General features: G+C 59.6%; 107 protein-coding genes and 1 pseudogene (2 of these 108 running past the window's edge). 46 read left to right on the forward strand and 62 right to left on the reverse strand.

The genetic code is table 11. The features are described 5' to 3' along the window. A protein-coding gene (locus tag QTL95_RS03920) for a PfkB family carbohydrate kinase (RefSeq protein ID WP_289718645.1) crosses the window boundary here: on the reverse strand, positions 1-356 show its beginning. The gene continues 565 nt to the left of window position 1, outside the view; the window shows 356 of its 921 coding nt (coding positions 1-356); the start codon lies at positions 354-356; its stop codon lies beyond the left edge, outside the window. 106 nt (positions 357-462) lie between these two features. Further along, positions 463-1551, reverse strand: a complete 1089-nt coding sequence (locus QTL95_RS03925) for a LacI family DNA-binding transcriptional regulator (protein WP_289718646.1) — start codon at positions 1549-1551, stop codon at positions 463-465. Positions 1552-1815: 264 nt separating this feature from the next. Between QTL95_RS03925 and QTL95_RS03930 the strand changes: the two genes are divergently transcribed. The 3 genes from QTL95_RS03930 to QTL95_RS03940 all read left to right on the forward strand — a co-directional run bounded on the left by QTL95_RS03930 (position 1816) and on the right by QTL95_RS03940 (position 4429). Continuing rightward, positions 1816-2661: a transporter substrate-binding domain-containing protein gene (locus QTL95_RS03930; RefSeq protein WP_289718647.1), complete on the forward strand. Its 846-nt coding sequence runs from the start codon at positions 1816-1818 to the stop codon at positions 2659-2661. Between the two features lie 65 nt (positions 2662-2726). Further along, entirely contained in the window at positions 2727-3641 is a 915-nt protein-coding gene (locus QTL95_RS03935) for an amino acid ABC transporter permease (RefSeq protein ID WP_289718648.1), read from the forward strand. After that, positions 3641-4429 carry an amino acid ABC transporter ATP-binding protein gene (locus QTL95_RS03940; RefSeq protein ID WP_289718649.1) on the forward strand — a complete coding sequence of 263 codons (789 nt, stop codon included), beginning with the start codon at positions 3641-3643 and terminating at the stop codon, positions 4427-4429. Before QTL95_RS03935 ends, QTL95_RS03940 begins: the two co-directional genes overlap by 1 nt. A gap of 18 nt (positions 4430-4447) precedes the next feature. Here the strand turns inward: QTL95_RS03940 and QTL95_RS03945 are convergent, their stop codons facing one another. The 3 genes from QTL95_RS03945 to QTL95_RS03955 are packed head-to-tail and all read right to left on the reverse strand — an operon-like array spanning position 4448 to position 7136. Next, a complete protein-coding gene (locus QTL95_RS03945) occupies positions 4448-5386 on the reverse strand; it encodes an ornithine cyclodeaminase (RefSeq protein WP_289718650.1) in 939 nt (312 codons plus the stop codon). A 12-nt stretch (positions 5387-5398) separates the two neighbouring features. Continuing rightward, a complete protein-coding gene (locus QTL95_RS03950; protein ID WP_289718651.1) occupies positions 5399-6109 on the reverse strand; it encodes a GntR family transcriptional regulator in 711 nt (236 codons plus the stop codon). 25 nt (positions 6110-6134) lie between these two features. Continuing rightward, positions 6135-7136, reverse strand: a complete 1002-nt coding sequence (locus tag QTL95_RS03955) for an SIS domain-containing protein (protein WP_289718652.1) — start codon at positions 7134-7136, stop codon at positions 6135-6137. A gap of 134 nt (positions 7137-7270) precedes the next feature. On the opposite strand from QTL95_RS03955, the gene QTL95_RS03960 reads away from it, so the two are divergent. Beyond that, positions 7271-8752, forward strand: a complete 1482-nt coding sequence (locus tag QTL95_RS03960) for an FAD-dependent oxidoreductase (protein ID WP_289718653.1) — start codon at positions 7271-7273, stop codon at positions 8750-8752. A 185-nt stretch (positions 8753-8937) separates the two neighbouring features. Here QTL95_RS03960 and QTL95_RS03965 read toward each other — a convergent pair whose 3' ends face one another. The 4 genes from QTL95_RS03965 to QTL95_RS03980 form a co-directional block, all read right to left on the reverse strand. Next, positions 8938-9450 carry an NUDIX hydrolase gene (locus tag QTL95_RS03965; protein ID WP_289718654.1) on the reverse strand — a complete coding sequence of 171 codons (513 nt, stop codon included), beginning with the start codon at positions 9448-9450 and terminating at the stop codon, positions 8938-8940. Positions 9451-9720: 270 nt separating this feature from the next. Then, entirely contained in the window at positions 9721-10320 is a 600-nt protein-coding gene (locus tag QTL95_RS03970) for a GNAT family N-acetyltransferase (protein ID WP_289718655.1), read from the reverse strand. Next, the gene (locus QTL95_RS03975) at positions 10317-11483 is read right to left on the reverse strand and encodes a Gfo/Idh/MocA family protein (RefSeq protein ID WP_289718656.1); all 1167 of its coding nucleotides are present in this window, start codon (positions 11481-11483) and stop codon (positions 10317-10319) included. The genes QTL95_RS03970 and QTL95_RS03975 overlap by 4 nt, the downstream gene beginning before the upstream one ends. A gap of 36 nt (positions 11484-11519) precedes the next feature. Beyond that, entirely contained in the window at positions 11520-12743 is a 1224-nt protein-coding gene (locus QTL95_RS03980) for an ROK family transcriptional regulator (RefSeq protein WP_289718657.1), read from the reverse strand. Positions 12744-12914: 171 nt separating this feature from the next. Here QTL95_RS03980 and QTL95_RS03985 point away from each other — a divergent pair, with 171 nt between their 5' ends. From QTL95_RS03985 to QTL95_RS04000, 4 genes are all read left to right on the forward strand, one after another. Further along, positions 12915-13868 (forward strand): extracellular solute-binding protein, encoded by a 954-nt coding sequence (locus QTL95_RS03985; RefSeq protein WP_289718658.1) that lies wholly within the window; start codon positions 12915-12917, stop codon positions 13866-13868. Between the two features lie 164 nt (positions 13869-14032). Continuing rightward, positions 14033-15877, forward strand: coding sequence for an ABC transporter permease (locus QTL95_RS03990; RefSeq protein WP_289718659.1), 1845 nt, complete (start codon positions 14033-14035; stop codon positions 15875-15877). Then, complete coding sequence (locus QTL95_RS03995) at positions 15870-16931, forward strand: ABC transporter ATP-binding protein (protein WP_289718660.1); 1062 nt, start codon at positions 15870-15872, stop codon at positions 16929-16931. Before QTL95_RS03990 ends, QTL95_RS03995 begins: the two co-directional genes overlap by 8 nt. After that, positions 16928-17719 (forward strand): inositol monophosphatase family protein, encoded by a 792-nt coding sequence (locus tag QTL95_RS04000; protein WP_289718661.1) that lies wholly within the window; start codon positions 16928-16930, stop codon positions 17717-17719. Before QTL95_RS03995 ends, QTL95_RS04000 begins: the two co-directional genes overlap by 4 nt. Before the next feature lie 208 nt (positions 17720-17927). Here QTL95_RS04000 and QTL95_RS04005 read toward each other — a convergent pair whose 3' ends face one another. The 3 genes from QTL95_RS04005 to QTL95_RS04015 all read right to left on the reverse strand — a co-directional run bounded on the left by QTL95_RS04005 (position 17928) and on the right by QTL95_RS04015 (position 19061). Then, positions 17928-18350, reverse strand: coding sequence for a hypothetical protein (locus QTL95_RS04005; RefSeq protein WP_289718662.1), 423 nt, complete (start codon positions 18348-18350; stop codon positions 17928-17930). After that, positions 18340-18600: a type II toxin-antitoxin system prevent-host-death family antitoxin gene (locus tag QTL95_RS04010; protein ID WP_289718663.1), complete on the reverse strand. Its 261-nt coding sequence runs from the start codon at positions 18598-18600 to the stop codon at positions 18340-18342. Before QTL95_RS04010 ends, QTL95_RS04005 begins: the two co-directional genes overlap by 11 nt. 218 nt (positions 18601-18818) lie before the next feature. Further along, positions 18819-19061 (reverse strand): helix-turn-helix transcriptional regulator, encoded by a 243-nt coding sequence (locus tag QTL95_RS04015; RefSeq protein WP_289718804.1) that lies wholly within the window; start codon positions 19059-19061, stop codon positions 18819-18821. Between the two features lie 269 nt (positions 19062-19330). Between QTL95_RS04015 and QTL95_RS04020 the strand changes: the two genes are divergently transcribed. Continuing rightward, complete coding sequence (locus QTL95_RS04020; protein WP_289718664.1) at positions 19331-19963, forward strand: hypothetical protein; 633 nt, start codon at positions 19331-19333, stop codon at positions 19961-19963. 323 nt (positions 19964-20286) lie between these two features. Here the strand turns inward: QTL95_RS04020 and QTL95_RS04025 are convergent, their stop codons facing one another. After that, positions 20287-21348 (reverse strand): LacI family DNA-binding transcriptional regulator, encoded by a 1062-nt coding sequence (locus QTL95_RS04025; RefSeq protein WP_289718665.1) that lies wholly within the window; start codon positions 21346-21348, stop codon positions 20287-20289. Positions 21349-21512: 164 nt separating this feature from the next. Between QTL95_RS04025 and QTL95_RS04030 the strand changes: the two genes are divergently transcribed. From QTL95_RS04030 to QTL95_RS04055, 6 genes are all read left to right on the forward strand, one after another. Continuing rightward, complete coding sequence (locus QTL95_RS04030) at positions 21513-22289, forward strand: sugar phosphate isomerase/epimerase family protein (protein WP_289718666.1); 777 nt, start codon at positions 21513-21515, stop codon at positions 22287-22289. 64 nt (positions 22290-22353) lie between these two features. Then, complete coding sequence (locus tag QTL95_RS04035) at positions 22354-23649, forward strand: ABC transporter substrate-binding protein (protein WP_289718667.1); 1296 nt, start codon at positions 22354-22356, stop codon at positions 23647-23649. 2 nt (positions 23650-23651) lie between these two features. Continuing rightward, on the forward strand, positions 23652-24584 hold the full coding sequence (locus tag QTL95_RS04040; RefSeq protein WP_289718668.1) for a carbohydrate ABC transporter permease: 933 nt from the start codon (positions 23652-23654) through the stop codon (positions 24582-24584). A gap of 98 nt (positions 24585-24682) precedes the next feature. Next, positions 24683-25459 (forward strand): carbohydrate ABC transporter permease, encoded by a 777-nt coding sequence (locus QTL95_RS04045; RefSeq protein ID WP_289718669.1) that lies wholly within the window; start codon positions 24683-24685, stop codon positions 25457-25459. A gap of 21 nt (positions 25460-25480) precedes the next feature. Continuing rightward, positions 25481-25930: a gluconate 2-dehydrogenase subunit 3 family protein gene (locus tag QTL95_RS04050; RefSeq protein WP_289718670.1), complete on the forward strand. Its 450-nt coding sequence runs from the start codon at positions 25481-25483 to the stop codon at positions 25928-25930. Then, complete coding sequence (locus QTL95_RS04055) at positions 25927-27576, forward strand: GMC family oxidoreductase (protein WP_289718671.1); 1650 nt, start codon at positions 25927-25929, stop codon at positions 27574-27576. The genes QTL95_RS04050 and QTL95_RS04055 overlap by 4 nt, the downstream gene beginning before the upstream one ends. A 253-nt stretch (positions 27577-27829) precedes the next feature. Here the strand turns inward: QTL95_RS04055 and QTL95_RS04060 are convergent, their stop codons facing one another. From QTL95_RS04060 to mtnK, 5 genes are read right to left on the reverse strand one after another with little or no spacing between them, the layout of a single operon-like run. After that, entirely contained in the window at positions 27830-28963 is a 1134-nt protein-coding gene (locus QTL95_RS04060; protein WP_289718672.1) for a RuBisCO large subunit C-terminal-like domain-containing protein, read from the reverse strand. Then, complete coding sequence (locus tag QTL95_RS04065; RefSeq protein WP_289718673.1) at positions 28963-29964, reverse strand: transketolase family protein; 1002 nt, start codon at positions 29962-29964, stop codon at positions 28963-28965. The genes QTL95_RS04060 and QTL95_RS04065 overlap by 1 nt, the downstream gene beginning before the upstream one ends. Before the next feature lie 2 nt (positions 29965-29966). Continuing rightward, entirely contained in the window at positions 29967-30902 is a 936-nt protein-coding gene (locus QTL95_RS04070; RefSeq protein ID WP_289718674.1) for a 1-deoxy-D-xylulose-5-phosphate synthase N-terminal domain-containing protein, read from the reverse strand. A gap of 2 nt (positions 30903-30904) precedes the next feature. After that, the gene (gene mtnA, locus QTL95_RS04075; RefSeq protein ID WP_289718675.1) at positions 30905-31999 is read right to left on the reverse strand and encodes an S-methyl-5-thioribose-1-phosphate isomerase; all 1095 of its coding nucleotides are present in this window, start codon (positions 31997-31999) and stop codon (positions 30905-30907) included. Further along, a complete protein-coding gene (mtnK, locus tag QTL95_RS04080) occupies positions 31996-33267 on the reverse strand; it encodes an S-methyl-5-thioribose kinase (protein ID WP_289718676.1) in 1272 nt (423 codons plus the stop codon). The genes mtnA and mtnK overlap by 4 nt, the downstream gene beginning before the upstream one ends. A 189-nt stretch (positions 33268-33456) precedes the next feature. Between mtnK and QTL95_RS04085 the strand changes: the two genes are divergently transcribed. The 3 genes from QTL95_RS04085 (at position 33457) to QTL95_RS04095 (ending at position 37148) form a co-directional block, all read left to right on the forward strand. After that, positions 33457-34968: a sugar ABC transporter ATP-binding protein gene (locus tag QTL95_RS04085; protein ID WP_289718677.1), complete on the forward strand. Its 1512-nt coding sequence runs from the start codon at positions 33457-33459 to the stop codon at positions 34966-34968. After that, entirely contained in the window at positions 34969-36033 is a 1065-nt protein-coding gene (locus QTL95_RS04090; protein ID WP_289718678.1) for an ABC transporter permease, read from the forward strand. A 62-nt stretch (positions 36034-36095) separates the two neighbouring features. Next, on the forward strand, positions 36096-37148 hold the full coding sequence (locus QTL95_RS04095; RefSeq protein ID WP_289718679.1) for a substrate-binding domain-containing protein: 1053 nt from the start codon (positions 36096-36098) through the stop codon (positions 37146-37148). A 121-nt stretch (positions 37149-37269) separates the two neighbouring features. Here QTL95_RS04095 and QTL95_RS04100 read toward each other — a convergent pair whose 3' ends face one another. From QTL95_RS04100 to QTL95_RS04150, 11 genes are all read right to left on the reverse strand, one after another. Next, positions 37270-39324, reverse strand: a complete 2055-nt coding sequence (locus QTL95_RS04100; RefSeq protein ID WP_289718680.1) for a bifunctional aldolase/short-chain dehydrogenase — start codon at positions 39322-39324, stop codon at positions 37270-37272. Positions 39325-39390: 66 nt separating this feature from the next. After that, positions 39391-40362 carry a sugar-binding transcriptional regulator gene (locus QTL95_RS04105; RefSeq protein WP_289718681.1) on the reverse strand — a complete coding sequence of 324 codons (972 nt, stop codon included), beginning with the start codon at positions 40360-40362 and terminating at the stop codon, positions 39391-39393. 323 nt (positions 40363-40685) lie between these two features. Then, positions 40686-41837, reverse strand: a complete 1152-nt coding sequence (locus QTL95_RS04110; protein WP_289718682.1) for an aldo/keto reductase — start codon at positions 41835-41837, stop codon at positions 40686-40688. Continuing rightward, positions 41834-42571, reverse strand: a complete 738-nt coding sequence (locus tag QTL95_RS04115) for a DUF4405 domain-containing protein (RefSeq protein ID WP_289718683.1) — start codon at positions 42569-42571, stop codon at positions 41834-41836. The genes QTL95_RS04110 and QTL95_RS04115 overlap by 4 nt, the downstream gene beginning before the upstream one ends. After that, on the reverse strand, positions 42571-43044 hold the full coding sequence (locus tag QTL95_RS04120; RefSeq protein WP_289718684.1) for a cytochrome P460 family protein: 474 nt from the start codon (positions 43042-43044) through the stop codon (positions 42571-42573). The genes QTL95_RS04115 and QTL95_RS04120 overlap by 1 nt, the downstream gene beginning before the upstream one ends. A 20-nt stretch (positions 43045-43064) precedes the next feature. Further along, positions 43065-43541 (reverse strand): (R)-mandelonitrile lyase, encoded by a 477-nt coding sequence (locus QTL95_RS04125; protein WP_289718685.1) that lies wholly within the window; start codon positions 43539-43541, stop codon positions 43065-43067. Next, the gene (locus QTL95_RS04130; protein WP_289718805.1) at positions 43538-43888 is read right to left on the reverse strand and encodes a carboxymuconolactone decarboxylase family protein; all 351 of its coding nucleotides are present in this window, start codon (positions 43886-43888) and stop codon (positions 43538-43540) included. The genes QTL95_RS04125 and QTL95_RS04130 overlap by 4 nt, the downstream gene beginning before the upstream one ends. Positions 43889-43965: 77 nt before the next feature. Then, positions 43966-44976 carry an alpha/beta hydrolase gene (locus QTL95_RS04135; RefSeq protein ID WP_289718806.1) on the reverse strand — a complete coding sequence of 337 codons (1011 nt, stop codon included), beginning with the start codon at positions 44974-44976 and terminating at the stop codon, positions 43966-43968. A 352-nt stretch (positions 44977-45328) separates the two neighbouring features. Continuing rightward, positions 45329-45826, reverse strand: coding sequence for a GNAT family N-acetyltransferase (locus QTL95_RS04140; RefSeq protein ID WP_289718686.1), 498 nt, complete (start codon positions 45824-45826; stop codon positions 45329-45331). 158 nt (positions 45827-45984) lie between these two features. Then, a complete protein-coding gene (locus QTL95_RS04145; RefSeq protein WP_289718687.1) occupies positions 45985-47058 on the reverse strand; it encodes an alpha/beta hydrolase in 1074 nt (357 codons plus the stop codon). A gap of 112 nt (positions 47059-47170) precedes the next feature. Further along, positions 47171-48064 carry a LysR family transcriptional regulator gene (locus QTL95_RS04150; protein WP_289718688.1) on the reverse strand — a complete coding sequence of 298 codons (894 nt, stop codon included), beginning with the start codon at positions 48062-48064 and terminating at the stop codon, positions 47171-47173. Positions 48065-48195: 131 nt separating this feature from the next. On the opposite strand from QTL95_RS04150, the gene QTL95_RS04155 reads away from it, so the two are divergent. From QTL95_RS04155 to QTL95_RS04165, 3 genes are read left to right on the forward strand one after another with little or no spacing between them, the layout of a single operon-like run. Then, entirely contained in the window at positions 48196-49635 is a 1440-nt protein-coding gene (locus tag QTL95_RS04155; RefSeq protein ID WP_289718689.1) for an MFS transporter, read from the forward strand. Positions 49636-49650: 15 nt separating this feature from the next. After that, the gene (locus tag QTL95_RS04160) at positions 49651-50634 is read left to right on the forward strand and encodes an aldo/keto reductase (RefSeq protein WP_289718690.1); all 984 of its coding nucleotides are present in this window, start codon (positions 49651-49653) and stop codon (positions 50632-50634) included. Positions 50635-50674: 40 nt separating this feature from the next. Next, on the forward strand, positions 50675-51532 hold the full coding sequence (locus tag QTL95_RS04165; RefSeq protein WP_289718691.1) for an aldo/keto reductase: 858 nt from the start codon (positions 50675-50677) through the stop codon (positions 51530-51532). A 201-nt stretch (positions 51533-51733) separates the two neighbouring features. On the opposite strand, the gene QTL95_RS04170 is transcribed toward QTL95_RS04165, so the two are convergent. The 3 genes from QTL95_RS04170 to QTL95_RS04180 form a co-directional block, all read right to left on the reverse strand. After that, on the reverse strand, positions 51734-52465 hold the full coding sequence (locus tag QTL95_RS04170) for a GntR family transcriptional regulator (protein WP_289718692.1): 732 nt from the start codon (positions 52463-52465) through the stop codon (positions 51734-51736). Between the two features lie 92 nt (positions 52466-52557). Beyond that, the gene (locus QTL95_RS04175; protein WP_289718693.1) at positions 52558-54360 is read right to left on the reverse strand and encodes a TRAP transporter large permease; all 1803 of its coding nucleotides are present in this window, start codon (positions 54358-54360) and stop codon (positions 52558-52560) included. Between the two features lie 157 nt (positions 54361-54517). Continuing rightward, entirely contained in the window at positions 54518-55531 is a 1014-nt protein-coding gene (locus QTL95_RS04180; protein ID WP_289718807.1) for a TRAP transporter substrate-binding protein, read from the reverse strand. 227 nt (positions 55532-55758) lie between these two features. Between QTL95_RS04180 and QTL95_RS04185 the strand changes: the two genes are divergently transcribed. The 6 genes from QTL95_RS04185 to QTL95_RS04210 all read left to right on the forward strand — a co-directional run bounded on the left by QTL95_RS04185 (position 55759) and on the right by QTL95_RS04210 (position 62509). Continuing rightward, a complete protein-coding gene (locus tag QTL95_RS04185) occupies positions 55759-56523 on the forward strand; it encodes a FadR/GntR family transcriptional regulator (RefSeq protein WP_289718694.1) in 765 nt (254 codons plus the stop codon). Positions 56524-56608: 85 nt separating this feature from the next. Beyond that, the gene (locus QTL95_RS04190; RefSeq protein ID WP_289718695.1) at positions 56609-57820 is read left to right on the forward strand and encodes an alpha-hydroxy acid oxidase; all 1212 of its coding nucleotides are present in this window, start codon (positions 56609-56611) and stop codon (positions 57818-57820) included. A 36-nt stretch (positions 57821-57856) separates the two neighbouring features. Continuing rightward, the gene (locus QTL95_RS04195) at positions 57857-58711 is read left to right on the forward strand and encodes an amidohydrolase family protein (protein ID WP_289718696.1); all 855 of its coding nucleotides are present in this window, start codon (positions 57857-57859) and stop codon (positions 58709-58711) included. A gap of 161 nt (positions 58712-58872) precedes the next feature. Beyond that, positions 58873-59973 (forward strand): substrate-binding domain-containing protein, encoded by a 1101-nt coding sequence (locus tag QTL95_RS04200; RefSeq protein WP_289718697.1) that lies wholly within the window; start codon positions 58873-58875, stop codon positions 59971-59973. Next, a complete protein-coding gene (locus tag QTL95_RS04205) occupies positions 59970-61508 on the forward strand; it encodes a sugar ABC transporter ATP-binding protein (protein ID WP_289718698.1) in 1539 nt (512 codons plus the stop codon). Before QTL95_RS04200 ends, QTL95_RS04205 begins: the two co-directional genes overlap by 4 nt. Next, entirely contained in the window at positions 61508-62509 is a 1002-nt protein-coding gene (locus QTL95_RS04210) for an ABC transporter permease (protein WP_289718699.1), read from the forward strand. Before QTL95_RS04205 ends, QTL95_RS04210 begins: the two co-directional genes overlap by 1 nt. A 305-nt stretch (positions 62510-62814) precedes the next feature. On the opposite strand, the gene QTL95_RS04215 is transcribed toward QTL95_RS04210, so the two are convergent. Beyond that, on the reverse strand, positions 62815-64089 hold the full coding sequence (locus QTL95_RS04215) for a glycerate kinase type-2 family protein (protein ID WP_289718700.1): 1275 nt from the start codon (positions 64087-64089) through the stop codon (positions 62815-62817). Between the two features lie 72 nt (positions 64090-64161). After that, a complete protein-coding gene (locus tag QTL95_RS04220) occupies positions 64162-66342 on the reverse strand; it encodes an alpha-amylase family protein (protein WP_289718701.1) in 2181 nt (726 codons plus the stop codon). Positions 66343-66590: 248 nt separating this feature from the next. On the opposite strand from QTL95_RS04220, the gene QTL95_RS04225 reads away from it, so the two are divergent. The 5 genes from QTL95_RS04225 to QTL95_RS04245 all read left to right on the forward strand — a co-directional run bounded on the left by QTL95_RS04225 (position 66591) and on the right by QTL95_RS04245 (position 74589). Further along, positions 66591-68210, forward strand: coding sequence for an ABC transporter substrate-binding protein (locus QTL95_RS04225; protein WP_289718702.1), 1620 nt, complete (start codon positions 66591-66593; stop codon positions 68208-68210). Positions 68211-68284: 74 nt separating this feature from the next. Next, positions 68285-70894, forward strand: coding sequence for a hypothetical protein (locus tag QTL95_RS04230; protein WP_289718703.1), 2610 nt, complete (start codon positions 68285-68287; stop codon positions 70892-70894). After that, the gene (locus tag QTL95_RS04235) at positions 70891-71826 is read left to right on the forward strand and encodes an ABC transporter permease (protein WP_289718704.1); all 936 of its coding nucleotides are present in this window, start codon (positions 70891-70893) and stop codon (positions 71824-71826) included. Before QTL95_RS04230 ends, QTL95_RS04235 begins: the two co-directional genes overlap by 4 nt. Next, positions 71826-72710 (forward strand): ABC transporter permease, encoded by an 885-nt coding sequence (locus QTL95_RS04240; protein ID WP_289718705.1) that lies wholly within the window; start codon positions 71826-71828, stop codon positions 72708-72710. The genes QTL95_RS04235 and QTL95_RS04240 overlap by 1 nt, the downstream gene beginning before the upstream one ends. A 13-nt stretch (positions 72711-72723) precedes the next feature. Continuing rightward, positions 72724-74589 carry an ABC transporter ATP-binding protein gene (locus QTL95_RS04245; protein ID WP_289718808.1) on the forward strand — a complete coding sequence of 622 codons (1866 nt, stop codon included), beginning with the start codon at positions 72724-72726 and terminating at the stop codon, positions 74587-74589. A gap of 3 nt (positions 74590-74592) precedes the next feature. Here the strand turns inward: QTL95_RS04245 and QTL95_RS04250 are convergent, their stop codons facing one another. Beyond that, positions 74593-75711: a LacI family DNA-binding transcriptional regulator gene (locus QTL95_RS04250; RefSeq protein WP_289718706.1), complete on the reverse strand. Its 1119-nt coding sequence runs from the start codon at positions 75709-75711 to the stop codon at positions 74593-74595. 147 nt (positions 75712-75858) lie between these two features. Here QTL95_RS04250 and QTL95_RS04255 point away from each other — a divergent pair, with 147 nt between their 5' ends. Continuing rightward, positions 75859-76638, forward strand: a complete 780-nt coding sequence (locus tag QTL95_RS04255; RefSeq protein WP_289718707.1) for an IclR family transcriptional regulator — start codon at positions 75859-75861, stop codon at positions 76636-76638. 236 nt (positions 76639-76874) lie between these two features. Here the strand turns inward: QTL95_RS04255 and QTL95_RS04260 are convergent, their stop codons facing one another. After that, positions 76875-78131 carry an ROK family protein gene (locus tag QTL95_RS04260; RefSeq protein WP_289718708.1) on the reverse strand — a complete coding sequence of 419 codons (1257 nt, stop codon included), beginning with the start codon at positions 78129-78131 and terminating at the stop codon, positions 76875-76877. A gap of 135 nt (positions 78132-78266) precedes the next feature. Between QTL95_RS04260 and QTL95_RS04265 the strand changes: the two genes are divergently transcribed. The 8 genes from QTL95_RS04265 (at position 78267) to QTL95_RS04300 (ending at position 84461) form a co-directional block, all read left to right on the forward strand. Further along, on the forward strand, positions 78267-79241 hold the full coding sequence (locus QTL95_RS04265; protein ID WP_289718709.1) for a sugar ABC transporter substrate-binding protein: 975 nt from the start codon (positions 78267-78269) through the stop codon (positions 79239-79241). 51 nt (positions 79242-79292) lie between these two features. Beyond that, on the forward strand, positions 79293-80309 hold the full coding sequence (locus QTL95_RS04270) for an ABC transporter permease (protein WP_289718710.1): 1017 nt from the start codon (positions 79293-79295) through the stop codon (positions 80307-80309). After that, on the forward strand, positions 80306-81061 hold the full coding sequence (locus QTL95_RS04275) for an ATP-binding cassette domain-containing protein (RefSeq protein ID WP_289718711.1): 756 nt from the start codon (positions 80306-80308) through the stop codon (positions 81059-81061). The genes QTL95_RS04270 and QTL95_RS04275 overlap by 4 nt, the downstream gene beginning before the upstream one ends. Before the next feature lie 40 nt (positions 81062-81101). Beyond that, positions 81102-81563: a C-glycoside deglycosidase beta subunit domain-containing protein gene (locus tag QTL95_RS04280; RefSeq protein ID WP_289718712.1), complete on the forward strand. Its 462-nt coding sequence runs from the start codon at positions 81102-81104 to the stop codon at positions 81561-81563. Next, positions 81560-82432 (forward strand): sugar phosphate isomerase/epimerase family protein, encoded by an 873-nt coding sequence (locus tag QTL95_RS04285; protein WP_289718713.1) that lies wholly within the window; start codon positions 81560-81562, stop codon positions 82430-82432. Before QTL95_RS04280 ends, QTL95_RS04285 begins: the two co-directional genes overlap by 4 nt. 23 nt (positions 82433-82455) lie before the next feature. Then, positions 82456-83181, forward strand: a complete 726-nt coding sequence (locus QTL95_RS04290) for an SDR family oxidoreductase (RefSeq protein ID WP_289718714.1) — start codon at positions 82456-82458, stop codon at positions 83179-83181. A gap of 478 nt (positions 83182-83659) precedes the next feature. Further along, positions 83660-83833: a hypothetical protein gene (locus QTL95_RS04295; RefSeq protein WP_289718715.1), complete on the forward strand. Its 174-nt coding sequence runs from the start codon at positions 83660-83662 to the stop codon at positions 83831-83833. 10 nt (positions 83834-83843) lie between these two features. Continuing rightward, the gene (locus QTL95_RS04300; protein ID WP_289718716.1) at positions 83844-84461 is read left to right on the forward strand and encodes a zeta toxin family protein; all 618 of its coding nucleotides are present in this window, start codon (positions 83844-83846) and stop codon (positions 84459-84461) included. 333 nt (positions 84462-84794) lie between these two features. Here the strand turns inward: QTL95_RS04300 and QTL95_RS04305 are convergent. From QTL95_RS04305 to istA, 3 genes and pseudogenes are all read right to left on the reverse strand, one after another. Continuing rightward, positions 84795-86285, reverse strand: a pseudogene (locus QTL95_RS04305) (hypothetical protein); the annotation flags it as partial. A gap of 49 nt (positions 86286-86334) precedes the next feature. Further along, on the reverse strand, positions 86335-87228 hold the full coding sequence (gene istB, locus QTL95_RS04310) for an IS21-like element ISRel5 family helper ATPase IstB (RefSeq protein ID WP_289718717.1): 894 nt from the start codon (positions 87226-87228) through the stop codon (positions 86335-86337). Further along, positions 87225-88664 (reverse strand): IS21 family transposase, encoded by a 1440-nt coding sequence (gene istA, locus QTL95_RS04315; protein ID WP_289718809.1) that lies wholly within the window; start codon positions 88662-88664, stop codon positions 87225-87227. The genes istB and istA overlap by 4 nt, the downstream gene beginning before the upstream one ends. A 544-nt stretch (positions 88665-89208) precedes the next feature. On the opposite strand from istA, the gene QTL95_RS04320 reads away from it, so the two are divergent. Continuing rightward, positions 89209-90312 (forward strand): nucleotidyltransferase family protein, encoded by a 1104-nt coding sequence (locus tag QTL95_RS04320; protein WP_289718718.1) that lies wholly within the window; start codon positions 89209-89211, stop codon positions 90310-90312. Between the two features lie 27 nt (positions 90313-90339). Here the strand turns inward: QTL95_RS04320 and QTL95_RS04325 are convergent, their stop codons facing one another. Genes QTL95_RS04325 through ltnD form a run of 4 tightly spaced genes read right to left on the reverse strand, consistent with a single transcriptional unit; the run spans position 90340 to position 93739 of the window. After that, positions 90340-91230 (reverse strand): lyase family protein, encoded by an 891-nt coding sequence (locus QTL95_RS04325; protein WP_289718719.1) that lies wholly within the window; start codon positions 91228-91230, stop codon positions 90340-90342. After that, on the reverse strand, positions 91133-92029 hold the full coding sequence (locus QTL95_RS04330) for an SMP-30/gluconolactonase/LRE family protein (protein ID WP_289718720.1): 897 nt from the start codon (positions 92027-92029) through the stop codon (positions 91133-91135). Before QTL95_RS04330 ends, QTL95_RS04325 begins: the two co-directional genes overlap by 98 nt. A 23-nt stretch (positions 92030-92052) precedes the next feature. Further along, complete coding sequence (gene otnI / locus QTL95_RS04335; protein WP_289718721.1) at positions 92053-92820, reverse strand: 2-oxo-tetronate isomerase; 768 nt, start codon at positions 92818-92820, stop codon at positions 92053-92055. Between the two features lie 4 nt (positions 92821-92824). Then, positions 92825-93739: an L-threonate dehydrogenase gene (gene ltnD / locus QTL95_RS04340; RefSeq protein ID WP_289718722.1), complete on the reverse strand. Its 915-nt coding sequence runs from the start codon at positions 93737-93739 to the stop codon at positions 92825-92827. A 185-nt stretch (positions 93740-93924) separates the two neighbouring features. On the opposite strand from ltnD, the gene QTL95_RS04345 reads away from it, so the two are divergent. From QTL95_RS04345 to otnC, 3 genes are read left to right on the forward strand one after another with little or no spacing between them, the layout of a single operon-like run. Further along, the gene (locus tag QTL95_RS04345; protein ID WP_289718810.1) at positions 93925-94917 is read left to right on the forward strand and encodes a LacI family DNA-binding transcriptional regulator; all 993 of its coding nucleotides are present in this window, start codon (positions 93925-93927) and stop codon (positions 94915-94917) included. Between the two features lie 28 nt (positions 94918-94945). Continuing rightward, positions 94946-96211, forward strand: a complete 1266-nt coding sequence (otnK, locus tag QTL95_RS04350) for a 3-oxo-tetronate kinase (protein WP_289718723.1) — start codon at positions 94946-94948, stop codon at positions 96209-96211. Beyond that, the gene (gene otnC, locus QTL95_RS04355) at positions 96208-96855 is read left to right on the forward strand and encodes a 3-oxo-tetronate 4-phosphate decarboxylase (protein ID WP_289718724.1); all 648 of its coding nucleotides are present in this window, start codon (positions 96208-96210) and stop codon (positions 96853-96855) included. The genes otnK and otnC overlap by 4 nt, the downstream gene beginning before the upstream one ends. Before the next feature lie 3 nt (positions 96856-96858). Here otnC and QTL95_RS04360 read toward each other — a convergent pair whose 3' ends face one another. From QTL95_RS04360 to QTL95_RS04405, 10 genes are all read right to left on the reverse strand, one after another. After that, positions 96859-97581, reverse strand: coding sequence for a GntR family transcriptional regulator (locus QTL95_RS04360; RefSeq protein ID WP_289718725.1), 723 nt, complete (start codon positions 97579-97581; stop codon positions 96859-96861). 164 nt (positions 97582-97745) lie between these two features. Further along, complete coding sequence (locus QTL95_RS04365) at positions 97746-98171, reverse strand: RidA family protein (RefSeq protein ID WP_289718726.1); 426 nt, start codon at positions 98169-98171, stop codon at positions 97746-97748. Positions 98172-98221: 50 nt separating this feature from the next. Continuing rightward, the gene (locus QTL95_RS04370) at positions 98222-98983 is read right to left on the reverse strand and encodes an SDR family NAD(P)-dependent oxidoreductase (RefSeq protein ID WP_289718727.1); all 762 of its coding nucleotides are present in this window, start codon (positions 98981-98983) and stop codon (positions 98222-98224) included. 39 nt (positions 98984-99022) lie between these two features. Then, positions 99023-99778, reverse strand: a complete 756-nt coding sequence (locus QTL95_RS04375) for an amino acid ABC transporter ATP-binding protein (protein WP_289718728.1) — start codon at positions 99776-99778, stop codon at positions 99023-99025. Beyond that, positions 99775-100431 (reverse strand): amino acid ABC transporter permease, encoded by a 657-nt coding sequence (locus QTL95_RS04380; protein ID WP_289718729.1) that lies wholly within the window; start codon positions 100429-100431, stop codon positions 99775-99777. Before QTL95_RS04380 ends, QTL95_RS04375 begins: the two co-directional genes overlap by 4 nt. A 1-nt stretch (position 100432) precedes the next feature. Continuing rightward, positions 100433-101095, reverse strand: a complete 663-nt coding sequence (locus tag QTL95_RS04385) for an amino acid ABC transporter permease (protein ID WP_289718730.1) — start codon at positions 101093-101095, stop codon at positions 100433-100435. A gap of 59 nt (positions 101096-101154) precedes the next feature. Continuing rightward, positions 101155-101982 carry an ABC transporter substrate-binding protein gene (locus QTL95_RS04390; RefSeq protein ID WP_289718731.1) on the reverse strand — a complete coding sequence of 276 codons (828 nt, stop codon included), beginning with the start codon at positions 101980-101982 and terminating at the stop codon, positions 101155-101157. Between the two features lie 130 nt (positions 101983-102112). Then, on the reverse strand, positions 102113-102943 hold the full coding sequence (locus tag QTL95_RS04395; protein WP_289718732.1) for a transporter substrate-binding domain-containing protein: 831 nt from the start codon (positions 102941-102943) through the stop codon (positions 102113-102115). Positions 102944-103028: 85 nt separating this feature from the next. After that, positions 103029-104123 (reverse strand): LLM class flavin-dependent oxidoreductase, encoded by a 1095-nt coding sequence (locus QTL95_RS04400; RefSeq protein WP_289718733.1) that lies wholly within the window; start codon positions 104121-104123, stop codon positions 103029-103031. 56 nt (positions 104124-104179) lie between these two features. After that, positions 104180-104686, reverse strand: coding sequence for a flavin reductase family protein (locus QTL95_RS04405; RefSeq protein WP_289718734.1), 507 nt, complete (start codon positions 104684-104686; stop codon positions 104180-104182). A 236-nt stretch (positions 104687-104922) separates the two neighbouring features. On the opposite strand from QTL95_RS04405, the gene QTL95_RS04410 reads away from it, so the two are divergent. Then, positions 104923-105675, forward strand: coding sequence for an SDR family NAD(P)-dependent oxidoreductase (locus QTL95_RS04410; RefSeq protein WP_289718735.1), 753 nt, complete (start codon positions 104923-104925; stop codon positions 105673-105675). Between the two features lie 222 nt (positions 105676-105897). Here QTL95_RS04410 and QTL95_RS04415 read toward each other — a convergent pair whose 3' ends face one another. From QTL95_RS04415 to pcaC, 9 genes are all read right to left on the reverse strand, one after another. Further along, entirely contained in the window at positions 105898-106614 is a 717-nt protein-coding gene (locus QTL95_RS04415) for an ABC transporter ATP-binding protein (protein WP_289718736.1), read from the reverse strand. Beyond that, positions 106595-107359 (reverse strand): ABC transporter ATP-binding protein, encoded by a 765-nt coding sequence (locus QTL95_RS04420; RefSeq protein WP_289718737.1) that lies wholly within the window; start codon positions 107357-107359, stop codon positions 106595-106597. The genes QTL95_RS04415 and QTL95_RS04420 overlap by 20 nt, the downstream gene beginning before the upstream one ends. Then, on the reverse strand, positions 107356-108363 hold the full coding sequence (locus QTL95_RS04425) for a branched-chain amino acid ABC transporter permease (protein ID WP_289718738.1): 1008 nt from the start codon (positions 108361-108363) through the stop codon (positions 107356-107358). Before QTL95_RS04425 ends, QTL95_RS04420 begins: the two co-directional genes overlap by 4 nt. Position 108364: 1 nt before the next feature. After that, positions 108365-109228: a branched-chain amino acid ABC transporter permease gene (locus tag QTL95_RS04430; RefSeq protein ID WP_289718739.1), complete on the reverse strand. Its 864-nt coding sequence runs from the start codon at positions 109226-109228 to the stop codon at positions 108365-108367. Between the two features lie 217 nt (positions 109229-109445). Next, on the reverse strand, positions 109446-110618 hold the full coding sequence (locus tag QTL95_RS04435) for an ABC transporter substrate-binding protein (protein ID WP_289718740.1): 1173 nt from the start codon (positions 110616-110618) through the stop codon (positions 109446-109448). A 123-nt stretch (positions 110619-110741) separates the two neighbouring features. Then, positions 110742-111791, reverse strand: coding sequence for a 3-carboxy-cis,cis-muconate cycloisomerase (locus QTL95_RS04440; RefSeq protein WP_289718741.1), 1050 nt, complete (start codon positions 111789-111791; stop codon positions 110742-110744). A 58-nt stretch (positions 111792-111849) separates the two neighbouring features. Then, positions 111850-112464 carry a protocatechuate 3,4-dioxygenase subunit alpha gene (pcaG, locus tag QTL95_RS04445; protein WP_289718742.1) on the reverse strand — a complete coding sequence of 205 codons (615 nt, stop codon included), beginning with the start codon at positions 112462-112464 and terminating at the stop codon, positions 111850-111852. Then, complete coding sequence (pcaH, locus tag QTL95_RS04450) at positions 112464-113213, reverse strand: protocatechuate 3,4-dioxygenase subunit beta (RefSeq protein WP_289718743.1); 750 nt, start codon at positions 113211-113213, stop codon at positions 112464-112466. The genes pcaG and pcaH overlap by 1 nt, the downstream gene beginning before the upstream one ends. Before the next feature lie 9 nt (positions 113214-113222). Beyond that, positions 113223-113370, reverse strand: partial view of a 4-carboxymuconolactone decarboxylase gene (gene pcaC, locus QTL95_RS04455; RefSeq protein WP_289718744.1) — the 3' end only. 257 nt of this gene lie beyond the right edge of the window; the window shows 148 of its 405 coding nt (coding positions 258-405); its start codon lies off the right edge, out of view; the stop codon is at positions 113223-113225.

Below are 113370 nucleotides of genomic sequence, written 5' to 3' on the forward strand. Positions count from 1 at the left end.
GCATCGAAGTCATCGATCTGTGCCAAGTCACCGGCATTGGGGGCGATAATCGACGGGCCGAGATTGGCGCCCACGAATACCCGGTCTCCATCTTCGGTCTCGATCACACAGTACGCCGTTTGACCCCCAGCGGTCCTCATCAAGGAGGTATCGACGCCCTCGGCGTCGAGTGAGGCCCTGATCAACCGCCCCGCATCGTCGTCACACACTGCACCAACGTACGCTGTCTTGGCCCCGGCGCGCTTAGCAAACACTGCGTGGTTCACGCAATTTCCACCAGGATACATCAGGCCCTGGTCGCGATAGCAATCAACGACATTGTCACCAAAAGCCAAGATTCTAACGGGAGCGGACATTCAACGATCCTGAGAAGGTAATGAGAACGTTCTCATTTAGAGCTGATTGCTTGGGATTGCAAATTCTTTGTTCTGCGCGAGCGGACGTAAAGTTTTGATAGTCGTTTCAGACGCGGGAAACAGAGCCGCGTAGGATCAACTCGGCCGGCATAAGGACAGTGCGGCTTGGGTATTCTTCGCCACGTATCCGCTCGAGCAACATGCGGGCAGCAGCTTCACCCATGGCCAGTCGCGGCTGGGATACGGTAGTGATGCCGGGGCGCAGGAAACTCATCCAGTCGAGGTCGTCGAAGCAAACGAGCGACAGATTCTCCGGTACAGAAAGCTTCAGCATCGTAAGCGCGCGCATGGTCCCCTCTGACATGGTGCCGTCGGTCGTGAACAGTGCTGTGGGTGGATGAGCGCTGGTCATGGCGGGCGGAACAACGTCCTGCGCCGCCTGGGCGGAATAGCTGCCGGCGCGCATGATAAGGCGAGGGTCGACGGTCAGGCCACCGATGCGATGGGCACGAATGTATCCAAGAAGCCGCTGCCAGCTTGGATAAAGCGTTTCGCTTTCGATCGGATCACCGGCGATCGCATGGCTCACGAACTGGTCAAGGGTCATGAAATTTTCGTCGACAAGTTCCGCGACAATGCCGATCCGCCGGTGGCCTTCGCCGATTAGATGGCGGACTGCCTGTTCGGCAGCTGCGATATTGTCAGTCGCGACCCGGTCGACCATGAGGCCGCCGACGGCGCGATCGATCAACACGAGTGGCATGCCCATGGCTTTGATACTGAATAGGTGGCGAGCCCTGCGCGTATCGATCGGCGTAACGATCAGCCCGTCGACCTGCTTTTGCGCCAAAAGCTCGACGGCGTGGACTTCGTGTGCTGGAATTTCGTCGCTATTGGTGATCAGCAGGCCAAAGCCGTTAGCATCGGCGACGTTGGAAATGCCACGGATGACGGAGGCGTAGAACGGGTTCTGGATATCGCCGGCAACCACACCGAGCGTCCGCGTCTTTCCTGTGATCAGGCTGCGGGCGAGCGCGTTCGGCCGGTATCCGAGTTCTTGCGCGGCCTTAAGTACCTGCTCCTTTTTCTCCTCGCTGGTATATCCGTAATGTCCCAACACGCGGCCTGCCGTCGCGGTCGACACGCCTGCGGCCCGCGCGACATCAGCGATCGTCGCCTTGCTCTTAGAGCTCATAGCTCATTCCTTCTCACAATAACCGATCAAAGCAGAGAAAAATCTGATTATCGGATGGCAACGGAAAGCGACCGTCACTGAAGCTCTAAAAGCATTCGAGACCGATTTCAACGAGACGATCGAGTAATTAAAGCGATGCAGCGCTTGACGAGCTGCCAATCTCCGTGTCTGATATGTGAGAACGTTCTCGCCCAAGAATTTCATGTGGCAGGGAATGAGGGAACGACACCGATGGGAAAATGCCCATTCAAAAGGAGGGTTTAAATGCTAAAGTCATTGTTTACCGGATGTGCTCTGGCAGCCATGCTGTCTTGTCCAGCATTTGCCGATGTTATTCCTGCCCTGCACGACGCGCTGCCGCCGCAGTATAAGGAAAAGGGCATCAAAGCCGCTGTTTTCAACGATTGGGCACCTGACGAATTCACCGATGCCGATGGCCAGCTAAAAGGATGGAGCGTTGATATCGCGAAGGAGATCGAAGATCGCCTCGGCGTTCCCTTCACCTTCGAAGGCACGAGCTTTGACGCGATCATCCCGGGGCTGATGGCAAAACGTTTCGACGCCGGCTTCTCCTCTTTTGGTACCACGGCCGAACGCCTCAAGACGATCGACTTCGTGTCCCAGCGCAAGATCGGCACCTCGCTTGCCTATCCTGCAGCCAGCAAGCTCGATATCAAAAATACCTCCGAAGTCTGTGGCCTGACGATCGCGGTCCTGAACGGGTCCTGGGACCTTGACCTGATGGAAAAGCTCAACGCCAACGAGTGCAAGGATAAGCCGGTCATCGTACAAACCCACGGCACCCAGGCGCAGGCCGAACTTGCTGTACGCTCCAATCGCGCCCAGGCTACAGCGGCGGCCTCGGTCAAGCTCGCCTACATGGCCAAGCAGACCGGCGACATGAAGGTGTCGGAACTCGTGCTTGCGGCTGTCAATAGCTGCATTGGCGTACGCAAGGGCGATCCGCTCGGGAAAATCATGACCGATGCCATTCAGTCGATGATCGACGATGGCTCTTATGAAAAGATCATGACCAAGTGGGGCATCAACGACTCTGGTGTTCTGAAAAAGGCGCTCCTGATCACCGAAGAACACCCGGCAGATCTCTAACAATTAGCGCCGGCCATCTGTTCTTATCGGATCGGCCGGCGCTCGCCACTGCAGAAAGAGCCTCCATGTCCGACCACCCGAACCGCCCCGCAATCCACGAGATCAAGCCGATCGCTGTACCCAGGGTCGGTCATTGGGTCGGCGGCATTCTTCTCGCGGTGTTCGCCATCATCTTCCTGCAGGTGCTGGTAACCAATCAGAACATGCAGTGGAATGTGGTCGGCCAGTATATGCTGAATCCGGCTATCCTCTCAGGTCTCGGCATGACGCTTGTCCTCACAGTGCTCGCCATGGTCATCGGGCTTGCGATTGGTGTGCTGCTGGCGATCATGCGCCTGTCGTCAAGCCAGGTATTCCAGGCGGCGAGTTGGGCTTGGATCTGGTTCTTTCGCGGCGTGCCGCCACTGGTGCAGATGATCTTCTGGTATAATCTGGCGCTTCTGCTGCCGGAGGTCTCAATTGGGATCCCCTTTGACGGACCCAAGCTCTTTTCTTGGAATACAAACGAGCTAATCACGCCGTTCAGCGCCGCGATCATGGGACTTGCGTTCACCGAAAGCGCCTACGCCGCGGAGATGATCCGCGCCGGTATCCAGGCGATCAACGCTGGCCAGACCGAGGCGGCGGCAACGCTCGGCTTGACTCGGGGCCAGACGCTACGCCGTATCGTACTACCCCAGGCGCTGCGCATCGTCATCCCGCCCATCGGCAACGACACGATCTCGATGCTGAAGTTCACCTCTCTCGTCTCCGTGCTGGCCCTGCCGGACCTGCTTTATTCCGCACAGATGGTCTACGCACGCACCTACCAAACCGTGCCGTTGCTGCTCGTCGCGACAATCTGGTACCTCGTGCTGACGACTATCCTCACCGTGGTGGAGCATGCCGTTGAGCACAGGCTAAAATCCGAACATAACACCGACACGAAGAAGGCCGGTGGCTTCTTCAACCTGTTCGGGCGCCAGCAGGAGGCAATCTGATGTGTGGGACGACGAATGGCGAACCGCTGTTGAAGGTCGAACGCCTTTACAAGAGATTTGGCAATCTCGAAGTGCTCCGCGGCATCGATTTGTCCGTCAATCGAGGCGACGTCACCTGCATTGTTGGCCCTTCCGGTTCGGGCAAGAGCACGCTCTTGCGTTGCTTGAACTATCTGGAGAAGCCGACCGGCGGCGCCGTCTTCCTGCATGGCGAGCCGGTCGGGGTCCGCTGGAAGGGCGACAAGCTCTACGAAATGAACTTCAACGAACTTGCCCGCCAGCGCCAGCGCATGGGAATGGTGTTCCAAGGGTTTCATCTGTTTCCGCACAAGACGGCTCTGGAGAACGTGATCGAGGCGCCAATGCTTGTGAAAGGCGTCTCGCGCGCCAAGGCGACAGAGGAGGCCATGGTGCTTCTCGAGCGCGTTGGCATGAAGGAACGCGCGGGCTATTATCCCGCACAGCTCTCAGGCGGTCAGCAGCAACGCGCCGCGATCGCCCGATCGCTGGCGATGAAGCCGGATGTCATGTTGTTCGACGAGCCGACCTCTGCTCTTGATCCCGAGCTTGTCGGCGAAGTGCTGGCCGTTATGCGCCAGCTGGCGAACGACGGGATGACAATGGTGGTCGTCACCCATGAGATGGGGTTCGCCCGGGATGTCGCCGATCATTTGGTCTTCATGGATGGCGGTGTCATCGTCGAGCAGGGCAAGCCAGTTGATGTGCTGACCCGTCCGCAGCATGACCGCACCAAGTCCTTCCTGGCGCGCGTGTTGGCCGACGCCTGAAGCGTCGACCAGCCGGAATTAGCCAATTGTGTCCGCGAGCGCCGAGGCGGTAAACAGATCGAGATGCGCTCCGCCATTGTTCTTGAAGATGGTGATCTCGTCGGGTGACGTCCGACCGGTGGCTTTGCCCTGAACGAGTTCGAAGAGGTCTCCTCTTACCGCGTCCCAAGTGATGGCTCCTGACCCAACCGCTTGAGAAAGATCGCCGCCGCCCGTCATGTTGTTGCGGCTGTCCACGAAGATCGTTCCGCGCGACAGGGCTTCATCATCGGCCTCCCGTAGGGTCGGTAGATAGGCGCCGACGAGATCAAGATGGGTGCCAGGCCGTAGCAATGCGCCCTTGATCAGCGCCTTGTCCGACATGGTGACGCAGGAAACGATATCGGCACCACGCACGGCGGCGTCGAGATCTTCGGTAACGAAAACGTCGATGCCTTTTTGCCGCAAGTGATCCGCGACGGCTGCCGCTCGGGCGGGAGTCCGGTTCCAGATGGCGACCCGCTTTAGCGAGGGACGGGCGGCAAGATGCGCTTCTGCGAAATAAGGGGAGAGGGCCCCTGCGCCGACGATGAGCAAGTTCTCGACGTTATCACGGGCGAGAAGCGTTGCGCCAAGCGCGGAGTCCGCTGCCGTCTTGCGTGCGGTCATCGCTGCGCCGTCGGCCGCCAGGCGCGGGGCGCCGGTTGCGCCGTCGAATAGGGCCACCAAGCCTTGTACGGCTGGCTGCGGCGGCTCGAGGGACGCGTTCCGCGCAAAGACGCCGACCATTTTGACTACGATCGGACCGCCTGGCGCCCAGCCGGGCAGAGTTACGAACTGCCCCTCACCATTGGCGGGATCGGATTGCACGACGACCTCGCAAGCCGGCATGGGACCGAGATGCGCCTTGCGCAGCGCTTCAATGAGGATGGGCCAGGACAGGGCCGCATGGACGGAAGCGGCGTCGAAAACCTGCATGTGAGGAGCCTTTCAGGTCTTGATCGTGTAAGTAACGAGGTTGCTCGGCGTGATGAGCTGGGAGAGGGCTAGAGGTCGGCCGTCGGCGTCCGTCACAGTCTTTTCGATCCGATAGACTGGCTGCGATGCGGTGACAGACAGGATGGCGCGCTCGGCCGGTGCTGCGAAACCGACATCGATCTGCCGCTCCGCATGAGCTGGAATGACGCCGGCCTTGTCGCGCAAGGCAGCGAAGAAGGACTGGCCGGCGGCGACAGGCGCGACGACTTCTGGAAAGCGTGCCGCGTCGAACCACAGCGTCTCCAGCGTCATCGGCATGCCGTCGTTTTCCAGCAGACGATCAAAGCGGATGAGGGAGATGGCATCGAGCCGCTCGCACACGGTTGGCGCATCGGGCTTGTCATCGCGTAAGAGGATGCGATGCCCGGCCTTGCGCCCCAGACCATCCATCGTTTCGGAAAACCCGGAAAGCGAGACGAGCGTCTGGCGTACTTTGCCTGGCAGGACGAGCGTTCCTCGTCCCTGCTGTCGCTGCAGTCGGCCGGCTTCGCAAAGATCGCCGATAGCCCGCCTCAGCGTAATGCGGCTGACGCCATAGAGCGCCATCAGCTCGGGTTCGGGCGGCAGAAAACCACTCTCCGTAAACTGGCCAGCGTCTATGCTGGCCAGGATGGAGCGCCGAACCTGTTCGTAAAGGGGTAAGATGTTTTCCTGGTCTTCCATCCGTCCCCGATCCGGTTGTCTCTGCTCAGTAAGTGATCTTCTTCATGTAGCGGCGCGCCTCAAGCATTTCATGGCTGCGCAGCTCAGCGACCTTATAGGCGAAGCGCCACAATGTGTCGAAGAAGATCAGCGGCACTAGATTGCCGCGGAAAGCTGGGTCGATGCCCTCGAGATCGAGCGCTTCGGCGTCGAGCACCAGGATGTTTTCCGCCGATCCAAAGCGATGAAGGAATTCGTCGGCGCGCTGCTCAAGCGGCCGCGTGCTGTCGACACCCTTGAGGAGGATGAAGGAGCGTTTCTTGTCGAGGACCTCGAACGGTCCGTGGAAGAACTCATTGGCATGGATCGCTTGGCTGTTGATCCACTGCATTTCCATCAGCACGCAGATGGCGAAAGAGTAGGCTGCGCCATAACTCGCGCCACTGGCGACTGTGTAGATGACGTCTTCCTTGGCAAAGCGCGGTGCAAAATCCGCAAAGATCGGCGCAAAGGTCTCGTGCGCCCTGTCGATAGCCGGCTGAAGCTTCTGCAGGCTGTCGATCAGAGTTGCCGTCAGATTCTTACCGCCGGTCTTGGCGACCAAGCCGATGACCAGTTGATAGATGCGCGAATAATTGCTGTTCACAGCATCGATCGGCACGCCGGTGGTGTAGGGGGCTTCGAAGTCGACAGTGTAATCGACCGCCTTTGCGAGCGGCGAGGCGGGCTCGACCGTCAGGCCGATCGTCGTCGCACCATTCGAGCGGGCGAACTCTGCCGCAGCCGTGGTCTCCTTTGTGGTGCCAGTCATGGAGCACAGGATAACCAGCGAACCCTTTCCGAGTGAACGCGGCGCCCGCGCCGTGAACTCCGCTGCATTGTAGACGTCGGACGGCAGCGGGGAATGCTGGTCTAGAAGAAACTTTGCCGGGTGCATGATCGACAGCGAACCGCCGCAGGCGATGAAGAATACATGCTTTACGCTGCCCGCATCGATCGCGGAAAGGGCGGCGCGGACGCCGGAGTCGAAGGTGTCGGGGAGGGCCATTGTGGTTGCCTTTCGATAGGACGTTATAATACGTATTATATAAAATCATCTCGTGGTCAACTGTCTTGACAGCTCGGAGAATTTTTTGCGAACGTTCTCACATTATATCAACACCGGCAGGAATGGACGCAGCTATGGCTGACATCTACGACACTCTCGTTATCGGCGACGGTATCATTGGCGCAGCCGCCGGCCAGGAGCTGACGGCGGCCGGATTTAGGACTCTTCTAGTCGAGCGCGGTGACTATGGGTCGGGGACATCAAGCAAGACGTCGCGCTTGCAGCATTGCGGGCTCGGCTATCTCTCGGCTGCCAGCAGCTCCATCACCGCCTTCCTGTCGCGGCCGCGCAATGCGATCGAGTGCTTTAGCCTGATGCGCCGCTCGATGCAGGGTAGGGCGGAGTTCGTCCAGGCAGCGCCGGAGCGGGTCAAGCCGGTGACCTTCATCGTGCCTCTGACAAAAGAAAACGCTATTCCGCGGTGGAAGGCTTGGCTTGCCTTTCGCCTGATGGCGGCTAGCGACGGCGGCAAAGTTCCGCTGGATCTTCGCTTGCTGCAGCCGAAAGAGGCGCGTGAGCATCCTGCACTACAAGGGATGGCTGGACTCGACGAGATTGGCGGGGCGATGATGTTCACCGAGTACCAGTACCGATGGCCCGAGCGCATCGTCGTCGATGCAGTCATGGCGGCGCGAGCAATGGGCATGGAAGCGTTCAACTACACCGCGGTGACTGGCCTGCGCCGCCTGGGGGATCTCTGGCAAGCAACGCTGACCGACGATAAGGGATCGCGCGAGGTCACGGCGCGTGCGGTGGTCAACTGCGCCGGTGTATGGGTGGACGAGATGATCGCCATTGCCGGCAAGCCGGAACTGCGCCGCAATACGGGAGAGAAGGGCACGAACATCGCCCTACGCCTGCCAAAGGCTCTTGCCGGCATGGGTTTCGAGACCGTGACGCCAAGCGGTTCCCCTTTTTATCTAATTCCTTGGGGCGACTTGCACTATGTCGGCCCGTGGGACTCGAAATCGGATGGCAATCCGGAAGGATTCCGTGCGAACGAAGCGGAGATTTCCGCCATCCTCGATCAGCTTGTCCGGCTCTTTCCGGGCTTTGGTCTGTCTCGTAGCGATGTTCTCTATTCCTGGGCAGGCGTGCGCCCGCGCAGCCTTGGTGCTGATGGCCAGAATACCTCGCCAAGCGTACGGGAGCACGATATGAGTGATTCCGGCCTGCCGAATTTCTTCACATTTACGGGTGGCCTGCTGATGACACATCGCGATGCCGGCAGGCGCCTCAGCCGCGCGGTTGGTCGTCGATTGTCGCCGTCGCTGCAGGCGACTTCGTCCAATTACGTTGCACCTGCTTCGACGAATTTGGGAGAAGTGAGTGAGGCATCAATAGCACACGCCGTAGGCAGTGAGCAGGCACGCACGCTATCCGATATCTTACGTCGGCGTCTGTCTGTTGGATGGGAACCTGACCTTGGCATGTCTCAAGCGCGCGCCGCCGCAGACCTAGCCGCGCCACACCTCGGCTGGTCGGCTGCGGAAGCGGCCGCCCAGCTGGCGGCCTTTATGGACGAAGCGCGTTGGGAATTTGGTCTTGATCCTTAGTGAAAGCATACGCAGTTTAGATGAGATCGCGCTCACATCTGAGCGAAATTTCGTGGTGGGCTACATTGCTGATTAACCTGCGGAAAAGGCTTTTTTTGCTCAGCCACGGTTGCTATCAAGTGATGCCGAGATCATTGGTCCGGTATCGCAGGAACGGTTGTCTGCGAGATGCCCGGTTCCGTTCTTCAGGTTCTAGGTTTGAAATCCACCAAGAGCGACTTCAACTCTATCTCGCGAACGCGCCTTGCGGCTTCTTCAGGAGACACCCAGGCAAGGATCCGTTGGCCTTTCTCCTTGTAGTTATCACTCTGTTCGGTGACCAGCATCTGAAACACGTCAACGATGGTTGGAGCGACGTCGCCGTCGTCCAGCAGCTTTAGGTAGGTGTATCGTCCAACCGGCTCTTTTCGAATGTGCCCTTCGACGCCAGCTTCTTCCCAAGCCTCGATCTCGGCCGCTTCGTGCGGCTTTTTCCTCTTCATTGGCCATCCTTTGGGAATGATCCAGCGACCACTGTCCCTAGACGTCAAAACAAGAATCTGCAGATCCTGCTGCTTGCCGACATAGCGGAAGCAAAGTACGGCGAATTGTTGGCGAAACGATCCCGTGAACAGCTTGTCGGGGTTCGCCGCGAGCTGCTGCAGCAAACTTGGTGGCTTCGTCGGCGCAAGTCTCTGCGTTGTCTTCTTGGTGCTCATGCGACGCTCATGAATTAGGAAAGCCAAACCTTCATACGCACTGCGGGAGGAACAAGATGAACATCAAGGGTTCTAATCGAGTTCCCGGGATAGGATCGTCGACAGCTGCGTTGTCGTTACGCTCGAGTGGCCCAAGCCGTCGGATTTGCGGATTTCAAGACTATGTTTGTTCAGCATGTCCGGTCGAGAAATAGAGAACGCCAACGCTACAGTTCGAGGCAGACCCAATTGCCTCCAGGGAAGAGATGCCGAAGTTCGCCGCCGTGGCGGCTATATGCTCTTTGTCATAACGATGGATGGCAGTCTTGCAATCTCATTGAAGCCAAGCTTCCGGTAGAAGTCAGCGACAGGCTCATTCATGTGATTGATGCCGAGATGGACGCCGTGGGCGCCCGCAATCTTTAGCGAGATCAGAAGCTCTTCCAGCAGGGTCGTCCCCAGGCGCTTTCCTTGTGCTTCGGGCAGCAGATTGATATGCAGGTGCGCCGGATAGTGCGATACGATCTCGCTTGGTGAAATCTCAGGACGCCGGATGTAGTCGAGCACGTATCCATCACCTGGGGCTGACGGCATTTTGTCCGTGAACTGCCGGCGCAGTTCCGGCCACCAAGCGCGCTCCAACTCCGCTTCGAAGCTTGCGGTATCCACGGCGCCCACGGCATACCCAACAACTTTCCCCAAACGCGTCAGCACCAAAGCAGTCTCCGGGTTGAATGTCAGGTACGGTAGCGCCCAGATGAGCCCGGGATATCGGTGATCGCTGTAGAGGCTTCGGCCATCGTGGCCGGCATCGGCCGTCCGCACGCAGATATCGAGGATCGCCTCCGCGTCACCATGCACTGCCTTGCGAATATCGAACCCCTCGTTCATGCCGGCACCGTGACTGGCTCGCCCTGCAACGCTGCGTCGAATTTCTCCCAGGTCTCGGCCATTTCGATCACTCGTCTGTCTCGCCGTGCTTCATCAATCTTGACGGCGGTCAGTCCGGCTTCAAGCGCGTCGATGACTCCAACAGGCAACGAGGCGCCATGGAGGAGATTTTCTGCGATATCGGCGGCCATTTGGTCGTCGGCACCGTAGTGGTCGCTCTCATCTCCCGCGTAGCGTCGCTCGGCCAGCAATTGACCGGTCGATGCGGCGTGGACCGTGAAGTTGTTTCGTACGAAGTCGCCTTCCGCCGTGCCTTTTGAGCCGACGACACAGAAGCGGCGGAATTGGTTCGGAACATTCAAATTGGCGTGAAACGCCATCGTGGCTCCGCTTTCGTATTCGATAAGCGCAGTCTGATAGTCAATGATGTCGGCGTCGCTGTCGAAGACCTTTTCCGTTGTGTTCCACCCGCTTGGCTTGCGGAAATACTGATCGCGCTCGGCGTTCGTCATCATCTCCGGGGCGTTCTGCGGCACGAAGGATTTGCGACCGCCGAAGCTTGACACCGCGCTCGCTCTTTTCCCCACAACGCTCGCGTAGATGTCCAGGTCGTGGCAGCATTTCTCAAGGATGTAAGGGCCGGCGAAACGCTCGTAGCGCCTCCAATCGCGCATGAAGAACGCGCCATGATAGGGGGCGATATGTTCGGATGCCTCGATGGAGACGACCTCACCGATCTGCCCGGTCGCCTGCGCGTGACGGAGGTCACGATAGAGGTCGGAGTAGCGCAACACCAGGCCCACGAGGACCCGGTCGCTTCCGTACTTCGCAAGAAGCGCCGCAAGCTCGAGTGTTTGGGCCTCGTTTATGACTACGGGCTTTTCCGTGAAGACCTTGAGGCCGCCGCGCAGCCCACTCTCTATATGTTCTAGATGGAACGTGTTGGGTGAGCCTACCATCAGGAGGTCGGCGCCGGACTGCGCTACCATCTCATCTACCGTATCGAACCGCCGGGAAACGAGAAGGCCCGCCTTCTCTATCTGCTGTAGTCCTGCGGGCTGCGGATCCACGAGCCCGACAATGGTCAGGTCGGGAGTTGCCTTCTGGAAGGACTGAAGAACGTTTGCCATGCGATAGCCAAGGCCGGCGACAGCAACTTTCATGGGATCTCCGATGCTTGTCAGGTGTCGAAATGCGGCCTAGCCGGCCACACGATCAAACTGTGTTTCTGGGTCGATGGGGATCTTGCGGCCGCGCATCAATGACAAGCGCCGAAAATCGGGACTGCCATGTGCGATGACGGGAAGCATCGCCGCGCCGACCGCCGAAGCGCTCGGGCCGAGCGTGCTTGTCAGCAGCCTTGGTATCTCACGCGCTCTGCGTGCCGCAACGGAAGGCATCAATGGATATGTGCGGTCGACCAGAGATCCAAGAATCGTCGGCGATATCGTTCCGCCGACAATTACCGTCTGCGGATCAAACAGGTTCTCGATGATGGAGACCAGCACGCGAAGCCTTTTCGCGTTAAATTCGAGCCAGCGCATCAGTCCGGTGTCTCGTTTCTGGTAGAGCCTATCGAGGGCGCCTTCCACTTCCAGCAGTCGAGCCTCGCAATTCATCGCCTGCGCGAGCTCATCGAGCGAGAATGGCGTGGCTGCAATTCCGGCTTCGGGCTGCAACTCACTTGGCCAGTTCAGCAAGCCGATCTCACCGGCATTGTTGAAGGCTCCCTGGAACGGCAAGCCATCGATTATGATGCCGGCACCCAGTCCGTGGCCGATGAACACGTAGACGAAATGCGTCAGGTCGACATCGCGGGGCGAGCCCAGCTCTGCGATTGCTGCCGACGTTGCATCGTTTTCGATGATCACGGGCTGACCGGAGGCTCGTTCAAGGGCATCGGCCAATTCGAAATTGCCCCAGGTCTGCCAGCCAGGCGAGCCGACGTAATGTTCGAAATCGGCTTCCTGCAAAGTCGGCATTGCAACGCCAATCCCCCAGCAAGGCGTGCCCCGGCACCGTTCGGCGATCTCCGCAGCGACGCTGGACATCAAGGCGACTGTCTCGCCTGGATCCACCCAGGGACTTTCGTTGTCGATGCGAATGATTTCCCGGCCCTTCAGGTCGCACAGCACGCCCGTCAATCGATCGCGATCGAGGTGAAAGCCGATGGAGCATCCGGCGCCGTCTGCCAGCGTCAGCAGCTTCTGCGGGGCGCCGCGCCCGCCGGCAGCCTGACTGGTTTCAGTGATCAGGCCGCGGTCGATCAGGTCGCGGGTGATGTTCGAGATGGTCTGTGGTTGCAGGCCGGTCAAATCAACCAGGTCGCCTCGACGAATCTCGGATTTCTGGCGGATGAGATCGAATACCAGTCGCCGATTGTAACGCCCGGAATAGGCGTGATTGTTGCCAGAGATCGCCACGAAGGCCCCCAATAATCCATTTAATGGATCATATATTGGCGAATCTGCCCCTGTCTAGCCTGCATTATTGCTGAGACTCCTATTTTCTTTGCACGATATGCGGTTGCCAATGGATTATTTATGCCATTTAATAGATTTATTGGTATCGGCAAAAACAAAGGGGAGCCGTCAATGATGAAGAAGTCTTTGGGAGCAGTGCTGTTTGCAGGCGTGGCGCTTGTTGCGGGCCACGGCATGGCGGCTGATCTTGTCGTTTACACATCGCATGGCGAAACCACGTCGGGGCCGGTGCTCGATGCCTTCAAGAAGGTGCGCCCTGATATCACCGTGACTGTCGTGCGCGGCGGTACGGGTGAGGTTGTCGAGCGGCTCCGCGCTGAATCGAAAAACCCGACAGCCGATGTGCTCTGGGGTGGTCCGACCCAGACGTTCGACGAAAACGGTTCTCTTTTCCAAGCTTACGAAAGCAAGACGGACGGCGATATGATCACCGTCGATCCGAACCATATCTGGCATCCCTATACGGTTCTGCTGCAGCCGATCATCGTCAGCACGAAGCGGGTCAAGGCCGGCGATCTTCCGAAGACGCAGGCGGATCTGGTCTCGGACAAGTGGAAGGGGCTTGGATCGCTGATCATTCCCGATCCGGCAAAATCCGGAACGGGCTACACTATTCTGTCGGCGCTTGCCGGGCAGATGGGCTGGGAGTTTGTGGGCAATCTCGCCAAGGGCGCCCGCATCGCGCCGGGATCCGATGATGCCTTCAATGCGGTTCGCGACGGCGAGGCGGCAGTCGGCTGGATCAACGAGGATCTGGGCGCCAAGTGGAAGGCCGGGGGACTGCCGATCGACGTCATCTATCCCACGGATGCCGTGACCGGTCAGGTCGATGCGCAGGCGATCGTCGCTGGCGCTCCGCATGTTGACGAGGCAAAGGCATTTATCGATTTTCTCGGATCGAAAGGTTCCCACGAAGTCGTGCGCGACGCAACGGTCAGGCGTTCGGCCCGCAACGATGTTACGCCGCCGAGCGTTCTCCCCGACATTGGTAGCCTCAACATCATCTCTCCGGTCGATCCCAAGCAGGTCGTCGTCGCACGCTTCCAGGAACTGACCGGCAAATGAGGTTCTGGCGCGATAATTGGCTGTTCTTTTCGATTGTCGCGCTCCTTGTCTGCATCGCGACCATTCTACTGCCCCAAATTAGGCTCCTGAGCGCCTCCGTCATCGGTGACGGAGGTCGCTTTTCGATCGTTCATCGTGCGGCAGGTCTGGAGCCTGTCCCTGAAATGACGAGCCAGTTCACTGCTGGTATCGTCGAAAAAAACAAGGCATTGCAGGTCACCAAGTCCGGGCAGTTCGCGCTCGATGTCCTGCACGTCGATCCGACGACAATTCTATTGCGCGCCGAAGAGCCGATCTCGGTAACGCCTGAGGGCAGCAACCAGCTCGCGGTCTCCGTCGATGGCGTTCGTCTTGTCGTCAGTCAGCAGGCGCCTCGCGGTCTCTTCAACAAGGCGGCGCCTCAACCGCTTGCCGGCCAAGCCAACCCGGATGGAAGCCTGTCCTTGCGTCATGCCCAGAACGCCTATCTCAGCTTCGAAGCGCGCGAGCCGACCATCACCGCATCCAATTACCTAGCGTTCGTTACCGGCCGGGACACGTTGCGAGCTACCGTGAACAGCCTGATCGTGTCATTATCGGCTACAGCGATCGCCGCCATACTCGGGGTTTCGCTGGCCTATGTCGTGGCGCGCTTCGATGTTCGTGGATCAACGGCGATCGTGTTCCTGACAACGATGGCGTCAGTGTCGCCGCCATTCCTCGGCGCCTATGCATGGCGGCTCCTCCTCGGGCGCAATGGTGTGGTGACGTCCTTCCTCGGCATCGACTTCACCATCGTCGGGATGCATGGGGTGATATGGGTGATCGCATGGCTCGTCTTCCCGGTCATTTTCCTCTTGAGCCATAGCGCCTTCTCGGGGCTGGATGCCTCCCACATCGAGGCTGCCGAAAGTCTCGGCGCGAGGCCGGCAAGGACGCGCTTTTCGATCGAGATACCGCTGGCCATGCCGGGCATCATAACCGGGTTGTACCTTGCCACCATGGCGGCTCTTTCGGATTTCGGAACGCCTAGGATCATCGGGCTGGATCTGAGTGTGCTTCCGGTCCTGATCTACACGTCGTTCCTCAGCGAGGCCGGGCGAAACCCCGCGCTTGCAGCGACGGGATCGGTCGTTCTCGTCGCAATCTCCAGCCTCTTTCTCATGGCACAGCAGATCTACCTGGCAAGACGGGGCTTTGCGGTCGTGTCGGCACGCCGACCGGACCGCCGCAAGCTATCGGCAATGGGTCAGGTGGCAGCGTGGATCTTTGCATCGACGGTGCTGTTCTTTGCCTTTGTCCCACATCTGACGGTGCTTGCAACGAGCTTCATGGAGTGGCGTGTCGGTCTGCCGCGGTTTTCTCTGACGCTGTCCAATTACGCAACGATGTGGCAGAGCGGGCTGACATCAGCATGGGTGACGCTGTCGCTGGGATTCGCCGGCACGATCGTAGCCTTCGCCGGCGGTCTCGGGATCGCCTTCGTCCTTGTGCGCAAACGTTACCGCTTGATTGCTCCGCTGCTGAGCATGACTGTGATGATGCCGTATGTGATCCCGGGAACCGTTCTCGGGATCGGCCTGATCATGATGTTCAACGAGGCACCGCTACAGTTGACAGGCACTTGGTTTATCCTCGCGCTTGCCTATGTGATCCGGAACCTGCCGTTTACGGTCAAGGCCTCGGAAGCTTCACTTCGCCAAGTTCACCCGGCGCTGGACGAAGCCGCGCTAAGCCTCGGCGCCCGTCCGTTCAAGGTCTTCGTGAGCGTGACCGCGCCGCTCATGCTTGCTGGCGCAATCACCGGTGCCACGCTGACTTTCCTGCATATCGTCACCGAGCTTTCCTCGACGATCGTGCTCTACCGGCCGCCCTGGAAGCCAATGACCGCTGTGATCTTCGAGAACACGCTTGTCGATGCCGACTTCGGCGTGTCTGCGGCGCAGACCATCCTGCTCATGATGATCATATATATCCCGCTTTATTTGGTCGTGCGTTATGGCCAGTCGCAGAGGTTACAGAATGCCTGATGCCATCCATCCAGTAGCTCCCGCACGGGGGTGCGAGGTCAATATCCAGTCGGTTTCGAAAGCCTACGGCCACGTCACGGTGCTCAAGGATGTCTCGATGACCGTGCAGCCCGGCGAGTTTTTTACGCTTCTCGGACCTTCGGGTTGCGGGAAGACGACGCTGTTGAGGGCGATCGCCGGATTTCATCCAATCAACAAGGGGCGGATTGAGTTTGACGGTAAGGACGTCTCGGCACAGCCGCCCTGGGAGCGCGACATCGGTTTCGTATTCCAGAATTATGCGCTTTGGCCAAACAAGACCATTTTCGAGAATGTCGCCTACGGTTTGCGTATCCGCAAGGTCAGCAAGAGTGAAATTACGCGGCGTGTCCGGGACGCGCTTGAGCAGGTCCAGCTTCGCAATGTCGAAGAGCGCTATCCAGCCGAGATGAGTGGTGGCATGCAGCAACGCATTGCGATGGCGCGCGCACTGGTGATCGATCCACCGCTGCTGTTGCTCGATGAGCCTATGTCCAATCTCGACGCCCGGCTGCGCGTGTCGCTGCGACAGGAGTTGCGCGAATTGCAGCAGCGGATCGGCGTTACGGCGATCTACGTGACGCACGACCAGGAGGAAGCTCTTGAGCTATCCGACCGGATCGCTGTGATGAATGGAGGTGTGGTGGAGCAGCTTGCTGTTCCTGAGGACATCTATGCCCGTCCGGCCTCTCGTTTCGTGGCCGAATTCGTCGGTGATGCCAATTTCCTGGAGGGCAACGCCGAGGGCGTTGGCTTCCGCCTTGCCGATGGCCGCACGATGCCCCTTCATACCGGTGAGATTCAAGGAGCATCCACGCTGTTCATACGGCCGGAGCGGCTTCTGATGACGGCGGCGGGCCAGGGCCATATCGATGCCGTCGTCGAAGATGTTCGCTATGTCGGGCGCAGCTTCGTGCATCGGATGGCATTGGGCCAAGCGCTATCGGTATGGGTCGACGCACCTATGAGGCTGGACAATGGGCAGCACATGGGCCTCGACTTCAGCGCCGCAACATTCTTGGGGAACCAGCCGTGAAGGATGACGAGATCGATCACCTGTTTCTGGCGGCCAAGGAGGCCGCACGGGCAGGCGGGGCAGAGCTTCTCTCGCGCTTCGGCCGCCTGGGAGCCGATGCCGTCAACCAGAAAGGGCACGCCGACTACGTGTCCGAAGCGGACACGGCGGCAGAGGTCGCAATCCTGAAGGTCCTTAACGAAACTGCAGCCGGATACGGCTTCCTCGGGGAGGAGACAGGCTACCACGCGGGTGAGAAGACGGAGACCTGGGTCGTAGATCCCCTGGACGGGACAAGCAATTTCGTATGGGGCATTCCGTATTTTGCGGTTAGCATCGCGTTGTGCGACGAGAGCGGCGAAGTGCTGGGAGTGGTCTTTGATCCCATTCGAGACGAGATGTTTTCTGCCGTCCGGGGACGGGGGGCATGGGTGAACGATGTCCGAGTTCCGGCGCTTGCGGCAAAGCCTCCCGAGAGCGCGATGGTGTCGATTTCGATGCCCGTGCCTGGGCAGTTGAGATGTATCGCCAAAGGCCAGTTCTTGGTGGGTCTGCAGACGATCATGGATAGAGCTGCGGGCGTCCGTCGACTTGGTTCGGCTGCACTCGATCTTGCCTATGTGGGGAGCGGGCGCCTCGATGGCTATTTCGAAGACGGTTTGAGTTACTACGACCTTGCCGCTGGCAAGCTGTTCGCACTGGAGGCCGGGGCAGCTGTCACGAACTTTGAAGGTGGAATTGCACGGGAGGGCTCGGTTGTTGCAGGGCAACGGTCTTTGCACTCCTGGCTGGCCAGTGTGTTCCAGTAGGGTAATTCCTAACTCCGATTACACCATCGGTGCCGTTCTAGCGATTGCAGGGAACACTCCATCTGCAAATCGACGCTATTCCCACAAATCTGTTACATCAACCACTTAACCGGGTTTTGGAAGGTGGGTTGCAGGTTCGAACCCCTTCACGGCGGAATAAATCTGCTTGAGTTGAGCGCACCTGCTTGCCGAATCCTTGTCGGGTAGATCAATCAAGTCGGCTAATTCGGCGACCCGACTTTCTGGAGGCTTCGCCAAACGACGCTGCGATCTTCATCATGAACGCTTTGCTGAAACGGCCGATAACGTTTTCATCGGGCTCGATATACCACGACCGCTCAGCGATATCGTAATTGTACTCGTCGATCATCACCCAGCAGCGCTTCAGGTCGCTCAAGCCTGCTCGGCGTGCCTCCGTATCAGGAACTTCAATGGCGACACGATCTGAAAGCGGCGGCTTCGTCGTGACAGCGAGAAGAGCAAGGTGTGTAAGGCCGTCCTTGGCGCTATGGACCGCGACGACGACGCAAGTTGGGCGCGACTTGCGCCCTTCTGTCTCTCCGCGGTCGTTCTGCCAAGCCCAGAGATACTGATAGGCGATGATCTGGCCTGGGAGAAATTCACGGCTCATCGCCGTAGCCCTCGCCACGCGCCAGACGATCGATTTCCGCCTCAAACAGGTCTACATGATCTGCGGGCATTTCCGACGCACGATATACTTTCCGGCTATCGCCGCCGGTGCGCAGGCGCTCGTAGTGATCGTAGCTCATAAGGACAAAGCGCGGCTTCCTATGCTTCGTCAGGACGACCGGCTCGCGGCTGGCAGCATCGGTGACGTCACCAACCTGCTTATTTAGGTCACCCGTCGTGAACTGGCGCATGAAACGAACTCCGATAGAAGTTTCCAGAATATCCATATTTTCTATATTTGCAAGAAAAATGCTTGAGTTGGGCGTCAGTCATACCAGACTGCTATACGGATAATCCGGGCCATCGCACCGGCTTTGGCGCCTTACTACACGACAATCTAGGAGGGAATTCCCCAACGCTGGCGCGCGCAAGCGCCAGTCAGAAGGCACAACTCGGGAACAACTCGATTCTAAACGTTCTTGCTCTCTACGTGTGAGAAACGCACGCCAACACCTGCATGGCTGTCTTCCGCAATGAACTCGATACCATTCCGTTCCAGCACCTCTTGAATGGCACGGAGGGTAGTTGGGCGCAGCGTTTCACCTCTCTCTAAACGGGTGATTGTTTGCGTTGAAACGTTCGCAGCGCTCGCCAGTTCAAGCACGCCCCAACCCAGAGCAACCCGAGCCAGCTTACATTGAATACCCTTCATATCACCATGCCATGGTGATTTTGGTTGCGCATCATAAGCTGGCCCTGTACCATTGCCCGACTGAAAACGGCCGCAGACGGTGTTCGTACCACCCTCCGCAGCCTGACCACAATCAAGCTGTATGGAGCTCGGATCATGGCTGATTCTGAGAATAGCAGAAGTTTGCCTGCAATCACCCGTCGAAAATTGCACAATGCAATTGCGACGAATGCGCTGACGAACAAGGCGTCATGTTCGCGCGGACTTTCTCGCATACGAGGATGGCTGCGATGAGTTCGGAGCAAACACTCGAAACAACACGCCGAAGCTTCCTGTCGGCCGCCGCTAAACTGATTGCTGCGACAGCGGGAGTTGGCCAGGCTACAACTGGAGGGGAGGTTGCAGGTGACGCCGATCCGGTGTTGTCGCTATGGCTTGACTGGGGGGCGGCTCACAGGTTGTTTAGCGATACCTGCCGTCGACAGAAAACGCTTGAGACAGAAATGCTTCGTGAGCTTGGCAGCTTCCCGCGGGTACAAATAGACTTCCCGGATGACGACAGTTTCGTGTGGGCTTACACCACAGATGACATCAACCGCGTTTTGCAGAACTCTGCAAGGCCAGACATTCGTCATGCGGCACTAACCAAACTGGCGACGCGGCAGGCAGAATGGAATGCTTTGGATGTCCGTATAGGATATTCCGAGGCAAAGAAGGCGGAGGCGGAAGCGGCCGATCTGGAGGATGAGTTTTCTGCCGCTTTATGGAGTACCGCTCCACGGTCTTTCGCCGGTGTCGCTGCAAAACTACATTGTGTACTGGAGACAGAAGATCCGGGCTCGGGATTGCAAGAGGCGCCGTGGCCGCAGCTACGAGCAATTCTCGCCGATCTCGTGCGGATTGCGGAACCGGTCAGTGATTGACAAGCCACTCGCAAGTCGACCCGAAAGACGCTGGCTTGATCCTGCACTCGTCAGCCTCTTTTAAATGGACGCTGCAACCTTCCGTCCACGTTCGGGGCAAGGGCTTGGAATTCAACAAAATTTCATCATTTTAATCCTGCCGCCGGTTCCAGACCCATCAAGAGCTTAGGGCGCTAGGGACGTGCAACGGGAAAACGTAAAGGTGGTTTACCGTTACCCAGCCCTGCAGCGTAAAACGCAAGAAGAACGGTCGAGCTAGCTCCTACATGTTTGGTGGTCAAAAAGCACGAGACGCCCTTGTGACAGCGGTGACGTTCGGCAAGCTATCGGGCCGATTTTTCCAGCGGTTGCGTGCTTTGACGAATTATAAGTTCGTGCCGGAGGACTTCATCTGTGCCGGTCGTATTGCTTTCGATCAGCGTCTTGAGCATGCGCACCGACGCTTCAGCCATCTCGCGACGTGGAAGGCGTACGGTCGTGAGTGGCGGATCCAGGACGCGCGAGAACGCAAGGTCGTCGAATCCGGCGACAGCAATATCATCTGGGACGCGCAGTCCGTGCTCCTTAAGCCCAGCAATGAGGCCATAAGCCGATTCATCGTTTGAACAGAAGATTGCCTCCGGAATGCTTGCTTGGGTGACGAGAAAATCGGCCGCGCGTCGGCCGTCCTCGATCAGAAATCCGCCGTGCAGCACCTGCGCATCTTCGTGAGGCAAACCATGAGCGTGCAATGCATCATGCCAGCCCTTCCTGCGGGCGATTGCGACGACCTCCTCCTCGGGGCCACCGAGATGCATCACCTTTCGGTATCCGGCTTCGATTAAGTGACTGACAACATCGAACGCCGCCGCAACCTCGTCGATTTGCACCGAGGCTATACCATGGGTGACGCTGCCAGGGCTCAATGTTCGCACGATCGGCAGGCGGAAGCCGGCATCGAGGCGCTCCAGAAGACGCGGCGGGCAGTAGTCTGATGTCAACAATACGCCGTCAATGCCGCCCGCCAGGAGTTCGTCAACGAAGCGATCCGACCTGCCGGGGTCGATCGCCGTGTGTGCGATCATGATGTCGTAGCCGCACTCGAACGCGGCACGATCGATATGCATTAGCAGGTCTGGAAAATTCGGATTGGCAAGGTCCGGGATCAGCACCAGCATCATGCCGCTGCGTCGCAGTCTGAGGGAGCGCGCATGGCGGTTGACGGTGTAGCCGGCGTCCCGCGCCGCTTTTTCAACACGCTGACGAGTCTCCTCGGTGATAGGTGGCAGTCCGGCCAATGCGCGGCTGACGGTGGAGGCGGAAACGCCAGCGAGGCGTGCGATATCTGCCATCGTCGGATTGCGCTGCGGTGTCAATTCGGTCTGCTTCGTTTGCTTGGCAGTCAAAAAATGCGCCCCCCGGTCTTCTCGATCAAACACCAGCGACGAAATTGACTTTACACAATTCGCGCTTGCGCGCAATCGATTGCGCTGGTACCGTTTGCGCAATCGATTGCGTGATGCCTGTCGACCGGGGAGGGTCGCCGTCATCCGAACTGGGAGGATTGTCGATGTCGTTGGCGCTACCTGTTTTGTCATTGCAGCTCTATTCACTGCGCCAGCTTGGCGATCTCGACGCGCAGCTCGATGCGGCAGCCAAGGCCGGATTTGTGCATGTCGAAACGATCGGAAGTCATCTCGAAAACCCGTCCGCGCTGAAATCGGGCCTCGCGACCCGTGGACTGACGGCGCCGACAGGCCACATCGGCCTGCCGGCGCTTCGCGGCGATCTCTCTCGCATTGCCGATAGCTGTCTCAGCTGCGGTATCGGCCAGCTGTTCATGCCGGCCTTGCCGGCAGAGGAACGCGGCAAGACGGCCCAGGCCTGGCAACGCTCCGGCGCAGAACTCGGCGCCATCGCCTCAAGACTGAGCGAGAAAGGCGTCGCGCTCGGCTATCACAACCATCACTGGGAGCTCGATCCGCTTGAGGGCGGCGGCTGCGGGCTGCAGCGGCTGTTCGAAGGCGCCGAGGGTAGCCCGCTGACATGGCAGGCCGACGTAGCCTGGCTTGCGCGCGCAGACGTCAATCCTGTCGACTGGCTTGATCGGTATTCGCATCTTCTCGTTGCCGCCCATGTGAAAGATCAGGCGCGATCTGGAAAACACGCCGACGAGGACGGCTGGACCGACGTGGGTAGCGGAATTCTTGATTGGCCGTCGCTTTGGAGCGCTGCCATCGGGCGCGGCGCCAGGGTCCTAGTAGTGGAGCATGACAATCCGAAGGACCCGGCCGGCTTCGCGGCGCGTAGCTTCGACTATCTTCGACGGTTCGAGCAGGCCGCCTGAGGAGAGGCGTCGGCGCGGACATTGGAAGTGCAGACGACTTTTCATTCAAAGGGAGGAAACCAGCATGAACGAGAAATCGGACAGACTTCACATCAATCGCAGAAACTTCCTCGGCGCATCGGCGGCAACGCTTGCAATGAGTGCCGCCGGAAAGGCGTTCGCTGCCGACGACCTCATCACCTTTTGGGACATGGTCTGGGGCACCGGCGCGACCTACACGTCGGCAGCCAGGGACCTCACGGGCAGGTACTCGCCGTCGAGCGGCGCGCTCGGTGTTCGCTATCAGTCAATTCCGTGGGCGAACTGGTACCAGACGTTCACCTCCGCCGCAGCATCGGGCACCACGCCAGCGGTCAGTTCCGGTGCAGCATTCCTGCCCTTCTATTTCATGGAGCAGGGAGTGGCAGCGCCAGCCGACGATCTGGTCTCGAAGCTGGACAAGGACGGCAAGAATGACTTCTTGCCCGGCCTCCTCGAAGCGATGAAGACCGATGACGGGTATGCTGCCGTCCCCTGGTCGATGGACCTTCGCGTGATATGGTACCGCAAGTCGCTTCTTGAAAAGGCCGGAGCGGAAGTGCCAACCGACTGGGACAGCTATATCAAGGCGGGCGAGGCTTTGAAGAAGGCAGGCCTCGTAGGCCTCGGCCTCGCAGCGGGGAGCACGACGACGGATGCGCAGCACACCGTTTCCGCCTTGATGATCAACAATGGCGGGGGCTTCTTTGCGCCGGATGGCTCGCTCGACTGTGTCACTGACCGCAATATCGAGACTCTGGATTTTCTCAACGAACTCGTCGCCAAGGGTATCATAGACCCCTATGCAGCCAGCTATACCTCAGACAATCTGGCAAACGACTGGAAATCCGGCCGTGTGGCGATGGGCTTCGGGCAAACGGGCCTCGACAAGACGCTGCCCCCGGAAATTCAGTCCGACGTGGTCGTTTCGAGTCCGATCAAGGCGCGCCACGGCGACACGGGTACGGTTTACTACATCAATCCGTTGTGGATGTTCAAAACGACCGCCTCACAGTCATCCTCCGAGCAGTTCCTGGCTTGGTATCTCGACAATATGCACGTGTTCTGGAGCAGCGGCGTCGCCATCGACCTCCCGGTCAAGAAGAGCATCGCCGAGCTGCCGATCATCCAGGGAAATGCAAACCTCGTGCGCTCGATCAACGAATGGCAACCCGTCGGCAAGACGATCGGGGCGCAGGCACCACATCCCTTCGCGGCGCTAAGCGCCGTCGACGGGGGGGCCGCAAGCGCTGCTTTCGTGCAACAGATCATCCAGGGCAAGACGAAATCGAAGGAGATGCTTGAGACGCTGCAGGCATCGCTGAAGAAAGTCGTCCAGTAATCATGGCCAAGATCGACGCATATTCCGGCCCTGAAACGCTCGACGTTTCGCGGGGCAAACCGCGCTCCAGCGCGCGCCTCAGCCGCAAGGTGACGATGGTCAACCTTGCCATGCCGTCGATCGTCCTGATGCTGCTGGTCAATGCCTACCCGCTGGGTTTTGCTTTCATCCAGTCGTTTCACAATGGGGGCTTGCTGAAACTCGGCAAGTTCATCGGGCTCCGGAACTACGTGAACGTGCTGACCGACCCGGCCTTTTGGTCGGCAGCATCGTTCACGCTGCTCTTTACCGTCTGTGGCGTGTTCGGCAGTTGGCTTGTCGGCTTTGCACTGGCGATAGCCCTCAAGCCACATTTTCCCGGGCGCAACCTGTTCAAGGTGCTGTTGCTGCTTCCCTGGATCGTGCCGATTGTCGTCACATCGATGAGCTGGAACTGGTTGGTGGCAACGCCGGGCAGCCTGCTGCCCTCGCTTGCCCAGTCGCTCGGCTTTGGGCAGGTGATGTTTCTCGCAGACCCCACGATGGCGATGGTGACGGTCTGTCTATTCAAGATATGGATCAGCTACCCCTTCATGATGATGATGGGCGCGGCTGCGCTCGAGAGCATCGATCCGAGCGTCTACGAGGCGGCGACGCTAGACGGCGCGACGCCGCGCCAACAGCTCCGTTATATCATTCTGCCGATGACCGCCAAATCTACCTACATCAGCTGGATCCTGATGACGATGTTTTCGGTCAACGATTTCGCGACCATCTACCTGCTGACCGGTGGCGGCCCGGTCAATGCGACCACCTCGTTGATCGTGCTTGCCTACCGCTCCGTGTTTCAGGATTTCCTGCCAGGCTATGGCGTCGCGATCTCCTTCATGATGACCATCGTTCTGGTGACGCTGTCGATCTTGCTCTTCCGGCAGGTTCGAAGGTCCAACATCTGAGAAAGGCAGCTGATTTCAGGATGACGACAGTGACACAATCAGACGCTCGCAATGACCGCTCAATGCAACGTCGAAGACGCAGCGAATGGATCCGGACAATGATCCTTTCCATCGTTGTTCTCGTGACCCTCAGCCCCATTCTGGTGGTGTTTTGGCTCGCTCTGCGGCCCCGGCTCTATTCGACGATCACCGGGCCTACATTCGATACCTTCGCCTATGTCCTTCAGAACACGGATATTCTTGTCTGGCTCAAAAACAGCGTCACGGTCTCCTTGTTTGCCACCTGTCTCTCGTTGTTGGTGGCGGCACCGGCGGGCTACGTGCTCTCGCGCGCACGGGGAGGGGCTGTATCGGCTTACTCCATGCTGATATTCGTAATCCAGAGTTTCCCGATCGTCGTCTTCGTCATACCGCTCTTTATCATGTTTGCCCGGATCGGTCTGGTCGACACGTTGAGCGGTGTCGCGATCATCTACGTCGCTTCCAGCGTCTCAGTCGCATGCTGGATGATGGCCTCCTATTTCGACAGCATTCCGGTTGATCTGGAGGAGGCTGCCTGGATCGATGGCTGCAGCGTATTTGGCGCTTTCGTGCGTGTTGTGCTGCCGAACTCGCTTCCGGGCATTCTGTCCACGGCGATATACGGCTTTCTCGTGGCCTGGAACGACTACCTTGTCGCACTTGTTTTCCTTAGGACCGACAGTCGCTTCACGCTGCCGATCGGCCTGCAGACGTTCTTCCAACAAAACCAGACCGACTGGGGACCAGTGATGGCCTGTGCCGTCCTCATGCTGGCGCCGCCGGTATTGGTCTTCGCGTGCTTGAACAGGTTTTTCAGTGTCGGCGGCATCGGCGGCTCGCTGGCCGGTCGTTAAATCAAGATGGGGTCGATAGAGATGACCAAGCAACATGGACTTATACTTGCGGGAATAACGCTTCAAGGACTACGCGCCGTTCTCGACAGGATCATCCCGGCAGACGACTTCCCATGCGCCACCGGTGCAGGGGTCGATCAGTTCATCGTTGGCCTATGGGACGCCGGGCTGATAGATCAGAAGGAGGAAATCCTTCTCGGGCTTGCCAACCTCGACCGCGTGGCCGGTGGCTTGTTCCAATTGGTGTCCGAGGCCGAACAGGATAGGCTGTTACAGGACGTCTCACACAGCAGTTGGTTCTCCAAGCTGTGTGAGCTTGCCGCCGAGGGCTATTATTCGGATCCTAACAATGGCGCCAATCCCGATGCCATCTCCTGGACGATGATTGGCTATCGGCCGGGCCTGCCGGAAGGTCCGAGCGGTCCGCCTCTCGATCCTGGCGATGCTATCCGCGGGAGACTGCTGGCATGACGGTCGCTTACGATGTGGTGATCGTTGGCGGCGGGGCCGCCGGATCGATCGCTGCCTGCGTCCTCGCGGAAGCCGGAAAGAAAGTGCTGCTGATCGAGCGCGGTAAACTGCGCAACTACGAAAACAGCGGCCATCGAGACCATCTTCGCAATCATCGCCTTCAGGAGTACGGCTTCAATACCGGACCCGAAATCGACGGAAACCCGCGTGTCTTCATTGATGCCGATGGACACCGCCACATCGTCAAGCCTTATCAAGGCAACTATAACGCCAATGCCGCCGGCATGGGTGGCGGGACCTTGGTCTACGGTGGCCTCGCTTGGCGTTTTCACCCTGATGACTTTCGCATGGAAACGATCTATGGCCGCCCGGCGGGATCGTCGCTGACCGACTGGCCTTTCGGTTACGAGGAGCTCGCGCGGTGGTATGACATGGCCGAGCACGAGATCGGCGTGTCCGGCGATGGCGTGGGAGATCGAAACGCCGGAAAGCGGCTCAGGGACTATCCGATGCCGCCGGTTGCCGAGAACAGGACGACGGAGCGCCTTCGGGCTGGCGCATCCGGTTTGGGCTTCACCACCTTTACCCCGCCGCTGTTGATCAACAGCGTACCACGTGCCGGCCGTAGTGCCTGCATCCGCTGTGGCTCCTGTGTCGGATTTCCCTGTCCGAGCGACGGTAAGAATGGGACCCAAAACACTGTTCTGCCCCGTGCCCTGGCGACCGGAAACTGCATCGTCATGACCGAGACCGTCGTCGACAAGGTGGCTACTGACATCAATGGCATTGTCGTTGGAGTTGATATTATCCAGCGCGAAGAGGACGGTTCAGTCCGCCTGGAACGCATACTTGCCAAAGTCGTCGTCATGTCGGCAGGTGCCATAGAGACAGCGCGGCTGCTGCTTCTATCCAAAACACGCAGGGAGCCGAACGGGCTCGGCAACAACAACGACATGGTCGGCCGAAATCTGCAGGGACACTATTACCCAACCGTTTTTGGCCTTTTTGAGGAAGAGGTTCAGGACAGTCTTGGCCCGGGCGTGACGATTGCCACCACGGACTTCAACCATGGTAATGACGGGGTGATCGGCGGCGCTATGTTGGCCGACGATTTCGTGCTGCTGCCTATTATCCTCTGGAAGTCGGGTTTGCCCGACGATCTGCCGCGCTACGGGCTTACGGCCAAGCACTTCATGCGCGACAATTTCCGTCGCATCGCCCAGATCAAGGGGCCGGTGCACGAGATACCGGATGCCGACTGTCGTGTCTCGCTCGACGAGCTATGCCTCGACAAATATGGTCGCCCTGTTGCCCGGTTGTCAGGAACGACCCATTTCGAAACGGTGAGGACCGCAAATCACCTTTTGGAAAAGGCAGACCAGTGGATGCGGGCGTCCGGGGCTGTGCGGACCTGGGGCAAGCAGCAAGTGCAGCGGCTCTCTGCAGGTCAGCACCAGGCCGGAACCTGCCGAATGGGTGACGACCCGGCGATTTCAGTTACGGACAGCTGGGGCAAAGTGTGGGGGCATGACAACCTGTTTATCTGCGACGCTTCTCTCCATCCAACGAATGGGGGCTACAATCCGGTTTTGACAATTATGGCAATGGCTTTCCGGAATACGACCCATATTGCAGAACTCGTCTAGCCTGATCTCCAGTGAAGATGGCAATAGAAGCTGGGGCAGTTGGTGCCAAAGAACTGGCAATCTCCTCCGAACAAGCGGAAGATGATGCGCATCGATACCGGCCGGCAGAAACTGCAATTAGCGGGCCGATGATTCGAATCCTATCAAGCCAAACAAACGAGTGAACGGCGGCAGTCCGCTTTGCAGACTGATCGTTTCAAGCATGGCCCCTTATTGTCGATTCGCATCATTAAAAGCCGGGGCTAGATTGTTGTTAGCGAATGTGCGTTGATGCTCCGATGCCGGCGCGGAGGACCTCGCACCCGGCAACAAGGTCAATTTCGCGCAAAAGCGCACCGCCTATCAGATATATCACGTGTTCGCCGTAGGCGCGCTGCATTTCCGGGACCAGTTCGAAGGTCATGCCGCCTCCAGGGGCGGGGAAGATCGGCTTCAAGTCGCCAAGATCTTCCGTGCAGCCTTTTAGAATCGAGAGGCATTCATCGCGCGAGAAGCCAAACCTGCCGCCGAAATTCGGGAACACCACCGCATCCACGCCCATCAGTCGCTGCAGGGTCCCGAAGAAGAAGCGATGCGAGAAGCCGGTCGTAGGCGTGATGACATTTGCCCCAGAGAAGGTCGGATGCGAGACGATAGGAAGGCCAAAATCGGGATTTCCGGCAAGGCTGCGCGAAACGTCGAAGCCGACAAGAGAGGGAGCGAGCATGACGGCGCCGGCACCCGCTTCCTTTGCAATGAATGCTCTATCGACGATCTGCGAGGCAGGGCCGGTGATGTTCGGCACGTAAGCGGATTGAAAACCGGTCTTGGCATTCGCCTCCGCGACGGCTGTCACGCAAGCCGCAAGCCGATCCGCGTAGGGAGACGTCGGCTGGTCGACCAACCCATGGTCATCCTTGATCAGATGCATGCCGCCAAGTGCAAAGTTGTAGGCAAGCTTGGCGAGTTCGGCCGTCGACAGACCGACCGGCTTGATCGCCGACATGATCAGCGGTCCGGAGGTGACGCCGGTGCGCGTGCGCAGTCCCGCTGCACCGAACCGCGGTCCGGTGCATAGCGCGCGTAGGCCGGTCGACAGCCTGATTCCTTCGACACGGGTGTTGGTCTTGATGGACGAGTTGCCGAAAACGATGTTCAGGAGTTGCAGGAAATCTTCGCCGACATCATCTTCGCTGTACGAGATCTCGGCGATAAAGCCGCCGCGCTCGCTGCCGTCGGGGATTAAGGTCTCGAGCCGTCCGAGGATCTCGTCTTCGACGTAACCGTGCGGCACGATATCGCGCGGGATTTCGACGGTCTGTTCGACGCTGATATCCAGAGCTCGCGCTCGAGCCTCTTTCTCGTCGCTGGCGCCAAGCCAGTAGGTAACGGAGAACCGCTCAGCCATCACAGTGCTTCCGCTTTTTGCGCCGAATGCACCGTATCGAGGCGGACGGCGTCAAGTTCGGCGTCCGCGATATCGAGATCGCGGCCGAGAAGTTTGCCGATCGCGTGCGTCAGCGCGCTGGCGTCGAGCCTGTATTTCTTCATGAGATAGGGCTTGGAGGCGCCATGGGCGAACGTGTCTTCCAGCCCCAGCCGGCGAAGGCGGATGCCGAGACCCTCTTCAGCCAGAATTTCCGCGACCAGCGAGCCAAGCCCGCCGTTGATCGTGTGGTTTTCAAGTGTGACAACACCCTTCTTGCCGCGCGCAGCCCTGATGAGACCATCACGATCGAACGGCTTCAGCGTCGACGCGTGGAGATGGTGAACGCCGATCCCGCGTTCCTTCAGCGGTCCGGCCGCACGCAACGCCTCTTCCGTGCAGACACCCGAGGTGACGACAAGGATATCGTCGCCTTCGCTAAGTGTGCGCAGCCGGTTGAATTCGAACGGCGTCGAAAACAGCCGCGGTACCTCGCCGCGCAACACGCGAACATACACCGGTCCGTCGATGGCGTCGGCAACATCGAGCACCGTTTCCACTTCGGTCGCGTCGCCGGTCTCGAGCACCGTCATGTTTGGGATCGCCCGCATGACGGATATGTCTTCGATCGCCTGATGGGTGATGCCGCCCGGCGTCGTGATGCCGGGCAGGAAACCCATCATCCGGACCTTGCGGTTGGAATAGGCGATCGAGTTGATCAACTGATCGTAGGGACGGCGATAGAGAAAGACAGAGAAGGTATGGATGAACGGGCGGAAGCCCTGCATTGCCAGTCCGCCGGCAAAGGACAGCATATTCTGCTCGGCCATCCCAAGCGACAGAAACTGATCCGGATAACGATCGCGGAATCCGTCGACTTCGCACGACGATGTCAGGTCGGCCGACAGGCAAAGCACTTCGGGTCGGGCCGAAGCGAAGGCTTCGAAAGCCTTGGCGTAGGGGCGATTGACGATTTCGAGCATGATCAAGCCCTCGCGATTTCTGCAACATCAACACCGCGTTCGGCGGCGATCGCCGCCTGCATTTCCTGGCGCTCATCGGCGGATTTGAAACGGACGTAGTGGAGGCGGGGGAAACGCCTCTTCAGGAACGGCATGCCTTCGAATGGCGAGGTGTTCGCAAGGATGAGGAGCGGTTTTCCCGTCTCGGCGCTATCGGCTGCTGTGCGGAAGGCCTGCAGGTCATGGCCGTCAATGGAGCGGCAGGTGGCGCCAAAGGCAGCAACACGCGCTGGCAGATCGCCGAGATCGAGGACGGATGACATGGCGCCATCGCATTGCTGACGATTGACGTCCACGACGACACGAATGTTGTCTATGCCGTGGTAGCTCATGGCGGCCAGGCACTCCCAGGTTTGTCCCTCCTGGAATTCACCATCGGACATGTAAACCCAGACCTTGCCGGGTTCGCCGTGGCGTTTGCGCGCCCAGGCGAGGCCCGATGCCATGGAGAGGCCCTGCGCCAACGATCCGGTCGTTACTTCCATACCCGGGCTATGCTCGGCGCCGATCATCTCGACGGAACCGCCATCGCGGTTGAAATGGTCAAGCGCATGTTCATCCATGCGGCCCACCTGAATGAGCGCTGAGTAGATGACGAGCGCATAATGCGCGGGCGAGACGATGAAGCGGTCGTATTCCGCCGTGAACGGACCGTGATAACCTGCCCCGGTGAATGCCTCTGGGTTGGTAGACGACGGGACGCCGGCGAAGGGCAGGGGCACCTTCGGCAGTGTTGGTTCCCCGAGATGGAGTGCCTCGTTGTAGAGAAATGCCAGGCTTTCCGCGGCGGAGCAGGCTTGGCTCAGATAGCCGCCATTGTTCCGCATCGTATGGAGGAAGACGCGCTTTCGAATGCCGGCTGCGACATCCTCCGTGCGCTGCTTGTTGGGGATGCTCATGATTAACTCCGCTCGGGAAAAAGCGCCTTCAGCCCTGATGGCGAGGCTTCGGCGATGCCGCGTTCCGTGATGAGGCCGGTAATCAGGCGGGCCGGCGTCACATCGAAGGCGGGGTTGGCCGCGGGACTTCCATCCGGTGAAACACGAACGGTGGCGATCGAACCGTCAGGGCCGCGACCCTGCACGAAGGTCACCTCGTCGGCACTGCGCTCCTCGATCGGGATTTCGCGCACACCGTCGTGCACCGTCCAGTCGATGGTGGGCGAGGGAAGCGCCACATAGAAGGGAACGTTGTTGTCCTTGGCGGCAAGAGCCTTCAAGTAGGTCCCGATCTTGTTGCAGACGTCTCCGTTTGCCGTGGTCCTGTCGGTGCCGACAATCACCATGTCGATGTCACCATGCTGCATCAAATGGCCGCCGGCATTGTCGACGATCAGCGTATGCGGCACGCCATGGCCGTTCAGTTCCCATGCCGTCAGCTGGGCGCCTTGGTTGCGTGGCCGCGTTTCGTCGACATAGACATGCACCGGAATGCCTTCTTCGGCGGCCAGATAGATCGGGGCCGTGGCGGTGCCGTAATCGACGGTGGCAAGCCAGCCGGCGTTGCAGTGCGTGAGAATATTGACGGGCTCGCCGGGCTTCTTGCGCGCAGCGATCTCACGGATGACGGCAAGGCCGTTCATGCCGATGCTGCGGTTCAGGTCGACATCTTCCTCCGCGATTTCAGCGGCACGCCGATAGGCGGCATCAGCTCTCTCGCCTTCCGGCAGCTTGCGTAGAAACTCACGCATGGCATCGAGCGCCCAGCGCAGGTTGATGGCCGTCGGACGCGTCTCGTGAAGGGTTTCCCAGACTGTGTCGAGCGATGCGTCGCTACTGTCGGAGGCTATGGCAAGGGCAACACCATAAGCTGCGGTTACGCCGATCAGTGGCGCGCCTCGCACCCACATGTCGCGAATGGCAACGGCAACGTCCTCCACATTCTTCAGCGTGACCACCCGGAACTCATGCGGCAGCCACCGTTGATCGATGATATCAACGGATCTGCCGTCCTCGTTCAGCCAGATGGTGTGGTAGTGGCGTTCTCCGACTTTCAACTGACTGTCTCCTTCTCGAGCCTGCTGGCCAAAGAGCTGATCTCTGCAAGGCTATGAATTTGCCGGCGGTTGACGACGAGATGACGGCCCAACTTCAGGGCTTTCGTTTCGCAGCGGGCGCGCAGGTCGAGCTCCGAAATGGTTTCGAAATCGGCATTGTGCGCGAGGCCGAGGATACGCCGATGGATCTCCACACCGGCAAAGCCGAGCATGTCGGTCCAGATCTCGTGCAGCATGTGGTCGAGCGCCTGTTCGGAGCCCAGCCGGTCGCCGCGATCTTCGAAGAGTGATCGCTGGTAGAGGATGCCGTTGCGCTCCTCGTGCCAGAGGCGGGCGAATTCGGAACGGAAGGTCGTCCAGATCTCATCGACGACCCCCAATAGGTAGCGTCGCATTTCTTCGCGATCACCGTCTTCCTCGTGCCCTGCCTGCGAGAAATAGCTCATCCAGAAATTGGCGATCATCATGCCCACGTCGAATGCAATGGGGCCGTAGAAGGCAAATTCCGGGTCGATGACGCGCGTCTCTTCGCCCGTCACCATTACAGATCCGGTGTGGAGGTCGCCATGGAGCAGCGTCTCGGCCTTTGCGGTAAAGAGATGCTTGAGCTTCTGCGCCTCGACTTTCAGGTCGCGGTCGGCCCGTAATTCGGCCACCAGGCCGTCAAGCTGCGGCGACGTGTGCCGGTTGAGGGAGGCTTCGAAGTAGGGATCGGAGAAGACGAGGTTTTCCGTAATGTCGCAAAGCTCGACATTGTCGGAAAATAGCGCCAGATCCTCCTTGCGCTTGCGCGCGGACATCGCGAGGTCCGAGCCACGAAACAGCGTCCGCGCAGCGAAGAGGCCGAGATCGCGACCGATCCTCGGCAGTTGCTGGCCCTCGATGAGCGCGCGCCGTAGGATAATGTGCGGCGACAGGAATTCCATGACAATGATCGCCTGCTCGGCGTCGAAATAGAAAATCTCCGGCACCATGCCGGGGTCGCGCTCCGATTGGCGGACCAGCGCGTGATATTCGAAGAAGGACCGCTTCAGCGGCAGTGGCCAGCTCTCGCCGACAAGGCGCACGTAAGGCAGCGCCTGCTTCACGATCGCTTTTCCCTGTTCGCCCTCGACGATGAAGACCAGGTTGAGGTTGCCGTCGCCGACCTCCCTGACACGCCAGCTGCTGTTGTTGGCGCCAAGTCTCGCCCTGAGTTCGGGCAGGGCGCCCAGCCTTTGCGGCAACGTTTCGGGGCACAACGCCACGAACGGTTTCGTATCCGTCATTGTCTTCCTCCCGGATCGTTTTCGCGCGGGCTCGTTTCCACCCCGCACAGCTGGCTTTCCTCCTCTTGGTCGGCCAGCGATCTCCCAATCAACGATCTTGATGGCATTTGATATGGGCTGCTTTGTCAAATGTCAACGAGCTTGACATTTGATGACTTCCCGTCCTAGCATCGCGTCGGGAGGATGGAGATGAACGAAGAACCTGTGTTCCGCGTCGAAGGACTGCGGAAGTCGTTTGGTCGTATTCAGGTGCTCCGCGGGGTCGATCTTTCACTGCGCGCTGGCTCTGTGACCGCGCTCATGGGCGCAAACGGCGCTGGCAAGTCGACACTCGTTCGTATCGTCAGCGGCGTCTATACGCGCGACGCTGGCCATATCTCGCTCGCGGGACGGAACTTCTTTCCGACCTCGCCAGCGGAGGCCATCCGCGCTGGTGTCGTGACTGTCCATCAGAACATCAACGATGGTGTCGTCGCGGACCTCGATGTCGCGACCAATCTTACCCTCGACCGGTTGAACGGTCGCTCGGCCCGCTGGTTCTTCAATCCAAGGCGGGTGCGGCGTGAAGCAAAAGCTGTTGCCGACCGCATGGGCCTGTCGATCAATCTCGACGCCAGCATTGCCGACCTATCCCTTGCCGACAGGCAGATGGTCGCGATCGCCCGCGCCATGGCGCACGAGCCGAAAGTCCTGATTCTGGACGAACCGACATCGTCGTTGTCGAGCGCCGAGGCTGAACGGCTTTTCCAGCTTGTCGACCGCCTGCGCGCCCATGGGGTGGCCATTCTTTATATTTCGCACCGGATGTCCGATATCCGGCGCCTTGCCGACAGTATCGTCAGCCTCCGCGACGGACGGATCACCGGTACCTTTGCCGGCCCCGTGCTCGACTATGAGGGCGCTGTCAACGCCATGCTCGGCAAGACGATCAGCCATGGCGGCATCACCGTACAAACCGGAGAGGCGCCGGTTCTCTCCGCCGCGAGCCTGCAATTGGCAAGCGGTGCTCGGCCCTTCTCCTTTGCCCTTCGCGAGGGGGAAGTCGTTGCTGTCACCGGCCTCGTCGGCGTCGGCAAGACTGCGCTTGCCGAAACGATTTTCGGCGCAAGGCAGCCCGCCGCCGGCCAGATGTTGCTCGATGGCAAGCCTTACAAGCCCCGCACACCGCAACAGGCAATCAACGAGGGTGTCTTCCTCGTTGCCAAGGACCGTACGGACAATGGCATCGTCCCCGATTTCAATATCTACGAGAACATGAGCCTGCCATTCCTGAGGCGGCTCGCGCATCTCGGGGGGGTCGCGAGCCGTGGTTCGGAACGGGGAGAGGCGAAGCGGCAGATTGCGGCGCTCGGCATTGTCTGCCGGTCGGAGCGCGACGAAATGCACACGCTGTCCGGCGGCAATCAGCAAAAGGTCATGGTCGCCCGCTGGCTGAGCCAGCCTTGCCGGCTGCTGGTGCTCGATGAGCCATTTCAGGGCGTCGACATCGCCGCCCGGCGCGACATTGCGGGCAAGCTGCGGACCTCGGCCAAGGGGAGGGCGACGGTCGTCTTTCTCACCGAGCTCGATGAGGCCTTCGAAATTGCCGACCGCATTCTCGTGATGTCCGAGCAGACCCTGGTCGGCGAACACCGCAACGCGAATATCGACGTCAACAAGCTGCTGGCGGAAATCGCCGGGCAGCATGAAATGGTGAATTGAATGACCGATCACGACACGCCGATCGCTGCCGCGCCGACGAAACGAAGCGTTCCGCCGCAGGCAGGTAGCGCGACCGTTCGCGAGCTTGCGATCCGCTACGGGTTCCTGGTGCTGCTCGCGGGCATGCTCGTTTACTTTTCGATCGTCACCAGCGGCTTTGCCTCGCCGCAGAGCGCCGTCTTCATCCTGCAATCCGTGTCGATCACCGGGATTCTGGCACTCGGCGTCACGGCAACCATGGTGGTCGGCGGCTTCGACCTGTCGATCGGCTCGGTGGCGACAACCGCGATGATGGCGTCGTCCTATATCATGGTCATCATGGGTGGCGACGCGCTGACCGCGATCGCTGCGTGCTTGCTGATCGGTATCGTCATCGGTCTGATCAATGGCTTTCTGGTCGTCTACATGCGTGTTCCCGACCTGCTGGCCACGCTCGGCATGATGTTCCTGCTCGTCGGACTACAGCGCATCCCGACCGAAGGCCGATCGATTGCGACCGGCATGAGCCTGCCGGACGGCAGTACCGCCAGCGGCACGTTCAGTCCTGCCTTCCTGGCACTCGGCCGCCATCGCTTCGATCTCATCCTGCCCAATCTGGTGCCGGTCTCCGTCGTCGTGCTGATCGTCCTGGCAGTGCTCATCTGGTTCTTCCTGGAATACACCCGCTACGGCCGGATGATGTATGCGGTCGGGTCAAACGAGCGCGCGGCCCAGCTCGCCGGCGCTCCTGTTAACGCCTACAAGATGTTCGCCTATGTCATCTCCGGCGTCTTTGCCTCGATCGGCGGCATTCTGCTCGCCGCGCGTCTGGGCCGCGGCGACATAGCTTCGGGCAACAATCTTCTGCTGGATGCGGTCGCGGCTGCGCTCATCGGCTTCGCGGTGCTCGGTGTGGCGAAGCCGAATGCATTCGGCACCGCGATCGGCGCACTTTTCGTCGGTGTTCTCCTGCAGGGGCTGACGATGATGAACGCACCCTATTACACGCAGGATTTCGTCAAGGGTGCGGTGCTGGTCATCGCGCTGGTCTTTACCTTTGCTCTATCGGGGAGAGGCAAACGATAGGGCTGGGAGGCCCGTCGCGCATGCGCATCAACAACAAAGCGTCTACTGTGGAGGAGACAGGAATGAATATTACGCGCAGAACACTCGCCAACCTGACCATCGGTCTCATGGGAGCGACAGTCTTTTCGGGCATGGCCGTTTCGGCTGACATGCCCAAGCCCTTCGACAATCCCGGCCAGGTCAAGATCGCCTTGGTGCGCTACCTGTCGACCGGCGACTTCTTCCAATCCTATCTTTCGGGCGTCGAAGCACAGGCCAAGGCGCTTGGTGTCGATCTTCGCGTGCTGGACAGTCGTCAGGACGCTGCCTTGCAGGCCGACATGGTCGATCAGGCAATTGCGCTCAAGGTCGATGGCATCATCATCCAGCACGGGCTGACGGAATCGATGAAGGAAGCGGCCAAGCGCGCCGTCGATGCCGGTATCAAGGTCGTCGCCTTCGACGTCAACGTTGAGAACCCGAAGATCCCGCAGGTCGAGCAGTCCGACCGCGATCTGGCGCGTCTGGCGCTGGAGCAGGCGATCAAGGACAACGGCGAAAGCTGGAAGGCCGGCTATGTCTATGTCGCCGGCATTGCGCCGCTCGATCGCCGTGACGAGACCTGGAAGGAATTCAAGTCGAAATATCCAGGCATCAAGGAAGCCGCGATGTTCGGCACGATGGATAATCCGATCGCAAACTCGGTCGCCAATCAGGCCCGCTCCGTTCTTTCGGCCAACCCGGATATCCAGGTAATGTTTGCGCCCTACGACGAGTTCGCCAAGGGCGTGAAGATCGCCGTCGACGAAGCTGGGCTTTCGACCAGCGTGAAGATCTATTCGGCTGATATTTCCACCTCCGACATCGCGGCGATGCGCGAGCCGGACAGCGCCTGGGCTGCAACGGCCGCAACCAATCCTGCCGTGGTCGGTCAGGTGTCCGTTCGCGCTCTCGCCATGCTGCTCGCCGGCGAAGATCCAGGCCACAACGTCATCGTTCCGCCGACGCTGATCACGCAGCAGCAGCTAAAGGATGCGGATATCAAGAACATGGAAGAGCTCGGCGCCAAGTTGCCGCAGTTTGCCCATGCGGATGTTGCCGTGCCGGCATGGATGCCGACGCCGAGCAAGAAGTAGCTTCTGGCTTTGTCTGACGAATGGGAGGCGGCCTTCGGGCCGCCTCTTTTATTCGTGGCTTTGTCTGGCCGCAGTTTGGCCCCTCCGGTCAATGCTGGAGAAGCGGATTTAGGCCCTGGTTCTAGCGCAGGGCGGCCGCGATGTTGCCGCCGTCAACCGTCGTCACGTCGGCGGTCGTTCGCTCGGCCAGCGCGTGGTTGAGGAAGGCCTGCGCCACATCTTCGGCGGTGACTTCCTGCCCGAGCAAGTTGCCGCCCATGTAGTCCTTGACCGAGAGGCCACGGGCGGCAGCCCTTTTGGCGATCATCTCGTTGTCCAGCAACCCTGAGCGAATGCGATCGGCGTTGACGGCATTCGAACGGATGCCATCCGCGCCATGCTCCAGGGCGTATTGTCGCGACAGGAACAGTGTTGCCGCCTTTGGCAGACCGTAGGCGCCGAATTTCGCGCCGGGGTTGATCGCCTGCTTGCTAGCGTTGAAGAGCAGAGCGCCGCCGGTGCCCTGCTGTTTCATGATCCTCACGGCATTCTGGGCGACCAGTTGGTGTGAGAAGAAGTTCAGTTCGAAACTCCGGCGTAGCAGGCTGTCGTCAAGAGTTGCGATCGCGCCTTCCCACGCAGCGCCGGCATTGGAGACAAGAATGTCGACGCCACCGAAAGCTGCCACAGCACGGTCAAAAGCCGCCCGGACCGAGGCTGCATCGGTCACGTCGCAAGCCACGCCGATCGACTGGTTACCGATCGCCTTGGCGATGTCGCTTGCTCGGTCGCCATCAAGATCCGCAACCACGATATGAGCGCCTTCACGTGCAAAAAGCTTGGAGGTGGCCGCGCCGATGGCGCCGGCACCACCTGTCACGAACGCCACCTGTCCCGTCAACGGCTTCGGCTTGGCGCCGGCGAGCTTTGCCTGTTCCAAGGACCAGTATTCGAGATCGAACAGATCCGGCCGGCTTACCGGCTCAAAACGCCCGACCGATTCCGCGTCCCGTGCCGCCTCGATCCACATCTCGCCGACATCGGCCGCGATCTTCGCGTCCTTCAGCGTGCGGCCATGGCCGAACATGCCGAGGCCCGGAACGAGCGTCAGACGAGGCATCGGGTCCAGCATCGTACGCTTCACGTCGTCGCGCGCGTCGTTTGCGCGGAAATATTGCGTATAGTCCGCGATGAAGTCGGCGACACGGGCGTCGATGACGCTGCGGTAGTCCCCGATCTGATCGGCGTCCGGTGTTGGCAAGACCATCGGCCCGGTCTTGATGCGGATGGAGAGGTCGGGCGTCGAGACACCCCGCGAGGCCATGTCTTCAACCTCGCTGGCATTGACGAATTCGAGGATGGCGTCAGATGTGCGGAACTCGCTCACCATACGATCGTATCGGCCGTCACCGCGCGCGACGGCAACGGCTCCGCGCAGCATCGATGCGATCTCGCCGGCGGAAGCAATTTTCCGTGGCAGCGCCGCTGGGGTGAATGGATGCTTGCCGTTGTCACGCACATGGTCTTCGGCCAAGGTGACGTAGTAGATCATCCGGTCATAGGCTTCCTTGGCGGTCTCGCCGAAAGTGAAGATGCCGTGCTTATCGAGGATCAGGCCCTCGACGCTGGGATCGCGATCGAACACCTCGGCAGCGGCCTTGGCGAGTGCGAACCCCGGCATGATGTAAGGCACGAGGCCCATTTTCGCGCCGAAGATCGCCTTGCTCATCTCTCTGCTGGCTGCCTGATCGGCAATCGCCAGGATCGCGGTCGAATGGGTATGGTCGACAAACTTGTGCGGAAGAAAGGCATGCAAGAGCGCCTCGACGGAAGGGTTGGGCGATGCCGGATCGACGAGATTGGCGCGCTGCAGCGTCACCATGTCCTCGTCCGACAATATGTCAAGCTTGCGAGCCTTGAGCAGTGACGCCATCTTGACCGCAGGCAGCCCTTCGGGCTCGATCGTGCCCATGTCCCATCCGCTGCCCTTGACGCAGAGAACCTCCCATTCGTCGCCGACGATATCCTTCACCACAGTCTTGACGGACGTGTTACCGCCGCCATGCAGCACCAGCCGTGGTTCTCCGCCGAGCAGCCTTGTTGTATAGGTCCTCAGGGCAAGGTCGCGATTGATGCCTTTCTCGCCATAAGCCGCGATCATTGCCTCCGCATCGCTGTCGCGCCAAAGATTCTTCATGATATCCTCCTCCGTTCACGGCAAAGCCAGCGCCTCCGCACCCGCCATGCCCGACTTTTACTGAATTCAGGTACCGCTGCCTGGCGCCATGGTGCCGCTCAAGCGATCGAGCAGGCGCCGTGCCATCGAAGCGGTGATGATCAGATGCGAAGCAAAGCCGCCCTTGATGGCAGCGACCAAAGGTTCCAGCTTCTCGTCCTCCTGCACGACCATCATCCGCTTCGGGATCGACCGGATGGAGTCGAGATCGGCAGAAATACACCGACGGTTGTGGGTGCAATCCATCAGTTGTCCCTCGCGGTCGATCACTTGGCCGGCGATGACACCCGCAGCGCCAGCTTCGCCCAGTGCCTTCATTTCCTCCGCCGTAAGCGCCCCGCACTTGACGAGATGGCTGTCGGCTTCGATGCCGCCAACGGAATAAAGCGCGAGCGTACAGTCCGGTATCGTGGCCAGTTGCTCCTGGATAACCGGCTCCTGCCGAAGCTCGTGCGCCAGCCGCTCGGAGCTCAGGACCAAGGGTGCATAGAAGTTGATACCTTCTGCGTTCAAGCGCCGTGCAATTTCCGTCGTGCATTGGTCGGGCCGATAGGAATAGGGCGCGCCGAGGTTTCCGCAAAGCTGGACCACCGTTACCCCTTGCAGGTCGGCGAAGGGCATGACGTCGGCAATGTGATAGACGGTTCGCCCCCAGGCAACGCCGACCCTACCACCCTTGCCGATCAGTTCCAGAAATACAGCCGCCGCCACGACCGGCATTTCTGCTGTTGGGTCCAGCGCATGCCGATCCTCCGGAACAATCCAGACGGACTTGAGGCCTATGGCATCTTCCAACTGACGCGCCAGTACGTCGTCTGCGAAAAGCTGCGTCGATGTCGCGATATTGACGATGCCTGTTTCCCTTGCCCGACGCAGGTACATGGCAACGGAAGCACGGGAAATATTGAGATGCTTGGCCACCTCATCCTGTCGCATGCCATGTGTGTAGTAGAGCCAGGCGGCTTTGTGCAGAACCTGGTCGGTGGGGCGTATAGGCATACGGCATATTCCAGAAATGAACAGTTTCGACATTATTCACGGGCTCTGACAAAAGTCAAATAGTCTTCGGAGGGCCGGAGTGCAGCCGGGATGTCTAGCGCGGTCTGATTTTTAAAGTTCGGCCCGGATCTGCATATCGATAAGCCTTTGGTGAACGCAGGGAATTTGCGATGACTGGCGATGGTTGAATAGCGGGTCCCCAGTTCGTATTGGTTCACGGCGAAGTAGCTGGCTTCACTGATGGTAACCTGCACCCGTAGTCCGCTTTCGGCCCAAAGCGGTCACTGACATCGAGCCGAGGAAGCAAAGCCGAAGCCCTCAACTCATGACTTCGCAGGAGCCTCGACATCAGAGAATGCCTGCACGGCATCGGGTAGCCTGGCGCCGTTGATATCGATCGCAGCAAGCGAGGCGTTCAGGTCGGCCAGTTCCGCCGCAGCAAACGATACACCGGGAGCTCTGATGTTTTCGATCATGTGCGCCATCTGTGTCGTGCCGGGGATAGGCACGATCCAAGGCTTCTGAGCAAGGAGCCATGCCAAGGCGATCTGCCCAAGTCGTGCCTGCTTTCGTTCTGTCCATTTCTTGAGAAGTTCGACGAGCGCCAGGTTGTGCGGCAAGTTTTCCGGCGCGAAGCGTCCCTCGATGCCGCGGATGTCACCCTTCGCGAAGGTCGTCTTGGCGTCAATCGCGCCGTTAAGGAAGCCGACGCCAAGGGGGCTCCACGGTACGAAGCCGATGCCCAACTCTTCACAGACCGGAATCGCGGTCTTTTCCGGTCCGCGCCAAAGCATCGAGTATTCGCTCTGGACGGCCGTGACAGGCACCTCCGCATGCGCGCGCCGCAGTGTTTTCAGTCCCATTTCGCAAAGGCCCCAGTGCAGCACCTTTCCCTGATCCATCAAGTCCTTGATCGCTCCAGCGACGTCTTCGATCGGGACCTGCGGATCGACGCGGTGCTGGTACAGGAGGTCGATCCGGTCGGTGCGAAGTCGCGTCAGCATCGCATCGACGGCCACTTTGATGTGCTCCGGCCGACTGTTCAGTCCGGGTTTGCGCTCGCCTGTTTCGGGGTCGATGTTCCATCCGAACTTGGTCGCGATCACGATCTGGTCACGGAACGGTTCGACGCCCTCTCCAAGGATTCGCTCGACCTCCAGCGCACCATAGGCTTCAGCCGCGTCGTAGAATGTCAGGCCGTGATCGAACGCCGAACGGATGATGTTGTGCATCTCTGCCCGCGTCGGAATGGTCTGCTGGTAGGTGCGGCTCATGTTCTGGACACCCAGCCCGACACTCGAAACCTCCAGCGATCCAAGCTTGCGCCGCCCTATCGTTGACGAGATCATTCCGGAGGAGGCCGACGGTGCCGATGTTTGAGCCAGAGCGGCGCCTGACTGGACCGTTGCAGCGACGCCACCAGCGGCGAGCAGAAGATTGCGGCGATTGATCTGCATTCCCGTTTTATCTCTCATCTCATACCCTCTTGTTGATTGTCAGGCGCCGTCTGCCGGCGCGATGTGCGGCTAGCCCCCGAGCCACGGCCAGTGTTGCGTCGTCTCAGCATCGACATCACGTAATAAGTCACCGCAGCGTACAGACAGATGATCGAGCCGTAGTTGAGGAGAAACCCGATGGCAGACTCGTTGAAGTCCCACATGTCGAGCGTGTAGGTCAGCATCAGCTTGGACCCGAAGCCCATCTCAATGGTGCTGTGGACACCCCACGCGCCAGCGGCGAAAGTCAGCAGGCGAAGCGCAACCGACCGAGCGCCGCTTGGCCTTTCGATGCCGAAGACCCCGCGAAACACGTTCATCACAACCGCCCATCGGGTGCCGAGGTGAAGGGCCAGGATCATCAGCAGCCAATAGGCCGCGAACATATGGATCTCGCGAACGGCAAACGCTCCATCCAAGGACAAAAATGGAAAGAGATCGCGCGAGACCAATGCGCTTGTAACGAGCATGACCGCCATCGCCACAGCGAGACATGCGATGGTGACCGCATTCACCAGCCTGGAACCGTCGCCTAGATTCCGCGGGGCGTTCGCATACCATCGCCTGTTGAAGACGTTATGGACGATCACAAGCGCGAAGAGCGCAGTGCCGAACAGTTCGTGCGGCAGGTTGCCGAGCCACCAGTAGGCAAGGCACAGGACGACAAGAGCAAGGCCCCCAAAGTCGAGGATGAGGCGGATCGGCAGCGTCATCAGTCGAACTCGAAACGCCGGATGTCGTTGAAGGTATAGAGGAACTCGCGGTCGGCGCGGGAGCTGTGGCAGCTCTGGCAACGGGCCGTGTTTTCGGCCGTGTTGATTGTTCCGTCCGGCTTGAACCACTGGAACTGCCAGTCCCCAGTTCGACGGGTCTCGTCATAGTCGGCACCCCATCCGGCGCCTTTCTCCATGATGAAGTAGCGAAAGACTTTCCCGTCGCGGTAGTCGACGAGCGCGAAGTGCGTGCCGTTCGGGACCGGCTTCCCCGCTTTCACGGCCTCGATCGCTTCGCGCGTCGTCATGATGTGTTCAGTGACCTCGCCGCGCGTCACCGTGGTGTAGTGAACGAGCTTGCTGATATCGGGCATCGTCGCCTTGGTCGGTTCGGCATCCACCTGCCAGCCGACCATGACGATGCCACATGCCATGGCGGCGAGTACGGAAAGTCGGGAACGAGCACGCGTCATTGCTGACCCTCCGATGGTTGCTAGGAGTATTGGGCGTCAGTAACCAGCTCAAGCCAGTCGACTGACTTGCCGTCCATGGATTCCGAGAAGGCGATGTGCGTCATTTCATTCCCCGGAGATGCGCCGTGCCAGTGCTCCACGCCGGGCGGGATCCAAACGGTGTCACCGGATCGGATCTCCTGCTGCCGCCCTTCCCACATTTGGACGACGCCCACTCCTGTTGTCACAATGAGCGTCTGACCGAGAGGATGGCTGTGCCACGCGGTGCGCGCGCCAGGTTCGAAATTGACGGTCGCACCGCCCACAGTCGCGGGCGCCGTTGCCTTGAAGTTGTCCATGACCCTGACGGATCCGGTGAACTTATCTGGGGCTCCGACGATCGCTGGTTGCGATCCGGCGTGAGTAATCGTGATCGCTTCGCCTGCCAACGCGGACGACGCAGACACGAACGCCGCGGCCGCTATTGCAGAAGCCACTGTTGGTTTCTTCTCGATCATTCGGCGAAGACCTCCTTGGCGATCGCCACCGACGAAACGGCGCTCGGCCATCCGGAGTAGAAAGCCATGTGCGTGATCGTCTCGACGATCTCATCCTTGGTGAGGCCATTCTGCAGACCTAGGCGAACGTGCGACTTGAGCTGATCGGGACGGTTGAGCGCGATCAGGGCCGATATCGTCACCAGGCTCCGGTCCCGCTTGGACAGGCCGGGTCGCTCCCAGATGTCCTTGTAGAGTACGTCATCGGTCAGTTCGGCCAGTTTCGGGGCCGTGTCGCCCATAAGCTGCTGGGCACGAGAGGTCATCGGCTTGTCCTTCTGTGCATTGGCCGTCTGTGCGCATGCGATCCCCGGAAGGGCCGCCAAGACGATGCCGATTGAAAAAAAACGCGTTCAGGAACAAGTGGCGCGTCATCGCTTCCTCCTCAGACCAGCGTCCGGTCGAAGAACGGTGCGAGCTTCCCCAGCGCCGCATCAACGTACTCGGGAACCCAGTAGGTCTCGATGTGCTTGGCACCCTCGATCTTGAAAAGTTCCTTGTCCTTCGTACCCGTGGCTTTGGGGAAGGCGTCCTCGGTCATGTAGAGGGTGTCGGCGGCGGTTCCCGCAATCATCAGGAGGGGCACATCGATGAGACCAATCTCATCTGTGGCATCCCAGCGCATCAGGTCCATCAGGCTGCTCATCGTGTACTTGAAGGTCGAGCCGGGGTGCGCGTTGGTCCGCCAGTAGTAGTGATAGCCCTGACGATAGAGGTCGAACGGGAGCGCATCGATCTGCGCGTCCGTCAGATTAGCGTCGCCTGCGTATAGGACTTCGCCGCCTGAGGCTTCCTGCGCACGGGCCGCCGAAGCCTGCTGCAGCCGCTTCTGGATCGTGTCCATCTGCGAGTCCTGGAAGCCGTTGCGCCGGACGCGCCCGGAGTTGAACATGCTTAATGTCGCGACCGCCTTGAAACGCTTGTCAGTCTTCGCCGCGGCCAGCGAATAGCCACCGCCGCCGCAGATGCCGAAAAGGCCGAGGCGAGCGGTATCGACACCAGGGAAACTGCTGATGAAATCCGCCATCCCATGGATGTCCTCGATGCGAAACTGAGGCTTGTCTATGCTGCGCGGCGCTCCGCCGCTTCCGCCTTGATAGGCTGCGTCGGCGGTGATCGTGATGAAACCGCGCTCCGCAAGTCGCTGCGCATAGAGACCAGTCGTCTGCTCCTTCACGCCACCGTTGGGATGAGCGAGTACGATCGTCGGATATTTCTTGCCAGGATCGTAGCCAGCGGGCGTATAGACGTTCGCCACGATATCGAGATTGTTGAGCTTGTAGGTCACGGGGTGGATGTTCACCTTGCCCGGCTCGTTCTTCGTGATCGCCCCGTCGTAGACCAGCGTGAATGGATTCTGTTTGTAGTCGGCTGCCACAGCTTCGATGGTGGTCATTGCTGGAATTCCTATGATGGCACCTGATATGATCAACGCGGTCGCGCCGAGAAACTCGCGTCGTCTGCTGTCGATGACATCAGTCATGTTCGGCTCCTAACGTTCGGTGTTCGATGATGTCGAAGAGAAGATAGCTGTTCGCGGCACGGGCGATTAGACGGCTAGTGCCGCTAGAGCCTATTAGGGCTCCTTATTAATCACGTCGACTTGATAAGCTGTGATGGAATAAAATCCCGCGACCTTCCGCCGGACGACAGACGCGGCCGGGCTGCGCGTAGCCGTATGAAAGGCTTCGAATGGTTGGGCTAGGCAGAGGCCATGCTTGATCGGACGCCGATGGCGGAATATCCGTTCACTCGAAGTCCCTCGTCATTTCGACCATTGTCGCTCGGAAACCCATCCGGTCGAACAAAGCTTGAGCGGCCTTGTTCTTGTAGGCGGTTGAAAGGACGATCCGCGGAGCGCCTTTTCCTGCAAGCATCGTGATGGCCTGTTCGAGCAAGCGTCTGCCGACACCTTCCCTGCGTCTCTGCGGATCAACGAAAATGTCGTGAAGAACTCCCGCAGGACCTCGGAGAGCCATATAGTCGGCGCCCTCCAGCGCACCGTAGACATAACCGATGATAGAATTCCGATCCTCCGCTACGAGGACGACGACATCCTCGCGGACAATCTGGCTCGCGAGCCACGAAGCGTATTTGTCTGGGGTGGTTGGCCCGGCGGGAATGAACCGGGCTGGATCCCACTTGTTGTGAAGCGACATCAGCGCGGCACCGTATGATCCGAGGACTGTGGCATCGGCTCGCACTGCGGGTCTTATAATGATCGATTCAAGGTGCTGGTCGGACATGGTGATACCGAGATAGGTCCTGGAGGCACGTTCATGGTCTTCGAGCCTTCATAACGTATTCGCCGGGGGATCGTTCGAAATCTTGTGCGCATGCTGACGTGACGCTGGAAGGCGCGACGAGCGTCTTTCGTCGCGCCAACCTCGAGCGTCGCAAGCGATCAGTCCAGCTTCTTTTCCGCCAAGAACTTGGAGATCTGGTCGGCGATCTCGACGTTGTTGAGGTCCGACATCAGGAAATGCGTGCCGCCCTTGATGCCTATGTCAGGCAAGTGAACGAGCGTGGCGTCGCCGCCGTGCTTGTTGACAGCATCGACCCAGAGCTTCGCCATCGCGAGGCGCACACGCCAGTTGTCCTGGCCGCGTTCTGCCGTCGGCTTGGTCGGGAAATTGTCACCGTAGTAGATGACGATCGGCAGCTTGGTCAGCTTCTCGAAATCGGCGACGGGCACCGCTTCGCCCTTCAGCGTTCCGGCGGCACTCGGCATGTCGGCTGGAACCTCGCCTTCCGGGAAGATGAAGCCGCTTCCCGGCTCAAGTGCGACGATGGCTTTCACATTCGGATTCTTGATAGCCGTCAACCAGCCGGGGCCGCCAGCCTGCGAATGGGTGAACAGGATCCCCGGACCGGTCTTGTCGAACAACGCGGACATGGCGTCCGAGATCACGTTGGCGTCGAAAGGCCCGGTGTTGGGCGTCACCGAGCGGAAGAACTGATCAAGTGCCGCAGGGTCGCGGGAGAACTGGACGTTTCCGAAGTAGTTCGGCCACTTGCCGATACGAAACTGATCGAAGAAAAGCTGGTCGTATGGCGTCGGGTCGATCGTCGTCGCGACGGTGCTGTTGCCTGCGCGCCCGCGGCGCGGCTGGTCGACGAGGTAGACCGGGTAACCGCGGCGAAGGAAGATGTTCTGGAAGCCTTCGCGCCCATCGGGCGTCGTCTCCCAGCTTCGGGCCGACTGGAAGGCGCCGTGGAGCATCACGATCGGCAGGGGCTTGGGGTTTGGCGGGATCTGATAGGACACATGGGCGTGATCGCCATGCAGGGTTTGCCCTGTTGCCGTGGGAGCGTTGTTGTCGAAGGTTCCAGGCGTGCTGGACACGGTGCCGCCAACGGCGAAGCTTCCTTGCTCCTGAATTGTCAGCGGCTCCTGCTTCAAAGCCTGGGCGCCGGCTGCTCCCGATGAGAGTAGCAGCACGGAAAGCGAGACGGCGGAGAGCGCTCTGGAAAACATGTTCGGTACCTGCCTTCTAGCATTGAACTGGCAAGAGATTACCGGAGCACCATTCAGATGATTAGGGATGCATTTTCGATTGAGGGTATTAGCCTTCCTTATCAATTCATCTTCAACCTCTGTGCCTGAGCGCGTCGACGACGAGCTGGAATGCAGGGGAAGCGTGGCGACGGTTCGGATAGTAGAGGTGATATCCGGGGAACGGTGCGCACCAGTCTTCGAGAACACGGATCAGAGTGCCCTTGGCGAAATCCTCCGCCACCAGGTCATCAGGCATGTATGCAAGACCCAGACCACGCCGGACAGCGTCGAGACGCATCGCGATGTTGTTGAACACCATTTGTCCTTCGACGCGGACGTTCAGTTCATGGCCGTCCTTCTCGAATTCCCACTGCAGGATGTTGCCATGCGTCGGCATGCGGATCTGGATGCAGTTGTGGGCCGTAAGGTCCTGTGGAACTTCCGGCCAGGGATGCTCGCGGAAATATGACGGGGCACCGACCACGGCCATGCGCATCTCCGGTCCGATCTTGATCGCGATCATGTCCTTGGCAAGCTGCTCGCCGAGCCGGACGCCCGCATCGTAGCGCTCCGCAACGATATCGGTCAGGCCGTAGTCAACAGTGATCTCGACATTGACGTCCGGATTGTCGGGCAGGAACTTGTCGAGCGCGGGCGCAAGAACCGAGATTGCAGCGTGCTCTCCCGCCGTGATCCTGACCGTTCCTGCTGGCTTGTCACGCATCTCGGTGAGGGCAGCAAGCTCCGCCTGTATCTCCTCGAAGCGCGGTCCCGCCGTCTGGAGGAGACGCTCGCCCGCCGCCGTTGGAGACACGCGGCGGGTCGTCCGTGTCAGAAGGCGGAGACCCAGCCGCTCTTCCAGTCCTCGGACGGTCTGGCTAAGCGCTGACTGCGACACCCCGAGCTTCACCGCGGCCCGCGTGAAACTCTCCTCGCGAGCGACGGTTACGAAGGCGAGCAGATCGTTGAAGTTCTCCTGCGGCATTCATTAGGCTTCCTTATAGCTTCATACCGATTACTGGCCCTAATCGACAGGGTGAGCAAGAGCTATCTTCCCATCATCGCAACGCAGCTTGCCGCGGAGGACGGCCAAGCAAGCAAGTCAATGGGACTGCAATGTCTGACGCAAACACACCCAATTCGCCACCGAACAAGGCGGCCATCCTTGCGATAATCCTCATCAGCTACGTGATGATCGTGCTCGACATCTCGGTGGTCCTCACGGGCCTGCCAAAAATTCATAGCGAACTCGGCTTCACCGACGCCGGACTTGCCTGGGTGAGTAGCGCCTACACACTGACCTTCGGTGGCTTCCTCCTCCTCGGCGCACGTGCCGGTGACATACTCGGCCGCCGTCGGATGTTCGTTGTCGGCATGACGATCTTCACCGTCGCCTCCGTTGCCATCGGAGCCTCGCAATCGTCGGCGTGGATGCTGTCGTGGCGTGCCATCCAGGGACTGGGATCCGCTATCCTCGCGCCAACGACGCTGGCCCTCCTGCAGACCACGTTCGACGAAGGCGAAGAACGCGTCCGGGCCGTTTCGCTTTATAGCGCCGCGGCGGGCGTGTCCGCGACAGTGGGTCTCGTCGTTGGCGGACTGCTCGCCGACTGGCTCTCCTGGCGCGTCGGTTTCCTGATCAATCTCCCGATTGGCATTGCCACTGTCGTCGCTTCCCGCATCTACATCCATGAGACAAGTAAACGTCCGGGAGCGTTCGATCTGCCTGGTGCAGTGGCCTCGACGCTGGGTATGGCCGCTTTCGTCTACGGATTCATCCGCTCCGCGCAGGCTGGGTGGGACGTCGTAACTCTCGCAACGCTGCTCGCCGCGGTCATCATGCTCGGAGCGTTCGTTTTGATCGAGCGCCGTGCAAGGCAGCCGATCCTTCCGCTTCGCCTGTTCGCTGACATCGAGCGGTCGGGCGCCTATGGTGCGCGTGTCCTCTACATCAGCGCCATGGTCGGCTTCTTCTTCTTCACGACGCTGTACCTGCAGCAGGTTGCCGGTCTTCGCCCGGCGCTGGCGGGTCTTGCCTTCGTCCCGGCGACGATGCTGCACGTTCCGTTCGCCATTGTCGTGCCGCGCCTCATCCGCCGCTTCGGCCGCAATGCGATCCTGATCGTCGGCATGCTGATCGGCATCGTCGCCATGGCTTGGCTCAGCCGCGCGGGAGTAGGCTCCAACTACTGGACAGCGGTGGCGCTACCGATGGTGTTGATCGGCATCAGCCAGGGCCTGACGCTCAGCCCTCTGACGTCCTCCGGGGTCGCTCGGGTCAACCATGCGGACGCCGGCGCGGCATCCGGCGCGGTGAATGTCGCGCACCAGATCGGCAGCTCGGTCGGACTGAGCATCCTTATCGCGGTGGCCGCCATCGGGTCCGATGGTCTCAGCGGGGCCGGCCTGACGGCCTACCGGGTTTCGCACGCCTTCGACGCAGGTACTGTCATGCTGGTGGCGACGCTGCTGATCTCGTTTCTAACCATCGTTCCTGCCGCCCGGCGGCAGCTGCAATCCCAGGAAGACGTCGCGCCGACCGAATGCGCGGCCTGATCAAGGAGAATGACCATGAAGAAACGAACTATCGGAACGCTTGAGGTATCGACGCTCGGCCTCGGATGTATGGGTCTAAGCCACGGCTATGGAGCGGCGACCGACACGAAGGATGCAGTTGCGCTCATTCGGGCGGCACATGATCGCGGCGTGACCTTCTTCGACACAGCACAGGTCTACGGCCCGTTCACAAACGAGGACGTTGTCGGAGAAGCGCTCCAGTCGATCCGGGACAAGGTCGTGATCGCCACCAAGTTCGGGTTCGAACTCCCGAGCTCCGACGGTGGCCAGCACATGAACAGCCAGCCCGCCTACATCCGCCAGTCCGTCGAGGGATCCTTGAAGCGACTACGGACCGACGTGATCGACCTTCTTTACCAGCACCGCGTCGACCCCAACGTGCCGATCGAGGACGTTGCGGGAACCGTCAAGGATCTCATCGCGGAAGGCAAGGTCAAGCATTTCGGTTTGTCTGAAGCTGGCACTCAGACGATCCGCAAGGCTCACGCCGTGCAGCCGGTGACCGCGCTGCAGAGCGAATACTCGCTGTTCTGGCGCGAGCCTGAGAAGGAGATCATCCCAACGCTCGAGGAACTCGGTATCGGGTTCGTGCCATTCAGCCCACTCGGCAAGGGCTTCCTGACGGGCAAGATTGACGAAACGGCGACCTTCGGTCCCGGCGACTTCCGCAGCGTGGTTCCGCGCTTCCAGGCAGAGAACCTTAAGGCGAACCAGGCGCTCGTAGGAGCTCTGACCCAGATCGCCGAAGCCAAGGGCGTCACACCCGCCCAGATCGCGCTCGCATGGCTGTTGGCCCAGAAGGAATGGATAGTGCCGATCCCCGGCACCACCAAGCTGCATCGCCTCGAAGAAAACCTCGGCGCCGCCTCTGTCGAACTCACCGCCAGCGACGCTTCCGAAATCGCCGATGCCCTCGCGAAGATCGACATCGTCGGCGACAGGTACCCCGCGCACCTTCAGGCACGCGTTGGAAAATAACGCCAGGGCACGAGCTCCAGTCCATACAAAGGATATGAAAATGACCACCACCGTTCCCACCGTCACCTTGAACAACGGGGTCCAGATGCCGATCCTCGGCTTCGGCGTCTTTCAGGTTCCCGATCCCGCCGAATGCGAGCGCAGCGTCCGCGATGCGATCGACGTCGGCTACCGTCTGCTCGATACCGCCAGGTCGTATGGCAACGAAGAGGCGGTCGGCAACGCGATCCGCAACCATGGGATCGAGCGAAGCGAACTGTTCGTCACGACCAAGCTCTGGATCGAGGACGCGACGTACGACGGGGCCAAGGCCGCTTTCGAGCGTTCGCTGAACAAGCTGCAGCTCGACTATCTCGACCTCTGGCTCATTCATCAGCCCTACGGCGACGTCTACGGCGCCTGGCGTGCGATGGAGGAGTTGTACGAGGCGGGGCGCATCCGTGCGATTGGGGTCAGCAACTTCTATCCCGACCGTCTGGTGGACTTCGTGCTCCACAACAAGGTCGTCCCCGCAGTCAACCAGATCGAGATCCACCCATTCCATCACCAGGACGACGCTCTGAAAATTCTCCAGGAATACGGCGTGCAGCCGGAAGCGTGGGGTCCTTTCGCGGAAGGGAAGAACGGGCTGTTCACGAACGAACTCCTGCAGTCGATCGGCAGGAAGCATGGCAAAAGCGTCGCGCAGGTGGTGCTTCGGTGGCTGATTCAGCGCGATATCGTGGCGATTCCGAAGTCTGTCCGCAAGGAGCGCATGGCCGAGAACTTCTCGGTCTTCGACTTCGAACTCGACCAGGACGATGTCGCATCGATCGGCGCACTCGACCAGAAGACCAGCAGCTTCTTCGATCATCGCGATCCGGAAAAAGTGAAGTGGCTCGGCACGCGCAGACTCTGATCGAGGTAATCCGATATTGGTCTGCCGAACCCGACTGAGGAGGCGACGAACAGTCGCCTCCAGACCCCCACAGCCGGAGTTAGAGATCGGTTTCGTGGCACCTCGAGAAACTGACTTTGACCAAGAACGTCAAAGGGCTGCTCTACCTGTTCTATCAGGAACTTAGCTCATCTGGTTCAGTCGTCGCAGGTTCAGATCCCTTTACGGCGACATGGTCGTCGTGGCACATGGAAGAGTAAAGACAGTTCTTTTCCTTGAGCTTTCCGCGTACGCACGCCGTAGATGTCGATCCATCAAAAGTTCGGCGGTGTGCGGCTCGTGTCGAGCGATCGCATCGACGATCTCGATATGGTCAGCGAGGTCAGACTCTGCATTGCCCTCGCAGTGGCTGATTGTGGCGTTACTCAGCGTATCCGCAACACCGATTACGATCGGATTGTCTGAAAACGCTGCAATTGCCCTATGAAAGCGCCTGTCGCTCAAAGCGAGCCTGGCGGTGTCTTCCCGCATCGAGTTCTGCTCAGCAATAAGCTGGTAGAGCTCGCTAGTCTGACCTTCAGTTGCATCAATCGCGGCTTGGCGAACAAGCAGTCTCTCCAACACAAGCCGGGCCTGCCACACATGCTCTTCGTAGTGCTGCACCCGGTTGACCAACGTTTCTGTCGCTGACCGCAGCTCGTTGGTCAGTTGGCTCATATCAGTGGTTGAGACAGTCGTACGCTTCCCTTGCGAAATCGAGATCAAGCCCGCTCGCGCAAGTGCCTGAATAGCGTCGCGGACAACGCCGCGTCCTACGCCATACCTGCGGGTAAGCTCTCGCTCCGATGGGATCTTGTCACCTGGTTTCAAGCTACCGTTGTTTATGAGCTGCTTCAGGCGAGCGAAAATCTCATCGCCAAGCTTGAGATGCACGATTTGGTCGTTTGAGGTCACGGCTTTCTCCATGTGGAAGAAGCTGGATGTTTGCAGTTACAAAAGCTTAGGCGTTGCGGGCCCTGCTGGGAGCCGGGCCACACCGGTGCGGCCTAAAGGAAGCCGATAGAGACCCAAGGCACCGCGATGACAATTGCGAGACCGATCAGCATCATGCCGATGTAACCAAGGATTGGCTTCATTCCCTCGTCAGGATTGATGCCTGCGATCGCGCACGCTGAATAATACCCCACGCCAAAAGGAGGAGCGAACAGACCGATCCCCATGGCAAGGATGACGACCATCGCATAGTGCACTTCGTGAATTCCAACGCCTTGGGCGATCGGAAACAGGAGCGGGCCGAACAGCACGATTGCGGGAATGCCTTCGAGAACACTGCCGAGCACGATGAATGCAAGAGCCGAAACGATCAGGAAGGTTAGTCCACCGCCGGGCAGGGCCATCATCATATCGGCGAGTTGGCGGGAAAAGCCCGACTGGGTAAGCGCCCAGGCCATTGCGGTAGCGGCGCCGATGATGAGAAGGATTGCCCCGGAAAGGGCTGCAGTCGACACCAGCATCGGCAACGTGCGGCGCCAGTTGAATCCACCATAGAATACGATGCCGACTGTCAGCACATAGGCGATCCCCAGCGTTGAGACCTCGGTCGCGGTCGCGATACCCTCAATGACCGCCGCGCGGATCACGAACGGCAGAGCAAGCGCTGGAACGGCGAACAGGAAGCTTTTCAAGATCGCCTTACCGGCGACGCGTTCGACGCCCGACACGTCCTCGTGTCGGTAGCGCCACCAGACAAGGGCGGCCAACGCAATACCGAGGACTGCGGCCGGTAGAAGCCCGCCAGTGAATAGAGCCGCGATGGAGACGCCAGTTACTGAACCGATAGTGATCAAGACCAGGCTCGGCGGAATGGTTTCCGTCTGCGCGCCGGTCGCGGACAACAGCGCGACAAGGTCTCCAGGTTTCGCGCCACGCTCCTTCATTTCCGGGAACAGCACGGGGACAATGGCGGCCATGTCCGCAGCCTTGGAGCCCGAAATGCCGGATACAAGATACATCGCGCCGATGAGAACGTACGACAGGCCCCCGCGGACACGGCTTAAAAGGTTGGCCAGGACCGCGACCATGGCTCGTGCCATACCCGTCGCTTCGATCAGAAGGCCAAGGAATACAAATAGTGGCACTGCGAGGAGGATGAGATGCGACATCCCTTCATCCATTCGTCCCACCACAACTTCGAGCGGCATCGATGTTGTCGCCCAGAGAAAACCCAAAGTGGCAAGGGCGAAGGAGAATGCGATCGGGATGCCCATGAACACCATCGAGGCGACGAACAGGACGAAGAAGATCAAAAGATTGATATTGCCGAGTGGATCGAGAACGGGGGCCAGCGCCCAAAGCGCGGCCACGGCCGCGATGATGCAGCCTAGCGCTACAGGAAGCGCTTTTGCTTGGGCGTTCTCGACAAGGCGCAACAAGGCGGTCGCGATCATCAGAATCAGACCGATCGGGAGGGCGGCCGCGCGCCACGCTCCGGAGATTTCCAGCGCAGGCGTTGTGATGAACCACTCTTCGGATGCATAGTTGAACGCCGGATGAAGGAGCGCCAGCATCAACGTCAGGCCTGCTCCAAGGGCTAGGAGATCGAAGAACTTTCGTCTCGGCGGTGTCACCTTGGAGATGAGCGCTGTCATCCTCATATGTTCTCCGCGCCTGAATGCGGCGGCGGCTCCAAACATTGCGAGCCAAAGAAACAGGATGGATGCCAGCTCGTCGGACCAGATGATCGGATTGTGGCTGTATCTGCTGACCACGCCGACAAACAGGATCATGACTTCCGCAACGACGAATAGTGCCGCGGGTATGTCGATGAGCAATCCCAGGACAGTTTCCACCCGCTTTGACCAGGACTTCACGCCAGGTCTAGTGTGGTTGGTAAGTCGCGGGTTGCTTCCCGCATTTTCGACGTTCAGTGCGCTCACGGTATCGGGCCTCCCAAAAGGAAATCACGTGCGCGCGGCGGCGCGCGCACGGTTCGAAGAGTGGTTGGGGTCAGGCGAGCTTGCCGACTGCCTTTTCGAAGATGTCCCAAGCCTCGTCGCCGTACTTCTTCTTCCATTCCGCGTAGAAGCCGGCTTCGCGGAGCTTGGTGCGGAATGCCTCTCTGTCCGGCTCGACGAACTGCAGGCCCTTGCCCTCAAGGTCAGTCTTAAGGGAGGCGTTGAGGCTGGCGATATCCGCACGTTGGCGCAGAGCCGCCTCGTTGATGTTGCGGCTGACGATCTCCTTCAGATCATCAGGAAGCGCTCCCCAGGCTCTACGGTTGCCGACGAACCAGTAGCCATCCCACATATGGTTGGTCGTGGAGCAGTATTTCTGGACTTCGTAGAATTTCGTCGTGTTGATAGTGACGAGGGGGTTTTCCTGGCCGTCGACGATGTTCGTCTGAAGCGCGGAGTAGACTTCTGCAAGGTTAATGCTTGCCGGAAGTGCACCCAGCGCCTTGAACATCGACGTCCACAGCGCGCTCACCGGAACGCGCATCTTCAAGGCCGCGATGTCGTCCGGTGTCTTTACCGGGTGCGACCGTGTGGTCATCTGCCTGAAACCACTGTCCCAGATCCGATCCATGACAACCAGCCCGGCGCCTGTGATCTGCTTGCGGAAATGAGCGCCCAGCTCGCCGTCCATACCTTTCCATACGGTGGCGTAGTCAGGCCATGCGAAGCCAATGCCATACATCGAGCCGGCCGGGATCAATGTCGAAAGACCGGAAACGCCTGAGACGGCGTAGAATTCGAGACCGCCGCTACGAAGCTGGGCAAGCATGTCGTTGTCTCCGCCAAGCTGATTGCCTGGGAAGACGTTCATCTTGAAACGTCCATCGGTTTCTTTGGCAATCGCATCCGCTGCCTCCTGCGCGCGGATGGCCAGGGGGTGCGACGCGGGCACGTTGGCGCCGAACTTGTATTCGAATTCGGCGGCTTTCGCCTGTCTGATATTGAAAGCGGCACCAATCGCAAAAGTCGACGCTGCACCGAGCACGGCGCGTCTTGTCAGGTTCACGGTCATCTAATCCTCCCTCAGCTTGCGTGAATGGAGCGGACCATATGCACCGATAGGAAAGCGGTCAAGCTGAATATCTGAATGTCAGACATTTAACACTTGCGGTCCGACAGCGAACTGATAATAGTGCGTTACGGAGGACGCCTCGGATCAAATCGGTCCATTGGCGGAGGAATGGCCGTCATGGTAGACCATCGCGACCGAGGCATAAGAGTGAGAACGCATCCGTGAAGAAGCCAGCGCCACTAGAGAGATCGTCGCAAGAGATCGATCCCGAGCGGATTTTTGCAGCCTCAGCAGGTATCGTGCCTCTGCAGCGCGCGACTTTGCCACAGGAGATCGTCAAGGCGATCGCGCAGCTCATTCGTCGAGGCGAATGGAAAGCCGACGAGATGATCCCGGCAGAGAAAGAATTAGCCGCGATGTTCGGTGTAGGGCGTTCCACCATACGCGAAGCCGTGAAAAGCTTGGCTGTCATGGGGGTAATCGAGTCGCGTGCGGGCGAGGGCTCATTCTTGCGCCAACCATCGTCAGAGATGCTCGCGGGATCTATGATGTGGGGACTTCTGCTCAGCGAGCGAAACCTCGAAGATCTCCTCGAGACACGAATTCTTCTCGAGGTCGAATGTGCAGGCAAGGCAGCAGAGCGCCGGGGTGTCGATGTCCCAGACAAGCTCGTCTGGATCGTTGAGAATATGAAGACCAGCTTTCGCGACTACGCTCGGTTCATGGCGCTCGACAACGAGTTTCATGTCCTTCTCGCGAAGTCATCCGGCAACGTTCTCTACTCGACGATGGCGGAAACGGTGCAGGGGCTGGTGCGGACATGGTACTCCGCGACGTACGATATCCCAGGCACCATGGATAAGACCATTGGGGAGCATCTGCGAATTGTGGATGCCGTTCGCGATAGGGACAGTGCCGCGGCGAAGGAAGCGATGCGGGCGCATCTGACGCAAGCTGGCTCGCGGTTGCGCATCGCCTTGGAGTGAAAAATTTTATTGCGTTAAATGTCTGATATTCAGAAAATACATTTTCCCCGTTTGGGCGTCGGGCGGGTAATCCGGGAGGACTCAAATGTCAAATGCCTCTTTTGAAGAGCGGAGAGCAGTCAGAGCGGTGACCGAGGATTCAACGCAGTGTATGAGATTCAAGCGTGATCACCGCTACGTCAGTGTTGACGAAGTCCGCGAGCTTGCGAAGCGCACGTTGCCACGGATGGTATTCGACTTTGCCGATGGCGGCGCAGAAACGGAAGGAACGATGCGGCGCAACGAGGCCGCGTTTGGTGATCTAAGTTTCGTGCCACGTCCCATGGGGGGCGCTCTATCGAGGGATCTCTCCATCAGACTTTTCGGGTCGAGCCTGTCTCTGCCGGTCATGATTGGCCCTACCGGCTTTGCCGGGCTCTTCTGGCCGCATGGCGAGATCGCGGCCGCGCGCGCGGCACAGGCGGCGGGAACAGCCTACGTCATGAGTCATGCTTCGACTGTCACGATCGAGGATCTTTCGAAAGCCACGGATGGTCCAAAGTGGTTTCAGAACTTTATCTACAAGGACCGCGGCCTGACCCGGTCCTTCGCCGAAAGGGCTTTGAAAAGCGGATATGACGCGATGGTCGTCACTATCGACAACCAGGTGCCGGGCTTCCGGGAGCGAGACGTCAAGAGCGACTTCGTTGTGCCCCCACGGCTATCGCTGAAAAACGCGGCGGACGTCGTGACCCATCCTGGATGGGTGTTTCGTATGATGAGAACGCCCAATGTCACCTTCGCGAACTACGCCTCCGCCCAAGAGGCGAGTGTGATGGCCCTAAGCGCCTACATGGAAAGCAACCTTAACCCCGACGTTGGTTGGGACGATCTGGATGAGATTCGCACCTATTGGCCAAAGCCCCTTATCGTGAAGGGCGTACTGCATCCGCTCGATGCCGTTGAAGCCATCTCGCGAGGGGCAGACGGAATCATTGTTTCCAACCACGGTGGACGCCAGCTTGACGGAGCGATCTCGACCATCGAAGCGCTTCCAGCGATCGTGGACGCGGTGGGTGGTCGTGTGCCGGTTCTGCTCGACGGTGGCGTGAGGCGCGGCGCCGACGTCGTTCGCGCGTTGGCGCTCGGCGCAAAGGCCTGTCTCATCGGGAGGCCCCAGTTATGGGGACTGGCGGCAAGCGGTGAGCACGGTGTTCGTCAGGTGCTTGAAATCTATCGCTCGGAAATTGATCGCGTTCTTGCTCTCTGCGGTTTGACAAAGATCGAACAAGTCGATCGGTCCTGTCTGAAGCCGTGATCTCCAGCACTCCCTTCTGCCGCCGTAGGAGAATCCATGCCAAGCGTTTCAATAATCGATAGCCACGTCCATCTCTTTGACACCAACCGGCTAAGCTATGGCTGGCTCGAGCGTCGCCCTGGCATCAATCATCCTCATCTTTTTCCGGACTATGAGCGTGCTGTCGAAGGATTGGCGATCGATAAGATTGTCTTTGCGGAGGTCTGGGTGGACGCTCCGCTTCACGTCGCGGAAGCGGAGTGGCTTTCGCAGCAGGCGGCGCTTCATCCTGCAATTGCAGGTATGATCGCTGCCGCGCCTTTGGAGATTGGCCGGGAAGTTCTCGCCGACATTGAGAAGATGCGGAGCCTTCCGACGTTCAGGGCCATTCGGCGGATAACAGAAGCGGAAACCGATGAGCGCTTCTGCGAAAGGCCGGGATTTGTCGATGCCGTGAGGCTGCTGGGCGAGATTGATGTCGTTTGCGATATTTGCGTATTCGCGCACCAGCTTCCAGGAGTGGTTTCGCTCGCTCAGCAGTGCCCGGAAACGACAATCGTTCTTGATCACATTGGGAAACCTGCCATTCGGTCCGGAGAGATTGACGGATGGCGAAGCAGCATCACGGAGCTGTCGGCCCTACCAAACGTTGTGACCAAGGTGTCCGGCGTCCTCACCGAAGCAGATCAAGGGAACTGGAGCCGCGAAATCATTCGGCCCTATCTCGATCATGCGATCGAAAGCTTCGGCTTTGACCGTGTCATGTTTGGAAGTGACTGGCCGGTTCTTGCTCTCACCACGTCGGTTCAGAACTGGGTCGACATCGTTGATTGGGCGATCCATGGCTCGTCTAAGGAAGAGCAGTCCAAGCTGTATCGGGACAACGCCGCAAGAATTTACAAGCTGGCCTGACCTCGCCGTCGGTCGCGCAACCAGACTGTCGCAGAGAGATTGGAGGGAACGAGCAAATCACGACCGCTTCTACATGCATCAGAATATCTGACAATGTTTCAACTGTGCCCGCTGCTTGTTTGCACTGACGGGGTCGGGCCATCATCTGGGAGGATGAGAGAATGAATCTTGCTCGTGTGAGTTTCGTGTTGCTGCTTGCAGGGACGGCGTTCGCCTTTGCGTTGCCAAGCCTGGCCGCCGACGTGTTGAGTGACGCCAAACAGAATGTGGAGAAGCTTGGCGCTGAAAAGACCGCGTGGTCTGGCCCGGAAAGCGGTCCAAAGATCGAGAAGGGAAGGCATGTCGCATACGTATCGGCGAACGAACAGAACGACGCCGAGCGTGAGTGGGGCAAGGCGATCGTCGAGGCTGCCGAGAAGGCCGGATGGAAGATAACGGTAATCGACGGCCGGGGGAGCCCGGTCAGTTGGCTGGCAGGAATGAACCAAGCGATCTCCCTCAAGGTCGATGGTATCATCACAAGCGCTGATGCTCGAAGCCTCGCAGATCCAATCAAGCAGGCCAACGCGCAAGGCATCCCAGTCGTCGGAATCCATTCCGCCGGTACTCCGGGACCGCAGCCCGACCTCGGCCTGTTCACGAACATCCAGCAGGATCCGAAAGCGATCGGCCAGGCGCAGGCGGACTGGGTAATTGCAAACTCGGGCGGCAAAGCGCGTGTGGTCATCACGACCAGCGGCGAATACGCCATTGCCATGGTCAAGGCAACCGCGGTCAAGGATCGTCTTGCAAGTTGCGACGGATGCGAGGTTGTCGAGTTCTCGAACACGCCGTTAGCCGAAGCCGCCCAGCGGCAGCCTCAGTTGGTAGCCTCCTGGGTGCAGAAGTACGGCACGCCTCTCTACATCACCGCGATCGCAGACTATACGCTGGACTATCAGGTCCCCTCGCTAAAGGCCGGCGGCGCCGACCCGTCCAAGGTCATCTTGATCGGTTCCGACGGCACGAAGTCGGCGTACGGACGGATCCGTGCCGGCAAGCAGTTCCAGGCCGTCACCGTTGCCGAACCGAACGCCTACGTCGGTTATCAGGCCGTGGACGAGATGAACCGGGCGTTGCACAAGGAAAAGCCGAGCGGCACCGTTCCATTGCCCTACCTTGTGACGGCGAAGAATGTCGACGCCCAGGGTGGCGACAAGAACACGTATGTTCCGGACAACGACTTTGCCAACCGTTACCTTAAGCTCTGGGGTGTGCAGTGAGCGCTCAGCAAGCAACTCACGCCGGCGTCACGACTGGCGAGCCATTTCTCGCCATTCGTCTACTGCAGAAGCGCTTCTTGGGCACCCGTGCGTTGGACGATGTCAGCCTCGACCTTTACAGTGGCGAGGTTCACGCGTTGCTCGGGGAAAACGGCGCAGGGAAGTCTACGCTTATAAAGATCCTCGCCGGCGTCTACACCGCCGACGAGGGAGAGTTCCTGCTCGACGGCGTCGCGGTGCGACCTGCACCTGGTGTGATGCCGATCGCGTTCATCCACCAGGACCTGGGCCTCGTGGACACCATGACGGTTGCTGAGAATGTCGCTCTCGTGGCTGGATACCCGCGTCGTGCTGGAATGATCGATTGGGACGAAGCGCGTCACGCAAGCATTCGGGCACTTTCCGTACTTGGCGTTGAGATCGAGCCCGACACAAAGGTCGGTAAGCTTTCCGCGGCCGACAAAGCGATCGTCGCGATTGCGAGAGCTCTCACACTGAATGCGAAAATCGTTGTTCTCGACGAGCCTACCGCTGCATTGCCGGAGAAGGATGTATCGAGACTTCTCGATACCGTCGCCAGGCTTCGTGATCGTGGTGTCGCGGTTCTTTACGTGACCCACCGTCTGGATGAGGTTTTTCGTGTCGCAAACAGAATAACGGTTCTCAGAAATGGGCGGATGGTTCGCACGGATCGGATAGGCGAAGTGGACGCTGCGACCTTGGTGCATTCGATCGTCGGCAGACCGCTTCAAGATGTCTTTGTAACGCCGGTCGCTGAGGCAGGCCGCGCCGTATTGAGCCTAGCGGATGTCGTGGTCAAAAATGTTGGCCCCGTGTCTTTCGAAGTCCGCAGCGGCGAGGTTCTCGGACTCGTCGGGCTGCGTGGCGCCGGTCAGACCGAGATCGGTCGGGCGCTTTTCGGTGATGCACTCCTTGAGGCCGGCACCATTCGTTTGGATGGCCGAGAAATCACTCCGCGATCGCCATTGGAAGCCAGCCGTGACGGCATAGGGTTCGTGTCATCGAAGCGTCGGGAAGAAAGCCTGGCTGGCGGGCTGACCGTTCGGGAGAACCTCTACCCGGACAGCCGACTTTACGGGAAAAGTGCATTCTCACCGATCTCGCGGAAGTCGGAACGGCGGAGCGCAAATGAGATCATTCGGCGTTTTTCCGTCCGCCCTGCGGATTCCGAGCGTATTATCGCTACACTAAGCGGTGGCAATCAGCAGAAGATCATCTTGGCGCGATGGCTGGCCGCGGGCAGGCGTGTCATCGTTCTCGAAGAGCCAACCCTTGGCGTCGACGTAGGAGCGAAAGCTGAAATCTACGGTCTCTTCCAGAACGCGCTCGACGCAGGCACCGCTATCCTACTGATCTCCTCGGATATGGAAGAAGTGGCGGGCATTGCGCACCGCGCGCTGGTCTTCAACCGTGGCCGCATATTACACGAAGTTGGACGCGAGCAACTGAGCGTGCCAAGGCTTGTAGCTCTTGCGGCCGACGATCAATCTCAATCACGCAAAGGAGCCGAGTGATGTCCTCGTCCACTCTTGCCAATACTTCTTCAACGGCGCGCGTCCAGAACCTCATCTCATCCTGGGGGTTGCTGGTTCTTCTTATTGGTCTCTTCCTCTTGTTTTCTATTTTAAAAGCCGACACGTTCCTGACGGCCTTCACCTTCAATTCGGTGCTGAACGCCCGATCCATCTACGCGCTTCTCGCGCTTGCTGTGATGATCCCGTTGGCGGCAAACCACTTTGATCTTTCTGTCGCCTCGGTGCTTGGCTTCGCGCAGGTCCTGGCAAACGGCCTTCAGACGCAGCAAGGCCTGTCCTGGCAGGTCGCGGTGGGGATCATCGTCGTCGGCGGCGGCTTGGTCGGCTTTATCAATGGCCTGCTTGTGAGCCGAGCCGGAGTGAGTTCGTTCATCGCGACTCTCGGTTCCGGGACCGTCCTCCTTGGCCTCAATCAATGGTACACCGGGGGGCAGCAAGTCATAGGGTCGCTACCGGAGAGCTTCACCGCGCTTTCAGGGATGATCCCCGGTATCGGGATCCCTGTCGTGGTCTTGTATGTCGCGGCGTTCGCAGTACTCCTATGGATTGTTTTCGAATATCTGCCGATCGGACGGTTTTTGTACATCATTGGGGACAATCCAAGAGCGGCTGATTTGATGGGCATTAATTCGGCACGATATATTACGCTTGCTTTCGTTGCATCGGGCGTCCTGGCTGCGTTCGCCGGTGTTATCCTGCAGGCGCAGTTGCTCGTTGGTCAAAGTACGGTGGGGCAGGAAATGCTGCTTCCTGCCTTTACGGGGGCTCTTCTCGGTGTGACTTCGGTCCGACCAGGTAGGGCGAACGTCGGCGGTACGCTTCTTGCCGTGGCGGTCCTCGCCATCGCGGTCACTGGATTGAGCCAGCTGGGGGCGCCGTTTTTCGTAGAGCCGCTGTTCAACGGTGCAATGCTAATCACTACCGTTGGGCTTGCCGAGTACTCGCGACGTCGCAGAGAGAGGAAGAGCGTAGGGGGCTAACAAGCCGTGCGCCGTTCTGGCCGTCATTCGCGAGCACAGATCGCTCGACGCGTGAATGAAAAACGCCGATTGGTCGCGTGAACAATCACGCGGCCACAGTTCGATTCCTTTCAAGACCGTGCGTTTGCTAGCGAGCCGGAGAGATTGCGCCATTGATATCTAGCTCGCGCAATCCTTTATTGATCACTCTCGGGCTTGTTGCCCGGCAACTGGGCATAAAATCAACTTCCGAGAAACGAAATGGGCTGAAGCCATATTGCTTCGATGTCGTCGGTCATTGACTTGGCCGTTCCGGCGGTCTCAGGTCAATGCTCGCTGGCGATGTACAACGCTCTGAAGTCATTGACGTTGGTTCCGGTCGGTCCGGTTTCGAAGAGGTCACCAATTGTCTGAAAGGCAGTGTAGCTATCGCTTGCATCGAGTAGACGGCGCGGATCGAGCCCAGCTGCACGTACGCGTTTGACGGTGGCGCCATCGGCAAAGGCTCCAGCATTGTTCTCCGATCCGTCGATACCGTCTGTATCTGCGGCCAAAAGGTGGATATCATGACCGTCGAACACAAGTGCGGCCGCAAGGGCGAACTCGGCGTTGCGGCCGCCTTTGCCGCCCTTGGAGCGCAGCGTCACCGTTGTTTCGCCTCCCGAGAGGATGACGACGGGTTTTGCGAACAGGTGATCGCTACTGATCACCTCCTTGGCTATGGCTGCGTGAACAAGGGCGACCTCTCGCGCTTCCCCTTCGATAGCGTCAGACAGGATCACAGCGTCGATGCCTTGTGAGCGCGCAGCGCGAGCTGCTGCGTCTAGCGAGACGCGGGCCGATGCAATGACGTGGTGACTATTGCAAGCGAAGGCTGGATCATCAGGCATGGGCGCATCAGCACTGTCGGAGTTCAGGTGATCAAGTGCCGGCTGCGGGAGCTTCAGACCGTATAGATCAACGATCTCTAGGGCTTCATGTCGGGTGGAGCGATCGGGCACGGTTGGTCCGGAAGCAACGTACGCAGGGTTATCGCCAGGAATATCCGAAACGATGAGGCTAACGACGCGTGCCCTTGTTGCGGCAGCAAGGCGTCCGCCCTTGATGGTGGAGAGATGCTTGCGCACGACATTCATCTCAGAAATTGGCGCGCCCGATGCGAGCAGCATTTCATTCAGGGCAATCTCGTCGTCCAAGGTGAGACCGTCAGGCGGCGAGGGCAGAAGCGCCGAACCGCCACCGCAGATGAGCGCGATCACCAGATCTTCCGCTGTGAGATCGCTTACCTCCGAAAGCAATCTCTTTGATGCGGCAAGGCCCGCGGAATCAGGCACAGGATGGGCGGCCTCGATTATTTCGATATGTTCCGTTTCGCAGCCATACCCGTAACGGGTGACGACAACGCCGTCCAACGGTCCGTCCCAAACACTTTCAAGCGCTCGCGCCATCTGCGCCGCACCCTTGCCAGCGCCGACGACGACGGTGCGCCCCTTCGGCTTCGCAGGCAAACTGGCTTTAATGCCCGTTAGCGGATCGGCCGCCTTGATCGCAGCGTCGAAGAGTGAGGCTAGAAATGCGCGGGGATCTGTAATGGGTGTCATGGTCTCAAGCCATTGCCGACAAACTGAGAGAGCGATGGGGACAATGCGCCCCCATCACCTGGCTGTGACCTGCTAGTCCACCACAACAACTTCATGGTCGACGATGGCGTCGATAGCGAAGGTTACATAGTTGCCGTCGGTCTTTCCTTCGACTGTCTTCCCGCTAACACGCAGGTTGATCTTCGCGGGCGCCTTCTCGATGCGAAGGCGGACAGTGACCGGACCGATCGGAACGAGGTCATACTGTCTTCCTGGGACGTTGGAGAGAAGGAGCCTGTTGTTAAGGTGAAGGATCTTGCGTCCACCCTGACGGTAGAGCTCAGCACTGATGACACCGTGGGTGCCCAACAGCTCCACCTTTCGTTCGTGGCCGATCGCATAATTCACTGCGTTGGCAATGATCTGCGCGTGGTCGGGATTGGCGTCACGCCCATAGCAGCGATCCAAATCGGCCACGAACCAGATCAGCTTGCCGCCGCTGGACGCGGTTTTGAGCGTGATGGCCGGAGTGTTTGACTTTGGTTCTCGCATCCACGACGTTTCCGGCGGAAAGATCGGGAAGTCCGAAATGTAGGTTGCTAGCACTTCGGTCGACGCATCGACTTCAACGGTGGGGAGGAAGCCGCCGAATGGGATCGTGTCAGTCTCTTCCAGGCCTTGGAAAATTGGACTACGCTCGGCTACACGCTCCGGCGCGGTCCGATCCTTCGGCCCATATGTGGACGAACGGTTCTCCGGAGCCAGGCGAAGGTAGGTGTGGCGCCCCCAAGTCTCGATATCGGGATTGATCGGACCAGTTCCACCAACGTTTCCTTCGCCCAATCGGACGCCGAACAGATCGCCGAGCGCGAACTTGCCACGCTGGTCACCGTAATGCGTGGCCCTTGAAGTCTCGCCCGTTGCGATGACCGAACCGCCCTTGGCGACGAACTTCTCGACGTGCCGAACTTGCTCGTCGCTAAGTGCGCCGACGTTCGGCAGGATGATGCACTTCACGCGCTCGATGGCGGCTACGATATCGTCGGCGTGCAGCGGCACGTAGGGAATTGCATGGCGATCGAGAGCTTTCACGACGCCTCGGAAAGGACCAATGGTTTTCTGCTCGACGTCGTCACGACCAAAGAAATCCTGGTTCTGCTGGCTCCAGACAACGCCAACTTCCGGTGTGAGCTCGCGATTGACGAGAACATCCTGATTCGCCTCATGCCACTGGAAGATTGGTTCGGCGGTCTGGTATTGGCGTCTGTCCTCATGCGACGCGCCGATGTGGTGCCACCATGGCTGGATACCACCTGCGAAGCCGGATGTGGCCCAGAGGCGAACTTCGGGTTTCGGCATGGAAGAAAGTCTGAAGACCGGAGCGCCAAGCTGGTACTGAGGTGTCGATTCAGGGATGAGTTTGTCCCAGCCCGCCAGTTCATGAAGCCGCTTGCCGGCCTCGGTGTTCTGCTCGAAGCCGTCGATAGCATTGCGACGTTGATGGTCGAGCATAACGATCGGGGTGTGTTTGAGGATTTGCTGCAGGTCGATGAAGCGCTGGGAATTGTGGAGCGGCTCGCCACTGATCATGCCCATCCAGGCGCAGTCGGGACCGCCGGCCTTGCGGGTGACTTCATTGTTGAACTTCCAGAGATCGGTGCGTCGCTCGAAGTTCCAACGCAGCCACTTGCGATAATTCTCGTCATCCCAGTTGTGTTCCCTTGGAAGCTCGCTGCCGCCGTAGGCACGGAACTGCGTTTTGCAGCTGTCGCAGTAGCAGATGTATTTGCGTGGAAGGCCTGCCCAGCTGTTGTCCGAGAAGCCATCCGGCTGGCTGCGCTCGATGATTTCTTCCATGATCGCCGGAAGGTATTCAGTGTAATAGGCGGAGCCGATGCAGGTCACGTACTTGTCAGCGAGGCGATAGGGTTCGCCGTTGATGTCCCGGCACACCCATTCCGAATGAGCCTCAAAGAAGTCCTGGGCGACGCGGTTCGAGTCCATGCGTGCAATAACCGCAAGGCCCTCGGCACGAGCTTCCTTGACGATCTCGCCATAAAGGTCGCGACCATCGAGCTTTACGGCGCGGTGATGGAGTTCGAACTTCGAGGGATAATATGCAACGATCCCGCCTGCGTTGACGATGACGCCCTGAACGCGGGTCTTGCGCCAATGCTCCCGCCAGAAGCTGCTGTCATACCGCTCAGGGTCGCACTCGACCAGATTGGTTTGGCCCCATCGCAGGGCTGTCTTATACCAGGGATCCTTGCTCATTAATTCCTCCGCAAGTGGGTTGGTGTCGAGCAGAGAGCTACTCGAAATGAGCAGGCGCGCCAGACGTCTGGACCGTTCTTTCCGCGATACGGAAGGAAAATCAGGAATTTTTCAAATCTCTTCCACGATGCGGAAAAACTCTCGTCAAAAGCCTTGCGCATCGGCGTGACAGCGCTACCGTCTGCCGAATTCCGGAGGAGGAATCTATGGCTCCGGCAGATCGAATATGCCCCAAGGGAGGGAAGCACATGAATCAATCAACCCGACGCGACTTCCTCAAGACTGCCAGTGCTCTGACCGCAGCGATGACCATGACGGCGGTCATGAGTGGACGCGCCCACGCGCAAGGGACTGACACCATCAAGATTGCCTTCGCAGCCCGTGGGCTTCGAACAATGGATCCGATCAAGTCCATTCAAGGCGTGGACAATTGGGCGATCATCGCGATCTATGACAAGCTCGTCGATCTTCCGAGATGGAATTTTCCATCGAAGCAGGACGAACTTGAGCCTCGTCTTGCGACGGCATGGTCGAGTTCAGAAGACGCAAAGACATGGACCGTCGAACTCCGAAAGGGCGTCAAGTTCCACAAGAACTACGGTGAGTTCACCTCTGAAGACGTTAAGTTCACCTTCGAGCGGGTCATCGACGAGAAGCGCGTCGGCGGTGTTCGGCCGAAGTTCCAGAACATCCAGGGTGTCGATACGGATGGTCCCAACAAGGCGATCTTCCATCTGAAGTCGCCCGATCCGCTGTTCCTGCTCGGCGCTCTTAGCGACTACGACGGTGCGATCCTCAGCAAGAAAGCCGTCGAGGAACTCGGCGAAGATAAAGTGGCGACCAATCCGATTGGAACGGGCGTCTACATGCTTGAGTCGATCGCGTCGGATCCCTCTCAGGGCGTAACACTGACGGCTAACCCCGACTACTGGGATAAGCCCGCCGCCACGCCGAAGCTCCAGTGCATGTATATTGCCGACACGACGGCACGCACTCTTGCTCTGCTTTCCGGCAACGTCCACATGATTGAAGGCGTACGGGCTCCGGGCTGGGCCGATTCGATGAAGCAGCGCGACCCAACTCTGTTGTTCGATGTCGTCAGCCCAGGTAGCTTGTTCACGATCCATTTCAATCTGACCAAGAAGCCCTTCGACGACCTCAAGGTTCGCCAGGCGTTGTTCTACGGCATCGACCGCGACGAGATTGCCACGGCTATCGCCCCGGTTAGCAAGCGTATCTATGGACTCAATCCCCCGACCTTCCCAGGGGGGTTCACTGAGGAAACGCTTCCCGCTGAGGTCGCCTACAAATACGATCCGGACAAGGCGAAAGCGCTTCTTGCCGAGGCCGGGTTTGATGGCAACCTCAGCTTCAAGGTCGATACGTCACAGCGGGAAGACTATTCATCAGTGATGTTGATGATCCAGGACCAGTTGCGCCGCATCGGCGTCAACATGGACCTGAATATCAAGGATCACACGGCGTTCCATGCCGACCAGAACCAGGGAACCAACACCCTCACGCAGCAGTCGACGGCCTTCGCTCCGGTGCCGACCCAAGTCTTCCTGACATATCTGCCGAAGACGGTCGAGGTGAAGTCCGATGGCAAAGGTGGCACGAACTACAGCCACTACGGTGTCGTCATGCCCGGCATTGACGACCAGTTGAACCAAGCGTTGGCCGAGCCTAACCTGGACAAGAGGTTGGCCGCGGTCCAGCAGATGGACGTGCAGGTCCTCAAGGACGCGGTTGTCATGCCAGTGGTGACGAACGGCTTTATGATCGTTCGTTCGCCGAAACTCGAACTCGGCTTCAAGGTGGAGTCCGGATACGTCAACTGGCCTCTGTCACAAGCGCACTCCGCTTAACGCAGGACTGCCGTTAGGATTGGCCGGGCGAGGCGGCCAATCCCAAACTTTCAGATTTTGGGAGGAGTAGTTCCGTGTCGATTTTGGCATCGAACATGAATATCTGCATTCCGTTAGGATTGCGTGACGAGGCTGGTGCGATCCTTTGGGCGGCCAACGAGGTGGTACGCGCGCTTGAACTGCATGATGTCAGGGCGGAGGTCGTGACCGCTGCCGTAGGCGCTGATGTCGTCGCGGAAATTGGCCAACTGTCCGTCGCCTCACGGGAGGGGCTTTCATTGCCCGCGGCGCCCGAGAGCCTTGCATTGATCAAGAGCGGAGAGCAGATCTTTGCCTGGGGCTCAGACATCCGCGGTCTGGTCTACGCTCTGACAGAACTCGCAGACAGGGTGCGCACGTCGCAGGGCGGCGAGCTTTTTGCGGGAACATTCCCGCTGGTCGAGACGCCGACGGCTCGCGTCAGGTCGATGGCCCGCCTTTTTTGTGCCGAGCACGAAGACAAGGTTTGGTTCTACAGCAAGAACCAGTGGCGCGAATACCTGTCGATGCTGGCCTCCAACCGCTTCAACCGTTTCTCGCTCACGCTTGGGATGGGCTATAACTACCCCTATCACAACCCGTGGATATCAGACGTCTACTTCTACTTCCCGTATCCTTTCCTCTTCTCTCTTCAGGGCTACGATGTCGATGTGAAGGAGTTGCCCGCCGATGAGCGCGAACTCAATCTCGAGATGCTCAAATTCATAGGCCGGGAGGCTGCCAGGCGTGGATTGGAGTTCCAGCTGGCACTCTGGACCCAGCGCTACGATTTCGATGATGTCCCCAATGCCAACTACACGGTTCGCGGTGTCACAAACGAGAACCTTGCGCCTTATTGCAGGGACGCGATCTCGCACGTCCTGACGGAAGTCCCGCAGATAACAGGACTGACGTTCCGCGTGCACGTTGAAGGCGGAATTGCAGAGGGCGAGTATGGTTTCTGGGAGACGGCGTTTTCAGGGGTCGCTGCCTGCGGTCGGCCGGTCGAAATCGACATGCATGGGAAGGGGCTGGACTTCAAGCTGATCGATCTCGCGCGTCGATCGGGAATGCCAGTGGCCGCTTCGCCAAAATATCTGGCAGAGCATATGGGCCTGCCTTACCATCAGTCGGCTATCCGCGATCGCGAATACCCCCCGGAACAGGCCAGAAGCGCCAGGGAGAAGCTAAGCGAAGGGTCGCGTAAGTTCCTTCGCTACTCGTACGGGGATCTTCTGGACGTCGACAAGGACTACATGGTCATCTACCGCATCTGGCCCGGAACCCAGCGCGTCTTGCTATGGGGCGATCCCTCCTTCGCGGCAGGATATTCGAGGAGCTCGATGTTCGCGGGATCCGACGGTGTGGAGTGGTGCGAGCCGCAAAGTTTCAAGGGGCGCATGGGAACAGCGGTGCCCGGGCAGCGCTTCAGCTATCAAAAACAGGGTCTCCCGACAGCTCAAGACTGGAAGAAGTACGAGTATCAGTACCGAGTCTGGGGACGACGGCTGTACAATCCAGAAAGCCCCAGCGAAGGATGGATGCGCTGGCTCGAGCTGGAATGCGGTGAGGCTGCAGATGCGTGCGAGCAGGGACTTTCATGGGCGAGCCGCGTCCTCCCACTAATCACCCTGGCTCACGGGCCGTCTGTTTCCAACAATCACTATTGGCCGGAGATCTACACCAATTTGGGCTTCATCGAAGGCGCTGCGGGAAGTCGCGCCTACGGCTTCGACATGGATGCACCAACTCGCTTCGGGAATGCTCCAACGTTCGATCCGGTGCTTTTCGCGAATGCACGGGAGTATGCTGAGGCGCTCTTGAGTGGAAAAACATTGGAAAAATACTCACCGCTTGATGTTGCCGACTGGTTGGACGAGATGGCCGCCGGTTGCAACGCAGCCGCAGACACCGCGTCTTCAGCTATGGGCTGGGACCGTGCCGAGACCCAGCGGATCGTCTCCGATGTGAAGATCCTCAGCGCTATCGCAGGCTACTTCGCAGAGCGCTTCCGCGCCGCCTGCTGGGCGGAACTGTTTATCGCGACGAAGGCGACCAGGATGATCGCTCCGCTGGTGAAACATGCGACGAAGGCTGTCGAGCACTGGAGGCAGGCTTCCAACGTTTCGAAAGGGCTCTATCACGATGACATTACCTACGGTCCTCAGTCATGGCTTCGCGGATCCTGGCATTCTCGCCTTCCGGAAATGGAGGCCGAGCTGCTCGACCTGGTCGCGCTGCAAGGCTACGGCGGGACGGAGAGCGTACCAGCGAATGACGCGGCGGTAGCCGCCGCCAAAGCAATCAACGCTCACAAGGCTCTGCATCGCCAGATGGGGAACCTCGCGTATCCAGAAGAATTCGCCGCAGGTGAACCACTTCGTGTTCACCACAAGGCAGAGGTCGATGCGACCGTCACCCTCCACTATCGCCACGTCAATCAGGCTGAACGGTGGGAGACCGTCTCGATGGAGCGGTCCGGCGACAGCTACCTCGGCGAAATTCCGAGTGCCTATACGGCAAGCAAATATCACCTGCAGTTCTTCGTGAGCTACTCCTCGGGGGGAGAGACGAAGATCATTCCTGGTTTGGCCGCAGATCTTGCGAACGAACCCTATGCCACCTCGCTACAACGGCGCGCCAATGGTGACGGGAGGTCACTGTGATAAAATACATCCTCATGAGGCTGCTGGACGCCATCCCAACAGTCTTCCTCGTTCTGCTCCTCGTCTTCATCGCCATGCGCATCTTGCCGGGCGACCCAGCTATCGCTGCACTTGGAGATGCCGCCACCCCAGAGCAGTTGGCACTGTTCAGAGAGAAGATGGGGCTGAATGCCCCGCTCTGGCTACAGTTCGTCAATTTCCTGAAGGGGGTGCTCACGCTCGACCTTGGAACTTCGATGATGAACAACCAGAACGTCGTCGGGCTGATTTTCTATAATCTGCCGTACACGCTCGAACTCACACTCACAGCAATGCTCATGGGCGTCGCAGCGGGGCTGCCCCTCGGAGTGTTTGCAGCCAGAAACCGGAACAAGGCTCCAGACAGCTTTGTTCGCGGATTTTCCCTGATTGGCTATGCGGTTCCCGACTTCTATCTCGGCGCTCTTCTTTTGATCGTCTTCTCCCTCAATCTCGGATGGTTTCCAATCAACGGTGGCGGCGAGGGCTTCATCGACCGGATGTATCACATCTTCCTTCCGGCGCTGACGCTGGCGTTCGTCAAGGCGGCCTTCGTGGGACGGCTGAGCCGCACGGCGCTGCTCGAGGTTCTGAGCAAGGATTTCGTCAGGACCGCCCGGGCCAAGGGCGCCACTGAAAACCGCATTGTCTATAAGCACGGACTTCGCAATGCGCTCCTGCCTCTTACCACCGGACTGGGTCTCAGCACGCTGGCGACCTTCTCTGGTTCAGTTGCCATCGAGTTGGTGTTCAACCGTCCCGGCATCGGAAAACTGCTGATCAGCGCGATCGCCGAGCGAGACTACGCGATCATCCAGGGTGGGATCGTTGTTCTCGCCATGTGCGTGGTCCTGATCAACCTGCTGATGGACATCCTCTACATCATCGTTGACCCCAGAATAAGGATGCAGTGATGAGCACGGTATCGGAAACGTCTTCCCATCTGATGGCGCCGCAACCAGGCCCGTTTCACGCTCTCAGATCCATCCTCCTCCGGCGCCCGGGCACGATCGTGGCAACGGCTATCGTGTGCACGCTGGTCGTCGTGGCTGTGTTCGCTCCATGGATCGCTCCCTATGACCCGCTGAGCCAATCTATCATCAAGGTCAACAAGATGCCGAGTTGGACCAACTGGCTGGGCACCGACCAATTCGGCAGAGACGTGCTTTCCCGCATGATCTACGGATCGCGGAATTCTCTTCTGTTCGGCTTGATTTCGCCTTTCGCCGCGGCAGTGGTCGGAACCACGATTGGTGTTATCGCGGGCTACTTCGGCGGTGTCGTCGATCGTGTCATCTCCCGCTTGATCGATCTGCTCCTTGCCTTTCCCGAATTGCTTCTCGCAATCATGATTGCTGCCGTCCTCGGTGGTGGGTTCTGGAACGTCATCGTCGTGATTACGGTTGCCTTCGTGCCAGGCTTCGCCCGCGTTGCAAGAGCGCAGACGCTTTCAGTCAAGCATGAGCCCTATGTCGAGGCGGCCGTATCGATGGGTGTCAGCACGCCCTGGATCATTTTCCGGCACATTATACCCAACATCATGGCACCGATCGTCGTCTTGATGATGCTCTGGGTCGCATCGGCAATCCGCCTTGAGGCGTCGCTGAGCTTCCTCGGCATTGGTACGCAGCCGCCGAATCCAAGCTGGGGCAACATCATTCGTGACGGCCTCAACAATATATTCGGCTCCTCCTGGCCGATCATCGGCGCAGGGGCCGCGATTACTCTGGTGGTCCTGTCCTTCAATCTGATCGGCGATGCCATTCGCGACGCCATCGATCCCTCGACGTCTGACTGATCCGGAGTATTTCATGGTTCAATCTATCAACATCGCACAGGCCGCCATCCGTCCGGAAACGTCCGCACCGGCACTGCAGGTTACCGATCTGCGCACGTCGTTCAGGAACGAGCGCTCGTGGACACCAATCGTCAAGGGCATCAGTTTTGAGATTGCACCCCGCGAGACCTTGGCGGTTGTGGGTGAATCCGGCTCCGGCAAGAGCGTGACCGCGCTTTCGATCATGCGGTTGCTGAACCCGGAATCGTCTCGGATCGAGGGCTCCGTGAAACTCGGTGGACGCGAGCTTCTCGGTCTTCCAGAGCACGAGATGCGGCAGGTCCGTGGCCGGGAAATGGGCATGATTTTCCAGGAGGCGATGACGAGCCTCAATCCGTTATCGCCGATCGGCGACCAGATTGCAGAGGCGTTGACGATCCACGGTCAACTGAGCGGCGCTGCAGCCCAGGCCGAGGCCGTTCGGATGCTTGAGCGCGTGCGCATTCCGGCGGCCAAGGATCGGGCGAGGGATTTGCCTCAAAGCCTATCTGGTGGCATGCGCCAACGCGTGATGATTGCGATGGCACTGGTATGCAAACCAAAGCTTCTGATTGCCGATGAGCCCACGACTGCCCTCGATGTCACAATCCAGGCGCAGACGCTGCAGCTTATCAAGGAACTGCAAAACGACGTCGGGATGGGTGTCCTGTTCATCACTCACGACATGGGCGTTGTCGCGGAGATAGCCGATCGAACCGTCGTCATGCTGGGAGGTGAGGTGCTCGAGACTGGCGTCACCTCCGACATCTTCGATCGTCCCCAGCAGACCTATACGAAGACATTGCTTGCTGCGGTGCCAAGGCTCGGGACAATGTCCGGCTCAGGTCAGCCAGAGCATTTTCCGCTGATTGACAAGGCGACGGGTGTTCTTCGGAAGCCCGCCGACCGACCGGATACCGTGGATCGTTCAAAGCCACCTGTGTTGTCGGTAGAACACCTGGTGAAACGCTTCGACCTTTCAAAGGGATGGTTCAGCGGCCCCGGTGCCAGGGTTCATGCTGTCGAAGATGTCTCGTTCAACCTTCGTGCAGGAGAGACGCTGTCGCTGGTCGGTGAGAGCGGTTGCGGCAAGTCGACAACGGGCCGCGCTATCATGCGCCTCGTTGAACCGCAAAGCGGTAAAGTTACGATCGACGGCGTCGACATAACGTCGCTCGACAAGAAGCAGATGCGCTATGCGCGTCGCAATATACAGATGATCTTCCAAGACCCGTTCGCAAGCCTAAACCCGAGGATGAGGGTAGGGGACGCAATAGCTGAACCTTATCTCACCTATGGTCTCGGATCGCGAAAGCAGGCCCGGGAAAAGGTGGCGGACCTGCTCACAAGGGTCGGACTGTCACCGGATGTTGCCAACCGCTATCCTCAGCAATTCTCGGGAGGCCAGAGGCAGCGCATCTGCATCGCCCGCGCACTTGCTCTGGAGCCGAAAGTAATCGTCGCAGATGAATCGGTTTCCGGGCTGGACGTTTCCATCAAGGCTCAGGTCATCAACCTGCTTCTTGACCTGCAGGAAACGCTGGGTCTCTCGTATCTGTTCATCTCGCACGACATGGCGGTGGTGGAGCGCATGAGCCACAAGGTGGCCGTCATGTACCTCGGTGAGATCGTGGAAATGGGACCTGCGAGCTCGGTATTCTCGAACCCGCAGCATCCCTATACCAAGCGCCTTATGGCGGCGGTGCCGATCCCTGACCCGGCGCGAAGAAACATGGTTCGCACACTGCCGGGTGATGAACTGAGGAGCCCAATCAGGCCAGCCGATTATATTCCGCCAACGCGAACCTACCGAAACATCACCGCCGATCACTTCGTGCAGGAGTGGGAGGAAGCGCGGTAGATATTATCGATCAGAGGCTGCCATCGACATGGTAGCCTCCGATTGTGTGACAATCCCCGAGCGGACAGTGCTTTCACGCTCCATGATATCGAAGCCGATGTCGACAACGGCTTCGGCGATCTCAGCACCATCGAGACGGTGGCGAACCGCGGTCATCGCCTCATAACCGCAGCGCCAACGGTGGATGCGCACACTGCTTAACGGCGGGTGTGCCGCTTCCATGTAGTCCAGGTCGTTGAAACCTGCGATCCCCACTTTGCCGGGGACGTCGATGTTGAGCGATTGGCATGCGAAAAGCGCGCCTAGTGCCAGAACGTCATTGTTGCAGAAAACCGCATCGAGATCCGGGTGTCTTTCCATTGCCTCAAACATGAGTTCTTTGCCCATCTGTGCAGAAAGAAAAGATTTGCCTCCCTGTTCGGCAATGGGCGGAGGTGTGGTGGATGTGCTGCCGCGCTGTACTACAAGCGCTGGATCATAAGTTCCTGCTTCCTGGAGAGCTCGTTTGTACCCATTCAGACGCCCGCTCGAACGGTCGCTCAGCCAAGCCGTCAGGAACGCAATCCTCTTGTATCCCTGCAGCACCAGATGGCGGGTCATCTCATATCCGGCCCGCTCATGCGAGAAGCCGATAATCTGTTGGATAGGGTTGTCGCAGAGGTCCATGATCTGGACGACTGGGCACCCGGCGTTCTCCAGCATCTGTCGCGTCGCTGCGGATTGATCGGTGCCGGAGACGATAATCGCCGCAGGCTGATGCCGGACTATGCGAGAGACCAAGTGCTCCTCGATCTCTGGGTTGTAGCCCGTATTCGCGACTTCGATCCGCAACGGGCTTTCTGCAAGGCCGTCATAAATGCCGCGGACCACGTCCGAGAAAACACTCTGAGTAAGGGAAGGGACCAGAACCGCGACGACGTCGCTTCGTTTCGATGCGAGTGCGCGCGCATTCAGGTCGGGGACGTAATTGAGCTTCTTGATCGCATCGTCGATAACCTTGCGGAGGGTTGAAGATACCTTGTGAGGCTCGCGTAGTGCTCTCGAGACGGTAATTGCCCCAACACCGGCAAGCGATGCTACATCAGAAATTGTGGGTCTCGAGCTTGAACGTCTCTTCGCCATCTAGATTCTCCACCCATCCCGACTTCAAGCTAGAGCCTGAACAACATCCAAGGTCAATCATCACCATTGACGAACCATAATGGCAGCGCTACCATCATGCAATCCTTAAAGGCTGGAAGTGCATCGTGTGTCGAGGAGGACGCTGAGATGGATAAAGATCTTTCGGGTCGGATCCAGTCCGTTGATCGGGCTATGATGATCTTGGAGGCGTTGGGCAGCTATGACAGTGGCTGCCGCCTGACAGACTTGTCCAAAACGACAGGACTTTCCCTAACCACCGCTCATCGTCTGCTGACTACACTCCAGCAGCGTCGATTTGTTCAATTCTCCAAAGGGGAGAACCTTTGGTTCGTCGGTGCCGGGGCGTACGCAGTTGGATCATCGTTCTTCAAGGACCGCAGCATTGTCGCTTCAGCCGCACCGTTTTTGCGTCGGCTCCGAGATCAGGCTGGCGAGACAGCAAACATCGGCATCGTTGAGGAAGGTCAGATCCTTCTCGCTGACCAGGCAAGGGCCAAGGATAGCTCCAACGCAATCTCTGCCATCGGTGCACGTACCCCAATGAGTGCCTCGGGCATGGGCAAAGCGTTCCTTGCTTCCTACCATCCGGATGATGTTGTCGCGCTAACCCGAAAACAGGGGTTGAACCGCATCACATCGAAAACGCTCACCAGCGTCGACGCGTTGGGAAGAGAACTGAGGCGAATCGAAGCCCAAGGCTACTCCTTGGATGATGAAGAGTACCGCGTAGGCCTGCGTTGCGTAGCTGCTCCGGTTTACAACGATAGGCACGAGGTGGTGTGCGCCATATCTGTTTCTGGCTCAGCTCGCAGGATAACCTCCGATCGGCTTTCCTCGCTCGCACAGTTTGTGAAGGATGTCGCCTCGGATTTTACCCTCCAACTGGGTGGAAAAGTCTATCGCTGAACTCGTTCCTAAGGTTTGAGTGTTTGCGCCACCGTACAGACGACGGTTTAGCGAATATGACTGGAATTGGGTGAGGTCGTTGTTCAGGAGTTCATGTGGCAGCGCTCCCCTATATCAAGTTGCAGGACGTTGTCAGTTTCGCCCGCTTGCGAATCATTTTCCGAGGAGATCAAAGTGCCGTAGGTTCGCATCCCTTCATGAGCATGCGCTCTGCACCGGGTTGCAACTTTACCCACTCACCAGGGTTTCCGGGGGCTGCTTTTCGAGAACCAAAGCGCCATGAACTCCGGCAGGAAAATCTGATCGATCGCCATGTGGGCGGCGCCGGACAGCCCCGTCGAACCATCGTGGTCAACGGCAGCGATCTGGAGGTTGGAGCTGACGAAGGGCAGGCAATGGCGGTAGGCGGCTTCCTTCAGTGAGGCGAAAAAGAGGTTGCCGGTATCGAGAAGGCGACCGCCCACGAGCACGCGGGACGGATTGAACATGTTGATCGTCGCGGCGAGCACTTGGCCGATACCGAGGCCGGCATTGCTGACGAGTTCGGCAGCCAGCGGATCGCCCTCCCGCACGGCACTTGAGAGATCGGCTAGGGTCGGCTCTCTCTCTCCGACGATTCCGGCCAGCGCGGCGCTTCGCCCCTCCCGAATGCCCGACCGGGTATCGCGCAGGAGCGCCTCGCCGCTATATTGCGCCTCAATGCAGCCACGTCGTCCGCAGCGGCACACCACATTGCTGAGATTGTAGCCGGGGATGTGGCCGATGTTGCCCGAAGCACCTTGAGCCCCGCGAAAGAGCTTGCCCTCGATCACGATACCGCAACCGATCGCCATGTCGGCAGCGAGATAGAGCATTGTCGTGTCCTTCGGGATCGTTCCCGCTCGCAATTCACCGTAGGCAAGAAGGTTGTCGTCGGTATCGAGCCAGAAAGGCACATCATAGGGCTTGGACAATTCCTGCCCGAAGGCATATCCGATCCATGGAGAGGGCAGCGAAGGTGAATCGATCAATGTCCCCGCTGCTGAGTTGATATGGGCGGGGATGCCCGCACCAACACCCCAGACGTCGTCCGGCCGCTTTCCCAGAGCCTTTAGCTGCCGATTCCATTCGCGGTGCGCATTTGCGACAAGCGCATGTGGCCCACTCGCGAAGTCGCCTCCGTCTCGCGACGTCGAAAGGATATTGCCTTTGAGGTCGGCAACCGCGAAATGCACCTCGGCCAAGGTCGCGAACAGGCAGAGGATCAGACCGACGGAAGCGTTAAGCTCGAGGAGCCTCGGTGCCCTTCCTCCGGTCGATACGCCTGCGGCCCCTTCTATCACCAGGCGCGTGGTCATGAGCTGTGCGACGCGCTCGGCCACCAGGCCGCGCCCGAGTCCGGAGACGCGTTGCAGGTCGGGCCGCGTCGCCGCCCGCCCGGACTTGATGAGAGAGAGGATGGCGCTCAGATCGCGGACGGCCTCTGTCTGGCTAAATGGAATCTGATCGTTCAAGGCACACCTCGTTTCCCCACCGATAGCACGAGACATTTGCATCGCGCCAGTTGCACTTATGCATTTAATATGCATAAGTTAGATTGTTGGAGGTAAAAGTGTCGATGAGGTCGACGCTTATATGGAGGAAGACCCTTGAAACAATTGACGGTGAAACTTTGCGCGGCGGTTGCGCTGGCGTCTATCGCGACCTTTGGAGCGCAAGCTCAGGAGGCGAAGACCATTTCGATCGCCTATAGCGTCGACGTGCTCGACGAGACTCAGAACCAGGCCCTCGATGCCATGAAATCCCGAGTCGAGGAGATCAATGCGTCGCGCAAGGACGTGAAGGTCACGCTCGACGTTTACGACGCGCAAAGCAGTGTCGACAAACAGATATCCGATGTTCAGACCGCACTCATCAAATCTCCCAGCGTCCTGATCCTGAGCGCCGTCGATGCAGCCGGCTCGCTGCCTGCGGCACAGGCTGCCAAGGATGCAGGCATTCCAGTCATCGATCGGCGGCCATCCGACCCGGAGCCCGACGTCTATTCCGTTGCATTCTACGCATATGACGAGGTGCGCTACGCGGAGTCGACCACCAACTGGATCAAGAAATATCTGGATGACAACCCGGGCAAGGTGCTCAATGTCGGCCTGGTCTATGGCGCGCCCGCGCAGACGGCGCAGCTGCGCCGCGCCGATAGCGTCAAGGAGTTGTCCAAGCAGCAGCCCGACAGGATCAAGATCGTCGCCGAAGGCTACGGCAACTGGTTGACGGCCACTGCCCAGAACCTGACCCAGGACTGGCTGCTCGCGCACCCTGATATCAATCTTGTTGTCTGCGCGAACGACATCATGGCGCTCGGCGCTTCGAATGCACTGCAGTCCGCTGGGCGTACCGATGTCATGGTGACTGGATACGACCTGACGGATGATGGCGTGCAGCGCGTTTCGGCCAATACCCAGACCCTGACGGTCGGGACGGTCCTGAAGGACTCGAACCAGATCATCGACGTCGCCGTGGGCCTCGCCGAAAACACCTTCAAGGACAAGACGTTCTACGTGAACCCCGTCTACGCCATCGATCCATCGAATGTCGCGGATTTTCTGAGCAAAACCAAAAACTGAAACAGGTAATCGGGAGCGTCCCGACGGGCGCTCCCACTGGAGGAAAACCTGATGACTGTTCCCGACAACGGGGCCGGCGTGTCCGCGGGCAGGCGGCTGCTCCTTGCGAACAAGGCCGTTCTGTTTGCTGTCATTCTGGCGGCAATTCTATCAATCTCTTCGCCTTACTTCCTGCTGCAAGCAAACCTTCTGTCGCTCTTCGACCAGATCGTCGTCATGACCGTGGTCGCTCTTGGCTACACGCTCGTGCTTGCGATGGGCGAGATCGATCTGTCTCTTGGCGGCGTGATCCCGCTCGTCGGTCTGGTCATGGCGAAACTGATGGTGAACTTCGGCGTGCCGTTCTACGCCGCCATTATGATCGGTGTCGTGCTTGGAGCCGCGTGCGGTGCGTTGAACGCGTTCATGGTGTCGCGGTTCGATCTGCCTCCGTTCATCGTGACGCTCGCGACAGGCGCGCTCTTTACCGGCGCTCTCTATATCATCTCGAACCTCATTCCGGTGTCGAACCTGCCGCCGGCGTTCCTGGCGATCGCGCGGACCCGCATCATCGGTATTCCACTGCCCGTCATCCTGCTGATCCCGGTGGCGGTGGGCTTCTATCTTGTCGCAACACGTTCGGTCTTCGGCCAGCACGTGATCGCGCTCGGCGGCAATAGCGAAGCGGTTCGCGTTGCAGGTATCAAGATCGAGACGCTGCGTCTGAAGGTCTACATGCTGGCTGGCGCGTGCTACGCTCTCGCAGCCGTGCTTCTGACCGCACGCTCGGCCTCCGCGCAGATCGCGGCCGGCTCCAACCTGATGCTGCTCGTCATTACCGCGGTGGTCGTCGGGGGAACGCCGCTTCTCGGCGGCAAGGCCGATATGGTCGGCACCTTTTTCGGTTGCCTCATCCTGGGGATGATCAGCAATGGTCTCAATCTCCTTGGCGTCAACGCTAACTACCAGATCATCGTCCAGGGTCTTCTCATTCTCATGGCACTGGTCGTCGACGTCGAGTCGACGAAGCTCATGCTTCGTCTCGATGCCCGCCGCATGCGAAACCTGAAGCAGGGGAAATCACAATGACGCATTCCAATACCCAGCTTGTGGAGATGCGTGGCATCAGCAAGGCCTTCGGTGGTGTGCAGGCCGTGGACGATGTAAGCCTGACAGTCGGACGAGGCGAGGTCGTTGGCCTGCTCGGCCACAATGGCGCCGGCAAGTCGACATTGATCAAGATCCTCGCCGGTGCCTACGTGGCCGACAGCGGAGAGATTAAAGTCAACGGCGATACCGCGCCGATCGCCGACCCCATGGATGCGAAGGCACATGGGATCGAGACGATCTACCAGAATCTGGCGCTTGCCGACAACCTCGATGCCGTCGGCAACCTCTTTCTCGGACGCGAGATCCGCAAGTACGGATGGATGATGGATCGCAAAGCCATGAAGGACGCGACGGCGACGGTCTGCGCGCAGGTCAATCCGCGCTTCAAGAACCTCACGGTGCCCGTCCGCTACCTTTCGGGTGGCCAGCGGCAGTCCATCGCGATCGCGCGCGCGATCTATTTCAACGCCAAAGTCATCATCATGGACGAGCCGACCGCCGCGCTCGGACCGGGAGAGACAGCGCTGGTGAAGGAGCTCGTGCACCGCCTGAAAGCCCGGGGCGTGGGCGTCATTCTGATCAGCCACGACATCGAGGATGTCTTCGAACTTGCCGACCGCCTCGTCGTCATGGCGGCGGGCAGGGTCGTTGGCAACGTCAAGACCGAAGAGGCGACGCGCAAGCAGGTCCTCTCGCTCATCATCATGGGCGATGGTTCGCACGCGGACTGACCGACCACGATCAAGACAATACTATTCAATAGGAGCGGATATGCCCGCCGGCACCAACTATTGCATTCCAGAGGGAATGCTTGGTCTACACATAGGCAACGAGGCAGTGCGAAGGTATCCCGGCACCAACTTCGTCGTCTTCTCCATGTTCAACCAGTTCCTGCACCCCAACCACCCGCTTGGGTGGATTCGCAGGCTACAGGTCTTCCTCGATGACGAGGAAGTGCCGAGCAAGGACATGTTCTTCGTCGTTCGCGGACAGTGGATCAGCGTCGAGCACATGCCGACGATCGTGGATATCTGGTGGCATATGCGCGAGGAGGCGAAGCTCTACATCGCGCGCAATCCGGTCGATCCGGGCAAACATGAGGTTCGCTGCCATTTCCACATCTCGCTACAGGTTCACACGGACATTATTGATCGGGACGACATCTGGCCGACTCTCGAGCAGGTGGTTTCGGCAACACTGTCATCGACGGAAACGCTGGAGACTTGCCAATGACCATCACAATCGCCAGCAGCCTCTGGTCGCTGCAGCAGCTCGCATTGACAAGGGGCGCGTCCCTCGATGACCTCATCGATATCGCGGCCGATATTGGAGTGAGCGCGATCGAGCTGAACGAGGACTTCCTGCGCCTGCCGCCTTATGCCTCGATCGACGGCTACAGACGACTGAGAAACAGGATCGAGAGCAGGGGGCTGTCCGTTGCATCGATCTGGTTCTACACCGACATTCCCGCAGCCGTCCGTCTGACGTCGGTCGACGAGACGGTTCATCAGATTGGGAACTACCTGGGGATCGCATCGATCCTTGGATGCCCGCGCATAACACTTCCACCGGGCGAGGGCGGTCCGAACGCCGATGTCGATCTGGCGCATGCTGCGATGATCGACGTTCTCACGCAACTGATGCCGGTGGCCGAACACTACAAGGTCGATATCGGCCTTGAAATTGGCCGTACAACGGGCAATTTCCAGACGCCGCAGGCAGCGCTCGCTCTCGTCGACAAGATCGCATCCGATCGTCTCCGGATTGTCCCGGACTTCGAGGCCTGGAGGCATGCGACCGAAGATTTGCCGCTGAGCCATGTGGAGACGACTGTTATCGCCGAGCCGGCGTCACCCGACGATTTCCGCAAGTGCCTGCCATACGCGCCGCTCATTCACGCCAAGCTGCTGCGGCTCGACGATGCGGGCAATGACTGGCACTTTCCGCTGGAGCAGCTCATGGCGGCGGTGCGCGAAAGTGGGCGCGATCACGTCCTCGACATCGAATTCGAGGGCTGGATCCCGGATATCGACCCGCATTGTGATAGCGTTGTCGAGACACGGCGCTGCGTTGAGTTGATTCGGCGCCTGTCGTATTCGTGACGGGTAGTGCGGAGGACCGGGAAATGGACTGGAAAAATAAGCGTGTGCTTGTTACCGGTGCTGGCAAAGGTATCGGGCGGGCGACCGCGCTGGTCCTGGCGGGCAGGGGAGCGATAGTGGTTGCGCTCAGTCGCTCACAGGCGGATCTCGATGCTCTAAGCCGCGAGGTGGATTGCGAGACGATCTGCGTAGACCTCTCGGATCACACTTCCATCACCGACCGGATCACCCGGGCTCTTCCGGTCGATTTCCTGGTAAACTGCGCTGGTATCACACATCTCGAGCGGGCGACCGAAACGTCGGTGGAAGACTTCAGTCGCGTACTTGACGTCAACACGCTCGCTCCGCTGCTTTTGTCCCAAATCGTCGCGCGAGACTGGATGGCACGCGGATGCAGGGGAGCGATCGTCAACGTCTCAAGCGACGCTGCCCGACGTGGCATCGAGGACCATGTCGCCTATTGTGCATCCAAGGCGGCTTTGGACGCCATTACACGCGTCATGGCAACGGAATTGGGCGCGCGAGGAATTCGCGTCAACAGCGTCAATCCCACAGTCACGCTGACGCCGATGGGAGAGCTTGCCTGGAGTGATCCGGCTAAGGCCGATCCGGTGAAAGCCAGGATACCGATGGGGCGCTTTCTCGACCCTGTCGACGTCGCCGAAGCGATCCTCTTTCTTCTGAGCGACGAGGCAGCCATGATTTCAGGCACGTCAATGCCAGTTGATGGCGGGCTTTCAATATCCTGAACTTCGGCCGTTGCGGCACCTCCCGATCCATAATCATTGAGGTCTTAGTGTGGAACGATCAGCAACTGCACCTGGGTCCGCCATCGCGACAGCGAGTTGGAGAACCCTTGGTAGTCGGGGCAGGGATTCGAACCCTGCGTCACAGCTCGATCCACACGCTGAAGGTGAAAGCCCGGAATTTCCATTGAAATTCACCGATGGAATTGCAGGTCCTCGGTTCACATCCGTTCACGGCGTATAAGGCTATATGGACGTAACGCTTGTACTTTGGCGTTTTCGCTGAGCAAAGTGGGGCCGGTTTGCTCTAGCTGAAATCGACTTCATCGAACAAACCCCGACAAAACGCGGAGCTTTGACTGAGGCTGTCTCCTTCGGCCCGTTGCGTTCAGTGCTGCTGTCGGTGGCACCTGGCACAAGCGATATTTGCAGCCGACGGCCTGTCGCATTATGTTATGGAAGAATGGAAAGGAGATCGCTGATGCTTTTGCAGAAATACCGCGAGAACAAGCAAGCCTTGAAGCAGATCGGCCGGGAGGCCATCGCCGAGAGCCGCCGTATGGGCCTAACGATCACTGCCAAGGATCGCCAGAACGAGGCGCAGGATAAGGCCCAGCATGAGCGCAAGGAACGTGCTCCGGCTACCGTGAGGTAGCAATCGCTTCATGCCCGAGTTGTCGTGTATCCTCCTCGCAGGGCCGAACGGCTCCGGCAAAACTTCCGCCTTCGCGAAGCTGAAGCTCGACGGTGTTTGGATCAACGCGGACGAGATCGCCAAAGCGATGCCGGCCGCCGATAACAGATCGACTGAAATCCAAGCTGGTCGAGCGGCTCTCCTGAAAATTGACGAGATGATCGACACCAGGCAGTCTTTTATTTTCGAGACGACGCTGAGCAGCAACCAATCGTTGCGAATGATGCGGGCTGCCAAGGCGGCCGGGTTCAAGGTCGGCTTGTACTATGTTGCTTTGGATTCCGTTGAGACAAACGTCGAGCGCGTTAGACAGCGTGTCCTCAAGGGCGGTCACGACATCCCGGAGGAAAACATCCGAAGGCGGCACGATGGATCCTTCGAGAAGCTGACCGAAGCTCTCAGGATCGCAGACGAAGTTTTGTTGATCGACAACTCAGGGATAGAACCGCACGAGGTCTTCGCCATTAACGGCGGCGTGGTCCAGTCCTTCGACATCGATGACAACCAAGCGCTGCACAAGCTCTTTGAGGCCAAGGTCTGCGAAGCGTACCATCTCATGCGAGCGCTGGAAGGCTTTGAGAGCAGGTAATTGAGGAGGGATAGGCTGCCTCCGGTTGACAGACCTTTAAATATCTCGCCAACTTTCCGACCGCGCACCGCGAAGTTCGGCGAACTGCCCTCATGAGGCTTGCCGAAAGGAAAATCTACCCGGCGCGGGTTCCAGGTCCAAGATGAGAATGATAATCGGCGGCGGCGATCGCTGGAGGTCCATAAATTGGCCTTATGCGACGAAGTATGTCTTTTCAGGAAGTTAAGCTATCTGAACGACCTGTCGCCGGTTCGATTCCCTTCAAGAGCGAAACGACGATGTCGGCTCGGATGTAGGCTGAGCCGACATCCGAGCCGAGCATATCATTCGATTTTATGCAGCCCCCCAAACCTGATTGAGGATTTTGGCGGCCAGTGCGGCCTTATCTTGCGGCAAGAAACGACCATAGTGCTGCTGCACGACGTCGGGCGTGTCCTGAATGGCGTAGCTCGCCTGCTCGTAGGAGCCGGTCTCCTTCAGGATATGTGTGGCAAGAATATCCCGCAGGTTATGCGGCCCATGCGGCAGCAAGCCCTTGATCGCACCGCGTTTGGTATAGGGGTTTTAGATCCCATAGCGTTGGATGACGGTCCGCCAGGCCTCGTAGAACGTGCTGGAGTTGTAGGCGGCGTCGATGCTGGTCGTCTTAACCGTTTTGACGAACAGCGTCTCAGGGTCCGTGGCACCGCCAAGCAGAACGCCGCGATGGCGGTCGATGTAAGCGTCGAGGTATTTGTAGAGATCGAGCAGGTCCGGCAGGATAAGCCGGAACGGCTTTTGGCCGAAGAACGAGAAGCCGGAGTTTTTGAACGCGACCGATGGGATCAGGACTTCCCACCCCTGATCACGATCACTCCAGCGCAACTCCCCGCATTTCATGTCCTCCAGCCGGCGTTCCGATGTCGGATAATGTCCTCGCGGGCAGACACGCAGTTGGCGAAGGTTCTTTTGCCGCAGCCCGAGGTGCAGGCCAAGCCTGAGCAGCAGGAATGATCTGATGGCCTCGGCCGCCGACCGTGGATATCTGTTCTCGTCCGGCATACGTGCAAGGATCTCGTCTGTGATCTTGCGATATTCCGCCAACGGGCTCTCGGCTTCGAGGACACATATGATCGGCTCGAACGGGTCGCGATGAACACGCATGACGCGTTGGATTTCCTTGGATCTGTTAGCGGCATGTCGGTGGAAAGCGTCGCAGGCCCCATGCCAATCCTGAGCTGCGAAGTCGATTTCTTCCTGTTCAATCAAGCCTGAGATCGGCCTGATGTTCTCAAGCAGTTCCGGATGCTGCCGGATCCAGCCAATGTCGGCGCGAGAAAGGGCTTGGGCAACCATTAGCATGTCCTCTTCCCATTTGGTATAGAAGCCACGGCGCTGTTCCCGCCACTGCAGATACCAGTCCCAAACGCCAGGGAAGATGAGAAGACCAAAACTCAAATGACTGAGCGGAACGCCAAAACCCTTTACTGCACCGTTTGGTGAAGCGGCTAGCGCGCCAAACATCAGGCCTAGGTGCTCAATCTTCTGAGAGGCCGTTTCCTCACCCCAAACGCCATTCCGCTGAAATCCAATTGCCGTCAACGTCGAGGTTTTGAAGCGGATAAGATCTGCCATTTCCATGGCAAGCCGCGGCGGCGCGTCGACGACGCCGGAGAGAAGATCAGGATCATCGAACTCGGCCGCTTGATTCTGATTGGCGCCGGCCACGGATGCCAAGGATCTGGCCGACAAAGCGCTTCCGCCATAAGTGACGCCGGGAAAGCGGATGGCATAACGTTGCTTGCTGGCCGCCGCCTGGTATCGACGATACTTTGTCGATCCGGTATAGCGCGGCGATCAGGATGAGACGGTAGCGACAATCTGGATGAGATTCTTAGGTCGCGGTCGGGATCAAGTTATCAGGTTGATTGCCGCTTACAAGGTCCTCTTGGCTTTCTGATTGCCGCTCCGCGACAGATTCAGTTGCGGGTCTGATTGTCGCGAAAGCGGCCGGTCGGCCCCGTTGGCGCTTTTCCTCGAGTGCGGTTCTGCGTCGGTAGCTTTCGACATTCATTTCGAAGATCGTGGCATGGTGTACGAGCCGATCGACCGCTGCGAGCGTCATGGCAGGGTCGGGAAAGACGCGGTTCCATTCTCCGAACGGCTGGTTGGCCGTAATGAGGATCGATCGATGCTCGTATCGTGCCGAGATCAGTTCGAAGAGCACGCTTGTCTCCGCCTGGTCCTTGGTGACGTAGGCGAGATCATCGAGGATGAGCAGGTCATACTTGTTGAGCTTGTCGATGGCGGATTCCAGCTGCAACTCCCGTCGGGCGACCTGGAGCTTTTGCACGAGATCGGTGGTCCGGGTGTACAGGACCCTCCATCCGTTCTCGATCAAGGCCAGGCCGATAGCGGCAGCGAGATGGCTCTTTCCTCCGCCGGGCGGACCGAACATGAGGATGTTGGCTCCTTTGGCAAGCCAACTATCGCCGGCGGTGATTGCCATGACCTGTGCCTTGGAGACCATAGGCACGGCATCGAAAGCGAAGCTGTCCAATGTCTTGCCCGGCGGCAGGTGCGCCTCGGCGAGATGCCGTTCAATCCTGCGATGGGCACGTTCTGCCAGTTCGTGTTCGGCAATCGCCGACAGGAAGCGAGCTGCCGGCCATCCTTCCCGGTCCGCCTGTTCTGCAAATCGTGGCCAAAGGGTTTTGATCGTCGGCAGCCGGAGCTCGTTGAGCATGATGCCGAGACGTGCTTCATCGATGACGTGGGCGTTCTTCATGCCGCTTCTCCTGTCCCGATCAAGGCCTCGTAGCCATTGAGCGATGCGAGTTGCACATGAACGGTCGGCAGCTTGGCTGGGTCAGGACCGAAGAGCGCTCGCATGCAAGCCAGATCGGGTAGCTGACCGGCATCGAGTGTCTTGGCCAATTCTTCAGCAAGTTCACGCTCGCAGCCGCGGTCATGGGCCAGCGCCAGGAGTTCGACGGTGATCTTGCAAGCTTGCTTGTCAGGAAAGTGTTCGGTGAGGGTCTCGAAAGCTCTGCGGTATTCCTCCCGCGGGAAGAGCTTGTCGCGATAAACGAGGCCGCGGAGCGCCATCGGCTTTTTGCGCAGGGAATGGATGACGTGATGGTAGTTGACGACCTGGTCGTGCCGCCCGTCGGGATGACTGCGACCGCGGCGCAACGTCATCAGGTGCGTCCCACCGACAAAGACATCTAGCCGATCATCGAACAGGCGCACGCGCAGCCTGTGGCCGATCAGGCGGGACGGCACGGTGTAGAAGACCTTGCGCAAGGTGAAGCCGCCAGTCCTCGCCACCGTGACGACAATCTCTTCGAAGTCTGTGGTTCGCCGCTCGGGAAGCGCCTGCAGATGGGATCGCTCCGCATCAATAGGCTTGCCATGGGCGGCATTGCGACGACTGACGATCTCATCGACAAAGGCGCGATAAGAGCCGAGATCGTCGAATTCTCTCGTGCCCCGCATCAGTAGGGCGTCGTGAACGGCATTCTTGAGATGACCGTGAGAGCTTTCGATCGAGCCGTTCTCATGCGCGACGCCCTTGTTATTGCGCGTCGGGGTCATACGGTAATGGTCGCATAGCTGGTCGTAACGATGCGTGAGATCGACCTTGGCATCGGCATCGAGATTACGGAAAGCCGCCGATAGGCTGTCGCTGCGACGATAAAGCGGCATACCGCCCACGGACCACAAGGCATTTTGAAGCCCCTCGGCCAGCGCGACAAAGCTTTCCCCGCCGAGAATGACATGGGCATGTTCGAAGCCCGACCAGACAAGCCGGAAGTGATAGAACAGGTGATCAAGCGGCTGGCTGGCGATCGTCACACCAAGACCGCTGGCGTCGGTAAAATCCGAAAGACCCAGCCGGCCTGGCTCGTGTGTTTGTCGGAAGATGACCTCCTGCGCTTCGCCATGGACAGCACGCCATGACCGGATGCGTCGCTCAAGCGTGCGGCGGATCCCTTCGGAAAGTTCTGGATGTCGGCGCAGCATCTCATTGTAGACCGTGACGGCACGGATGCCGGGTGCGGCCTTCAGGAGCGGGATGACTTCCGTCTCGAATATCGGCTCCAGGGGATCAGGGCGACGGCGTCCGCGTGGCGCTTTGCTCTGAGATGGCAGTTGCACCTCCCTGGTGGAAGGCGGGCAAGCGGCCTTCCCGGCGGACGCCTTTTTTACCTGATGTGCCATCGGCTTTGGCGGCCGCCGTTCTTCGGCCGCTGGCGCTGCGCCAAGCCAGCGGATGATTGCATCCAAGCCTGGGCGAAGCTGCTTTTTCAGTTCCGCCGTCAATTCGACTTCGATCCCACACGACTGACCGATCGTTGCCCAATCGATATGGCCATTTAGGAACGGCGGCGATTTTCGGTAGATGATCAAGCTTAGGAGATAGGGGCGGACGTTCTCCAACACTCGTTTGAATGCGATCGGCGGGATACGCAGCTCGCAGAATTCGGATATCTTTCGCTGAAAATGCCGTGATGAAATGTCGTTTTTGGTCATGCTCATTCCGTTTCTCTCGGCACCTATGCCGAGGGCGAGCGGGAATATGAGGCGAGCTTTAAGAAAGGATGTATCAGATTTCTGACCGTACAGAGGCGGCCGACCTGACGATCTCGTTCCTGCTTCTCACCTGGTGTTCGTCGATGCACAGGGTGATGTCTCTCCCCTTTCACAGAGGGATTAATCCTGATATACCGTCTATCGAAAAAGGTATAACGTTTGTTGGATCACGATGAAAAAGATCGATCTCGTCTATCAGACAATGCTGGCGGAGCTGGGACAACGGTCGATGGACGCCGCTTGGACCGCCGACTTCCCCCCAGAAGGCCGTTTTCAGCGCGTTGTGGTCAAGGAAAAAAACTACTGGTACTTCGACATCCCGGATGGTTCTGGCGGAAAATCCCGGCGCTATGTCGGTCCTTCAGAAGACGGTGAGATCACCCGCCGCGTCGAGACACATCAGCGTCAGAAAGATGATCTTCTTGCACGACGGCGGATGGTAAGTAGTCTCACTCGTGAAGGCGGGATGATTGCGCCAGATACGATGTCAGGAGCGATCGTGGAAGCACTTGCATCCGGCGGCCTCTTTCGGCTCCGCGGTGTGCTCATCGGCACGGTCGCGTTCCAAACCTATGCGGGCTTACTAGGCGTCCGATTGCCAGCGGCTGCAATTCTGACCGGGGATGCCGATATCGCTCAGGATTATGCAATCTCTCGCGAGGTTGAAGACACTCTTCCTCCCATTGTTGATCTCCTGCAAAACGTTGATCCAAGTTTTCGGCCGGTCCCTCACCGATCAGGTTCGATTGCCTCGTCCGCCTTTCAGAATGCAACTGGATATCGTGTAGAATTTTTAACTTCGAATCGCGGATCTGATGACCACATCGACCAGCCTGCAAGCATGCCCGCTCTTGGTGGCGCAAGTGCGGATCCACTCCGGTTTCTCGATTTCCTGATCAGAGATCCTTTACGAACGATCCTGCTGCACAAGAGCGGTGTCCCAGTGACTGTTCCAGACCCTGCCCGATATGCGGTGCACAAAATGATCGTGGCCACAAGACGCAGGACCGACGGGCTGAGTGCGGTCAAACGCGACAAAGATATTCGCCAGGCCGAAATCCTTTTTGAAGCTCTTTATGAGACCCGCAGAGCGTCCGATTTCGCGATTGCGTTCGAGGAAGCGTGGCAACGTGGGCCAGCGTGGCAAGAGGCTCTTCAGAAAGCTGCAAACAGCATGCTGTCTGCGCAAGGTCAAGATGCGCTGAACCGAATCAGAAGACAAGGTAACACCGAGATCGGTTTCGACCCGCCGGAGGGCGTCCCTTTGAGCACTTAGAAGTGGGATCCAAAATCGGCAGCGGTTTCAAGCCTTTGAGGGTACAACCAGCTCGGCCACGACGTGTCCGGAATAAGCAGGATCGGCGGTGATGCCGGTGCCGATAGCTGTGCCGCCGAGATTGATTTCGAGCATGAACCGCGCGACTTCCCGCACCCTGAGAATGTCTTCCCTTAGCGTGGTTGCAAACGCGCCAAACTCCTGGCCGAGCGTCATCGGCACGGCATCCTGCAACTGGGTCCGGCCGAGCTTCAGGATATCCGCGAACTCGCCCGCCTTCAGATCGAAAGCGGCCGCCAGTTCATGGAGTCCACGCACGAGTTCTTCGCTGCTGTCAAGGAGAGCAAGGCGGATGGCTGTTGGATAGACATCGTTTGTCGATTGGGACAGGTTGACGTGATTGTTGGGATGGATCTCGTCATAGCGTCCCTTGGAAAAGCGCAGATGTTCGAGCGCCCGGTTGGCAATGATCTCGTTGGCCTTCATATTCGTCGATGTGCCGGCGCCGCCTTGGTATACGTCGATGACGAATTGATCGTCGAAGGCCCCACCGATGATTTCCTCACACGCGGTCTCGATGGCCGCAAAGCGACGCTCGTCGATATCGCCAAGCGCTCTGTTCGTCCTGACAGCGGCGAGCTTGACCATGCCGAGCGCCTTGATGAGAGGCCGTGGGCTGCTCTGAACTGTTCCCGAGATCTGGAAATTCGTTACCGCGCGTTGCGTCTGGGCGCCGTAATAGGCGTCGGCAGGCACATCGACATCGCCAAGCGTGTCCTGTTCGACGCGCATTTGTTCTGGGAGCATCGTATTCACGACTTTAAGCAGCGCTAGCTGTGGTGTTGAGATAGACGGCAAACAGGCTGCGGGTTGCCGTAATGAAGAGGCGGTTGCGCGCCGCGCCGCCGAAACACACATTGCTGACGGTTTCAGGCAGCAGGATCTTTCCGAGCAGGTCACCGTCCGCCGATAGGCAGTGAACCCCGTCGCCGGCGCTTGTCCAGATGTTGCCGCGCGAATCCAGCCTGAAACCGTCATACATGCCGCTGTCGCAGACACGCAGGATCTGCCCGGCGGCAGGGCGCCTGTCGTGCGAGAGGTCGTAGGCCATCAGTCGTGCCGGGCTTGCGCCGCTGTCGACCACGAAGAGACGCGTCTGATCGGCCGAGATTGCCAACCCATTCGGCTGTTCTAGGTCGGTGATCACGGCATGCAGGCTGCCATCCGGATCGAGGCGAAAGACATTGCGGGATCCGATCTCGCTCTCCAATCGCGCGCCTTCGTATTCGGTCGAAATGCCGTAGGTCGGGTCGGTGAACCAGATGGAACCGCCGTTGTCGACGACCACGTCATTCGGAGAGTTTAGTCGGTGACCCTCGAAGCGGTCGGCAAGGTGCGTGTGCGAACCATCATGCTCGAAGCGTACCACGCTGCGTGTCTGGTGCTCGCAGGCGATGACGCGACCTTGCCGGTCGAGCGTGTGGCCGTTGGCGAAATTCGACGGCCGCATGAATTCGGATACGGAGTCGTCGCACTCGTTGTAGCGAAGCACGCGACTGTTCGGGATATCGGAGAACAGTAGATGCCGCGCGGCCGGAACATAGACCGGCCCCTCCAGCCAGCGCCCACCCGAATACAACTGATCCACATGGACGTTTGGCAAGATAAGCTGCCGAAAGCGCGGATCGAGGACCTCGAACCAGGGCGTATATGTCATATGCTTCCTCCTCCCAAGGTAGGCTAGATTGCATGCATCCAGCCGAGGCCGTCCTCGGTGCTGGCTGCCGGTCTGTATTCGCAGCCGATATATCCGCGATAGCCGATCGCATCGATCTCCTGGAAGATACGACGATCGTCGAGCTCTCCGGTCATCGGCTCATGCCGCGTCGGGACGGCTGCGATCTGGATATGGCCGATCTGCGGCGCCATGGCGCGCAGGGCGGTAATGACGTCGCCATGCAGGATCTGCCGGTGGTAGACATCGAACTGCAGCTTGACCTCGGGCCTGCCTAGTTCCCAGATCAACTCGATGGCCCGGTCGAAATCGTTGAGGAAATAGCCCGGCATGTCGCGCTTGTTGATCGGCTCGATGACAAGGCCGATACCCGCTTGCGCCGTCGCGTCGGCAGCCCGTTTCAGGTTGTCGCGATAGCAGGCGAGGGCGGCCGCATCGTTGGCGGGCGCGATCCCGGCCATCATGTGCAGAAGCGGCGTCTGGATTACCTTGCCGTAGCCGATGGCGGTGGCAAGCGCTGATTTGAACTCCTCGCGACGGTCCGGAAGGCTGGCCAGGCCGCGATCGCCGTCCGCCCAGTTGCCCGGCGGCATGTTGAACAGGGCTTGCTTCAAGCCTGCGGAGCGCAGCGCTTCGGCGACCGTTTCTGGCGGGTAGTCATAAGGAAAGAGATATTCGACGGCCGTGAAGCCGGCCGCGGCGGCTGCCTGGAAACGCTCCAGAAACGGCCGCTCGTTGAACATCATCGACAGGTTGGCGGCAAACTTCGGCATGGCCTCACGCCTCCTTTTCCATTCCGGGCAGCTGCAGTCCGGCGATCTGCGCCAGCAGGCGGGCGACGGAGCTGTCGTCGTCCCGGCCCATGCCGGCGGCTTCGGTCATGATGAAGAGTTGCAGCGCTGCCGCCGTGATCGGCAGCGGGAATTTCTGGGTGCGGCCGATGTCGGAGACGATGCCCAGATCCTTGGTGAAGATGGAAACCGCACTATGCGGCGTGTAGTCGCCTTCCAGAACGTGCGGGACGCGGTTCTCGAACATCCAGCTGTTGCCGGCGGATTTGGTGATCACGTCGAAGACACGGGAGATGTCGAGATCGAGGTTTTTTGCGAATGTGATCGCTTCGCAGGCCGCAGCGATATGGACACCCGCCAGCAACTGATTGACGATCTTGAAGGACGAGCCGACGCCGGCCTGATCGCCGAGCTGGTAGACTGTGCCCGCCATCGCATCGAGCGCGGGGCGCGCGGCTTCAAAGGCGGCGGCGGATCCGGAGGCCATGAAGGTCAGTTCGCCGGAATTCGCCTTCTTCGAGCCGCCGCTAATCGGCCCGTCGAGATAGTACAGGCCGGCTGCTTCGGTCTGTGCGGCAAACACCTTCGCCTCGCTGGGGGAGATGGTGGCGCAGGAGACGACCACCGCGCCGGGCTTCATCGCCGATACGATGCCGCCCTCGCCAAAGAGCACGGTTTGCGTCTGCGCGGCATTGACGACGACGACTACCGCGGCATCAGCACCCTCAACAGCTTCGGCGGGCGTTGCGGCGCCTATGCCGCCTTCGACCGCGAGCGTCTTCAGTGCATCTGCATTGATGTCGAAGCCACGAACCTCAAGGCCCGCCTTCAACGCGGACCGGGCCATCCCAAGCCCCATGGAGCCCAATCCGATAACGGCTACAGTGATCCGGCGTGACATGAATAATACCTCTCAGGCGAAATGATGCGTTAATCTCAGCGCTAACATCTCTTTAGAAGCACATCATCTTGATCTGTTCAAGCAAGTTATGTTAGCGCTGAGATAAATCTGGAGAATGAGCCATGACGGATGACGGTCAGCTATCCGACGACACCAGCTTGCAGCACCTTTCGCAAGGCGCGGGAATGACGCCGACGCTCGCACATGTCGCCCGGCTCGCCAATGTCAGCGAGAACACCGTGTCGCGTGTGATCCGCAACAAGGGCTCGATCGCCGTCGAGACGAGGGAGCGGGTGAATGCGGCGATCGAACAGCTCGGCTATATACCGAACCGTGCGGCCGGCTCGCTCGCCTCGTCGTCCTCGCTGATCATCGGGGTCATTCTGCCTTCGCTGTCCAACATCGTTTTCCCGGAACTGCTGCGCGGTATCAATGCCGGCCTCAGCGGTACGCCCTACCGGCCGATGATCGGGGTGACCGATTACGATCTCGGGGTCGAGCAGGAGCTGATCTCCTCGCTCCTCGCATGGCAGCCGGCGGCCCTCATCACCACCGGCTTCGAACACACTGAGCAGGCGCGCCGCATGCTGGAAGGAAGCCGCGTGCGCGTGGCGGAACTGATGGACATCGACGACAAGCCTATCGATCTGGCCGTCGGTCTGTCGCATCGTGAGGCCGGCCGCGCCATGGCACGCCATCTTGCCCAGCGCGGTTACAGGAACATCGGCTATGTCGGCCACGACTGGATGGCGGACCGCCGTGCCTATGCGCGCTACCAGGGTTTGAGCGAGGGGCTTGCGGAGGCGGGGCTGTCGCTCGTTTCCGAATGCCGCACGGAGCAACCGAGTTCGACCCTTGAAGGACGCAAGACGCTCGCCCGGCTTTTGGCCCGCGGCGCGGAGATCGATGCCGTCGCCTTTTCCAATGACGACATGGCCGTCGGTGGCTTCATGCATTGCCTTGCGGCGGGCATCGCCGTGCCGGACAATCTTGCGCTGATCGGTTTCAACGGTCTTGAGATCGGGCAGGTCCTGCCGAAGCCGCTGACGACGGTTCTGTCGAACCGCTTCGCCATCGGCAAGGCGGCCGTAGACGTTTTGCTCGAGGATCCGAAGCGTCCGCCGGAGACACGGATCATCGATACCGGATTTTCAATCATCGAGGGCGCAACCGCGTGAGCGGAGCCCCTGCCTACGGAGAAAAGACATGCTGCTTGGCGCAATCGCCGACGATCTGACCGGAGCGACCGATCTGGCGCTGATGCTTTCGCGCGAAGGCATGCGCACCATACAGACGGTCGGTGTCCCACCCAAGGATTTCGACATCGGCGACGCCGATGCCGTCGTCGTCGCATTGAAATCGCGGACGAACCCGGCGGCGGAAGCCGTCGACATGTCGCTTGCGGCGCTCGAATGGCTGAGGGCATCGGGTGCCCGCCAGATCATCTTCAAATATTGCTCGACCTTCGATTCCACCGCGAAGGGCAATATCGGGCCGGTCACGGATGCGCTGGTCGCGGCGCTGGGCACGGATCTGACAATCGTCTGCCCGGCCTTCCCGGCAAACCGGCGGACGGTCTATAAAGGCCATCTGTTCGTCGGCGATCAGCTGCTCTCCGACAGCCCGATGCGCCATCACCCGCTGACGCCGATGACGGATTCGTCTCTGGTTCGCCTGATGGCGGCCCAGTCTGGGCTGAAGGTCGGCCTTGTGGAGCATGCCACCGTTGCCCGCGGCGCCGATGCCATCCGCAATGCGTTCGAGGAGGCCAGACAGCGCGGCGAGGGGATCGTGGTCATCGATGCGATCTCGGATCAGGATTTGCGTGTGATCGGCAAAGCTGTCGCCGATTTCCCGCTGATCACCGGAGGCTCTGGCATCGCGCTTGGCCTGCCGGACAATTTCCGACGCCAGGGCTTACTGCCCGAAGCCGACACGGGCGGTGCGTTCACGCCACCCTCTGGTCGCGCCGCGATCCTGGCAGGTTCCTGTTCGGAAGCGACGCGCGGGCAGATTCGGCAGGCGATCGAGGCCGGGCTGCCGGCGCTCAAGCTCGATCCGATTGCCATTGCCGAGGGCCGTTTGACGGTCGATGAGGCCTTGCAGTGGGCGCTGGCGCAGACGCAGACCACGGCTCTGCTCTATTCCAGCGCCGAGCCGCAGGATGTGCTTGCCGCCCAGAAAAGCCTTGGGCAGGAAAAGGCGGGAGAGATCGTCGAGACATTCCTGGCGATGACGGCGATCGGACTGCGGCAGGGCGGTGTCCGACGTCTGATCGTGGCCGGCGGTGAAACGTCGGGCGCCGTGGTCGGCGCGCTGGCGCCCGCTGCCTTGTATATCGGCCCCGAGATCGATCCGGGCGTGCCGTGGACGGTGACGCTCGGTGATGAGCAGCCGATGGCTCTTGCCTTGAAATCCGGCAATTTCGGCGCCCCAGACTTCTTTCTCAAGGCTTGGGAGATGCTGAAATGACGGCCGTTCTGTCGGAAGAAACGCGGTTGCGTGACGAGATCGTGGAGGTCGGGCGCTCGCTGTTCGACCGCTGCTTCACCTTCGGCTCGACCGGCAACATAAGCGCGCGGCTGAGCAATGGCGAGATGCTCATGACGCCGACCAATGCGTCGCTCGGCGCGCTGGATCCAACCCGCCTGTCCAGATTTTCGGCCGAAGGCGTGCATCTGGATGGAGACAAGCCGACAAAGGAGGCCTTCCTGCATCAATGCATGTATTGCGAGCGCGCCAGCGCCGGCGCCGTGGTTCACTTGCATTCCACCAATGCAGTTGCGGTCAGCTTGATCGACGGGCTTGATCCGGACGATCTTCTTCCGCCGCTCACGGCTTATTATGTGATGCGGGTCGGCAAGCTGCCCATGGCTCCGTATTTTCCGCCGGGGGATGTGGCGCTGGCCGAAGCGGTGAGGGAGCGCGCGCGCGAAAGCCACGCCGTGCTGCTTGCCAATCACGGCCCAGTGGTTGCCGGAAAATCGCTGCGCGAAGCACAGTACGCGACCGAAGAGCTGGAGGAGACGGCGAAGCTGTTTCTCATGCTGCGCGGCGAGAAAATCCGGCCTCTGACCGGACAGCAGCGTGATACGCTGCTGAAAGGGCAGAGCTGATGATCAGCTCTGCTGCTCGGCGCCATCCGACCGCGTATGGGCGATCAGCGAGAGGTACCGTTCCGCCGCCTTGCTGAATTTCGCCTGCCAGATGACCTGCGCTTCAGCAAGATTGCGATCGCGAAGCGCCTCGTAAAGCCTCATGACATAGCGCTCGGCGTCGCCCTTTCGATCGGTGTACTTGACCTTCAGCAGATTGTTGAAGCGACGAACATCTCCCGTCAATTCGGAGAAATACCGGATGGTCCGCTGCAGTTCGGTCGCTTCGATGATCGCCTGCTGGAACTCCAGGTCGTTTTGAACAGTTTCCGTCTGGTTTTCGAGGTCTGCGAACCGTACCGCGTTGCTGGCCAGCTTCTCGAGTTTCTTCAGATCCGTGGCCGACAGACGGCCTTCCTCGGCCAGCAGGTAATCGAGGGCGATCTTTCCGAGCGCCATGCGGATATTGTAGACTTCGATGACGCTTGCGGCATCGACATCGCTGACGAGCGCGCCCTTGTTGCGCCTCAACTCGACGAACCCTTCGCGCGCCAATAGGCGCAGCGCCTCGCGTACTGGGTGGCGCGACACGTCGAGCATGTCGGTGAGTTGCTGTTCGATCAGCCGGTCGCCCGGCTTGAACCGTCCGGAAATGATGGCGCGGCGGATCTGCTCGGCGGCAAATTCGGTGCTCTCCATGTTGGTCATGGGCGCGAGCGGTGCGTTCTTCGAATTCGACTTTGCCACTATGTTTTCCCGTCAATGAAATGTGAGCCACGCCGCCCACATGGCAAGCAAGGGCATATCAGGCCGTCGAAGAGCCGATTCTTTCCATCGATATTTCTTGATGGCCTGACGATCGTCCCTTTACATCAGGGACGATCGATTGTCGATGATATGCAATCCTTCCGCTACAGCGAAATCGAGATCCGCTTCTCTGGAAGCGCGCTTGCGCCGCGAAACGCGGTGATTTCGATCTCGAACAGATATTCCGGACCGCCGAGCGGACCGCAGCTCACGCAGCTTGCAGGATTGATGCCGCGAAACTTCTCGCCCATGTAGGCCATGACATCAGGGACGTCGGCCTGATTGGGAATGAAGATCCGCCGGCGCACGACATCGGCTAGCGATGCGCCGACCGAGGCAAGCGCGCCCTCGACGTTCTTCATGGCCTGCTCGGCCTGGCCGACGGCGGTGTCGGGCATGGCGCGGGTCCTGTAGTCACGGCCAGCGGTCAGCGACATGAAGATCCAGTCGCCAACCGCGACGATGCGCGAATACCCTTCCTTCTCTTCAAGAATGCTGCCGGATGCTACTTTTACGATTTCGGTGGTCAATGTTCATTCCTTCATGACGTTCGGTGGCGCCGCCGGCTGGAAGCCGGCGATCACATGTATACGCCGCCGTCTATATTGACGGTCTGGCCGGTGATCATGCCGCCCGCGAAGCCCAGATAGATGATCAGTTCGGCAACGTCGTAAGGCGTGCAGAGCTTTTTCAGCGGCGTCGAGGCAATGGTGTTGGTGCGGCGCTCGTCCGACCATTCAATGGCCCAGGAGCTGTCGACCGAACCGGGGGCGACCGCGTTGACGCGGACCTCCGGCGCCAGCGACTTGGCGAGGTTCTTGGTGAGGTTGATGACGGCTGCCTTCGAGCCGCTATAGACGAGCGTGCTGGCGACGGCGCCGAGACCTGCGATCGAGGCCGTGTTGACGATGGCGCCTTTGCTGGCCTTCAGCGCGCCGGCGGCCGCCTTTGAGCAACGCCATACGCTCATCAGGTTGACGTTGAGGAGGTTCGCCCAGAGCTCTTCGCTGATGCTGTCCAGATCGGTGATCGGGATCGGCGTCTTCACACCTGGGGTGCCGGCATTGTTGACCAGAAGGTCGAGGTGGCCGAGATCGGCGATTGCCTTCTTCACCATCGCTTCAGCGGCTGCGGCATCGCCGACATCGCCCGGTGCCGCGACGGCGTCGAAACCTTCCTTGCGGAGGGCTTCGACCGCCGCCGGGCCACGCGGGTCGTCCGGGAGGAAGTTGATGGCGACCTTGCCGCCGCTCTGGCAGATGATGCGGGCCGCCTCGAGGCCAATGCCCGAACCGGCGCCCGTGACCAGCGCGGTGCGACCCTTCAGATCAAATGAGATCACTGTTTCTTACTCCTTCAATGATACGTATCGGACGCCGGCTCAGGCCGCCGACGTCTGGTTTGAGACGGCAGGGCGCCGTTCCCGTCGCAGGAACTTCTGCGTCTGCTCCTTGCGTGGATTGTTGATGACCTCTTCGGCCGTACCGATCTCGCAGACCTCGCCCTGATGTAGGAAGGCAACGCGGTCGGCGGATTCGCGGACGAAATTGATGTCGTGGGTGACGACGACCATGGTCATGCCCTCGCTCTTGAGAAGGCGCATCGTCTCCAGCACCTCTCCCACGAGTTCGGGGTCGAGCGCCGAGGTCACTTCGTCGAACAGCATGTATGCCGGCTCCATTGCCAGGGCGCGGGCGATGGCGAGACGCTGCTGCTGGCCGCCTGACAATTGTGAGGGCAGGGCATCCGCCTTGTTGCCGAGGCCGACGTGGTCGAGATGCTTTTGGGCAAGCTTGCGCGCCTCCGAGCGGCTCTTCTTCAGAACGACGCGGGGTGCAAGGGCGACGTTTTCGATCGCCGTCAGATGCGGAAAGGCATTGTACTGTTGGAAGACGATCCCGAGCTTCCGGCGCAAATCGTTGATGTTGGTCTTGGGATCGTGGACGCTGATGCCATCAACGATGATCTCGCCGCCCTGGATCGGCTCCAGGCCGTTGATGCATTGCAGGAGCGTCGACTTTCCGGAGCCGCTGGCGCCGATCAGGCAGAGTAGTTCACCCTTGTTGACGTCGAGATTGATGCTATTGATGACGGCCAGCGGTCCGAAGGACTTCTTGACATTGCGGATCTCAATCATACGAGAACCTTTCTTTCGAGATAGCGGCTGTAGCGCGAGACGGGATAGCAGATGACGAAATAGAAGAGCCCGATGCCGAACAGCAGCAGCCAGGTCTCATGGGTGCGCGTCATCAGGTTCTGCGCGTTTCGGGTGAACTCGACATAGCCGATCACGCCGGCAAGCGAGCTGTCCTTGATCAGGCTGAGCACGAGACCGATCCACGAGGTCAGCCCGGCGCGGTAGGCGAGCGGCATCGAGATATGGATGAACTCCTGCGGATAGGTCATGCCGAGCGAACGGGCGCTGCGGCGGAACTGGCCCGGCACGGCGAGGAACGCCGAACGGGCGACTTCGGCGGTGACCGCCGCCATCCAGGCGCTGAGCGCCAGCGCGCCGAACCAGAAGGGAGAGGTGCCGAATCCGGCCATGGCGAGAAAGCTGTTCATCAGGATCAGCTGGATGACCATCGGCACGGAGCGCAGGATATCGATCAACGGCGAGGTGACGAACCGGGCAGTGCGGGAAACCGAGCGTAGCCAGCCGACGAAAATGCCGAGAACAGTGCCTATCAGCGTGGCGCAGGCCGCCAGCCGGATCGTGTTCCAGGCTCCCATCAGGATAAAGTAGCTGTCCGACCATTGAAGACCTTGATGTGCAAGCTGGAATTGCATGTTAACTCCTGTACATCAGACGGAACACGAGCTGGGCGGAAAGCTGAACCGCCTTTGCCATCGCGTAGTAGATTGCGGCCGTGACGATGAAGAATTCGAAGGTCCGGAACGACACGGACTGTGCGTACTGGGCAGCACCGGCCAGTTCCTTGAGGCCAACGAGCATCCCGAGCGACGTGTTGAGCATGCCCCAGATCGCCTGCGTCACATAGGCGAAGAAGATGATCTTGAACATCTGCGGGAAGACGATGTGGATGAACCCCTGAAAGGTCGTCATCCCGAGAGAACGTGCTCCCGACATCTGCTGGCGGGGCACGGCATTCAGGCCGCCGCGAAAGATCTCGGCGAGATAGCCGGCATTGTTGAAGGAGATCGCCGCAAGAACGGATATATAGCTCGAGATATTGATGCCGAGTGCGCCCAGTCCGAAGTAGATCATGTAGACCTGAAAGAGGACGGGCGTGTTTCGAGACAGCTCGACCCAGGCCGTCGAGACGCGGTAGCCCCAGCCGGATCCGCCTTGGCGGGCAACCGCCATCGGCAAGGCGATCAACGTGCCGATGATCAGGGACAGGACGGTGATCTGCAGGCTTACCCATGCTCCGGCAAGAAGCTGGGGAAGGGCACTCCATACGATCGACCAGTAGAATTGATAGCCAAACATTGCGCTGTTCCAATGCTCTCCCGGTCTTGTATCACAAGACCGGGATCTCTTTAAAAGCTTCAGTAGTCAACGCCGTTGATGGCGAGCGCGGGAACGGGTCCGTCACCGAAGTAGGTCTTGTAGACTTCCGCGAAGCGGCCGCTTGTGACCTGCTGCCAGACGAACTGCTTGGTCCAGTTCAGGAACTGCTGGTCATCGCGCTTGACGGCTATGGCGACGGTGTCGGAAAGCGGCGCCGCGCCGGCGAGCGTGAATTCTGGAAACTGGCCGCTCTGCGACAGGGCATTGAAGACGCCCATGGCGACGAGGATCGAATCGACCTTGCCCTGCTGCAGGGCAAGATAGGATTCGGCGTCGCTCGCATAGCCGGTGTAAGTACTGCCTGCGGCAGCCCAGCCACCTTCCATTTCCTTGTTGATCAGCTGCTCCTGTGTGCTCCCGTTGACGCCGCCGAGCTTCTTGCCCTTGAGGTCGGCATAGGACTTGATGCCCGTATCGGCGCGGGTGATGACGCCCATGGTGAAGTTCATGTAGGGCTGGGTAAAGGCGACCGTCAGCGCGCGCTGCGGCGTGGGCGTCGTCGAGGCGATCAGGACGTCGATGCGATTGGAAACAAGTGCGGGAATGCGGTCCGGAGACGGCGTTTCGACAACCTCGGCTTCGGCGCCGAGGATCTTGGCCATGTCCTTGCAATAGGTTACGTCAAGCCCGTCAGGCTCGTTGGCGGCATTACGGAAGCCGGATGGCGGGTTGTCCATCATCACGCCGCAGCGCAGCTTCTTGCTGCCGATGACGCGGTCGAGTGTCGATTCCGCAAAGGCCATGTTGGATGCGAGCACGCCGAAGGCGGTCGCCAGTATCGTGATGGTGAGTTTCGATGTGTGCATGCCAGTTCCCCTTGTTTTTTTGGCTTTGCATCGAGCGGGATCTTCCCGTCTCGTTCGGCTGTTCCGACCCCCGCGCCGATATCTCGCGCGGGAGCCGGATGCTTGAACAGTTTGATCCGGCAGGGCGCGATCAGAAGTTGACGCCTTCGGCATTCAGCGTTGGGACGGGAGAGTCGCCGAAGAATGTCTTGTAGACCTCGTCGAAGCGGCCGCTGACCTTCTGCTGCCAGACGAAGAGCTTCGCCCAGTTCAGGAACTGCTGGTCGTCGCGTTTGACTGCGATGCTGACCATGTCGTTGTTGGGAGCGAGGCCGGCCGAGACGAATTCCGGGAACTGTCCGCTTCCGGCAAGCGTGTTGAAGACCGCGGTTGCCTGCAGGATGGCGTCGACCTTGCCCTGCTGCAGCGCCATGAAGGCTTCGGTGTCGCTCGAAAAGCCGGTATAGGTCGCGCCGGTGTCCTTCCAGCCCTTCTCGACCTGCGCATTCAAGAGCTGTTCTGTCGTCGTGCCGATGACGCCGCCGAGCTTTGCGCTCTTCAGGTCGTCCCAGCTCTTCACACTGGTCTTCTTCGTGGTGATGACGGTCGTCGTGTAGTTCATGTAGGGCTGTGTGAAGGCGACGGTCATAGCGCGTGCGGGCGTCGGCGTCGTCGAGGCGATCAGAACGTCGATGCGGTTGGAAACCAGCGCGGGGATACGATCGGGCGCCGGTGTTTCGACGATCTCCGGCTCTGCGCCCAAGGCCTTCGCCATGTCCTTGCAGTAGGCCACATCGAAACCATCAGGTTCGTTCGAGGCATTGCGGAAGCCCGATGGCGGAGAGTCCAGCATGATGCCGCAACGCAGCTTCTTGGCCTGTACGACCGTGTCGAGCGTCGAGGCCGACTGAGCATGAGCCTGGCCGGCTACGGCTGCGCACAGGATCGTGCCGGCAAGCATAAGCGTCTTGGTATTTCGCATTTCATTCCCCTTCTTGTTCGATGCGGTGTGACTTTCATGTGTGACGGGGACCGGTGCCTCCTGCGCCGGACCCCGATTGCTTGGCTCAGCTCGCGAGACGCGACAGGGCAGGTGCCTTGGCGCCGATGTTGGCGAGCGGGCCGACTTCTCTCTCGACCAGCGGAATGACCTCCTTCTTGAAGCGGAGGATCGAGCGATGCGCCCGTTCCAGAGGCATGCAGCCGAACGAGAAATTGCAGGTGAAGTTGCTGGGGTTCAGCCGCTTGATGTTGTCGACCATCTTCTCGGCGACCGTATGGGGATCACCGACGACCATGTTGTCGGCATACTGGTCGAGCGAGTATTCGCCCTCGAACGCCTCGTTGGCGATGAAACCATTGTCATCGAGCGGCAGTTCGGCCTTGCGAAGATGGTGCGCCATGCGTCCCACATAGCGTGCTCGCTCGGCGACTTCGAGGGCCTCGGCACGGCTGTCGGTGATGCTGACATATTGCATGATGGCCAGCGGCTTTTCCGCCGGCTGCTCGCCGATGCTTTCCCAGGCCTTGTTCAGCCCGTCGGCCATCTTGTAGAGGACGGGCGAGCCAAGCGTGCTGGCGGCGATGAACGGCGTCGCGTTCCACTTCTTGAAGCGGTTGAGCAGCTTGGGATGCGAGGAGGTGACGAAAATCGGGGGCAGCGGCGACTGCTGCGTCTTGATGGCGAAGGTCGTCTTCGGAACCTTGATGAACTGGCCGTTATACTCGACCTCACCCTCAACGAGCGCCTTTTCGATGACGTCCCAATACTCGACGAAGATCTCGTTCTTGTTCTCGAGAGAGACGTCGTAGCGATCGAATTCGTATTGCTGGTAGCCGGTGCCCATTCCGATGATTAGGCGGCCTTCGCTCTGGGTGTCGGCAACGGCGATTTCCTGGGCGACGCGCAGCGGATTGTAGAGCGGCAGGACGATGACCCCGGGGCCGAGCTTGATCTTGCTGGTCCAGCCGGCGGCATAGGAGCACATCATTAGTGGCGACGGCGAGCTGGAATAGTTGGCGAAGTGGTGTTCCGCAAACCACGCGATGTCGAAACCAAGTTCTTCGGCCGTTTGCACCATCTTCTTCGTATCGCGCATGACGCCGACGGCACCGTCGACGTGGTCTCGCAAGGTCATTAGGCTGAACAGACCTAACTGCATGATATTCTCCTGGGCTTTCTTGCGGCGGAGCAGTCGTTGCTGCCGCCGGTTTTCAATTAAGCTGCCGCCGACAGATCAAGCGGTGCGCCGACAGCGTATTTTCCGTCCTGATAAAGCAGCGGCGCCACTTCCATATTGAAGCGGGAGCTCAGCACGCGGCCGACAAGAATGTCGTGGGTGGCGTAGCCGAAGGCCTCGCCGATCTCGCAGAAGATGTTGGCCTGCGCGTCGGCGAGATAGGGGATGCCGTCATCCGACAGGCACCAATCTCCCTGAAGAAACCGCTCGCTGGCCGGCACGCCGCCGCTGAACCGCTTCGATATGTCCGCCTGGCGCTGCGTCAGAAGATTGACGCAGTAGCGGCCGACGTCGCGAATGTGCGGGCGGATGGAGGCGCTCTGATTGATGCACGCGAGGATCGACTGCGGCTCCATGCACAGGGAGGTGACCGATGTAACGGTAATTCCGTAGCAGACCCCGTCTTTCTGGCAGGAGATGATGCAGACCGTGGCAGCGAGCCTGCGCATTGACTGACGGAAGTTTTCCAAATCTTGCTCTGGCATGGGTTCATTTCCCTTGTTGTTGGGATAAGAAGTTGCAGATTATCTACAATCTGTCAACGCGATAATTTTGCGATTTGTTAAGTGAATGTATCTGCACGATTTTCGTGCCATTGCCGCTAAGCCACTGCTTGCATGCCGATAAAATCGGCATCCCGTCACATTGCAATTGTAGATAATCTGCATAACACTGCCTGACCCCAAGGGGTGATTTTGCCGCTACATGGAGATTTGAACGTATGTCGGAATTTGCCGGAAAGACTGTCTTGGTGTCGGGAGCCTATGGGGGCGTCGGCCTGGCTGTGGTCAGCAAGCTGCTCGCATCGGGTGCCAACGTATGTGCCACCGATCTGGAGAGCGTGGTTGCCGCCCGTGCGCCAAGCGACAATGACCGCCTTGTTGCCGTGGGCGCCGATGTGACCTGTTCCTCCGACGTCGATCGCATCTTTGCTGCGGCCGAAACTGCGTTCGGCGAGGTGGATATCGTCATCAGCAATGCCGGGTATATCGTTTCGAAGTCGGTCCACGATACGAGCGAGGAGGAATGGGACCAGGTCCTGAATGCAAACGCCAAGTCGCTGTTTCTGATGGCTAGGCGCGCGCTTCCGTCGATGATGAAGCGCAAGAGCGGAGCGGTCGTCGCGACCGGCTCGATCTCGAGCGTCGTCGGCCTGCCGGAGCAGGCGGCCTACTGCGCTGCGAAGGGCGCGCTGCTGCAACTGGTCCGGCAGATGGCCATCGACTACGCCTCCTACAATATCCGGGTGAACGCGGTCGGCGCGGGCTCAATCAATACGCCGTTCCTGACCCGCTACCTTCAGGGAATGGACGATCCGTCCGCTGCCGAAATGGCGATCAAGGCCGCACATCCGCTTGGAAGATGGGCCGAGCCGAGCGAAATTGCCGATGCCATCTGCTACTTGGCGGGGTCTGCTTCGTCGTTCGTCACTGGCCAGATCCTGATGGCTGACGGCGGATACAGTGCGCGTTGATTTTTGATGAAGCTGACGGCGTGGCTCCCGCCCAACCGCCGTCGGTTAACTCTTTGAGTACCATAAATATGCTTGCGCCCTAAAATTTGAAATCTGTCCGCAGGTTAGGCTGGTTTTATATGAGCGAATTGGTGTGTCGTCAGTTCGTGTCCTATTAAGATCAGTGATAGGTTATCATGCTTTCGGCAGTCTATTACGTCTGAACGGGTTTTTTCCCCACGCTCAGTGCGCAACTCCTACGCCGAGCAACCGTTCGACGGCATCGTGATCCTGCGATAGAGCCTGCGGTGTGCCGCTCCAGGCGAGTCGACCGCGCTCCAGAATGATGACCTGATCTGCAAATTCCAGCGCGCTATGGATGCGCTGCTCGACGAGGACAATGGTCATCTCGCCGATCTTGGCAAGGTCGGCGAAGGCGGCCATCAGTTCCTCGCAGATGACGGGCGCCAGCCCCTCCAGCGGCTCGTCCAGCAATAGCACTGAGGGACGGCCGAGAATGGAGCGGGCTGTCGAGAGCATCTGCTGTTCGCCGCCGGAGAGCTGGTTGCCGAGATTGCGGCGGCGCTCCTTGAGGCGTGGAAACATCTGGTAGGCTTCCTCGATCGCCGTCTTTGGGCGTGCCTTCAGGCCAACGAAGAGGTTTTCCTCGATCGTCAGCGTTGGGAAGATGCAGCGCGCCTGCGGCACATAGCCCAGTCCCTGGTGCGCCCGCACAGCGCTGGGTATTACGGTGATATCGGCGGAACCCAGCCTGATGCTGCCATCGTAGCGCTTCGTCTGGCCGGCGAGCGTCGCGAGCAGCGTGGTCTTGCCCATGCCGTTGCGGCCAAGCACCGCCAGGCGGCCTCCGGCCGGGACGGAGAATGAAACATGCTCAATAACGCGGGTCGGGCCGTATCCGGCCGACAAGTTCTCGACCTCAAGCGACGTTGCTGGCATTGGCATAGCTCCCGAGATAGGCTTCGCGCACGCGGGCATCCATGGTGACATCAGTGGGCGAACCGTCGAAAATGATGGCGCCGGCGGCGAGCACGATGACGCGCTTGGCGAAGCGGAAGACAAGGTCCATGTCGTGCTCGATCATCAGCACGGCAAGATCGGCGGGCAGGCCGGCCAGTGCCTGTTCGATGCGCCCGGTATCGCTCTGCGGCACGCCGGCAGCGGGTTCATCTAGCAGAAGCACCTTCGGCTTCAGCGCCATGGCGACGGCGATCTCAAGCAGGCGCTGCTGGCCGTAGGCGATCTCGTTGACCTTGCGGTGCATCAGGTTCTGGAGCCCCAGCGTCTGCAGCATGCCGGTTACCTCGTCCATGACACCGGCCATCGACAGGAAGTTGCCGAACACCCGGCCCGTCCGTCCGTCTCGCTGCAGGATGGCGAGCGCGACATGCTCGGCGGGCGTCATGTCCTGGAAAAGCCGGGTGACCTGGAAAGAGCGGACCAGCCCGCGCTTGACGCGTCCGGCTGCATCCACGCGGGTCACGGTCTCTCGGCCCAGCCGGACGTCGCCGGAATCAGGCGCCAGGTTGCCGGTCACCAAGTTGACGAATGTGGTCTTGCCCGCGCCGTTCGGCCCGATCAGCGCGATCCGGTCGCCGGGATGCATCGAGATCGATACGTCGTTGGTGACGGCCAGCCCGCCGAAGGATTTCTTCAGGTTGGCGACTTCGAAGACGGCGCTCATTCGGCGGCCTCCTTGCGTCGCGAAAGCAGGGCTGCGGCCGTGCCGTAGATGCCCTTCGGCGCGAAGAGGACGACGAGGATCAAAAGCGCGCCGACCATGGTCAGCCAGTGGAAAGGATTGGCGGCCGAGACGTAATCCTCGAATAGCATGAAGATAACGGTTCCCGAGAGCGCGCCGAACAGCGATCCGGTGCCGCCAAGCACGAGCATGACGAGGCTTTCGGCCGAGAGGGTGAAGGAGAGGCTGTCGAGGCCGACGACCTGCGTCGAGATCGCGGTCAGCGCCCCGCCGACCCCGGCGACCGCACCCGATATCACATACATCTTCATCAGCGCCGCCTTCGGCGATGCGCCCATCGCCTTGATACGCAGCGGATCTTCCTTGATGCCGCGGCAGAGCATGCCGAAGGGAGAGCGCACCAGCAGGCGCAGCAAAACGAAAACGACGAGCAGGAGCACGACGCCGAAGACATATGCGGTGTGGCCATAGAGATCGAACTCGAAATAGCCGAGCAGGGGATCGGCGGAAATGCCGGAGAGGCCGTCGCTGCCGCCGGTCCAGGACGAGGCCTTGTTGGCCAATTCGTGAAAGAGGTTGATCAGGGCGATCGATAGCACCAGCTGCGGCAACCCATGGGCGCGCAGGATGATGGCACCGCAGACTAGCCCCGCAACCGCGCCGCCGACGATACCCGCCAGCGTCATCAGCAGCGGATCGGTGATGCCGTAGTGAGCTGACACGATCCCCGCGGCATAAGCGCCGCTGCCGAACAGCGCTGCATGGCCGAGCGTGGCGATGCCGCAATAGCCGGTGACGAGGTCGAGCGATAGGACCAACAGCGCAACGGCGATGATGCGTGTCAAAAGTGCCAGGTTGTCGGGAAACAGCAGGTAGCCGATGCCGGCAAGCACCATGATCGCGGCGATACCCGCGAGATCGCGACCCACTGGGCGGTGGCGTCGGACAGAGGCGGCGGTCGTGTCGGTGTTCATGGCGAGCGTCATCCTATTTCGCCCTTCCGGCAAAGCCACGCGGGAATATGCAGATGATGGCGATGACGGCGAGATAGAAGAAGAATTCACCGAACTCGGGCATCAGGTAGCGGCCGGTCGTGTCGATGCCGCCAAGCACCAGGCAGGCGATCAATGCGCCGGGAATCGAGCCCGCGCCGCCGACCGAAACGACGACCAGGAAGGTCACCATGTAGCGCAGGGCGTAATAGGGCTCGACCGGCAGCAGCTCGGCGCCGACGACGCCACCAAAAGCCGCAAGCCCGACGGCGACCGCGAAGCTCAGCGCATAGATGATCTCCGTGCGCACCCCCAGTGCAGCCGCCATCGCGGCATTGTCGACCGAGGCGCGCAGTTTCACGCCGAAGCTAGTGCGTTCAATGGTGAACCACAGTGCGGCGGCGACGCCGAGCCCGCAAACGATCGCGAACAGGCGGTGAACGGGAATGGTGCGGAAGCCGAGGTTGGTTGAGCCCTGCAGGCTCTCGGCCAATGGTATGGTCTTTAGCGTCGGTCCCATGGCATAGTTGGCAATGCCGATAATGCAGAAGGTGATGCCGATCGTCATCAGCACCTGTGTCAATTCGGGCGCGCCGTAGATTCGGCGATAAAGGAAACGCTCCATCGGAATGGCAATGATGATCGTGCCGACCACGGCGGCGATCACGCCGATGCCGTAGCCGAGACCAAGGTCGCGCACCGCATAAGAGGCGATATAGCCGCCGATCATCGCAAAGGCGCCGTGCGCCAGATTGACGACCCGCATCAGGCCCATGGTCACCGAAAGGCCGATCGAGATCACGAACAGCACCATGCCATAGGCGAGCGCATCGACGGCTATGCTGAAGACAGTTTGCATGGGTTTGGTGTGGTCCTTGTTATCGGCAGGCGGCGATCAAGTTATCGAGGCGCCCGCGGCTCCCTCATCCGCCTGGCGGCACCTTCTCCCCCAGGGGAGACGGGATTTCTGAGTTAGCCATTCGTCTCCCTCTCTCCAGCGGGGAAAGGGTATGGTGAGGGGCAGTGGCACAACATTCATGTCGAAACCGCTCGCACAGCGCCTACGTTTGAAGTCCTCACTTCAAAGCCGCAAGACCCGGATCGCCCTGCTTCTCGAAAGTCTGGATTTCCTTGTTGATGAATTTGCCTGCAGCATCCTTGGCGACTTCGCGCAGGTAGATGTTCTGCGTGATGTGGCGGCTTTCCGGGTCGATGGAGACGGGGCCGCGCGGGCTCGTCCAGGCGAGGCCCTTGACGGCCTCGACAGCCTTTTCAGCGTCCTGCTTGCCGCCCGTCGCTTCGATCATCTTGTAGATGACGTGCATGCCGTCATAGGCGCCGACAGCCGGGAAGGTGAGTTCCGCCGGATTGCCGATCGCCTTGCCCGCCGCCGCGACGAAGGCCTTGTTCTCAGGGGAATCGTGCGAGACGGAATAGTGGAAGGTGGTGAGCATGCCGAGTGCTGCATCGCCGAGCGCCGGCAGGTCGGATTCCTGTGTCAGGTCGCCGGGGGCGAAGAGCTGGATATTGGCGCCCTTCAGGCCGTTCTCGTTATAGGCTTTGACGAAACCGAGCGTCGTCGGGCCCGACGGCAGGAAGGCAAAGACGCCCTGGGCGCCGGAGTCCTTTATGCGCTGCATGATCGGGCTGAAATCATTGGTGGCAAGCGGCATACGGATCGCCTCGACGACTTCGCCGCCTGCCTTCTCGAAGCCTGCCTTGAAAGCGTTTTCGGCATCGACGCCCGGCCCGTAATCGCTGACCACGGAGATGACCTTCTTGACGCCCTTGTCGAAGGCGACCTGGGCCATCGGCGTCGATGTCTGCCAGGTGGTGAATGAGGTGCGCACGACGAGCGGGCTCTTGGTGACGATCGCCGAGGTCGCGGCATTCATGACGACGAGCGGCGTGTTGGCCTGTTTCAGAATCGGCGTGACGGCCATCGCGTCAGGGGTGAAATAGAAACCGGCCAGATACTGGACCTTCTCCTTGACGACCAGCTCCTGGGCAAGCGACTTAGACTGCGCGGGGTCGGCGGCCGGGAGGTCGCGATAGATGATCTCGACCGTGTTGTCTCCGACCTTGTTGCCGTTGGTCGCCATGTAGGCGTCGATCCCGGCCTTGAAGTTCTTGCCCTGCAGGGCGAACGGACCGGAGAACGGGCCGACCACGCCGACCTTGATCGTGTCGGCATACGCGCCCGAACCCATGAGCAGGGCCGCGGCGGCGGCCAGAAGCAGCTTCCTCATTCTATCTCTCTCCCTTTAGGCGACTCCAACGCCTTTTAGCGCGCGGCTAAAATTTCAAAGCCAGTTTGTCATGCGAAACGGTAATGTAAAATGAAATAAATGCCATAATTCATGCTCGGCAAGTTATGTATCGGTGGTGCCGAGACTGTTTATAGTGCTAGCCAGTTCGTGCGCCAGTCGCAGTGCGGCGCCGGTGGCGATCGTCATTTGCGGCAGGACCAGCCATTCAAGCGTCCATGCAGCACCGGAGCGTTCCTGTTCGTGCACCATGGAATGGTGGATCGCGGAGATCTGCGTCGCGTTGAAGCGCGCCAGCGCCACCAGCGTCTCGGCCGCGACCGGGTTCTGCTTGTGCGCCATAGCCGATGACCCGCCGCCGCCCGTCAGTCCGATCTCGTCTCCCGCCTGCGCCATCAGCGCGACATCTTGGCCGAATTTGCCGAGGCTGCCTGAAATCTGGCCGAGGAGACCGGCAAACTCCGCGATGATGGCCCGTTGGCTCTGCCATTGCTGGGTATCGACGAGGCCAAGCTCCTGCGCCAGCGAACTCCGCACCGCCACCGCCTTGTCGCCGAGTTTATCGAGGGTACCAACCGGGCCTCCGAACTGCATGGGGAAGCGTAGCGCAGTCAGTGTCTCGCGGTAGCCGCCAAGAGGCGCGCGCCAGGCCTGCAGCCGGTCGGCGACGGTGATCGGGATTGCCGCCTGCATGCGGGTCCGGCCCATCAGCGACCTGTCGCCACAGGTCTGCTGCAGTTCCGCGAAGCGCAACTCGGTCGCTGCCAGGCGCGCCGCGAAAACAAATGCGACAGGCTTCAGCCTAAGCATCAGGCTGGTATCGATGACGTCCTGGCTGGTGGCGCCGACATGAACATGAGGAGACGCGTCGCCGACGGTGGCGCGCAGCTGGCGAATGAACTCGGGAACGGCGACGCCGTCGCGCGCAGTAGCGGCGCGAAGAGAGGGAATGTCGGCGTCAAACGCGGCGCAGGCGGTGGAAATCGTCTGCGCGGCAGGCTCAGGAATAACGCCGTGGGCGGCCTCGGCGCGCGCAAGTGCCGCCTCGAACTGCAGCATGGCGCGAATATCGGCCTCGGCCGTGAACCAGGCCGACGTCTCCTCGTCGCCGACAAGGCCGGAGAGAAATGGGTGGTCGAAGGCAATCGCGCCCATCTGTCGTCCCGTCGTTCATGGTCTTGAGCGGATGTGGAATGAGCGAACCGCCCCACTGTCAGATATCGAGAAAGACGGTTTCGTTTTCTCCCTGCAGCCGGATGTCGAACGTATAGATAGAACCATCCCGCACGGCAATAAGCGTTGCGACGCGATCCCTGTGTTCGATGCGCTGAAGCAGCGGGTCGGCACCGTTCGCTTCGATCTCCTCCGGAAAGTACATCCGCGTCTGCAGGCCAATATTGATGCCGCGCGCGACGATCCAGAAGCTGATATGCGGCGCTTGTCTGCGCCCGTCTTTGAAGGGAACCTTGCCAGGCTTGACGGTATCGAAGCTGTAGACGCCATCCTCGGCGCGGGTCGGGCAACGTCCCCAGCCGGTGAAATTCGGATCGGCCGCGCCGCGCATTTCCGATGGGCTGTTGTAGAGCCCGGCGCTGTCGGCCTGCCAGATCTCGATGACGGCATCGCGCACCTGCACGCCGGCTCCGTCGAAGATGCGGCCGGTGACGGTGATCCGCTCGCCTGTTGTCTTGTCGTTGACCATCGCGATGCCGAGATCGCGTTCGTAGACACCACCGATATCGCAGAAATTCGGCGTCAGGCCAATATGGACGTAAGGGCCCGCCGTCTGCGAGGGCGTTTCCCTGAGATAGCGCAATTCCTGGGCCATCAGTTGCCCTCCAGCTTGTTTTCGAACATCGTCGAGCGGCGGCCGCGCAGTACGATGTCGAACCGGTAGGCGCGGCTGTCCATGGGGATGGTGTTGCCCCAATCCATCGGCGCGATCAGCTGTTCGATGGCGGCCTTGTCGGGGATGGTGCCGACGATCGGACACTTCCAGATCATTGGATCGCCCTCGAAGTACATCTGGGTAATCAGGCGCTGCGAGAAGCCGTGGCCGAAGATCGAAAAGTGGATGTGCGCCGGGCGCCAGTCGTTGACGCCGTTCGGCCATGGGTAGGCGCCGGGCCTGACCGTGCGGAAGAAGTAGCGGCCTTCCTCATCGGTGATCGCGCGCCCGCAGCCGCCGAAGTTCGGATCGATCGCCGCCAGATAGCTTTCCTTCTTGTGGCGGTAGCGTCCGCCGGAATTGGCCTGCCAGAACTCGACCAGAACGCCGGCCTGCGGCCGACCGCGTTCATCGAGCACTTGTCCATGGACGATGATGCGTTCGCCGATGGCGCTCTCGCCTGGCTTGGCGAAGTTGTGGAGCAGGTCGTTGTCAAGCTCGCCGATCATCGCATGGCCGAAGACGGGACCCGTGATCTCCGAGATCGTGCCGTCGAGCGAGAGTAGCGCACGCTTGGGCGAGCGCAGGACCGAGGTCTTGTAGCCGGGCGCATAGGCCGGCGGATGCCAGCTGAGGTCGCGGGCGAAAAAGGCGCCCGTCTCGGGCTTGCGGTTCGGTATTTCGGACATGACTTCCTCTCAAGCCGCCTTTTCGGCGTCCATCTGTTCGAAGGCCTGCTTGGCGATCTTGATCGCGTGATTGGCGGCCGGCACGCCGGCGTAGATCGCCACATGCAGCAGCGCTTCACAGATATCGTCTCGGCTGGCCCCGGTATTGGCGGTTGCG

The sequence above is a fragment of the Rhizobium sp. S152 genome, from assembly GCF_030380735.1.
Classification (GTDB): Bacteria; Pseudomonadota; Alphaproteobacteria; order Rhizobiales; family Rhizobiaceae; genus Rhizobium.

What these genes read in the sequence shown, in the direction of transcription:
- QTL95_RS03930 (WP_289718647.1), top strand. Translation starts at nt 1,816, where the DNA reads ATGCTAAAGTCATTGTTTACCGGATGTGCTCTGGCAGCCATGCTGTCT.
- QTL95_RS04120 (WP_289718684.1), bottom strand. Translation starts at nt 43,044, where the DNA reads ATGACGCGTGCTCGTTCCCGACTTTCCGTACTCGCCGCCATGGCATGT.
- QTL95_RS04150 (WP_289718688.1), bottom strand. Translation starts at nt 48,064, where the DNA reads ATGCCGCAGGAGAACTTCAACGATCTGCTCGCCTTCGTAACCGTCGCT.
- QTL95_RS04065 (WP_289718673.1), bottom strand. Translation starts at nt 29,964, where the DNA reads ATGCTCGAAATCGTCAATCGCCCCTACGCCAAGGCTTTCGAAGCCTTC.
- QTL95_RS03985 (WP_289718658.1), top strand. Translation starts at nt 12,915, where the DNA reads ATGATGAAGAAGTCTTTGGGAGCAGTGCTGTTTGCAGGCGTGGCGCTT.
- otnC (WP_289718724.1), top strand. Translation starts at nt 96,208, where the DNA reads ATGACGGCCGTTCTGTCGGAAGAAACGCGGTTGCGTGACGAGATCGTG.
- QTL95_RS04060 (WP_289718672.1), bottom strand. Translation starts at nt 28,963, where the DNA reads ATGGCTGAGCGGTTCTCCGTTACCTACTGGCTTGGCGCCAGCGACGAG.
- QTL95_RS03975 (WP_289718656.1), bottom strand. Translation starts at nt 11,483, where the DNA reads ATGAAAGTTGCTGTCGCCGGCCTTGGCTATCGCATGGCAAACGTTCTT.
- QTL95_RS04225 (WP_289718702.1), top strand. Translation starts at nt 66,591, where the DNA reads ATGAATCAATCAACCCGACGCGACTTCCTCAAGACTGCCAGTGCTCTG.
- pcaG (WP_289718742.1), bottom strand. Translation starts at nt 112,464, where the DNA reads ATGGCCCAGGAATTGCGCTATCTCAGGGAAACGCCCTCGCAGACGGCG.
- QTL95_RS04030 (WP_289718666.1), top strand. Translation starts at nt 21,513, where the DNA reads ATGTCGTTGGCGCTACCTGTTTTGTCATTGCAGCTCTATTCACTGCGC.
- QTL95_RS04285 (WP_289718713.1), top strand. Translation starts at nt 81,560, where the DNA reads ATGACCATCACAATCGCCAGCAGCCTCTGGTCGCTGCAGCAGCTCGCA.
- QTL95_RS03925 (WP_289718646.1), bottom strand. Translation starts at nt 1,551, where the DNA reads ATGAGCTCTAAGAGCAAGGCGACGATCGCTGATGTCGCGCGGGCCGCA.
- QTL95_RS04135 (WP_289718806.1), bottom strand. Translation starts at nt 44,976, where the DNA reads ATGACCACCATCGAAGCTGTGGCAGCCGACTACAAACAGAATCCATTC.
- QTL95_RS04215 (WP_289718700.1), bottom strand. Translation starts at nt 64,089, where the DNA reads ATGACACCCATTACAGATCCCCGCGCATTTCTAGCCTCACTCTTCGAC.
- pcaH (WP_289718743.1), bottom strand. Translation starts at nt 113,213, where the DNA reads ATGTCCGAAATACCGAACCGCAAGCCCGAGACGGGCGCCTTTTTCGCC.
- QTL95_RS04435 (WP_289718740.1), bottom strand. Translation starts at nt 110,618, where the DNA reads ATGAGGAAGCTGCTTCTGGCCGCCGCCGCGGCCCTGCTCATGGGTTCG.
- QTL95_RS04100 (WP_289718680.1), bottom strand. Translation starts at nt 39,324, where the DNA reads ATGAAGAATCTTTGGCGCGACAGCGATGCGGAGGCAATGATCGCGGCT.
- QTL95_RS04325 (WP_289718719.1), bottom strand. Translation starts at nt 91,230, where the DNA reads ATGTGTGTTTCGGCGGCGCGGCGCGCAACCGCCTCTTCATTACGGCAA.
- QTL95_RS04410 (WP_289718735.1), top strand. Translation starts at nt 104,923, where the DNA reads ATGTCGGAATTTGCCGGAAAGACTGTCTTGGTGTCGGGAGCCTATGGG.
- QTL95_RS04045 (WP_289718669.1), top strand. Translation starts at nt 24,683, where the DNA reads ATGATCCTTTCCATCGTTGTTCTCGTGACCCTCAGCCCCATTCTGGTG.
- QTL95_RS03995 (WP_289718660.1), top strand. Translation starts at nt 15,870, where the DNA reads ATGCCTGATGCCATCCATCCAGTAGCTCCCGCACGGGGGTGCGAGGTC.
- QTL95_RS04250 (WP_289718706.1), bottom strand. Translation starts at nt 75,711, where the DNA reads ATGGCGAAGAGACGTTCAAGCTCGAGACCCACAATTTCTGATGTAGCA.
- QTL95_RS04415 (WP_289718736.1), bottom strand. Translation starts at nt 106,614, where the DNA reads ATGCCAGCAACGTCGCTTGAGGTCGAGAACTTGTCGGCCGGATACGGC.
- ltnD (WP_289718722.1), bottom strand. Translation starts at nt 93,739, where the DNA reads ATGTCACGCCGGATCACTGTAGCCGTTATCGGATTGGGCTCCATGGGG.
- QTL95_RS04385 (WP_289718730.1), bottom strand. Translation starts at nt 101,095, where the DNA reads ATGTTTGGCTATCAATTCTACTGGTCGATCGTATGGAGTGCCCTTCCC.
- QTL95_RS04220 (WP_289718701.1), bottom strand. Translation starts at nt 66,342, where the DNA reads ATGAGCAAGGATCCCTGGTATAAGACAGCCCTGCGATGGGGCCAAACC.
- QTL95_RS04005 (WP_289718662.1), bottom strand. Translation starts at nt 18,350, where the DNA reads ATGAGCCGTGAATTTCTCCCAGGCCAGATCATCGCCTATCAGTATCTC.
- QTL95_RS04015 (WP_289718804.1), bottom strand. Translation starts at nt 19,061, where the DNA reads ATGAAGGGTATTCAATGTAAGCTGGCTCGGGTTGCTCTGGGTTGGGGC.
- QTL95_RS03950 (WP_289718651.1), bottom strand. Translation starts at nt 6,109, where the DNA reads ATGGAAGACCAGGAAAACATCTTACCCCTTTACGAACAGGTTCGGCGC.
- QTL95_RS04420 (WP_289718737.1), bottom strand. Translation starts at nt 107,359, where the DNA reads ATGAGCGCCGTCTTCGAAGTCGCCAACCTGAAGAAATCCTTCGGCGGG.
- QTL95_RS04320 (WP_289718718.1), top strand. Translation starts at nt 89,209, where the DNA reads ATGAAAAAGATCGATCTCGTCTATCAGACAATGCTGGCGGAGCTGGGA.
- QTL95_RS03965 (WP_289718654.1), bottom strand. Translation starts at nt 9,450, where the DNA reads ATGAGCACCAAGAAGACAACGCAGAGACTTGCGCCGACGAAGCCACCA.
- QTL95_RS04270 (WP_289718710.1), top strand. Translation starts at nt 79,293, where the DNA reads ATGACTGTTCCCGACAACGGGGCCGGCGTGTCCGCGGGCAGGCGGCTG.
- QTL95_RS03960 (WP_289718653.1), top strand. Translation starts at nt 7,271, where the DNA reads ATGGCTGACATCTACGACACTCTCGTTATCGGCGACGGTATCATTGGC.
- QTL95_RS04240 (WP_289718705.1), top strand. Translation starts at nt 71,826, where the DNA reads ATGAGCACGGTATCGGAAACGTCTTCCCATCTGATGGCGCCGCAACCA.
- QTL95_RS03940 (WP_289718649.1), top strand. Translation starts at nt 3,641, where the DNA reads ATGTGTGGGACGACGAATGGCGAACCGCTGTTGAAGGTCGAACGCCTT.
- istB (WP_289718717.1), bottom strand. Translation starts at nt 87,228, where the DNA reads ATGAAGAACGCCCACGTCATCGATGAAGCACGTCTCGGCATCATGCTC.
- QTL95_RS04255 (WP_289718707.1), top strand. Translation starts at nt 75,859, where the DNA reads ATGGATAAAGATCTTTCGGGTCGGATCCAGTCCGTTGATCGGGCTATG.
- QTL95_RS04345 (WP_289718810.1), top strand. Translation starts at nt 93,925, where the DNA reads ATGACGCCGACGCTCGCACATGTCGCCCGGCTCGCCAATGTCAGCGAG.
- QTL95_RS04040 (WP_289718668.1), top strand. Translation starts at nt 23,652, where the DNA reads ATGGCCAAGATCGACGCATATTCCGGCCCTGAAACGCTCGACGTTTCG.
- QTL95_RS04425 (WP_289718738.1), bottom strand. Translation starts at nt 108,363, where the DNA reads ATGACGCTCGCCATGAACACCGACACGACCGCCGCCTCTGTCCGACGC.
- otnK (WP_289718723.1), top strand. Translation starts at nt 94,946, where the DNA reads ATGCTGCTTGGCGCAATCGCCGACGATCTGACCGGAGCGACCGATCTG.
- QTL95_RS04160 (WP_289718690.1), top strand. Translation starts at nt 49,651, where the DNA reads ATGAAGAAACGAACTATCGGAACGCTTGAGGTATCGACGCTCGGCCTC.
- QTL95_RS04055 (WP_289718671.1), top strand. Translation starts at nt 25,927, where the DNA reads ATGACGGTCGCTTACGATGTGGTGATCGTTGGCGGCGGGGCCGCCGGA.
- QTL95_RS04330 (WP_289718720.1), bottom strand. Translation starts at nt 92,029, where the DNA reads ATGACATATACGCCCTGGTTCGAGGTCCTCGATCCGCGCTTTCGGCAG.
- QTL95_RS04165 (WP_289718691.1), top strand. Translation starts at nt 50,675, where the DNA reads ATGACCACCACCGTTCCCACCGTCACCTTGAACAACGGGGTCCAGATG.
- QTL95_RS04020 (WP_289718664.1), top strand. Translation starts at nt 19,331, where the DNA reads ATGAGTTCGGAGCAAACACTCGAAACAACACGCCGAAGCTTCCTGTCG.
- QTL95_RS04210 (WP_289718699.1), top strand. Translation starts at nt 61,508, where the DNA reads ATGTCCTCGTCCACTCTTGCCAATACTTCTTCAACGGCGCGCGTCCAG.
- QTL95_RS04010 (WP_289718663.1), bottom strand. Translation starts at nt 18,600, where the DNA reads ATGCGCCAGTTCACGACGGGTGACCTAAATAAGCAGGTTGGTGACGTC.
- QTL95_RS04050 (WP_289718670.1), top strand. Translation starts at nt 25,481, where the DNA reads ATGACCAAGCAACATGGACTTATACTTGCGGGAATAACGCTTCAAGGA.
- QTL95_RS04195 (WP_289718696.1), top strand. Translation starts at nt 57,857, where the DNA reads ATGCCAAGCGTTTCAATAATCGATAGCCACGTCCATCTCTTTGACACC.
- QTL95_RS04245 (WP_289718808.1), top strand. Translation starts at nt 72,724, where the DNA reads ATGGTTCAATCTATCAACATCGCACAGGCCGCCATCCGTCCGGAAACG.
- QTL95_RS04395 (WP_289718732.1), bottom strand. Translation starts at nt 102,943, where the DNA reads ATGCGAAATACCAAGACGCTTATGCTTGCCGGCACGATCCTGTGCGCA.
- mtnK (WP_289718676.1), bottom strand. Translation starts at nt 33,267, where the DNA reads ATGACGGATACGAAACCGTTCGTGGCGTTGTGCCCCGAAACGTTGCCG.
- QTL95_RS03970 (WP_289718655.1), bottom strand. Translation starts at nt 10,320, where the DNA reads ATGAACGAGGGGTTCGATATTCGCAAGGCAGTGCATGGTGACGCGGAG.
- QTL95_RS04110 (WP_289718682.1), bottom strand. Translation starts at nt 41,837, where the DNA reads ATGAGAGATAAAACGGGAATGCAGATCAATCGCCGCAATCTTCTGCTC.
- QTL95_RS03990 (WP_289718659.1), top strand. Translation starts at nt 14,033, where the DNA reads ATGACGAGCCAGTTCACTGCTGGTATCGTCGAAAAAAACAAGGCATTG.
- QTL95_RS04095 (WP_289718679.1), top strand. Translation starts at nt 36,096, where the DNA reads ATGAATATTACGCGCAGAACACTCGCCAACCTGACCATCGGTCTCATG.
- QTL95_RS04380 (WP_289718729.1), bottom strand. Translation starts at nt 100,431, where the DNA reads ATGCAATTCCAGCTTGCACATCAAGGTCTTCAATGGTCGGACAGCTAC.
- QTL95_RS03945 (WP_289718650.1), bottom strand. Translation starts at nt 5,386, where the DNA reads ATGCAGGTTTTCGACGCCGCTTCCGTCCATGCGGCCCTGTCCTGGCCC.
- QTL95_RS04035 (WP_289718667.1), top strand. Translation starts at nt 22,354, where the DNA reads ATGAACGAGAAATCGGACAGACTTCACATCAATCGCAGAAACTTCCTC.
- QTL95_RS04070 (WP_289718674.1), bottom strand. Translation starts at nt 30,902, where the DNA reads ATGAGCATCCCCAACAAGCAGCGCACGGAGGATGTCGCAGCCGGCATT.
- QTL95_RS04295 (WP_289718715.1), top strand. Translation starts at nt 83,660, where the DNA reads ATGCTTTTGCAGAAATACCGCGAGAACAAGCAAGCCTTGAAGCAGATC.
- QTL95_RS04290 (WP_289718714.1), top strand. Translation starts at nt 82,456, where the DNA reads ATGGACTGGAAAAATAAGCGTGTGCTTGTTACCGGTGCTGGCAAAGGT.
- QTL95_RS03935 (WP_289718648.1), top strand. Translation starts at nt 2,727, where the DNA reads ATGTCCGACCACCCGAACCGCCCCGCAATCCACGAGATCAAGCCGATC.
- QTL95_RS04375 (WP_289718728.1), bottom strand. Translation starts at nt 99,778, where the DNA reads ATGATTGAGATCCGCAATGTCAAGAAGTCCTTCGGACCGCTGGCCGTC.
- QTL95_RS04440 (WP_289718741.1), bottom strand. Translation starts at nt 111,791, where the DNA reads ATGGGCGCGATTGCCTTCGACCACCCATTTCTCTCCGGCCTTGTCGGC.
- istA (WP_289718809.1), bottom strand. Translation starts at nt 88,664, where the DNA reads ATGGCACATCAGGTAAAAAAGGCGTCCGCCGGGAAGGCCGCTTGCCCG.
- QTL95_RS04090 (WP_289718678.1), top strand. Translation starts at nt 34,969, where the DNA reads ATGACCGATCACGACACGCCGATCGCTGCCGCGCCGACGAAACGAAGC.
- QTL95_RS04140 (WP_289718686.1), bottom strand. Translation starts at nt 45,826, where the DNA reads ATGTCCGACCAGCACCTTGAATCGATCATTATAAGACCCGCAGTGCGA.
- QTL95_RS04125 (WP_289718685.1), bottom strand. Translation starts at nt 43,541, where the DNA reads ATGATCGAGAAGAAACCAACAGTGGCTTCTGCAATAGCGGCCGCGGCG.
- QTL95_RS04275 (WP_289718711.1), top strand. Translation starts at nt 80,306, where the DNA reads ATGACGCATTCCAATACCCAGCTTGTGGAGATGCGTGGCATCAGCAAG.
- QTL95_RS04405 (WP_289718734.1), bottom strand. Translation starts at nt 104,686, where the DNA reads ATGCCAGAGCAAGATTTGGAAAACTTCCGTCAGTCAATGCGCAGGCTC.
- QTL95_RS04200 (WP_289718697.1), top strand. Translation starts at nt 58,873, where the DNA reads ATGAATCTTGCTCGTGTGAGTTTCGTGTTGCTGCTTGCAGGGACGGCG.
- QTL95_RS04280 (WP_289718712.1), top strand. Translation starts at nt 81,102, where the DNA reads ATGCCCGCCGGCACCAACTATTGCATTCCAGAGGGAATGCTTGGTCTA.
- QTL95_RS04145 (WP_289718687.1), bottom strand. Translation starts at nt 47,058, where the DNA reads ATGTTTTCCAGAGCGCTCTCCGCCGTCTCGCTTTCCGTGCTGCTACTC.
- QTL95_RS04085 (WP_289718677.1), top strand. Translation starts at nt 33,457, where the DNA reads ATGAACGAAGAACCTGTGTTCCGCGTCGAAGGACTGCGGAAGTCGTTT.
- QTL95_RS04155 (WP_289718689.1), top strand. Translation starts at nt 48,196, where the DNA reads ATGTCTGACGCAAACACACCCAATTCGCCACCGAACAAGGCGGCCATC.
- QTL95_RS04190 (WP_289718695.1), top strand. Translation starts at nt 56,609, where the DNA reads ATGTCAAATGCCTCTTTTGAAGAGCGGAGAGCAGTCAGAGCGGTGACC.
- otnI (WP_289718721.1), bottom strand. Translation starts at nt 92,820, where the DNA reads ATGCCGAAGTTTGCCGCCAACCTGTCGATGATGTTCAACGAGCGGCCG.
- QTL95_RS03955 (WP_289718652.1), bottom strand. Translation starts at nt 7,136, where the DNA reads ATGGCCCTCCCCGACACCTTCGACTCCGGCGTCCGCGCCGCCCTTTCC.
- QTL95_RS04390 (WP_289718731.1), bottom strand. Translation starts at nt 101,982, where the DNA reads ATGCACACATCGAAACTCACCATCACGATACTGGCGACCGCCTTCGGC.
- QTL95_RS04105 (WP_289718681.1), bottom strand. Translation starts at nt 40,362, where the DNA reads ATGCCTATACGCCCCACCGACCAGGTTCTGCACAAAGCCGCCTGGCTC.
- QTL95_RS04300 (WP_289718716.1), top strand. Translation starts at nt 83,844, where the DNA reads ATGCCCGAGTTGTCGTGTATCCTCCTCGCAGGGCCGAACGGCTCCGGC.
- QTL95_RS04400 (WP_289718733.1), bottom strand. Translation starts at nt 104,123, where the DNA reads ATGCAGTTAGGTCTGTTCAGCCTAATGACCTTGCGAGACCACGTCGAC.
- QTL95_RS04115 (WP_289718683.1), bottom strand. Translation starts at nt 42,571, where the DNA reads ATGACGCTGCCGATCCGCCTCATCCTCGACTTTGGGGGCCTTGCTCTT.
- QTL95_RS04430 (WP_289718739.1), bottom strand. Translation starts at nt 109,228, where the DNA reads ATGCAAACTGTCTTCAGCATAGCCGTCGATGCGCTCGCCTATGGCATG.